Here is a 115,343-nt window from a genome sequence, read left to right on the forward strand (position 1 = left end):
GATTCCATCTTGCTCATTCAGTTCCGCTACCGCCGCAACTCCCTGCAGAAAAAACGGCATGAAAACCACGTCATAATCTTTCGCCAGGGCCGGATAGATGGCGTTGAATTCAGAGGTATACTGCGGCCCGAGATTCCAGACCATGTTCATTCCCGTAAGTACGGTAACAACACCTTGGTCCTCCAGTTTCTTGAGTATTTTTGAAATATTTTCACGTGGTACCGATAATTCAAGGCCGCGAAGCCCGTCGTTTGCACCTGTTTCAAGGATTACGATATCCGGCTGCTGGGTAAGAATCCAATTCAGGCGGGAAAGAGTTCCACTGGTGGTCTCCCCGCTCACTCCGGCATTAATCACCTCATATTTTCTACCATCCTCCAGCAGCTTTTGCTGGAGTTGAGCAGGATACGCGTCACCCTCATCAAGACCGTATCCTGCGGTGAGACTGTCACCCACCGCAACGATCGTGCCGATATACGTTTCTTCTTCGACCTGTTCAACTTCTTCCGCTTCCCGCTCACAACCCACGAGCAGGAATGCAACCAGCAAACTGCTGGCCAGTACCGGCACATATTTTCTTAAAAAAATGATTGTATCACTCAACGGATTGCTCCCGTAAAAAAATTCCAGGCTTCTGACGGATGATGGAGATCGAGCTGAACATTCCCACTCCGACCACCATCATCAGGGTAACACCAACCAAAGCCAGGGACACAGGCCAGTTTGGCTCATACCCGATATCAAAAAGATAATGACATAGAGCCCAACCCCCCGCCTGGGCCAAAGCAACGCCAAGGCAGGCACTCAAAAAACCCAACAGTAAATTTTCATAGAAAAAAACTGAGATAACAAATTTTGATCCCCCACCCAGGATCTTGTAATACACAGCTTCCCGGGTCCGCGCCAGGCGCGTAGCAAGCACTGAACTGATAATAATCAAGGCTCCGGCAAAGATAGAAAAGAAAGCAAAGAAATTCACTATCCCCGACAACTTCCCCATCACCTCCCCCAACTCTTCTGCAGTTCTGGCCATGTTGATAATAGAGACATTAGGGAATCGCGACACCACCTCCCCCTCAAAACTGGTGATCTCACTCTCCTCCACGTGCATTGCGGCAAAGAGTGTCTGGGGCGCCTCCTTGAGGTACTGCTCTGGAAAGACGAAATAGAAAAACGGAAACAGCATTGACTTGGTTCTGGTGCGTATGCTCGTCACCTCTGCTTTTATCGGTACACCCTGGATATTAAAGTCAAGCATATCGCCCAACCTCATACTGCCCATCTCAGCAACCGTATCAAGAATGGAGACCTGCAAGTAAGGATTACCTTTCCCATCCAGCTTGTATAAAGCTTCACCCTTTTCCACTACCTCATCTTCCAGTAACGCATCACGATAGGTGAGATTGAACTCACGGCTTAAGCTGTCGCTGAACCGGCTGCGTCGTTCCCCACGCTTGACCGGCTCTCCATTTATGGCCCGCAATCTTGCCCGGATAATCGGATAGAGTTGCACGTCATCGCCAACCAACTCAACAAAGTCGACCCTTTGCGAAGGCTGAATATCCACCAGAAAAAGATTTGGTGCCTCCTCGGGATAGGACTCCACATAATTTCGGTGAAGGTTGTACTCCAGCAGAAAGATAGCCAATAATACTGAAATGGCAGAGGCCAGGGTCACCACCACTGAACGGGTAGAGTTACCCGGGCGAAGCAGAGAACGCACTGCCTGCCTTCCTTTCAGACCTTTTATCGGCAGTTTTGCCACAATCAGAAGCAGCAGCCTTGCCAGCAGGGCAACCAGCACAATAAGGCCTATCATCCCGGCCATGAAATAGACGCCAATCCTGATATCCTGCAACTGCACGACAACCAGTGCGCCCAGCAGAGCAAGCCCGATCACGACAAAAAAATAAAACACCGCCCCCCGTCTTGACTCTGCCGACTCACTACGAAAAATCACATTTGGTTTCACGTCGCGCAAACGATAGAGCGGCAGGAAGGTAAAAAAACAGACCACAGCCAACCCGAGAAGCATGCCGTTAACCACTTCCCGCACTCCCAGGCCGCCGATATTTTCCGCCGGGATAAGACCGGCAAAAAGCGCGGGGAAAGAGTGTTTTATGGCCACACCGGCAAGAATGCCAAGCACGCTGCCAACAGAACCATAAAGCAACACCAACAGCAGGTAATGACTTAATAAAAATTTCTGGGTAGCCCCCAGGGCGCGAGTGATGGCCAGACTCTTTTCCTTTTCCCGAAGAAGAGCAGCAAGAGAACTCTGCATGCCTACGCCGGCCAGCAACAGAGTAAAAATTGAAATTAAAGAGAGGAAAAACAGGAGATTGTCAAAGAAACGCTTCAAGCCGGAACGTGCATTCTGATAGGTGGCAACCCGTTCCTGTCCAGATACAGCTCCGGCAATAAGAGCAGTCTCGACCGCAGACATCTGAGCCGGGTCAGCTACCTTCAACAGCCACTCATATTCCACCCGACTACCCGGTTTAACCAGATCAAGCTGCTCCAGGTCGGCCGCGGCCACAAACACCCTGGGACCGAAATTAAACACGTCAATCGGCCTGCTCGACTCGCGAACCACCACATCGGTTATCCTGAGCAACTCGTCCCCCACCTGCAGGGAGGCCCCCACAGTCAGACCAAGTATCTCCAGGAGCTCCGGTGCCACCACAGTGGTTCCCGGCTGCAATTGTGCAGAAAGCTCTTTACCTGACTGCAGTGTGACCTCACCGTAAAGCGGATATCCAGGCTCAACAACCAGAATATTGCTGAAACGGGTCGCTTCCGTTACCGGATTGCGCACCACCGAATAAAATTCCCAACTACGGGTCTGGGCCGCAATACTGCTCTCCTGCCGGGCCACGGCCTCTACCAGGCCCGGTGAAAACTCATAGTGAGAATGGAGGATAATATCTCCACCATGTAACGCCCTGGCATCTCCGGTGATGGTTTGGTTCACATCATGCTTGAAACTATTGAGGGCCACCATGGTGGCGATTGAAAGTGCTACGCAAAGGGTAAAAATTCCCGCCTGGTTACGTGACTGCACCAATTCGCGTAGTAAAAAATTGAAATGAATCATGACGCAACCACCAGTCGCCCATCGTGCAGCCTGATATTTCTATCAGCACGCAGGGCCACCTCAGGACTGTGCGTTGCCATCAAGAGGGTAGTGCTATGTTCCCGGTGCAACTCCATCAACAGTTCTATAATTGCCTGGGAATTTTCCGAGTCAAGGTTACCGGTAGGTTCATCGGCAAAGACAATTTTCGGATTATTGATCAGCGCCCGGCAGATGGCAACCCTCTGTTTTTCACCACCCGACAGTTGCTGGGGAAAATTCTGCCTGCGGCCCCAGAGGCCGACTCTCTCAAGCAGCTGCGCCGCCTTTTCTGCGGCACCACTATCACCTTTCAGCTCGGCGGGGAACATCACATTTTCATAGGCATTCAAGGAAGGTATCAGATGAAAAGCCTGAAAGACAAAACCTGTCAATTCGTTGCGCACTGGCGCCAGCTGATCCTCTCCTAAATCTGTTATGTCGCGTCCCGCCAGCACAATCTGCCCGCTGCTGGGCCGGTCAAGGCCTGAAAGGAGGCTGAGCAGGGTTGTCTTACCGCTCCCACTGCTGCCGGTAATGACTACGCATTCACCAGCTCCAACCTGCAGCGAAATATCTTCGACAACCGATTCCTGCCTGTCACCGATGATATATAGCTTGGACAAATGCTTCGCTTCCAGAATCACTTCTCTCATGGACGTTTCCATCAAGGCGCCGGCGGGTTTATAGTTTTGCCTGTAGCGCCGCCGGGAGCCGGCCGGGGCAGCGCCAAAAGCATTTCCGCAAAACCATAATCATCTGCAGGGATTTGTAAAAGATTTCCGGAGTTCACTGTTATTTTCCGCCTTTCATTCCGCTTGGGTTTCGCAGCTTTGTCTGTTATACCTGAAGTTGATAATTCAAGAACGACATTGACACAGCAAAGAGCAAAAAACGTGACCAGAGCGACTCCAAAAGATTCCAACAACAGTCAAAACACGCGTTGGCGACAATTACTTGAACTGGTCACTCCTTCCTTTAAAGTGCATAGGTTACGTCTGGCCTGGGGCTTTTTCGCGCTCGTCGTCGTCGATTTTCTGCAACTTGTAATTCCAAGAATCACCAAGTACGCGGTCGATGGTCTGGCTGCCGGGCAGACTACCAGCACCGATCTACTCCATCTGGCAGGGTTTATCCTCCTGATTGCCGCCATCGTTGCCTGCCTCAGATTCTGTTGGCGCTATCTGATTATCGGTTTTTCCCGTCTGCTTGAACGATCAATTCGCAACAGGCTCTTCAGCCACATTCTGAAGATGGATGCCCCCTTCTTCGAGCAGCACACCACCGGCGATTTGATGGCCAGGTCAAGTAACGACCTGAATGCCATCCAGATGGCCTGCGGCATGGGCTTGGTTGCCGCCATAGATGCTTCGGTGATGTCAGTGGCCGCCATCTGTTTTATGCTGCACATTCATGTCAAGCTCACCCTGCTGGCATTGCTACCCATGCCCTTTCTCGCCTTTTTCACCAAGATGCTCTCTGCCAAGCTGCACTTGCGCTTCAACACAGTGCAGGAACAGTTTTCATTGCTGACAGAGTTTGCACGCTCCACCCTGGTATCGATCAGACTGATCAAGGCCTACACCAGTGAAGAGTTTCAGAGCGGCCGCTTCGACACTCTTGGAAAGAAATATGTAAAGAGCAATCTACGGGTCGCATTTATCCAGGGGTTGATATTCCCCATTGCCACCCTGATGGGCAACCTCGGTATGCTGCTGGTCCTCTGGTTTGGCGGCACCCTCGTCATCCGGAATGAAATCACCATTGGTGATTTTGTTGCTTTTGTCAGCTATCTCTATATGTTGATCTGGCCAATGATGGCCATAGGCTGGGTTACTAATCTGGTGCAGCGAGGTCTTACCTCTCTGGGCAGAATTCGTTCTGTGGTCACCCACCCTCCAACACTGCCCGTGGTCGAGGATACCGGCCTGGCAATGGTGGATCGACCTTCCTACCGTTTGAACCAACTCAACTTTTCATACAGTGGCAGCGCCAACCCTGCGCTGGACAGCATCGATCTTGATCTCGGCCCGGGCATCCATGGTATTACCGGCAGAACCGGCAGTGGCAAATCGACTCTATGCAAACTTCTGGCCCGGCTCTATCCGGTCAATGACGGAGAACTTTTTTTCGATGGGCTGGACGTCAATCATCTGCCCCTGGACTATCTGCGATCCCATATAGCCTACGTCGGCCAGGAGCCGATACTGTTTTCAGACAGTATCAGCGCCAATATTGCCCTGGGATCCCCGGACGCCAGCCAGGAAGATATCGAACGTGCCGCACGCCATGCAGCCATACACAACGACATCATGGAACTTCCTAATGGGTATCAGACAATGATCGGTGAGCGTGGTGTAAAACTTTCCGGCGGGCAACGCCAGCGCCTCGCCCTGGCCAGGGCACTGATCTGCGACCGGCCCCTGTTACTCATTGACGACGGCCTCTCCGCCGTTGATGTAGCCACCGAACACGAAGTGTTCCAGGGATTGCAGCAGAGGCTGGCCGGCAAGACCGTGGTCATTGTCTCCAACCGTATCAAACTGCTCTCCATGACCGACAGGATCCTGATTTTCGAGGAAGGCAGGATCGCCTATGCCGGGGAACACGAGCAACTCCTGCAGCAGAGCGCTTTATACCGCTCGATGTACGATAAGCAGACGAGACAAAACCTGAACGGGGAGCCGGCATCATGAGAAATTACGGCTACGACGAGGGCGGCCCCACCGTCTCAATGAGTGATTTTAAACTCTGGCGACGAATCGCAGGCTACAGTTCCAGTCACTGGCTGCTGTTTAGCTGCGCCGTCATTCTCTCCATCGGTGTCACCGCAGCAACGCTCGCCCAGCCCTGGCTGATGCAACAAGCCATAGATCAGTTCATAACAGATACCAGTCTTGAACCGATAATCCGCGCTTCGGGCCTGTCGCAAATTGCACTTTATTACGGCGGTCTGGTGATCTCGGTCTTTTTTCTCTCGTTTTTACAGGTGGTACTGCTGGAATATATCGGCCAGTCGATCATGCATTATGTAAGGCAGGATCTGTTTAAGCATATGCTGCGACTCGATCTGCCTTTTTTCAACGCCAACCCCACCGGCAGACTTGTCACGCGGTTGACCAATGATATCCAGAACATGCATGAGATGTTCACCTCCGTCATGGTCACCATGTTCAACGACCTGCTGCGGATCATCGGCATTTTAATCATCCTGTTCATGATGAACACCAGGTTAGCCCTATTGCTCTCCCTGCTGGTGCCTGTCTCGTTGGCCATGACCATCCTTTTTGCCCGGCTCGCCCGTGAACGGTTCCGGGCTATCAGGACCCAGCTTGCCCGACTCAACTCCTTTCTCTCTGAAGCCATTGCAGGCATCTCCATCCTCCAGCTCTTTGGCAGGCAACGGGTTACCAGGGAAAACTTTGAAGAGTTGAGTAAAGGATATTTACACCGAACACTTGCCCAGATCAGACTGTTTGGTGCCTTCATGCCACTCACCGAGCTCCTGAGTTCCGCTGCCCTGGCGCTCATTATCTGGTATGGCGGCGGTGAAATCATTCGTCAGCGACTGACCATCGGTGAACTGGTTGCCTTTATCTCGTATATGCGACTCTTCTTCCAGCCGTTGCGAGAACTCAGTCAGAAATATTCCATTGTTCAATCCGCCATGGCATCGGCAGAACGGATATTCCAGCTTCTTGATACCAAACCGACCCTTGCGGACAGTGGTACGATTGACCTCATGGAAAACCTGCAAGGTGACCTTGCCTTTAATAACATCACCTTTGGCTACAGCGCCGACCAGCCTGTACTGCACGATGTCTCCCTGCATGTTCAACCCGGGCAGACGGTGGCCCTGGTCGGCACCACCGGCTCGGGCAAAACCACCCTGGTCAACCTGCTGCTACGTTTTTATGACCCTCAACAAGGTGAAATCACCATTGATCAGCGCCCGATTTCCGACTTCAGCCTTCACCGGCTTCGCAACATTATCGGTGTCGTGCTGCAGGATGTACTTATCCTGCAGGATACTCTTTTTACAAATATCGTAATGGATACAGGGCTTGAAAGACCCAGGGTCGAGGAGATCATGGTCCAGACAGGCATGCAGCGCTTTATTGATCGTCTCCCTGAGGGACTTGACACCATGATAGGCGAAGGCGGTCAGGAACTCTCGACCGGAGAAAAGCAGTTACTATCTTTCGCCAGGGTTCTCTGCAGAAATCCGCATATCCTGATCCTCGATGAAGCCACCGCAGCGATAGACACCCAATCGGAAAACATCCTGGAAGAAGCACTTGATGATGTTTTCGCCAAACGTACCTCGATCATCATCGCCCATCGGCTATCCACCATCCGCCGGGCGGACCAGATTGTAGTCATGGAGAATGGCCGTGCTATTGAACGTGGCAACCATGACCAGCTCATGGCTCTCGATGGCCATTACGCAAAACTGGTTGCCCTGGACCATGAAAACAGTGTTGACGAATTTTCATCCCAATAGGTGATACGAAGAAGCCGCATCTTCTAACCGAATTTTCTTTATCAACCACTGCCGCAACAGCCGAATCCACACTGTACCTATCCCCCCGAGTATCCGGAAATACCTATTTTCCCATGGCTCAAATCGCAACAACAACCGCCTTCAGTTTCGCTCGCTTTAGCCAATTAGTAGCTTGAATTATCACCTGCGGCTGGCATATACTCTAACAAACGAAAGGCTTCATAAAATTCTCTCCAACTCCCTATGAACAAATCGACAAAGGCGATACAGCGCTGGTGGATGCAGGGACTGATACTCCTTGTTTTCACCTCACCTCCTCTCTACCCGGCAACGGAGATAGCCTTCGCCGATAGTGAATATTCGATATGGGACGAACAGGCAGAGCGCTTAGAAGATGTAGAAGGCGACCTGGGGGATATTGATCTGGAAATCGATGAACTGGTGGATGACACCCAGGAGCAAGCCAGTCATGTACTTCTCTCGGCCGCCACCTGGTTTGACGATTTTTTTGACGATACCCGCTTTATTGCAGAAGAAAACAAGACACGCGCTAAAATCCGTCTTGAAACAAGTTATCACGAAGAGGACGGTTTCGATATCAGCCCTTCTGTTCGCTGGCGTATTCACCTGCCTAAACTCGAGGAAAAACTCAATCTCGTCATTTTCGCTGCTGACGATGGCGATGACCCGTCAGATAGCAATATCTCCTCCGACCTGAGTTCTGCCAATACCACTCGTAGTGACCTTACAGCCGCCCTGCAGTATTTTGTTAAAACCACCGATAAATATAATATATCCACCACAGCCGGTGGCTCGTTCGATTATCTCTATGTTGGCGCACGCTTCAGGTATTTCAAAAGTTTCAAGAGATGGCAGGGGCGATTTATCGAACGCCTTCGTTATTACACAGACGACGGTTGGGAGAACTACAACTCCCTCGATTTTGAGCGTGAATTCCTCGAAAAGTTTCTTTTCAGAAACACCACTTCTCTCTACGTCCGCGAAGATGAAGACAGCCTCGATCATTCCATCAGCTTCAGTCTCTTTCAGTTCCTCACCGACACAAGGGCACTCGCCTATGAGTGGACGAACAATTTTGAGACAGACCCATCCCATCGACTGGCAGACCTTATCCTGCGCCTCCGCTACAGGCAACAGGGACACCGGGAATGGCTGATGTATGAAGTCTCACCGTGGGTCAATTTCCCCGAAGAGGACGGTTATGAGGCTCAATTTGGTCTCCGTTTTACCCTTGAGGCAAAATTCGGCTACTCTGACAGCACCAAGCTCAAAAACATCTTTCATTTCTAGGAGACTGTCGGACTAAGCCCTTTTCAACCAATTCATCGTTATCGAAGGAAAAACAATGCTCGCAATATCAGACATATGGCTCCGCTTATTTTTCCTTCGATGCCTCGATTTGAGTAAAAATCACAATAGGCCGACAGGCTCCTAGAAGCGCAACCTGAAATGCTCACAGTCATTTACCACTCTTCCGGTTAAGCCCTTGTAATTCACCATCCCAGTAATAAATTCCTTGCCAATATCGTTGTCAGCAAGCAGATTATGTGCTGGCAAAGCCTACTGGTTGCAAATCTGTCAGAGTTACTATTTTAAACTACGGAACTATTATGAACGAAGTGGATGATGCAGAATTAAAAAAGGTGATGGCTGATTTCCTGGAGTTAGGCCACGTTGAAAACATCATCGCCATGTATCGCCACGACCCCAGGTATTATGACTGGACCGGCGAGATACTCGACGATGAGCGCTTTGCAGTTCGCATCGGGGTGTCTGTGCTTTTTGAAGAATTGACCAGGCTGGAGCCGGAACAAACCCAACGCGCTGTTCCCTCCCTGGCTGTCTTGCTGCAGTCTGAATCTGCTAACATTCGCGGTGAGGCGATCGGTGTTCTTGGCATTATTGGCGGTGAAAAAGCAATTTCTCAGATCCGCGCAATGGAAAACGACCCAAGCCCCCAGGTTCGGGAGATGGTCGATCTGGTATTGGAGGAATCAGCATGACCCGATTTCCCTGGTGGGGCTCTGTTATATTGGCAATTATCGGATATCTCGGTTTGAAGTACGGCACCCCGCAACTGCTTGATCCGGAAAACCACCTCAGCAATCTGTTACCCCAATTTGCACCGGTTTTCGCCATGGGCTTTTTGCTGCTCGCAGCCAAACAGCTTTACGATGACGATCCAAATGAAAATGTGGATCATGATGAACAAGAGTCAGGTAAAAGTCGAGACGACCAGAAGCGGGACTGAGGCTCAACAGGGTCACTGGCGATAACGCTCCAAGCAGTTTTCAGCATACCAGGATTCTTTAGCCTGAAACATTCGGGAATCTGCCAGGTCCAGCATCTCTTCCGCGCCCCGCTCAGTAGAGCAGGAAACACCGAAACTGATCCGCACCTGTTCACGGCTCTTTTCGCCAGTCAGTTCATCAACACAATCAATAACAGCATTCACAAGCATACCATTGATGCGATCCACTAGTTTATCTGCCTCTTCACGAAAGGCGTTAGGACAGAGAATTATAATCTCATCCCCACCAAACCTAAAAACCAGGTCAGAACTCCTGACGTTTTTCACCAGCAAGGCCGCTGCCGTCCTTATCAGCAGGTCACCGGCCTTATGGCCATACGTATCGTTGACCCGTTTCAAGCCGTTGATATCACCAAAGACCAGTGAGAACGCAGTCTCAGGACGCGCCTTGGCACACCATTCAGCAAATATCCGCTCGAAATACTTCCGGTTGAACAGCCCCGTGAGGTGGTCGGTGTTGGACAACCGTTCAAGCTCCCGAGCCTGAATGCGGGAGCGTGAAATACCGCGAATCGTCTCCAGAAAAACCTCCATAGTCCGTCGCTCGGCTTCATCCAGCTTTGTGCCTTTAATAAAGAGTTTAAAGCAATAAACCGCCAAGCCCTGGGTGGAAGCCGAATAAATACCACCGCCAAATACCTGCCAGCCTGCGCTGGCAACTGAAGAAATAGTCTCATCGCCCTTGCGCCTGCTCACAATCTCATAGCCAAGAAATTGCGAATGCTCCTGCAGTAAATGCGACGTATCCTTTTCGGAAATGCCGCGGAACGCCATGTGAGCAATGACTTTCTGCCTTGGCCCTTCCACCATCAAACCAAAACCGCGACGTGGAAAAATCGTTTCAAACCGCTTCAGGAGGAGATGAAAAAGCTCATCCAGATCATCAACACGAGTCACTTCAACGGAAATATCAAACAGAGCAGAAAAAATCTCATTCTGCTGATCGGCTTTTCCCTTGAGGTGAAGCATGGTGTTATGTGAGGAGATCAACACATTTTTAACAACCTGCACCACCGTAAAAGCGAAAAAAGCGACTAACTGTATATAGAGAAGTTCATGATAAGCGATTTCTTGTCCCGGATGAAGCGAATGGACAAGAGCAAAAGCTGCCGAGACTGCCAGCGGATAAAGCAGCACAGCAATCTGCCAGCAGGAAAAAAACGCATAGGCCACAGTACCGGCAAGGAAAGTTACAGCCCAATAGGGTGAGGTGTCGCTAATAAGCAGATAGCTGAAATACAACGGAATATTTACGGCAAGTATCAGCTCAAAGTAGATTATATGGCCTGCACGCCAATCTCTTGGAGGGAAAAACAGTAATGGAATATAAGAGGCCACTACAATGAGAGGAGCAACAAATCGCCCTTCAATTACGCCCTGGCTCTGCAACAGAAAATAGAGCAATAACTGACAGGCAATGGTAGTCGTTACTATAAATCGTACATAGGGAGCGTACAGATTATAGTTCCAATCAAAAAGAGTGTTCTTGAATTGCCTGGCAATCATAACACATACATCCAGAAATCCTAATTGCAAGTTCCTGCACCACTATACTGCCGAGATACCAAACCAGATCAAGGTCGAATCCCTATCAGAACCGACAACCACAACAAAAACAAGAGAATAATCTTATCCAATACAGCTCTTTACAACACATACTTAAATTTTGTGACACAGTCGCTGCTCATTCCCCCCGGTTTGTCTGCTACGCTCTAGAACCAACAAAAGTGGCCAATGCCGATGGAAGCAGGCACCTCCATCATGGCTGTTTCAATTTCCTGCAGATTGGGTATACTCTGATTTTCACTAAAAGTGATACGAGACCCACCTTTTCCATACAGTTGTTTATTTTAAATCAGTTATGCCCGCATGCTGGTAAACGGAATCGCCACAGTAAATCATGTTATCTCCAACTGAAAAAGTCCTTCTCCAGGAACTGCTTGAAATTTCCACTCTTCCAGAAAGTACTCTCACCTACAATGAACTCATGGGCTTCATGTTTGGGTTGGCGATTACCCCTATCTATATAGACCGGGATGAATGGCTAGATGCGGTTTTCGGCGAAGAACCATGCAAAAGATGTGGAGAACAGGGTTACAGGCCGATCTCCGATTCCCTGACCCAGATCTATTCAGTCTTTCTTGCCAGGCAGGAACAGGGCCAACTTCATTTCCCCTATCCAATCGAGATATTGAAAGAGGTTCATATCGATGAAATACGAGATTGGGTAAGCGGGCTTGAAGAGGCTTTCTCGCTGCGTCCTGATATCTGGGACCCTGAAGCCGAAGGTAATTTTGCCAATTTCAGCGATGCCGAGCTTGAGGAACTGTTCTTCTGCATGATGGTAATCCAGGGCTTGGCAGACCCGGTTGAAGTCAAGTTCTTTCTTGAACGGATACCAGATGAAGTATTCAATGAACTATTTTCGGCCTATGACCTCGAAAGTGGGGAAAAAGACCGCAATTTTCAAGCACTGATGCTGGGAGCACTGCCACTTGCTATCCAGGCACTGCAGAATTTCTCCCAGAAAATGCGCGCAGTTATTCCGGAGCATGTTCAGCCAACCAGCATTTCAGTTCTCCAACACCACAGCCTGGCAAACGCAGCCAATCAACCTGGCACCCTTCCAGTGCCACGGAAGGACCATAAAAAGTCGAATATCATCCAGGTTGATTTCAACAATAAAGTAATTTCCGCAAAACAACCTGCTGCCTTAAGGCCAAAATCTGAACCGGCACCCTTCTACCAGTTAAAAATTTCCATTAAGGATGCCAAACCACCGATATGGCGAAGAGTTGTGGTGCCAGGTGCCATCACACTGGCCCAACTCCATCAGGTGATCCAGGTCAGTATGGGCTGGTTCAACGCCCATCTTCACCAGTTCACGATTGACAATATTGATTACGGACCAGTCGATTATCCCATAGGTGATGAAGACCAGTATGATGAGAATGCCTTTACTCTGCACAGGGCAGCCAGAAATGTTCAGAAAAGCTTCCAGTATATTTATGATTTCGGTGATTACTGGCAGCACCAGATCCTTATTGAAAAGAGATTTACCGATTCCGGAACAGCTGACAACGACGCCAGCATCAAGGTGATCAAGGGCAGAAGGGCCTGTCCACCGGAAAATATCGGCGGCATCTGGGGGTATCAGGAGTTTCTTGAGGCCTACACCGACGCAAGCCATGATGACCATGCCACCATGGTCGAGTGGGCCGGTCCCGACTTTCGCCCTGAATCGTTTGACAAAAATGAGATAGATGAGGTGAACAGGATACTCTCCTCGATTCGCATCAGCTAAAAAATCTACCTGAGAAGACGAAACCGATAAGAAGTTCTTATTGCTCAAGGCATCCAATCTCTTATCTTTTCTCCCATTATTCATGCATAATCCAGAACTGCAATACGCTGAAGAGTTTGTTCAGCATACTCGCTGCAATATCTTCCTGACGGGTAAGGCCGGTACCGGCAAGACCACCTTTTTACACAAAATAAAAGAGCAGACAGAAAAGCGACTGATCATCACCGCGCCCACCGGTGTCGCCGCAATCAACGCAGGCGGGGTCACTCTGCACTCCTTTTTCCAGTTGCCTTTTGGTCCCTACAGGCCCGGTACCGATCCGTTTGCCCAGCAGAACAAACACCGAATGAGCAAGGAAAAACGCAATATCATCAACAGCCTTGACCTGCTGGTCATTGATGAGATCTCCATGGTCCGTGCCGACCTGCTCGACCTCGTGGATTGCGTATTGCGAAAATATCGTCGCACAGACGCGCCGTTTGGTGGCGTGCAACTTTTAATGATTGGTGACCTGCACCAGCTGTCACCTGTGGTCAAAGAGAGCGACTGGCAGATTCTTGGCGAACATTACGATTCACCCTACTTCTTCAGCAGCCAGGCCTTAAAACAAACCGAGTTGATTCCCATTGAGCTGAAGCATATCTACCGCCAGTCAGACACCAATTTCATCGAATTGCTGAATCTGGTGCGCGATAACAAGCTCGACTCCACCAGTTTGAAGGAGTTGAACAGTCGGCATATACCTGATTTCAAACCTGATGACAGCGAGGGCTATATCACCCTCTCCACCCATAACGCCAGCGCCGATACCATCAACCGTGCCAAGCTTGATGAACTGTCCGGACTTACTGGTAGCTACGATGCAGAGCTGGACGGTGACTTCCCTGAACACACCTACCCCACCGCCGCCGCACTGCAGCTCAAGGTGGGAGCCCAAGTGATGTTCGTGCGTAACGACAGTTCACACGAGAAACGCTTTTTCAACGGCAAGATTGGTAAAATTACCAGGATGTCCAGCGATGAGATTGAAGTGAGCTGCCCGGATGAACTTGAAACCATTGAGGTTGAGCGCGCGACCTGGGAAAATATTGAATACAGCATCGACCCGGCAACTTCCGAGATCAATCAAAAGACCATCGGCACCTTCGCCCAGTTTCCATTAAAGCTGGCCTGGGCTATTACTATTCACAAGAGCCAGGGTCTTACCTTCGACAAGGCCATCATCGATGCCCAGTCATCTTTTGCCCATGGTCAGGTGTATGTGGCCTTAAGTCGCTGCCGGACCTTTGAAGGCATGGTTCTCAGCGCTCCCCTTACCAACTCTTCCATTCGTACCGACCATACCGTTCAACGTTTTGTCCGTGACGCAGCCGATAATTCGCCTTCCGGCGATAAGCTGGAAGTCTCTAAAATCCGTTATCAGCAGCAGCTCCTGATGGAATGTTTCGATTTCCGGAAACTGCAGAGTAACCTGGCAAGACTCGCTGCCAACCTTCGCCGCAATGAATCCGTTATCCAGGTTTATAACGGTGCTGATATGACGGAAATCGAACGACGCCTCAATGAGGAAATCACCAGCGTCGGTGAAAACTTCCGCCGACAACTCCTTGGGCTTTTTTCTGACATCAGTCAACCGGTTGAGGACAATGTTATTCGCGAACGACTGGCAAAGTCCTCTGGCTATTTTCAAGGCAAATTTTCAGAAATCCTGACCAGCCTTGCCGAAAATCTCTCTATTGAAACAGACAACAAGGAAGTGCGAAAACGGGTGAACAACTCCCTGCAATGGTTTCAGGAAGAGTACGCGGTAAAATTAGCCGCGATTCGGGCCATGACTGCTTTTTCACCGGCGACATATCTACGCGCTCTCTCTGTCGCTGAAATTGAAGCGACCAAGCCGAAGAAAAAAGAGACAGCCCCCACCTACAGCGAAGCTGATGTGGGTCATCCCGATTTTTTTGAGCAGTTGAAAGAATGGCGACGCAAAAAGGCGGGTGAAAAACATCTGCAACTTTTCCAGGTCATGCACCAGAAGACCCTGGTACAGATTGCCGTCCATCTGCCGGACAGCATGCCGGCCCTGAAGAACATCAAAGGAATCGGCAAAAAACTGGCCGACAATTACGGTGCCGAATTAATTGCTTTGGCCGCCTCATATCGCAGAACCAATGGCATTGCATCGGTTGAATTGCCCGATATGCCACTCTTGCAGGCGATAGAGAAGAAAGCACCAGCCCAAAACTCAGCCAAAGATGCTGCTGCAACTGACAAGGCTGCCGAGCCGAAACCAAAGAGCAACACCAAAGAAGAGAGCTACAATCTTTTTAAGCTTGGTAAATCCATTAACAATATTGCAGCTGAACGGGAACTCACCACCGGCACCGTGGAAAACCACCTCGCCTATTATGTGGAAAAAGGCACAATCCCGGTTGTGGAATTTGTTGCCGAAGAACGGGTTGAGGCGGTGTCCGCAGCAGTACGCACACTCGTTGACGCTCCAATGCGTGAGATAAAAACAGCCCTGGAAGAACAAGGTATTGATGCGAGTTACAGTGACATCAAGTTTACCAGGGCACATTTAAGAAGCACAGAAAGTTAGAAGCGACATGTCAGGGGTGAAGGGACATACTTTTTCCCCTCACACCTGACTTCTAACCTACTACCCTACGACCCTGATCTCTCTAGTCATAGTCGACAACGACTCCGCACCTTTTTCAGTTACAACCACATCATCTTCAATGCGAACACCGTTACGTCCTCTGAGGTAGATACCAGGCTCCACTGTAAAGGCATGGCCTACCTCAAGCAACTGCTCGTTTTCACCATGCATATATGGATCTTCGTGACATTCCATACCGATGCCATGGCCGGTACGGTGGGTAAAGAACTCACCATACCCTGCATCGACAATCACCTTTCTGGTAGCCCTGTCAACCTCAAGGCAGGCCACACCGGCTGCCGCAGCATCCCGCCCAGCCTGGTTCGCAGCCTGAACGATTTTGTGGATCTTTTCTGCCTCGTCATCAAGTTTACCAACAGCAAAGGTGCGGGTAATATCGGAAGCATAGCCATTATAGCTCGCTCCCCAGTCTATAATCAGCAGATCCCCTTCGGCGAGTGGCCTGTCTGAAGGCTGACTATGGGGGTTGGCGCCATTGGGCCCTGCGGCGATAATCGGGTTGAACGGCAAGTCAGCCTCTGAACCGTTTCGCATCAGCTGGATAAAAAGCTCACTGGCAATTTCCTGCTCGGTGACGCCAATCTTCACCATGGGCAGAGTCGCCTCAAGCGCCCGCTCTGCAATCTGTACCGCTTTACGCATATCAGCAATTTCGGCTACATCCTTTACTGCCCGAAGAGCAGTAAAAACCAGAGAGCCGTCAACATAGTCAGCAGCCAGTGCCCCACGCAGATATTCATACTCCATAACGCGCATCTGGCGCGGCTCAACGCCTATACGACCACCCTCAAGACCAAGTCCCTGCAAAGCTTCACTAAAAGTATCTGACCACAGGGCAGGATTATCACCATAACTGAATATCCGTGCCGGCCATTGCAGATGATCAAGTTTGGCAAGTTCCAGTTTCGGCAGAATAATGGTTGGCTCCTGCTCCGGTACAAACACAATCACAACCGGGCGTTCCATCAAATGAAAGTGCAGACCGGTAAGGTAGGTCAGGGTTGGCCCTGCATTCACCGCAACTGCAGTGAGGTTTTCCTTTTCTATATATTCATACAATCTGGTTAAACGTGACTGGGACATGATAGACTCCATGGATTGCTACAACCGTAACAGGTTACAGTTAAAAAGAAGTTAAGCGTTGCTCTCGTTTTTCTCAAATCATAGCGAACGTGTCGTAATTCAGCATATCATCAATTTGAAACAACGCGCACCAATACAGAGCCTGAAAGGAATTGTCCAGAATTTTTGGCAAAAAAAAGAGATGCATGGCAATAGGAATCGCCAATGCACCTCTCTTTTCCACCTCCGTTGCCTGACCAGCATATCGGTGTCTGGCAAATAAGTAGAAAATCGCCAGCCGCGTGAAATTGAAGGAGCCGGAAGAGATGGTTTTCCCCTTACCGCATCCAGGACTGAATGCAGCTGGAAAACCTGGCAGGAGGGATACCCGGCCAGCGATTTTTTAGTTTATTCTCAATCCGCATATCGGATTTTAATCAGTAAGGTTCAGTTTAAATCTCAATTTTTGCGCCAAGTTTAGCCACAAACTTGGCAAGCCAGGCTGGATGTGCCGGCCAGGCTGGTGCAGTAATAAGGTTGCCTTCCTGGTGAGCTGCATCCATATCCACAGCTATATAGGTACCTCCTGCTGCCGCAACCTCCGGCGCACAGGCAGGATATGCAGAACACTCACGGCCGGAGAGTACTCCGGCAGCTGTAAGGAGCTGAGCACCGTGACAAATGGCAGCGATCGGCTTTTCTGCCGCTGCAAAAGCTTTGACAATATCAAGCACCTTATCATTTAAACGCAGGTACTCAGGCGCACGACCGCCTGGGATAACCAACCCCACATACGCATCCATCTCGACAGCTTCGAAATCCGCATTCAGGGTGAAATTATGCCCACGCTTCTCGCTGTAGGTCTGATCACCTTCGAAATCATGCACGGAGGTCCGTACAAAGTCACCAGCTTTTTTGTCAGGACATACTGCATCAACCTGATAGCCCAGCATGGAGAGGGCCTGGAATGGCACCATTACCTCGTAATCCTCAACGTAATCTCCCACCAGTACCAATATTTTCTTAGCAGCCATCTCAGATCTCCTTGGTTGGATGTTTTCTTTACTTTCAGCCCCTTTGAACACGCAGGATGCATAAATAAGCACTTTCAGATATCAATCTGCAACTTCCGAAACACCGCTGCAGGCTCACTTTACAACTCGTGCTGACCTCATGGGTGTATTAAGCAAATCTTATTCCAATTACCGAAAAACATTCAATCCCCTGATCTTTTGCCACTTCCAATGTACCATCTTACCAGAAAACTCCGCCAGACACCTCCATACATGTCTGGATAAGAGACACACATGCCTCATTATCGGACATGTTCAACGCATCCTCCGGCAACAGATCCACGATCCAGGCAAATATGCTTTTTCCTTCTGGTGTGCTGGTGTGCTAGGATAAAATGAAGCAACAGATCTTGCCTACCAACCGAGTAATCATCATATACGATCGAAAACCATGGGGAAAAACTATGCAAAAATATGTCTGTGATGTGTGCGGCTATGTCTATGATCCTGCTGAAGGTTCTCCCGATCAGGGAATTTCACCGGGCACCGCTTTTGAGGATCTGCCGGATGATTTTACCTGCCCGTTATGCGGTGTAGATAAATCCCAGTTCAGCCCGGAAGAATAATACTTCTCACTGAGCTTTCGTTTATATTTTTTTTGAACTCCCAACCAGCAGGTGACGGTCAGAGGGGAACTTCGCTCTATCGATGAGCACTGATATCTATCCGGTACTTCCGCAGCTTTTCATAGAGGGTCGACCTGGCAACTCCAAGCATCTGAGCTGTGCGGCGGATATTACCCCGGTTATCATTCAGCGCTCCCACAATTGCCTGGTACTCTGAGTTTTGCAGTGTACGGGCTGCGGGCACCACATCAGACCTACTTTTCGTCTGATTTTCACCGCTCTTTGCCAAGGCAAGTTCCACCGGTACTGTTACGGGAGGGGGGTCTGTAATCTCCCTGCTGAGATCAGCTACTGTAATCACACCGCCCTGGCAGACATGCACAGCCCGCTCGATTATATTCTCCAATTGCCTGATATTGCCCGGCCAGTTATAACGACGCAGCCCCTCCATCACACCATCAGCCATCAGCGGCTTGTCCCTGTCAAGTCCACGACACACTTTTGCCAGGAAATGCTCTATCAACACTCCCAGATCACCAATTCGCAGCCTGAGCGGCGGCAGATTGACAGTGAGCACATTCAATCGGTAATAAAGATCTTCACGAAAGGTGTTTTCACTGATTGCCTGCATCAACCTGCTATTGGTTGCCGCAATGATCCGCACATCAACAGGTCGTGCGTATTTGCCGCCCACCCTCACGACTTCTTTCCGCTCCACTACCCGCAACAGATTCACCTGGGCTGCGAGCGGCATCTCGCCTATCTCATCGAGAAAGATTGTTCCACCATCCGCCAGCTCAAATTTCCCGGGGTTCCCTTGCCTGCCGGCACCGGTAAAGGCTCCCTGGGCGTAGCCAAAGAGCTCACTCTGCAATAACTCACGTGGCAAAGCTCCGCAATTCACAGCAACAAAAGGCCCGCCACATCGCTCGCCACCGTTATGAATTGCCTGGGCGAACATCTCTTTACCTGTGCCGCTCTCACCGAGTATCAGGGTATTGGTACTGGACTCACCGGCAATTTTTGCCAGTCGCACACTCTCCATCAACTGGGGTGAGGTGCCGACAATATCATCGAATGTGAAAACGGCCTTGGAACCGACGTAGCGATTTACCATACGCCTCACTGATTTGACTTCACGCAGAGTAATGACGAGTCCTTCCGAGGTGGTGATTGGCGTGGCGGAAATAAGGCAATGCACAAGAGCGCCACCGCTGAGCCGCAGAGTTGCCTCCCTCTCCTGCACCCGCTTTCCGCTGGCAACAATCTCCTTGAAATCGATGCCCGCGATAATATGTTCATTGATGGCTACCATCCCACCGGAAACTTTCCCACCATTGTCGGTAAGCTCCAGAATTCCCCGTGCCTTTTCATTGATATCGGTAATTCGCAAGTTACGGTCGATGGTAAGCAGGCCGTCCTGAATGAGCTCAAAAATCCCCTGCTTTTCCTGCAACAGCGCCACCTTGTTTTTAAGCACCAACTCTATTTTCAACTGCTGCTCAATAGCGCTTACCGCTGCTTTCACCATCCCCAGGGTATGGGTATGCACCTTATCCCAGAGACATGAGAGATTAAGGCAACCTATGATCTTGCCCTCGGGGTCATGAACAGGCGCAGCTGAACAGCTGAGGCCATGGTTACGCTGGGCAAAATGCTCCTCTGCCCATATCTGCACCGGTTCATTCAGGTAAAGAGCGGTGCCGACGCCGTTGGTACCGACTGTTTTCTCCGAATACTCCACCCCCTGCCCATACGCCAGATTTCCTTCCAGCGACTCGGTGTCCCCCACAGAGAAGAGGATTATTCCCTCCTCATCAGAAAGGATTATGATTGACCGTGAGCCTTCAATAGTGGAATAGAGGTTTTCAATTACCGGCAGGCTGATCCGAATCAACTCACTGCGACTCTTTAAAATCCTGCTCAATCTGCCTGCAGCAATCCTGGCTGGCTCAACTTTGAATGGGTCCACACCATGTTCCAGGCTGCGACGCCAGGAAGCGAACACAAAATCACGCGGTTTTATACCATCATGATCTGCAATAAATTCTTCACCGGCACAGAACTGCTGCCATTGTTGGGCAATGAGCTGTTTTGAAGTATTGTTAAACATAGTTTGATAGATCGCATACTTTTGAAGTAACTGTGGTACAGTATCATTGCATGCTGCTGCAACTCCTGAGATTTGTACCATATCAGGTTCCTGAATGCAGTCTTCATATTCCCCGTCCTTACCGTGTTACCGCTATGATCACAGTTACTGCCGCTATTATCCATAACAACGATACCATCCTCATCGCCAGAAAACGGGCAGGATTGCACCTTGCCGGCTACTGGGAGTTTCCTGGAGGCAAGCTGGAAGAAAACGAGACACCCGGGGAATGCCTGAAACGGGAGCTGATGGAAGAGTTTAGCATCCACTGCAGGGTGGGGGAGTATATCGGAGAATCAATATACGATTATGGCACCAAAAAAATCCGGTTGCTCGGATATACGGTCCATCATCTCAAAGGTGATTTTATTTTAAGAGATCACGACATGATTCGCTGGCTGCCCGTTGACGACATTGATGACATTCATCGACTTGTGGAAAGTATCGCGACACTGAGCTGGGCTCCTGCAGATATCCCACTGGTCCAGGAATTTGCCGCTCGCCGATTCCATGAAGAGACCATCGCTTATTACAATACGAACGCTGTCAATTATATCGAGGGCACCTTAGCAAACGATATGCAGCAACTCCGTCAAGCTTTCACCGACCTGTTGCCTGAAGGTGGCCATATCCTTGATCTCGGTTGTGGGTCCGGCCGAGATTCCAAAGCTTTTCTTTCTGAAGGGTTTGAGGTTACAGCCATGGACGCCTCCCCAGCCATTGCTCATCACGCCTCCCACCATATCAACCAGAAAGTTCTGGTGAAAAAAGCGCAGGATATTGAAGTGGCCGATACCTATAATGGCATTTGGGCCTGTGCCAGTCTGCTGCATCTACCCGATTGGGAACTGGCCCCTGTGCTGAAACGACTCGAAAAAGCACTACTGCCGGATGGGGTGCTCTATTTATCCTTTAAAAAACAGAAATATCCTGATAATTCTCAGAGATTTTTCTGCTATCCTAATCCAGCCGACCTTAGAGATTTGATTAAAAACTGCCAAAGGCTGCAATTGGTCGATAGCTTTACCAGCTGCAGCGGCAAAACGAAGAGTTTGCATGAACAGTGGCATAACATCATCGCCCGCAAAACGGATTAGTCCCTTATGAAAGACAAAACAGTATCACTCGTTCTGGGAAGCGGAGGGGCCCGTGGCCTCGCCCATATCGGCGTTATCAGATGGCTGGAAGAGCATGGGTATCAGATCCAGTCCATCTCTGCCTGTTCAATGGGGGCACTGATTGGCGGCATCTACGCCATGGACAAACTCGATGAATATGAACAATGGGTGCGAGCTATATCGAAGTTCGATATCATTTCCCTGCTCGATGTATCCTGGAATACCTCCGGGCTCTTCAAGGGTGACAAAGTGATCAACACCCTGGTTGAACTGGTAGGTGACCAGCTGATTGAAGAACTGCCCATACGGTACACAGCGGTTGCTGTTGATATTCAGAATGAAAAAGAGATCTGGATTAACTCAGGCAGGCTCTTTGATGCCATTCGGGCCTCGATCTCCCTGCCCATGCTTTTTACACCTCACATACGAAAAGGTGTGAGCCTCATAGATGGTGGAGTGCTGAATCCGGTGCCAATCGCCCCGACCTTCAGTGACACCACAAATATGACAATAGCTGTTAACCTCGGCGGGCCGGTTCAAGCTCAGCAAAAGGCAGCATCTCAATTGCCGAGACATGAAGATAGCTCACAGAAGTTCCACCAGAAAATCACAACGTATATTAAATCGCGCCAGAAGAACAAAAGTTTCAAGATGCCCGATTGGAGCGTCTACGATGTTGCCAACCAGGCATTCGACGCCATGCAATCCACCATCGCCAGACAAAAGCTTGCAGCCTATCCCCCCGATCACACCATTGAGATCCCCAGAAACGCCTGCGGAACCCTTGAATTTGATAGAGCTGCTGAAATAATTGAGCTGGGTTACCAAAAAGCGGACGAAACCATGGCCGGAGTGACAGATGAATAGCCAATAAGGCTTTGCATGTCAAAACGTTAGTCGCGTGTGGTCTATCTCGTAAATTTCACAAATATCAGGCAGGCCTGGGCAAAAGGTTCAGCGGTTCAACTGTCTTCCTGCGAACCCCTCTCTTAGCTGCTCTGACTTTTGACGATAATGCGGTTTTTGATCCTGGATACAGACAAGGCAAGAGAACCGTTATCACGCTACCTCTTCCGGTAAACCATCCCATTGAACCTGGCAACCACCTCACCCTCATCATCCGTCACAAGCACATCATAAGCGCCAAGCCGGGTGGGCTGACAGACTTCTGTGGCCTCGGCATAAAGAGTTCCGGATGAACGTCCCTTTAAAAAGGAGATATTGACGTTTATGGCCAGGGCCAGCTGGCCACGGCTGTTAGAGGCAGCGGCAAATGCCAGATCAGCCAGGGTAAAGATGGCGCCGCCCTGCACAACACCGGCACCATTGAGATGATTTTCGGTTATCACCAGCTGAGCCCGGCAATACCCTGAGCGAACTTCAATAATCTCTATACCGGTCATGGCCGCAAAACGGTCATTACCAAAATAGTCTTTCGCTGTCCGGGTATCCATCTTGCTCTCTGTTTTTGAAAAATGGAGAAAATGCTATTGGTGAAACGTGAAGTTTCAGGTGTAAGAATAACACCTGCCTGCAGGAGTGGCCACAAAGTTCTGTGCGCCTGAACTGCCAACAATCTTAACCCATTGTCAGAAATGAGCTGATAGATGGAGAGTCACCATACATAAGCCTCCTGACTCACTTCTTACTCAAATGGAATTGGTGTAAAACCTGCCTTATCATCCTTGAGATTTAGGGCATTGATGAGGCTTCCAAGGCTGGTCTCAAGCTTGGTAAGTTGTTCCTCACCCAGTTGATCCAGGGCTTCACTCAACTTGCCTTGCGGCGGAGATGGAGCCATGGTCAGAAGCCCTTTGCCGGCTTCAGTAACCGAAAGATGAACCGAGCGCTGATCGGTTTTGCTGCGATCACGCGCAATCAGGTTTTTACGTTCCAGCTTGTCCAGCATATTTGAACAAGTGGAGGCATGGATAGAGAGCAGAGTGGCAAGTTGTGAAACCTTTAATCCTGGTGTCTGAGCGACTTCATAAAGCATCCATAACTGCGCACTACTGAGGCCGCATGCCTTCTCTACAGTTTTTGAATGCGCCTGCATCGCCTTGAATACAATGCGAAGCTGCTGTGTAACAGCATGAGATCGCGAATTTTTTTCAAACATACTTCCTCCAGATTAGGTGCTTCACAAAACCAGCCTTACTCTCCCGTTACACCAGATTTGATGAACTCGCAAACCTGAATTTACAAAATTTCAGATGCAAGCCGTGTAATGTCGGCAATTAATTCCCGGCGAATCAGGCGACTCGCCGGGAAATAACCTTATTGGGCTGCCTTGCGTGCTTCAGTCAACCATCCGTTCCAGGTATCGGTGTTACCGGCAATCCACTCTTCAACATGACGCTCGATATCTTTCTTGCTCTTTTCGCCTTCACTCATACGAGTGTTCTGCTCATTAATATCTGAAAGCGGTAGTTTAAATACTTCAAAAAATCGCTTTGCGACAGGATTTTTTTCAATAAACTTCTTATTAGCAACAATACGGATATCGGATACAACAAATCCAAGATCTACAGGATCAGAAACTGCGCCGACAGCACCACTTACGGTCATCCGGTCCACTGCCTGACTCTGAGCTTCTGTCGGCTTGATTTCCGGAACATTTATCCACATTACATCTTCACCCGGCTTCAGCTTGAAGATTGTCCAGTTTGGTGCCCAAGTATAGAAGAAAATCGGCTCTCCATCGTTATATGCCGCGATGGCTGAGGCCATAGACGCCTCATAGGAGGCCTTGATCGGATTGATATGATCTTCAAGACCATAGACATCCATATGATGAGCGATAGTTGTCTCACATCCCCAGCCTGGAGGACAAGCGGTAAGATCAGCTTTGCCATCATTATTTTTATCAAAGGCTTTCTTCACCTCTTCACGTTTGAAATCATCGAGAGATTTAATACCAAACTTTTCTACGTGTTCCTTGGAAACAAGATACCCCTGAAGACCACCAGCTTTTACCACGTAGCCAACTCTTTCAGCTTTCTCTTCAAAGTCTTTCGGCAGCTGCGCGTCATGGATCGGAAACCAGCCGTTTGTCCAATAATCCACATCACCCAGGGCTACAGTTTTATAAAAAATCGGATTTTGCAGATCTTTCGGCTTTTTCACTTTAAAACCAAGTTCTTCCAACCCACGACGAACAAGAGCTTCCTGAAAAAAACCTGTGTTCCAGGTCGCACGTGCAGGGTTGACGGTAACACCTTTACCAGGCTTCATATCATCTGCAAAAACAGTTGTCATTGAGCCAAGACTCAGAGCTGTCACCGTTGCTGCAATACACATCTTTTTAAACATAATTATTCCTCCCTTCATTATTTTTTCTGAGTTCCCATGGACTGGGTAATTCGATCAAGCACAATCGCCACCAGGACGATGGACAGGCCGCCAATGGTTGCGAGCCCAATATCCAAGGTGTTAAGTCCAAGAATTACTGGGGCCCCCAATCCTCCGGCACCGATAAGTGCAGCAATCACTACCATGGACAATGCCATCATAATGGTCTGATTCACCCCTGCCATGATAGTCGGTAAAGCCAGAGGAATTTGCACTCTGGTCAAAACTTGCCAACTGGTTGCGCCAAAAGCGAGTGATGCCTCAACTAATTCAGGATGGACCTGTCGGATACCGAGACTGGTCAACCGAATAATAGGTGGGAGGGCAAAGACGATGGTTGCCAGAACACCAGCCACATTACCGATGGAAAACAGCATGACTATCGGCACCAGATAAACAAAGGCCGGCGTAGTCTGCATCGCATCAAGTAACGGCCTGAGTAGCATTTCGAAACGATCATTGCGGCCAGACATTATTCCCACAGGAATGCCGACTAACATGCAAAAAACCACTGAGGAAAATACCATTGCCAGGGTTACCATTGTTTCTTCCCACAAGCCGAGCAAACCGATAAAAACAAAAGTTGCTACGGTATAAATTGCCAACTTTATGGAAGTGGTTCGCCAGGCGATAATTGCCATAATTGCAATAAAGACCAGCGGCGGAATAGCCTGTAGCCCGCTCTCCATTCCTGAAAGTGTTACGTCTACCGGCCATTTTATTATCTGGAAAAACCAGCGATATCCTTCAACCAGCCAGTCAATAAAAGCCGTTATCCAATCATCCAGGGGGATCATTTTTTCTTCAAAACTCAACATCTCGGTCTCCTGCGGAAAATAAAACTATGATTGCGTCCCAGTCTGCTGTTCGAAATGAGTGCCATTTTCAGCCCGGTAGAGGGTTCTCAGAAAACGGTTTTTCGAAACTACGCCACGATATGAATTTTCTTCGTCAACAACCGGGATTGGCCATAAATGTGAGGCAACTTTAGGTAGGATGTCCTGCAGATAGTCATTCTCATTTACCGCCTCGGCGCCAGGAATAAATGCGTCCTCAATCTTTTTCGATGTACCTTTATCAAGCAACTCCCGTAAGGAATCTGTTGACACCACACCGTAAAAACGGCGCTCAGAGTTGAGTACATAGGCAAATTCGCGGTCCTGATTATTGAGCCGCTCAAGGACCGCCCTTGGACTGCCTTGCGGGGTGTGCCAGATAACTGTAGGCATATTATCCCGGACGATGTCACCTGCTGAAATCACACCGGTTGGATCAACACCACGAAAGAATGCTCGAACATAATCATCTGCGGGATTCTGGAGAATATCTTCCGGCGTTCCAACCTGAACCACCCGGCCACCTTCCATGATAGCGATACGGTCACCAATGCGTAACGCCTCATCAAGATCATGGGAGATAAAGATGATGGTTCTTTCGTGCCGGTCCTGAAGTTTCAACAGCTCATCCTGCATCTCATTACGAATCAGGGGGTCAAGGGCAGAAAAAGCTTCATCCATCAGCAGGATATCAGGATCGACCGCCAAACCACGGGCTAATCCAACCCGTTGCTGCATACCGCCACTCAACTCATCCGGGTAGGCATTGGCATATTCTTCCAGCCCAACCTGCTTCAGGGCATCGAGAGAACGTTCCTCCCGCTTTTCTTTGTCAACACCATCGAGTTCAAGACCAAAGGCAACGTTGTCCATTACCGTAAGGTGGGGCATGAGAGCAAAAGACTGGAAGACCATGCCGGTTTTGGCACGTCGAAACTTGACCAGCTCATGCTTGTCCATCTTCAAAACATCTTCACCATCCACCAACACCTCACCGGCAGTGGGTTCGATGAGCCTGTTCAGCATGCGAACCAATGTGGATTTTCCGGAACCGGAGAGTCCCATGACCACAAAAATTTCACCTTGCTCTACAGCGAAACTGGCATCCTGAACTCCAACGGTAAGCCCAGTCTGCTCATAAATTTCTTCCTTGGTTCTGTCTTTGTTTAACAGCGCCATTCCTTTCTTTGGGTCAGAACCGAATATTTTATATAGACCCCGTACCTCTACCTTGCTCATACTTCACACTCCTAGTCCCTGTAAGAATCTCAGCGGTAACCACAAAACTAACTGCGAACCGCTCAACCTGCTCCATCCAGGTACACTCAGCCTTTCCCCAGACCTCTACAAACTCATAGGCACAACTACCAGCACGTTGGGGGAAAGAAGCTTTCTGTACAACTTTTAGTTAATCGCAATATATTTTTATACAAAACTATTTGCCAGAAACTATATTGCGCAATATAATTTGTCAACAACTATTTTGCTGGCAAAACATATCATCGGGTGCAAATACCTATTTAAATCCAAACACATACAAGCGCTTTCCTGACGCCATTACCTGGATTTCCCACTGTATCCTCTGCGCCAATACGAAGCGATTACCAACATTCCGGCAGATGCATATCTGTTACCCTCCCGTCGCATGTCTACCCAAATGCCGATGCAAGCTCTCTGATATTTCGTCCCTCATATTGAGTTTCAGTCATAAGATGATAAGATGAAATTGAATTCCCGATGAGTTGACTCAATTCACACCACAAATAACAATTCAAAATCCGGTTACCCATACGAATCCCTGGTGCTGAAAACGATACTTATACCAATTGCTTCAACACTCCTTCTATCGGTTATGGCGACATCACTTACCGCACAGGAACAGGTAACTTTGCAACCCCATTACCGAACCATCACCCTGACAGGTTTCACCTACCCCAGAAAGGAGTTGACTATCAGCAGTGAGGTTAACGGAAAATGTGAGGCTGTATATGCCGATGTCGGTGAGAAAATCCCGGATAATGGGGTATTTGCCAGGATAGATACGACCTTCATCAGACTGGATATCGAAGCCAACAAAGTGAATCAGGAACGTGCCGGACGACAACTGGCCCAGGAAGAAAAGACCCTGGCCCGCTTCACAAGCTTACGCAGAAAAGAGTCTGCCCCGCAGGCGCAACTCGACGAAGCAGAACTTGCTGCAGACCTGAACAAACTTGAAATCAGGAAGTTACAAAATGAAGCACGGCGGCTGGAGGAAAAGCTCGTCCGTCATACCATCACCGCCCCACCAGGCTGGTTGCTGATAGAACGGTTCATAGAGCCGGGTGAATTAATACAGGAAAGCAAACCGGTAGCCAGGCTCGGTGACTTCCGCCAGCTTCTGGTTCCGCTGGCTGTAAGTTATGGTGAATTACAGGCTATTGAGGCAGCAAGCCGCCTTCAGGTTGAGCTGCCCGACATTGCCCTGACTCTGCCGGCCACAATCTACCGTACCTCACCTGTTTTCGATGCCGCCACCAGGAAAATCCACGTCGACTTACTGATCGATGCCACTCGCCATACACCTGACCAAAACATTCAGGAATCTTTACGGGGCGGCATGCGCGCCCATTTCAGCTTTAAAAGTTTCGAAGCAAACAACCGTTTCAGCATCCCTGCCACCGCACTCATCAACCGCTACGAGGCGCAATGGCTTATGAAGCCCGATGGCAGCACCAGACAGGTCATCCTGCTCGGCACGGAAAACAACGGCCTGACTGCGATCATTTCCGGAGAAAACCTGGAAGCCGGCCAGAACTATCTGGCAATCCCTGAAAATGCGGCTGGCTCTCAGTAGAGACCAGGTGATTTTCGTTTTTCGCCGTGAATTAGGCATTTTCCTGCGGTAAAGCCTGTTCGTAAATTATGCAAAACCTTGTCCGATTCACCCTCAGGCAGAAAGTTGTTCTCAATCTGCTCTTTGTGCTGCTTATTGTTATCGGGGCATTCGTGTTGCTGCGCATGCCTGCCGAGCGTTACCCGAATATCGAATTTGGCAAGATGTACATCAACACGTTCCTCCCTGGCGCCTCTCCTGAAGATGTAGAAAAACTCATCACCAATGAAATCGAAGAGGCCCTGGAGAATGTCGAGGATCTCGATTACATCCAGTCCGTTTCCTACCGGGAACGTTCAAACGTGGTGATTAAGTTCGTCGATGACAGCGATTACCAAAGGCGCTTTGACAGCGTGCGACTGGAGGTACTGTCAATACTGGAAGATCTGCCTGCTTTACCGGAACCTCCTGTTTTCAATTTTCTCGATGTGAACGACTGGTTTCCCACTATAAGCGTCAATATCTCAGGCAAGCACTCAAACACCACCCTCTCCCTGGTGGCCGAGGAACTGAAAATCCCGCTGGCACAGATCAAAGGAGTAAAGGAAGTCAAGTTGACCGGCGATTTTACCCGTGAATTCCATATACTGCTGTCGCCAACCAAGATGCGGCGTTTTGGCCTTACTTTCAACGAAGTTGCCAGATCGCTGGAACTGGCCAATATCAATCTTCCTGCCGGTCACGCAAAAACCGAATATGGTGAATTTATCGTGCGGGTCGATGAACAATTCAGGACACGTGACGATATCTTCACCGCCATTATCCGAACCGACAGTGACGGCTCCTTTATTCGCATTGGTGATGTCGCCGACCAAGGCTACTTCAGCTACCGCGATCCCTTCATCGTCGCCTCGGTTAACGGTGTCGAGTGTGTTACCCTGCAGATCATCAAGGAAGACCGCGGCAATGCCCTGTTTATAGCGCGCGATGTTCGTGATATTGTCAAAAAGCTTAATACGACCTATGGGGCAGAAAAGATAATCCTCACGGTCACGCAGGATTCCAGTAGTAAAATCAAGGATTCAATCAGGGTACTTGGAGTAAACCTGCTGCTTGGTGTGGCACTGGTGTTTCTTATCATCTGGCAGTTTATGGGGATGCGCAACGGAATACTCACCACCATTGGCATCCCCTTTGCTTTCGTCGTTACCATGGTGTTCATGTACCTCACAGGCAACTCAATCAACGAGGTATCGCTCTTCGCCTTTGTGCTGGTCTCCGGCATCATTGTCGACGACGCCATTGTCGTGGTGGAAAATATCTACCGGCATGTGCAGCTCGGTAAAGACGTGGTTGAGGCCATCACCATCGGCACTTCCGAGGTTTTTCTCCCGGTAGTGTCCGCCACCCTCACCACTGGTGTCGCCTTTTTGCCAATGTTGATCATGACCGGCATGGTTGGCGATTTTTTCGCCATCATCCCGAAAACTATCGTCTTTGCCTTGATTGCCTCACTGCTGGAATGCCTGTTCATTCTCCCCTGTCATTACCTCGATTTTGGACCGCGAAAGGCGCAAAGCTCAAAAAAACCTACGAAATCAGTGACAGAACTGGCCGGTTATCTCGAGAGTGTGCGTGAGGGCCGGACCATGACCGTCATCCGCAGATTCTTCAACTGGCTGATTGAACTGGTTTTACGTCTTCCCTATATCTCGATTACCCTGCTGGCACTTATTTTTGCTGCCGCGCTTGCCATTTTCCACAGTTCCATGACAGGTGCCACCAACATGATACGAATTCAGTTCTTCCCTGATAATTACGCCCTCTACTATGTCGAGGTAACCGCGCCCTCCGGGACACCAATTGGCGAAACGGATGAGTTATTGAAAGAGCTGGCCAAAGCGGTAATGGCTGAAGGAGAGGAAATGCACGAGTCGGCTCTGGGTTTTGCAGGCTTTATCATCAATGAAGACTATTCACCGAGGTATGGAAACAACCTTGGACACCTCGCAGTAACCCTGCCCGACTCCAATAAGCGGCGCTTTGCTGATTATCCCGAAAATGACGTGGTGCTCCATCTTGATTATATGCGGGAAAAGTTGGCCGGAATAGTGCCTCTTAATACAACTCTTTCCATCAGGCCTGAAAAAGATGGGCCGCCAGCCGGCAAAGACGTCAATATCAGGGTGCTGGGGACAGACGGAGAAAATGTAGCAACACTCGCAGCCCACCTGCTCGATTTTCTTAAAAACCATAATGATTTTGAGCCATGGCTCCTGGATCTGCAAAACGACCAGGGCGCCAGTGGCCGCGTATTTACCATACGCGTGAACAGAGAACGGGTAGCCGAGTGGGGGCTGCAGATTGCCGAAGTTGCAAGACTGGCAGCCTCGGTACTGAATGGCCGCATCGTTGGCGAGATGAAACTGGCCGAGGAAATCATCGACATCAAGTTAAAAATGGCATTAGGCACCGAGACCAGCCAGATGACGCAGGCTCTGGAGGCATCAATCATAGACCTGCCGGGAGGCACAATTCGATTAAGCGATCTGGCCACACCCGTCTATTCCCTGGAACCTGGTTATCTGAACAGGTTCCAGGCACAACGAGCAATAACCCTGACTGCCAACATCAAACCCGGCGCACCGATCTCCGCCGCCATGATCGTAAACAAGGTGCAGGACTATTATCTGCAGATCAGGGAGAACTATCCCGGAGCCAGCCTCAACTTCTCCGGTGAACATGAATCAACCCGGGAATCATTTATCTCACTGACCTACGCTTTCGGTATAGCCATCCTGCTAATTTACCTAATACTTTCGGCCCAGTTCCATTCCTACCTGCAGCCGCTGATCATTGTCTCGGCTGTGGTATTTGCTCTGATCGGAGTTATCTACGGCACCCTTTTTTCCCGTACCCTCTTTACAGTAAACAGCTTTGTGGCAGTGGTCGGGGTCACCGGGGTGGTGGTCAACGATTCACTGGTGCTGGTCGAATTTTTAAACAGTTGCTACCGGAGAGGACAGAACAGACACGAGGCATTGATGCTGGCCACCAATATCCGGCTGCGCCCAATCCTGCTGACAACCCTCACAACCACGCTGGGCTTGTTGCCAATGGCCCTTGGCATCCCGGAATATTCAATCATCTGGGGCAGCATGGCCATGACCTTTGTCACCGGCCTTTGTACCGCCACTTTCCTGACCATCATTATCGTGCCGGTACTCTGGGACATCCTGGTACAGCTCGAAAAAACTCCAGGTCATATGCCACCCTTGAGTTCAACAAGCAGCCCGGATACCAGCAGGTAAACCTGCTGGTAAATGACAGGATCACTACTGGCTCGCGGCCCGGCCACATTGAGTGTTTTTATCGAATTTTCAATAAGCCAGGCGACAAGAAGCAACAGCGCTTCCGACCCGTTTACCTGTTCAAGGTCAAGATGCAGGCAGGGACTGCCCATTTTTTTTGCTTCCACCAGAGTCAGCAGTGAACCTCCGGTCAGCCCGCCATGGGAGACAATCAGCGTGCCATCGGAATCGATCACGTTCTGCCTGGTGCGTTTTCGATAATCCGAGCTGGTCATCTCCTGAAGTGCGTACTTTTCAGGCAAGGGTCCGTCTTCAGTTTTTCTGCCTTTCGGTAGCCAACCTCCATGGGCAAAGCCATGCTCAATAGCAGCATCCAGGGCGGCGCGGTCTGCTCCAGTCTGTCCACCTGACACAATTTTCTTCAGGATAGGTTTCATTGATGGCTATTGCTCCCGGAAGACGAATTTGAATTTTACTCTGCCATGCGGTATAAAAAATAGTGATTTCCCAGCGCCATACACTACAATTTCACAGGGCGGGACATTGGTGCTCACAACAGGAAAGCCCCCGAATTATCTGTTTCTTCAGCTTTTTTTATACTACAGCGGTGAACCGATGAAAACGATTATTACCGGCCAAAACGAGGAGCATATAGCCGAGGCTGTACAGCTCTTCACCTCTTCACGTAACGCCATAGCACTCACCGGCGCCGGCATCTCTGTCGGCAGCGGCATTCCCGACTTTCGCAGTGAAGGCGGCCTTTGGTCCATCTACTCACCGGATGAATATGCAACGCTCGATGTCTTCCTGAACAATGCCGAAAAGGCGTGGGAACTGTATCGGGATCTGGGCCGTGTCATCATCGGCAAGAAGCCCAATGCTGCCCACGAAGCCCTGGCTGAATTTGAGCAAAAAAGGATCCTCAACGGAATAATAACTCAGAATATCGACAACCTGCACCAAGTTGCCGGCAACCAATACGTCTTTGAAATTCACGGTGACCACCAGCATCTCCACTGCATCAACTGCGGCTATATCGAGCCGGTTGAAGATCATCATTTCACGATGAAGGAAGTGCCACACTGCCAGGAATGCCAATCACCCCTCAAGCCAAATATCGTTTTGTTTGGAGAACCTGTCAGAAAGTTGGACGAAATCCACATGGTTGTTCAGCACTGTGATCTGCTGTTGGTCATCGGTACCTCCGCCCAGGTCTATCCGGCTGCAGGACTGCCCTCTATGGTTAAGGCAAATGGTGGAGCGATTTTCGAGTTCAATATGGAGCCTGCCCTGGGCCGAGGCATTACTGACTATTTTTTTGAAGGTGACCTCGGCAGCTCATTGCCCGAGTTCAGCAATGCGGTACGGAAAACTCTATAGCCAGGCGTTGATGATGATGCATAGGCAGCTAACCTCAGCAGCTCACCTGCACTAAAACCACCGTCCTCAAAATCGCCGTCCGTCAGGTATTATCCATCTATCACACAGGCTGTTGCTGTTTGTATTCCGGACAGGAGCTGTCTGACCAGCCGGTCATCATTTGCCTCATCACCCCGGAATCGGGTACGCTTCGGCCTGCCCATGTTTTTCCGTCTCTTTCTCAGTCTTTCTTTGCGTTATGCCTGCTGTCCAGATAGACACCAGCAACCATTGCGCACCCCAGCCCAACACTTACAGCTGCAACCATTGCAGTGGTAGGAAGCAGGGTTAATGGCCATATTGTGCACGCTGCATAGGTGACACTACCTAGAAAAACTGCTGAAAGAAGTATATAAAAAAGTCGTAAGATCATGTCTCGTAATAAAGGGCAAAAATCCGAATAGTGCGGCTGCTTGACCAGCCCATAAAAACAGCGGACAACATACAGCACTTCGACCTGTTAACGCAATCCATATCAGGTCCCGCCCCCCACAATCCCCTGCAAGTATTTGAGACCGAAGAGTATGTGCTCAACAGACACCCAGGGATAAAAATAGAGTCAGTAGTTGCCGCGCTGTCTGGGACAAAAAGGCATCACCAAAATAACAATAATTTTTAACGGAGACTACCATCTCCTTCTCATATCAATTTAAAATCATATTATTTTTGGTCATAAGCCGGGGCTGCCGCTGCCAATTTCTGTCATCTTCCTTTTAGCACTTTCTACAGAGGCTAAAATTCCTTATTATGAAAGAACAGCCCCGATCGCAGCTTCGAGGTCACGGGCATAATTGATTTTTCAAGCAGAGAATTTTAATCAGGTGCAACAACGGCGCCGGAAGCAACGCTCTAACGCAGGAGGTGTCCATGTCTAATGAAATTGAAAACAGGGTTCGTATTCTTGAAGAAAAACATGAATATCAGGATCGCACCGTTGAAGAGTTAAACCAGGTTGTAATCGACCAACAGGCACAACTGACTGAATTTAAGCTGGAGTTGGCCAAACTACGTGAGGATGTGATGTCGGCCAATATCGATACCGAAGACATCAGTGATGTGCCACCACACTATTAATTGAGGAGGTGGGTTTATTTTTCGGCAAGTGGTTGATAACAGGAAGCGACACAGGGCGACTGGAGTAATCCTGCCGCCCTGTGCTTTTTTCAGGCATCTTTCAAGCCGAATTTCTCAAAATGAACCCGGTCATAGAGCAGAGAATCTTTCGGATGCCCCGGCTTCTCCTCCCGGCCATAGCCAATAGCAACTATCGCCTCGACTTTCATGCCGTCCGGCAGACTCAGCAGCTCTGCAACCTGATCGGTGGCCATCCTGCCATCTTCAAAACCGCGCAGCCTGATCTGCACCCAACAGCTGCCCAGGCCCATATCTGTAGCGGCCAGATGGAGCAAAAGAGATGCGATGGAGGAATCTTCTACCCAGACATCACATTTTTCGGGATCTGCACAAACCACGATAGCGAGTGGTGCATTCTTCATAAAGCTGGCGCCGTGTGGTTTAACCTTCGACAGTGCTTCTATCATCTCTTTATCCTGAACCACTACAAACTCCCATGGGTTCAGACTGCGGGAAGAAGGTGAACGCAACATCGATTCGATCAGATAATCGATTTTCTCCTGTTCCACCGGCCTATTCTCAAATTGGCGGATTGATCTTCTTTTCTGCAATAACTCTAAAAGCATAACTTTCTCCTGTTACTGAATCTGAATTCTTCGGTCACCAATCCGGATTACGCGCATAATCTGTCGGATACATCTTTTTTAACAAAAAAATCCGTTTCCGACAGAAATCAATTGACCTCTGGTCCGAAAAGATTTAAAGAAGCGGTCTTTTGTTTTGCAACTGCCTTAAAAGCACGAAAAAACCAGTATGTAAATACAACCATCACGTTTAGGTAATACCATGGGCTTTAATTTAAAAGATTACAGATATTCTGTAATTTGGAACCTTTTTCTGCTGACTGCAGGTTCACTTCTCTTTACTCTCGGCATGAACGGCATAGTCATGCACCAGGATTTTATTCCCGGTGGACTTTTCGGATTTTGTCTTTTTATCTTTTATAATACAGACCTGCTTACCCCGGCCATATGGTTCATTCTGCTGAATATCCCGACCCTTATCCTCGGCTGGCTGTATGTGAGTCGTAGATTTGTACTGTATACGATATACGGTGTATCTGTAATTTTTCTCAGTTCACAGTTTATCGAGGTTGACTTCGGTATACACGATCAATTCTTCGCAGCCATCGCCGGCGGATTCGTCGTAGGTGCCGGAACCGGTATTATCTTGAGATCCATCGGTTCATCTGGCGGCCTTGATGTCATAGCTATTCTGCTGTACCGGAAATTCAACTTCGGTGTCGGTAAAACCTATATGGTATTCAACGTGCTGCTCTTTTCTCTGGTTTTGACCCAATATGGTGCCGATATCTTCATTGCTTCGATCATCATGACCTTTGTTGCCTCCAATTCACTCGACTACTTCCTCACGCTCTCCAACCAGAGAAAAATCGTCTATGTGATCAGTGAAAAGTCAGAGCAAATCGGCAAGGATGTAACAGAACGACTCAATCTGCGAGCTACCTTCATCCACGGCAAAGGCGCCTATACAGGAAACGACAAGGACATCCTGATGACCATAACCAATAATCTGATGCTCAAGCGCCTTGAAGAAGCCGTATTCACCGTTGATGAAGATGCACTCTTTATCGTGGAAAACAGCTATGACGTGATAGGTAATAACTTCAATAAGCGAAAGGTCTATTAGCCTGAATATTTCATGAAAATTGCAGCCCGCCTCAACTTGTGAGATCTCCGGGGTCGCCCGCACCACATTCACCTGCATATCCTTACCTTTACACCCGGGTGAGGATATGCTCTACTGTTTCTGAACACACTAGACTTCCAGTTATTTCGATCAACTCAACTCACATCTGTTGCCAAACACCGCCATGGATCTGCACACCTTTGCTACTTGTCTCGTTGCCGTTACCCTGCTCACTTTAACGCCGGGTCTCGATACCATGTTGATCATTCGCAACAGCGCCAGAGGCGGTTGGCGAGATGGAGCGGTCAGCAGTCTGGGCATCTGCTCGGGTCTTTTCGTTCATGCCACAATTTCCGCACTGGGTATATCGGTCCTTCTGCTGAAAACCGTCTGGGCATTCAATATCCTGAAACTTGCCGGAGCGATTTATCTCCTCTGGCTCGGGTTGACCAGCCTGAAAAGGGCCTCTCGAAGGCACAGGGGATCGATATTTACCAACCAGAGTGTTCAGCAGACTGAGTTCAGCATGTACCGCTCACTGCGGGAAGGTTTTCTCTCCAATGTGCTCAACCCGAAAACCATCATTTTCTACATGGCATTTCTGCCCCAGTTTATCGACCCGGTCCATAAGCCGCTCGGACAGGCGCTGATAGTTGCTGCCACCCATTTCACCGTGGCCATGATCTACCAGTGCATACTTGCTTCCATGGTTGACCGCGCCCGTGCCTGGCTGCAACACCCCGCCGTGGGCCGGGTGTTCGACAGCCTCACCGGGTTGGTGATGATTTTTCTGGGCGCACGGCTGGCTCTGGAAAAGGTTTGATCTCTCTCTTTAATTCGGCAAGCTGAGAGGGGCGCGGCTCACTATCAGGGTTACACCCCTGTGTTCAGTGAAATCGACCACTATTCTTCCCTGACTCCGGTCGAGGATTTTCTGAATTTTACCGGCTCCGAACATCTTGTGAACCACTGTCAGCCCCACCTTTAGATCTGAAATCCGTAGCGTATGCCCCGGCTTCATGTGCGCGTGGGGACTCGGCAATTCCGTTTCTCGGTCCCTGATTCTCTTCGGCACGAACTTCTGTTTCAGCGCTATGCTATCCACTCCGACAGTTTGCAGATAGTTTTCAGCGACAGTAATATCTGCTGCCTCAAGTGGTTTATCCGGTTCTATGCTGTCTGGATTGTAGAGCCTATCACCCAGTTTTTCACTAAGCCCCATATTCGACTCAAAAAGAAAACGGCTGGCGACAAAACGATCTTTGGGAGCTGAACTGCCACCGGATTCTATGTTTGCTGAAAGCGAAAGATCCGGCGGGTGAAAAAGCGCCACCTGCTCAATACCCCTGGTTATGGCCACATAGAACAAGCGTCGTTCATCCTCCAGGCTATCCCCGCTGCCTTCGCCCGCCCTGGAGATAAATGGAAACACCCCATCTTCTAGGCCCGGCACCACAACCAGGGGCCACTCCAGACCTTTGGCCCGGTGGATAGAAGTGATCAGCAGCACATCTTCGCCACTGATATTCTGTCGTTGCAGTTCTTGCAAGTGAGCCAGAAAGTCTTCAGCGGAGAGCTTCAGCCCCTGGGCAAAGTCGATAAAAGCCCGGCAGGTTTCGATGCGACTTTCAGCAACCACCTGGCGGGATGAAAACTTGTGGTAAAATTCGTATAGATCAAGGTATTCAACGATCTCCCTGAGCAACAGATCTGCGCGTTTCTCTACCTTTCTCCGCAATAGCCATTGCCAGTCATCCGCAGCCTGCAGGATCTTCTTTTTGACGAAACCTGGCATATCCGCGCTGAGCATCAACAGGATCTGCTCGCCACCTTCCTCGGGGTCGACAGCTATTTTCGCCGCAAGTCGCTCAAGCTCTTCCTGGCGGATTCCAAGATGGGGCTGTGAGAGCATGGCCACCAGCAATTCTATCCGGGTTGCCTGTTCTTCAGCTATCAAGGTCCTGGTACAGAGCATCAGATATCCGGTGAGTGCCTGCACTTCCCTGCACTCAAAGACCGGTTCGTGCCCTTCCAACCGATATGGAATGCCAGCCTCCAGCAGTGAGAGCTCAACCGGCACACTCATGCCATACAGCCTTACCAGCACAACCGCTTCACGCAGGCTTCTCCCCTTCCCCTGCCACAGCCCCAAAAGATCCGCCAGCCCCTGACGCTCCTGCTGATTATACAAACCCAGGCGAGTATCATGGTTGCTGGTATGAGACACACAGAATTTACGGTCACGCTTGAGGTTATGGCCGATCAGATGATTGGCAGCCAATGAGAGGTTGTGGCCAAATCTGAACGTATAGGAGAGTGTATAACGGCGTGGAGCCGGGAAATCGTACTGAAACCTGCTGGTAATATATTCCGGTCTGGCGCCACGCCATTCATAGATACATTGATCCACGTCACCAACCGCCATCACCCTTGCCCGGCTACCGCCAATAAACTTCAATAACTGCTGCTGTACCTCGTTGATATCCTGATACTCATCGACAATGATGTGGTCGACACGGTTGGCAACCCACTCTGCTAGTTGTGGATTTTCTTTCAGCGCCATTACCGGTTCGTGGAGCAAATCGTCAAAAAAGCGAATGTTCTGCTTTAAGCGGCCCTCTTCAAAAAAGTCGTATGCCTGCAGGAAATATTGGTATTTTTTGCTTAAGCCCTGTTGTTCATAGCACTCACCAGGCGAAACTATATCCGCCTTGACCAGCTCGATAAACCTCAAAAATTCTTCAAGATCATCCTTAGAGGCCCAGGCATGATTGCCTTTTTCCTCTTTGTAGGCGTGATTGAGAGCCTGTTTGGCCAGTTTTTCTTTTAAGCCGTCATCACTCACCAGCCTTCGCCTGGGCAATGTTCCTTTTCTGGTAAAACTCTCCACCAACCGCAAGCCAAGTGAATGAAAGGTGCGGATCTCAGGCATACCATAGCCTGTGCTCGCCAGAACCCCGGCAAGTTTTCTCACAAAACCGTCCCGGGCCGAACGGTTGAACATGAGTACCATCAGCTCTTTTGGCATGCAACCGCGCTCAAGCAGAACCCGGATATGCTCCACCATGGTGGTGGTTTTTCCCGACCCGGCAACGGCACTGACCAGCGCATGCCCTTGGCTATGCTGGATGATCTGTTGCTGCTCTTCAGTGAGTTGCATGTAATTTCTCAGGAAGTTACGGGATGTCAGGGCAAAAAAAAGGGCCACCCGATAGAGTGACCCTTTCAATGCCATGGTTGGCAGGGTTGTTTGTTACTTTTTGGAAGGTAACGCGTCGGTAATGGAGCCGTCAACAATTTCCGCCGCGAAGGCGAAAGTTTCTGAGAGCGTCGGGTGGGCATGGACGGTCTTGCTGATATCCTCGGCATCAGCCCCCATCTCAAGGGCAAGCACCGCTTCGTGAATCAATTCACCCGCATTCTGCCCGCAGATTGCCGCGCCGATGATACGACCTGTTTCCTTGGAAAAGAGTGCCTTGGTAACACCGGTAGCCGCCCCGGATGCCAGAGCCCTGCCGGATGCACCCCAGGGAAATTTGCCTTTCTGATAGTCGATTTTTTGGGCCTTGGCCTCTTTCTCGGTGAGTCCCATCCAGGCAACCTCCGGGTGGGTGTAGGCCACGCTGGGGATGGTCATCGGATCAAATTCCGCCTTATGCCCGGCAATAACCTCCGCCGCCACCTTGCCTTCGTGGGTCGCCTTGTGGGCAAGCATTGGCTCACCAACCACGTCGCCAATGGCAAAGATGTTTTCAACTGCAGTGCGCTGCTGGTTATCAACACCGACAAAACCACGCTCATTCAGTGCAAGAGCGATATTTTCACGTTCAAAGTTTTCTGTATTCGGTCTTCTGCCAACCGCGACCAGCACGGCGTCATACTCGCCGCTTTCCGGGGCCTTGGCACCCTCGAACCTGGCCTGGATGCCGCTCTCGGCTGCGGTAACCTCAACCACCTTGGTCTTGGTGAAAATCTGGTATTTCTTTTTCAGTTTCTGAAACAGCGGCTGCACCATATCCTTGTCTGCGGGGGGGATGATATGATCAAGCATTTCAACAATGGTAATCTCGGAGCCCAGTGCGCTGTAAATCTGCGCCATCTCCATACCGATGATACCGCCACCGATGATCAGAAAACGTTTGGGGACAAACTTAAGAGCTAAAGCATCGCTTGAATCCCAGATGCGCTCATCTTCCGGCAAGCCCGGTATCATGAACGGATGAGATCCGGTGGCGATGATGCAATTGCTAAATGAGATCTCCTTGGCACCTTCCTCACCTGTGACCTGCAAGGTCGTCGTATCTTTAAAACCGCCTTTACCCACAATACGCGTAATCTTTCTGGCCTGACAGAGCTTGTCCAGCCCGCCAGTCAGCTGGTTGATCACCTGCTGCTTATGGTCGCGGAAAGCAACCAGATCAATCTTCGGCGCACCAAAAGAGATTCCATATTCTGCAGCCTGTTCCGCCTCTTCCAGAACCGCCGCTCCATGGAGCAGCGTTTTGGAGGGGATACAGCCGACATTCAAGCATACCCCACCTAATCTGTTCGCCTGCTCTACAAGGCAGACAGCCAACCCCAGGTCAGCAGCACGAAAGGCTGCGGTATACCCTCCGGGCCCGCCCCCCAGAACAACAAGGTCAAACTGCATATCAGCAGACATAATTTCTCCCTAAAAGATATTATCGATTCAACAATGTTAATGAAATAGACATTTAACGGGCAGCATTATAACGTAATTCGTATTTTTCGAACATATTTTTGTCGGCTTGCACTGTCAAACCCTTCCCGACTGACCATTTAATCTTTCACAACAGAGCTCTTCGCAAATCTTGCATTATGCCGGAAAGATGACGACAGAACCGAGCCGCCTCAGCCCCGTCAATTACCCGGTGATCATATGAGAGAGAAAATGGCAATAGAGTCCGCGGAATGAACTCCTCCAGATCTCTGTTCCAGACCGGCTGCACCGAACTGCGGGACAGACCCAGAATCGCCACCTGTGGACTATTGACTATTGGGGTGAAACCGGTCCCGCCGATACCGCCCAGGCTGGAGATGGTAAATGAGGCGCCCTGCAAATCATCGATCGCCAGCTTACCCTCCCGGGCAGCACCGCTGAGCCTACCCAGCTCCGTTGCAATTTCGGCCAGCCCCTTCTCATCCGCATTTTTCACCACAGGTACCACCAGCCCATTCGGAGTGTCTACGGCGATACCAATATTATAAAATTTCTTGATTATCAGTGTATCGCCTGCCGGCACCAGAGAACTGTTGAAGGAGGGATAGCATTTCAGCGCCGCAGTTACCGCCCGGATGATAAAAATCAGCGGACTATAGCGTATGCCATCCTCACCCGCTTCATCGTTGAGCTGCTTGCGGAACTTTTCAAGCTCTGTCACATCCGCTTCATCGAAGTGAGTCACATGGGGGATAGCCTGCCAGCTCCGCTGCAGATGCGGCCCCGATATCTTCTTGATACGACTCAGCTTGAGTTCCTCGGTTACCCCATAGACCGAAAAATCTTCCAGCGGTTGCTGAGCCGGTGAAATCGCTGCCGGGCCAGACTGCATGACTCTTTTCACCAGTTGCTGGACATCCTCTCGGGTAATCCTCCCTTTGGGGCCAGTGCCGACCGCCAGCGTCAGATCGACACCCAGCTCACGGGCATAGGTTCTCACCGAGGGGGTGGCGTGATACGAAGTGGTCCCGGCGGATGCAATCGGGGCCCCGGCGGACTCTTCGGCAGCGGGCTCTGCTGGCTGCTCTTTCGCCGGCGGTTCTGGTTCTGCCTCTGGTTCTGCTCCGGGTTCTTCGAGTTTACCTTCAGGCTCTTCAACTGCAGGTTGTTCCTCTTGTTCTGAATCTGCGGTTTTCACATCTTCTGCCGCCAGTTCGATTTCAGCGATCAGATCACCGCTTTGTACCGTATCATCCTCGCTGACATGTACCGCAGTGATAACGCCACCCATGGGAGATGGAATATCCATCACCGCTTTTTCACTTTCCAGGGCAATGAGCGGACTCTCCTTCTCAACCTCGTCTCCGGCTTTTATATACACCTCGACCACAGTAATTTCCTGCACATCACCGAAATCAGGAACCACAATTTTCTCAACAGCCATCATCGTCTCCTGTGACGTCTCTACAACTGTTTGAAATTCTATAATTCTAACTCTATTTATCTTTTCATGGGGTGTTCTGCATCCGGGTTGACGGGATACTTGTCGATAGCCTCTTTAACGGTTGCCAGGCTGATGCTGTCCTGGTCGGCAAGCCCCTTTAATGCGGCAACTACGATATGGTATCTGTCTACTTTAAAAAAATCCCGAAGCACGGCCCTCTTGTCACTGCGGCCAAAGCCATCAGCCCCCAGTACAGTGAGCGGGTTGGGGATGAGCCTGCGAAGCTGTTCTCCATACGCCTGCACATAATCGGTACTGATAACCACAGGGCCCCCATAGCCCTGGAGCTGCTCTTCCACGTAGGACATTTTTTTCGGTTGCTCCGGGTGATTCCTGTTCCAGTCCTCCACCTCCATCCCCTCCCGGTGGAGTTGATTTACCCCAAGAATAGACCAGACATCAGCCTCAACCTGAAAATCATCTTTCAACAAACGTGCGGCGGCAATGACCTCCCGTAATATTGAGCCACTGCCCATCAACTGCACCCGCAACTCACTGTCATCCCCTTGCTGGAAGAGGTACATTCCCCTGTTAATCCCCTCCACCATCCCTTCTCTCATTTCCGGGTGTTCATAATTCTCGTTCAGCAGAGTGATATAGTAGAAAACTTCCTCGCCATCGCGGTACATCCGTTCAATACCCTTCTGCACCAGTACAGCAACTTCATAGCTGAAGGTCGGATCATAGGCCAGGCAGGTGGGAAATGTTGAGGCGAAAAGTAACGCCTGACCATCCTGATGCTGCAGGCCTTCACCGTTCAGGGTAGTACGGCCGGAAGTCGCGCCCATCAGAAAACCTTTGGCGCGACTGTCCCCCGCACCCCAAAGCTGGTCACCAATCCGCTGAAAACCAAACATGGAGTAAAAGGAATAAAAGGGTATCATCGGCACCCCATAGTTGGAATGGGCTGTTCCTGCCGCAAGCCATGAGGAGATAGCGCCCGCCTCGGTTATTCCCTCTTCCAGGATCTGTCCTTCAGGGTCTTCACGGTACCAGGAAATGGTCTCAGAATCCTGTGGTTCATAAAGCTGGCCGGTCGGGGCATAAATACCGAGTTGCCTGAATAACCCTTCCATACCAAAGGTCCTGGCCTCATCCGGAATGATAGGAACTATATACTTGCCAATTTCTTTATCCTTCACCAGTGAGCCAAGCATACGCACAAAGGCCATGGTCGTTGATATCTCTCTGCCTTTCGAAGAACCCAGCACAGCCGTGAAAGCTTCCAGTTCCGGTGTCTGCAAAGGGATGTGAGATGTCTCCCGATATGGTACCGGCCCGCCCATTATCTTACGCCGCTCTTTTAAAAACAGGTCTTCAGCACTGCCTTCAGGTGGTCGGATGAAGGGCAAGGCTTCCAGATCCTCGTCTTCCAGCGGCACATGAAAGCGGTCACGAAAGGCTTTAAGTGACTCTACGTCCATTTTCTTGACGTTATGCGCCACCATAACCGACTCACCGGCCTGGCCCATACCAAAGCCCTTGATCGTTTTGACCAAAATTACCGTCGGCTGCCCCTTATAATTAGTGGCGGCATCGAAAGCCGCATACACTTTTCTTGGATCATGGCCGCCGCGAGTCATCTGCCAGAGCTGACGATCACTGATATCCTCCACCAGAGCCGCCAGTTCAGGATCCTTCGAGAAAACTAATTCTCGCAGGTACTCCGGCCCTCTGGCACGGATGGTCTGGAAATCACCATCAACCATGTTGCCGAACTTTTTCAACAACAACCCCTTGGTATCCCTGGCCAGAATTTTATCCCACTCACTGCCCCAGATGAGTTTTATCACGTGCCAGCCAGCGCCCCGGAACCGCCCTTCCAGTTCCTGGATGATTTTACCATTTCCCCGTACCGGACCATCGAGCCGCTGCAGGTTACAGTTGACCACGAATATCAGATTATCGAGAATCTCCCGGGCAGCGAGCGACAGTGCACCCAGCGACTCCGGCTCGTCGGATTCCCCATCTCCCATAAAAACCCAAACTTTACGATCACCTGCTTCACGTAAACCGCGACTGTCCATATATTTCATAAAACGTGCCTGATAAATGGCAGCCATCGGTCCGAGCCCCATTGAAACGGTGGGAAACTGCCAGAAATCCGGCATCAGCCAGGGGTGCGGGTAGGATGAAAGACCGTTTCCATTCACTTCCTGCCTGAAGTTCTCGAGATGTTCTTCATCCAATCGCCCCTCGACAAATGCACGGGCATAGACACCGGGGGAACTGTGCCCCTGGAAGTAGATCATATCCGCGCCGAACTCGGCCTGAGGCCCTCTGAAGAACCAGTTAAAACCAACTTCGTACATGGAAGAGACAGATGTATAGGTGGCGATATGGCCACCAAGCCCTTTACCATCCTTGTTAGCCCTGGCAACCATCGCCATAGCATTCCACCGTACATAGGCGGCAACGTTCCTGCCGATAAATGATTCATCCGGAATAGAAGCGCCACCATCCGGCAACAGGGTATTGCCATATGGTGTGAGGATACCAGGCGAAGTCTGAACCCCCAGCTGTCGCGCCCGATCGGTCAGTCTGGTCAGCAAATAGTCTGTCTTCTCCTTTCCTTCGTGCTTTATGACGCCATCCAGAGATTCCAACCAGTCAGCGGTCTCCTGGGGGTCCGGATCATGATAGTATGAGCTCATGCCACACCTATGGTTGTATTTGGAAAAAGGAATTGCAACGCGCCCTGAATTTCCCATGAAAATTCAATTCAATTCATGGGAAATTCAGAAACAACTGCAATTTAACGTTAGCATTAATGTTTTCGCCTTCGCAAGAAAATCATCAATAGCAAAAGTCGCAGATAAGGGCAGCAGCATACGAATTGCCGGCTTGCTGAGTCCAGGGCTGCCACCCCTGGGGAAGGCTTGGGGTGGTGCCTGTTCAGGCCATGGCTTTGGCAGTGGTTCGCCACAGCCAGACAAGACAGATAACGCCCAAGCCCAGAGTGGCGAAAAAGAAGATCATTGGAGAATATTGCGGCACCAGTTCGAGCTGATCCAGGGTGAAATGCTGCCGCAAATAGTCTGTACGCAACCAGGCCCGCATAAAGACCATGACATAGACCAGCAGCACCACGTGCATAATGGTCAGCCACAGCTTCCTGCGGATGCCGGTAACGACCGCTCCCAAAGTGAGGAGCAGCCCTATACCAAAAGCAACAGTTGCCCCCATATCACGGCCCATGAAGAGCATCATCTGCTCTTTGGGGAGGCTCATCAGAAAAAGGGCCCCGACGGGGATATTCACCAGGGTGAGAATCCAGAATGTTCGCAGACCCAGTGCAGTTGCATGATCCGCCAGGTTCAGGTCCCGTTCAGCCTGAAAGCGACCAAGCAGCGCCACAGCCAGCCCTCCGATAGCAAGAGCACTGACGACCATGTGCAGATAGCGCGGCCAGAACGGGATAGAATCTGTAAGCAACATCGTGCCGTTCATGGATGCGAAATATTCACTGAATTTCCCCGGCGACACCATCAGCAGCATATTGTTGGAGAACATGGCCGCAATTGCCAGAAAAGCAAGGCAGCATAAGCCTCCCACGACGATGCCGAACCTGCCGAGCCCTGCAAATTTGAAATCGTAGAGATAGCCACCCGAATAGGCCAGAATCAGCACAGGGATAACCAGAATCCAGAAAAGGCCCATCAGGATCGAGCTGGTATAAATGAACTGCCCGTAGAGCACCTGCAAAAACAAAAAGGGGGCCACCCCCAGGTTGACCACCAGGGCAATGAGTAGCGGGGTGGCAATGGCAACCCGGTGAGCCAGACGCTTCTGCAGCTCCCCACCGTTGATATGTTGCATCACTCCAATCACCAGCCCTCCAAGCATAGCGTTCATGGCCAGCAGGTGCAGGGGGAAGGTGAGAAGCAACAGAAACTGGAACCAGCCCCAGCTTGCGGGGATCGTATCGGCTTGCGGAATCAGAAAAGTTTCCATTACTCACCTCCTTTCAGGCTATCGAGAAATGCTGCTAACTGCCGGCGTTCTTCATCACTTCCCGCAAAAGGCTCCATCTCATCCGAGAGCTGATCGAGTTGTCCAAGATTATTAAAAATTTCCTCGAAGGTCCAATCTGCGACCATCTCCGCCGCCTCCTCCGCTTCATGACACATGGAACAGTTCATCTCAAATACCGGCTCACCACTTTTCGCCTGAAGAGGTGCAGTCTCAGCAGGTTCCAATTCACCATTTATAGACATCAGGTAGTCAGCAAGAGCAGAACGTTCCTGCCGAGAACCGGAAAAGGGTTCCATCTCATCCGATATTTCATTCAGGTTCAGCAGAGATTCGGCGATAACTTCCCTGGCTTCACCGGAAAAATATGGTGCAACGTCGTCGGGGCTGTGGCAGGCAGAGCAGTGCTGGTCAAACATGGCCTCCCCCAGAGCCAACGGATCAGCCGAAGGCTGGCGTACTTCGATGATCTCCTTGCCGTGGATCTCACCTGCGATATAGCCTGCCAGCGCTTTGGCCTCATCTTCGGTACCGGCGAAGGGTGGCATAAAATAGCGTACTTCATGGATGCGGTTGATATAGCTGACCAGTGCGTTATAACTCATCTTTTCGGTAAGAACAGCCAGATCGTTATTGCCGCCGCCCATGGTGTGACAGGCATAACACTGGTGAATAAACAGCTCCCGACCGGCTGCCATGGAGTTGTCTGCTGTTACCTCCTTGTTCTCCAGCCATAGAGCCGAGCGCAGATACCCCTGCTCGTTCAGCATTTCGAGGTGATCTTTTCTGATCGAATTCGAATAGATCACCTCGTTCAACACATAGGGTCGTCTGGCCGCCTCACGCACCCACTCAAAGGAACCCATGGAGATAAAGGCACAAACCATGGCCACGGCAGCAACAGCCTTGTTATTGAATGACGGCTTAAGAATGCCGGCCAGCAACGTTATCACCAGGAGCAGCACCACGGCAGCCATGCCATTTTGCAACATGACGCCAATGGTGGGTGATTTACCCAGAACCAGTGCCCTCGCCTCCTCAGGCAATACTCCGAGATACCAGAGCCCCGCGGGCACACAGCCAACCAGGGCGACCAGTGACCAGAGCCCCGAGAAGCGGGTCATTGGTTCGCGCACTTCCGTCTCTTTTGAAAAAGAGGCGGTAAGATAGCCGTAGCAGCCTGCCAGAAGAATCGAAATAAACGTTCTGAAGAAAAGAGACGGCCAGAAGGAAGGGTTGAAGAACCCCTGCCAGAAATTACCATTTTCTGCCCAGGCTCCGGGTGTCAGCATAGCGCCAACGATGCCGTTGATCAAAAAAAGCGACATCCAGGCTGCAAAGAAATAGAGATAGCCCACCCGCAGATGATCGCGGGAGTCCATCTTGCCGAACATGTAAAAATAGACAAAAGCGGCGGCGATCTCGACCATGAAGAACACCCACTCCGCCGCCCAGCCGAAAACAAAGCTGTGAATCAGGTAGGAGGTGGCGGTGGGGCTGACAAGGGCAATGATAAACCAGATCCCCACTCCGCTGATGGAGCCGAGCACCATGGTGACCAGCAGAAAAAAACGGGCATGACGACGGGTAAACTCCATGATGGCGTCACTACCTTCCCGCAGCGCCTTCTTTTCGGCCATTACCAGATAAAGCCCACCCCCCACGGCAAAATGGGATATGAATACATGAAAAACTGCGATCAGGGCGATCAGCGTTCCGCCGCCGATCTCGGGTAAATACCAGATTGGGTAATTCATGACTCCCTCCGGGGTTTTGAATCAGACTACAGTGTCAGGCAACGATTCAAGGATACCCAATAAGGGAATAAGAGGCAATTGAGAAAGGGTACTAATATCAGGAAATGTAAAGATAAAGCATTCAGTTACGACATTGTGGCAAACACCAGTTCGCCTCCAAAAGGAGAAGCGGGTTGAAAAAGTACTCCATCAGGGATTGAGAAAGGCGAGTTCCTCCACCGCCCAATCCCCGATTAACCGCACTTCCGGCTCCAGGCGAATATGCCTATTCTTCCAGGCGGTTTCAACGGCAAGGCGGATAAGGCTCAACACATCATCTGCAGTGGCATTCTCCTGGTTGATAAAGATATTACCATGAAATGGCGCAATGGCAGCACCACCGGCAACCCGCCCCCGCAAACCAAGTTCATCGATGATTTGGCCGGTCGGTGCTCCGAAATCACGATTGTTTTTAAAAAGAGAGCCTGCGGAGGGAGCGGTGAAATGCCCTTTTTCCATCCTGTCCGCCAGATTCTCCTCCATGGCTTTACGCAACGAGGATCGATCAGCCTCCTGCAACTGCAGGCTCACTTCCCAGATGCAACTTTTCATCTTTTGAAAAGGAGATTGTTTATAGCCGAACAGTTCCGGATCATTATCGATTGTCTCGCACTGAAAACTGCTTGTAATTACAGCAGCCTGCCTGAGCACATCTGAGATTGAGCTGCCGTAGCAACGGGCATTCATCCATGCCGCACCACCAATGGTGCCGGGCATGCCGTAAATAAACTCAATACCACCCAGGCTGTGCTTTTCAGCAGCCTCACAGACGCTCTCGACTGTGGCTCCAGCCTGGACAGTGAGGACATCACCAGTAAAAGAAATCTTATCTAAACATCTCGTAGAGATAACCACACCGCGAATGCCCCGGTCGGAAACCAGAATATTGGTTCCCCCGCCCAGCAGAAAGTACGGCAGGTCGTTTTTATGAACCATCTGCAAACAGGCCAGCAGCTCCTCGTATGTGCGAGGCTCCAGAAACAGGTCCGCAGGCCCGCCAATCTTGAAAGAGGTGTGTTTGGCCATCGGCTCGTCATAACACACTACCTCACTCGGTAGTTCGCTACAATCGGCCAGCCCGATACATTTATGCTGCTGCATTCTGGTCATAACTGCTCTATTCTGCCGGTGCCTGCGTCTGTTGCAGGCATATTTTCTACGCGCAATACCGACCCGGTATCATTTACGGTGTCAGGTTTGTGCGCCAAGTCCTTTGATATATTCCTGAACCGTCTTTTGCAGCACGGTTTCAGCCAGCTGGGCACAATGGAGATGGGTCTCAGGTAACTGACCTGTTATCTCCATTATATCCATCATGTTGATTTTCTTAAGCTCAGCAACGTGTTTTCCACTTGAGAGCATGGCCGCCGCCTCGACACACTGGTTGGAAACCGAACAACCGTCGGTCCAATGCCGGGTCTGAATGACTTTATCGCCACCAAACCGTAAGGCCAGTTCCATGGTATCACCACAGTTTCCAGTAATTCTGGATACTGCGTCGGCATCCTTCATAGGCGGATTGGCCCAATAATGAAAACCAAACCAGCAAAGCCCAAGTAATAACAACACCCCAAAAGCCAGCGCTATTCCTGTAAGTTCCATACCTTAATTACCCTTATCTCCATGCAATAGCTTAGACACGCATCCCAGGCACAACATTACAAGCGGGGTCATCCTACCCAGAGTCAGGCAAAAACCAAAGGGGATTTTTTAACGAAGACCGCTTTTTTTAATGACTTAGTTGTCGTTTATAAGCAAACTGTTTTCCTCTATACCGCAGTACACCACACTCTACCAGAAAGATATTACGGCTATTTTCCAGACACTTTCCATCATAGGCAAAAATTACGATTTGCATCGTTTTTCAAAGACAGCTTCACCTTTTTTCAAGCACGGCATTGCCATACTTACGGATCAGATTCCTCAGCTGGTCATAACTCAGGGACAACTTTGCGGCCGCCTTCCGCTGATTGAAACGGCAAACATCAAGCGCTTCACGAATCATGGCAATTTCGAGTTCCCGCACAGCCTCTTTAAGTGGTTTATCCAAACTCGCTTTTGCCCCTTCTGAGACTGCCTCCCGGCGATGCTCCCGGCGTTTCTCAACCTGGTAATCGGGTGTCTGCTGCACATCTTCCGGCGATGACTCAACCGGGGAGGTAAATGGTGAAGAAAAAGGATTAAACACCACATCTTCGATTTTTTCGTCATCAGCAGAATAGACCGCACGCTCCACTACATTTTTCAATTCCCTGATATTCCCAGGCCAGCTATAGCTCTCCATGGCTTCGATCGTCTCAAGGCTGAACTCCGGTACCTCTTCCCTGGACAGTTCATAAGCCATTCGCGCGGCAAAATGGTTTGCCAGCAACATGATATCCTCATCCCTTACCCGTAGCGGAGGCACAAAAAGCACTTCAAAGGAAAGACGATCCAACAGGTCCGATTTGAACTTGCCCTGCCTGGCCAGAGCCGGGAGATCTGCGTTGGTCGCCCCCACTATACGCACATCCACTTCAATCGGTCTGGTTGAACCTACCCGCTCAAAGGAACCGTACTCCACTACCCGCAGAATTTTTTCCTGTACTTCAACCGGCAGCAGACCTATCTCATCAAGGAAGAGCGTACCACCGTCAGCCGCCTCAAAACGCCCTGTCCGCCTACTCTCTGCACCTGTGAATGCGCCCTTTTCGTAACCAAAAAGTTCAGATTCGATCAGGGTCGGGGTAAGCGCTGCACAATTTAAAGTAACAAACGGTCCGGACCAGCGGCTGGAAAGAAAGTGTAATCTGCGGGAGGCGAGTTCCTTGCCCGTTCCCCTCTCGCCAATAAGCAGTACAGGTCTATCGACAGCCGCAACGCGGGAGACGCGTTCCTGGAAATGGAGAAACTGTTCAGACTGACCCAGTGCATCGGCTGGAGCCTGAGCTGCGGAATCAACACTTCTCAGATATTGCTCTTCTCTCTTCTTTTCGGAATATTCAGACATGGCGCATCATACCAACTATCAGTTGATTAATCCACTTATTGGCATACCGTACCGCATGCCATTTCCCGATCAAGCGGGCAATTCCCTGCAATTACGGTCCATTTCTATAATACACCATTTTGGCACGTTTTCTGCTTTAACAGATATACATCAAGTGTGGATGAGTAACAGACGTAACGGACACCGCCAACAGAGTTCAACACACATAGAACAAACAACAGGAGGCCATAATGGGCATTTTCACTCGATTTAGCGATATAGTAAGCTCCAACATCAACTCAATGCTGGATAAGGCTGAAGACCCTGAAAAAATGATTAAAATGATGATCAGGGAAATGGAAGACACGCTGGTTGAATTAAAATCATCCTGCGCCGGAGTGATTGCCGAGCGCAAAAAACTGAATCGAAAACTCGAAGAAATGCAGTCCAGAGAGAGACTCTGGGGCGAAAGGGCAGAACTTGCCGTTGACAAAGGCAGAGACGATCTTGCCCGTGAAGCACTCATCGAAAAGCGTCGTTTTGCCGAACTGGTCGAAGCTCTAGGGGCTGAGATTTCAGACCATGGTGGACTGATCGACCAATACCGTGAAGACATCGGTGAGCTTGAAGAGCGACTCAACTCAGCCAAAGAGAAGAAGCGGATGCTCATCCAGCGACACAAGCGGGCAAATGGCAAGAAGCGCGCCCAGGAGGATATTCGCAGAATGGACAGCGTCGAGACCATGGCACGTTTTGAAGGCCTTGAGCGCCGCATTGACCAGATGGAAGCAGAGGCAGATATGGTGAACTTTGGCAAAAAACCCACTCTTGACGAGCAGTTCGACGACCTCAAATCCGACGATGACATCGAGAACGAACTTGCCAAGATGAAGGCTGCCAAATACACTGCTGAGAAAAAGTCTGACGAGTAATCAGATCCTATGCCGGATGGACAATTCGTGATCAGCGAAGGCCCATTCATAAAGCTAGCTCAGGGAATTACCCACCATGACCTCAGTAATAATTGTAGCCATTATCTTCGGTTCGCTCCTTACCTTTGCAGCCCTTGTCTGCGGAACTATTCTGACTATTGTCAAAACCCGTAGATCAGGACTCTCCGGCAGCTCAAGGGCAGCACAAAATGAAGAGGCAAAAATGATTCAGGAAATCTACCACGGCCTCTCCAAGATGGAACAAAGAATCGACACCCTGGAAACTATCCTGATGGAACGTCAGAAAAAATAGAGGAACAACGAATGAAGAGAAATAAAAGAGGAATTTACCGCTCGCGAAACGGCGTATTGGTCGGTGTATGCCGGGGCCTGGCAGAGTCTTTCGACCTGTCAGTCTTCTGGGTACGAATCGCCATGGTGATCGTCTTTTTGCTGAGCGGTTTCTGGCCTGTAATCGGCATCTATATCGTGGCGGCCCTCTTAATGAAACCGGAGCCTGTCCGCCCCATAGAAAACGAGGAAGAACAGGAGTTTTACGATAGCTACACCTATTCTCCCCAAAATGCCGCCCAGCGCATCAGGCGCAAGTACGAAAATCTTGAGCGACGGATTCGGCGCATGGAAGATAAAGTTACCGGTCGTGATTACGAGTGGGAACAAAAGTTCAACTCCTAAACCATATTTACATCTACGAATTAAACGGTTGCAGCATAGCACATGCGGCGACCGTTTTTTTATTGCACCGAGCGGGCTGGTGTTGTTTTTCGAAAGATCTTCGCTATGGTAAAGACAGCATATAGAATTTTCTCATTACCCTGAAGCTCAGCTTCACAAAGCAAGCCATGAGGCTATAAGGGCTTAAAGGAAATCAGATAAAAATGTAACCGTCACCATCAATCTGACAGAATATCCATGACAATGACCACTGGCAGCGCCATATTTACTGACCTTGACGGCACCCTCCTCAACTCGAGCCAGCAGGTGAGCGGTGCCAGTCTCGACTGCCTGCACATGCTGGGCAAAGCTGGAATTGTAAGGGTAATCGCCACTGGCCGTTCCTACTTGTCGTTCAGGCGTGTTATTCCCAGCGACTTTCCCGCCGATTACCTCATATTCTCCACCGGAGCCGGAATCCTTGACCTTGCCAATGGCGAACTGCTACACAGCCATTATCTTAATCGCTCTGATATAGAACAAATTACTTCCACCCTGGAACACTACGACACCGACTATATGGTACATGAACCGGTGCCTGATAATCACTGTTTCACCTTCAGGAAGACAAATTCTGCAAACATCGATTTTACCAACCGTATCTCGCTCTATCGTAATTATGCCTCCGATTTTTCAAGCTCAGGGCACTACCCCGAACAGAGCGCCCAGATAATCGCCGTACTGGACGATGACCCCTCAAGTTTCCAACGTATCAGCAAAAAACTGAATGGTTATCAGGTCACCCGTACCACCTCCCCCCTGGACCACCGTTCAATCTGGATGGAAATCTATCCTGAAAATGTCCATAAAGGCAGCGGGGCCGCCTGGCTTTGCCAACACCTCGATATCGACTACCGTAAAACAACAGGTATCGGCAATGATTATAATGACATAGATCTGCTCGACTTCACTCAGGTGAGTTACCTGCTCGCAAATGCACCCCCAGAACTCCACGGCAGATACAATCTTGTCCCGGCAAACGATGAAGGTGGCTTCTGTCATGCTGTCCGGGATATCCTCAAGCGCACCTCCAGCTCATAAGAACCAGCTGTCCCAGTCTATTCCTCCGGCACGATTGCACCACCATGACATGGTTGAATTTCATTAATTCCGGCCTCATACCTTGATTTTATTGCCCGTTTTCGACATGCTAACATAAAAGGTGTACACTTCAACCCAAGGGGAACCATGAACAGGCGAATACAATCGGTTGCTGTACTTGGTCTTGGCAAGATCGGTTTTCTGGTCGCAGAACTTCTCAATATCTCGGGCTTCTCTGTCACCGGGGCAGACATTACTCCCCAGAAAGGCAAGCCTTTCAAGACGGTTGAAATCGACGTCACCAACCCCGGGGAGCTAGCCGGCTTAGTCTGCTCCCACGATGCTGTTGTCTCCTGCCTTCCATACACCTTCAACCTCACCATAGCCTCCATCGCACACGAGAACGGTATTCATTATTTCGATCTCACAGAAGATGTGCCCACCACCAGGGCCATTATCGAGATGAGTAAGAATAGCACATCAATAATGGCGCCGCAGTGCGGGTTGGCTCCTGGTTTTATCGGCATCGTTGGGGCTTCCCTTGCGGCAGACTTTGACAAAATCCGCTCGATCAAGCTCCGGGTAGGTGCTCTGCCACAACATCCCACCGGCCTGCTTGGTTATGCCTTCAACTGGTCTCCGGAAGGTGTTGTCAATGAGTACCTCAATGACTGTGAGGTCATTGAAGATGGCACACACAAGTGGGTCTCCCCAATGGAATGGTTGGAACAGCTGGTGATCAACGGGGTTCCCCTCGAAGCCTTCACCACATCAGGTGGACTTGGCACAATGTGTCAAAGCTTTCTCGGCAGAGTTGAAAATCTCGATTACAAATCGGTTCGCTACCCCGGCCACTGCCAGCTGATGAACTTCTTTTTCCATGAGCTCCTGATGCGGGAACAACGCGAGCTGGCCGGCAGAATTCTCACCAATGCCAAGCCCAGTGTCAATGACGATGTGGTCTATATTCACGCCACCGCTGAGGGCTGGAAAAAGGAACGCCTCTTTCGTGATGAATTCGTCAGAAGCTTCTATCCTATAGCGGTAAACGGCACGACCTGCAGAGCCATCGCCTGGACCACTGCAGCGTCTGTCTGCTCGGTAGTGGAACTGGTCGCCAACGGCAGCCTGCCGGCTACCGGTTTTCTCAAACAGGAAGAAATACCACTTCAAAAATTCCTGCAGACACAGAATGGCAAGCTCTACGGGAACCTTGAATGAAGCAAAACAGGTAACAGCTGCCAAGGCAACCCTGACGAAAGCAGCGTTGGTGGATGAAGCATACTGATTTGTTCAATATTTTATACCCGACAAAGAATTTGGCATTTTCCTAACACCATAAACACACCGTGGCTGTGGATTGCTTTTTCTCATCTGTTTCAGTAGCATAAGCTCAATCCCTTATCATGCAAGGGTTGATGACTACAGCCCATGGCAACATGTGACTCGTTCACGTTGCCTCATTTTGCGTATACAATTTTTTTTACCGGAAGAAATCAAAGAAATTCAGTTTAATAGCCTTAATTGGATGGGCCAATAGAAAAAACACGAAAAATTAGGCTTGTATTTTTGTTCTGAGTTTCGTATCACAGTGTGTTATATCGCACCACCTGACAGGGCAATTTTCTGTACGTTGCAGTTCCTACAAGTTGAAAAGGTTTAACCAGCTGCAGTACCCCAGCTGCACTTCCCGGCAGTCCCTGGACATCTGTTCTCCCCGGGTTTACTTCTTTTAGGATTCTTCGTGAAATGTAATTTCCTTGTTATAACGAATGGAGTTTATCCCTCGTTATTACTACTATTTCTTGCAAAAAAAGGAGTTCAGTATGAGTCAGGCAAAAGATGGAGATAATGTAAGTGTTCACTACACCGGTAAACGCCATGACGGAAGCGTCTTTGATTCTTCCGTCGACACTGAACCAGTCGTTTTCACCCTGGGTGAAGGCCAGCTGATCGATGGTTTCGAAGAAGCCATCATGGGCATGGCAATCGGTGAGAGAAAAACCGTTACCATTCCACCTGTTAAAGCTTATGGTGAACGCCAGGAGGAATGGGTTGTCAGCGTCCCAAAAGCTGAGTTCCCTGAAAGTATAGAGCCATCTGTTGGTATGGAACTTCATCTCACCGATGAAGATGATCAGGATATCGAAGTTCTTGTCAAAGAGGTAACAGAGGATGCCATAATCCTTGATGGTAATCCGCCACTTGCTGGCGAGACCCTTACCTTTGATCTTGAGTTGGTGGCCATAGCATAAGCCACTCGCTCAACTGGAAGGTATTGCAATTCGCTGCTGGCATCCACTCGGTCTGCCGGCAGCGGAGGGCTGCTTTTATATAGGTAATACCTCAGACCAACCACCCACGCCTTACCCTCTCCCAGACTCCTTTCCACCCACCTCTCATCTCCGGATAAAATGCTCACGCAAAATTCGGGCTATGCAGTTTTCGTAAAAATAGACTACACTGTGCCCTGAACTCAGCTGATTTACGTGAGTTTCAGCATCCCCCATGATGCATTTATTCAGATAATCATCTGATATAGATAAAAATTACACACGAAAGCTCGTTCCAATAACAAGGAATTTTTATTGAGTACCACTAGAGATCAAGCAATGCACCACCACGCATATAGCCTTAATTCTGAATTTGTTGATGAGTTGTTGCAGAGAATGCACCAGCTGACTGGCTCCTCTGCGCCCTCCCGGTTCCCTGGAAATGTCTCCCAGCAACCCGGAACTATCCCTACTACAGAACAATTGGCCAGCCTGCTTGATGGTGCATTCTGGACCAGTTTTTCCCTGGATGAAGGGAATGTTGTTACGATCTCCATATTATTCATGCCCGCTGAAAAATCGCACGATACCTTTCTTTTCGATAGACCGATTCTATTTGATGTGAAAAACCTGGTCAAACTCGGTGCAGCGCTCGAAAACCCTCGTGCCGATATCGGGGTGTGGCCGGACGAGAACGGATTACTCAAGATCTGGGGCTTCAAAACCAGAAACAATGATTTACTCATCGCGCAGCTATGGATACAAGTTCTTGGTCCCGGGCGGGTATTGACAACCTTTAACGGCAAAAGTATTGGTTCTCTCATATCCAATACTTCGGTCTTTATCGATCATTCCAACATGATGAAGACCGTCTTGCCCAAACTTGACAGCAGCGACACGGGTGACCAGGGTCAAACCTTGAAAATGCTGCGATACACCTCTTTGCTCAACACTGCTCGCGCCATGCGTAATCATAGCCGGGGAGGTACCCTGCTGGTCGTGCCAAACTCAGACGATTGGCGCCTGTCGATCAGTGCACCGATACCATACACCGGTGGCGCCAGCTTTCTGGAAAGCGATTACGATGTAGCAGTTAAGCCAACCCTCCTTGCTCCTATCACCGATTTTTTCTCCGGATTAATCAAAACCAAGGAAGACAACAAGCGCGACAAGCTGGTCAAAATGAGAACCCAGGTTGACCAGCAATGTAGACATATTGCCCGACTGACCGCTGTCGATGGTGCCCTGGTAATGACCTTTGATCGCTTCGTGTTCTGCTTTGGAGCTAAAATTATTCCCAGGGAAGGGCAGGAGGTGTCCTCGACTATTCGTGTTATCAAACCGGTGGAGGGAGATTCAGCGACAACAGTCGGTCTCGCCGATATCGGTGGAACACGGCACCAGTCTGCCGCACTCTTTGCCCAGGCCCAGCCTGGGGCGGTAGCAGTTGTTGTCTCGCAGGACGGCGACATCACCATCTTCACTACAGATGATGAGAGTGGCGAGGTAATAGCCATCCAGCAGGCGGAACTTCTCGTTCTCCATGAAGGGCTGGGTGCAACATTCTGGAATTTCACTGAAAACCGTCGTGACCCAGAAGAATAGCTCTTTAAGGTTTCCCAGACATTCCAAGCGGTACTGCCTTCCCTGTCTCCCCGGAGCGCAGTTACCACTGCCCACATCCCTGCCAGCTCTGCAGCAACACCAGCGCCGCCATCACGCCAAAGGCACTGCCACCAACCGACTCCTGATTTGACAGTTCCCCAGCCTATACCTAAATTCACCTTGAGTTAACTGAACACTCCTAACCGTCAATAGTTCTTATCACCCACCGTACTTTTATTATCACAGGGGGTTAATAATGCGTTGGAGAAGCAGCCGCAGGAGCAGTAATATTGAAGACAAAAGAGGTTTCCGGGCCTCTAAAAGAGTTAAAGGCGGTGGCATCGGTATTCTCTTGCTTGCCCTGGTGGCTCTCTATTTCGGTGTCGACCCGGCACTCATTCTGCAACAGGGGGCTCAACTCACCGGCGAGACTACAATGGAAAAGACTGATTATCAGCCAACACCGCAAGAACAGGAGTTAGCCGATTTCGTTTCTGTGGTACTGGCGGATACTGAGGACACCTGGCAGAAGATCTTTTCTGCAGGTGATGCAAGCTATGCGGAACCAAAGCTGGTGCTGTTTTCAGGCCAGGTTCAATCTGCCTGCGGTTTCGCCCAGGCTGCCATGGGTCCCTTTTACTGTCCCGGAGATCAAAAAGTCTATATCGACCTCAGCTTTTATCAGGATTTGAAAAATAGTCTGGGAGCCCCCGGGGATTTTGCCCAGGCTTATGTAATTGCCCATGAAGTCGGTCACCATGTTCAAAACCTGCTGGGCATCAGTGATCAAGTTCACCAGATGCGGCAACAACTCTCCGAGACTGAATACAATCAGCTTTCGGTACGAATCGAATTACAGGCAGACTGCTTCTCTGGCATCTGGACTAATCACGCCAACGAGGCTCGGCAGATTCTTGAGCAGGGAGATATTGAGGAAGCCCTGAACGCGGCCTCGGCCATTGGAGACGACCGCCTCCAGAAACAGGCCCGCGGCTACGTAACTCCTGATTCATTTACCCACGGTTCCTCTGAACAACGGGTGCGCTGGTTCAAGACCGGCCTTAAAAGTGGAGACCTGCAGAGTTGCGACACGTTTTCAGCCCAGAGCCTGTAGGCCCCTTAAGCCGGTGTCAACAACAGCCCGGCGTTGATGCCACCGAATCCTGAATTACAGGTTAACACCGACGGGTAGAGTAACGGCAGAGGTTTGAGCCCAGACAGTCGCAGACAGGTCTCCTCCGGTTCCTTAAGGCCTACCGTGGGTGGTAGAAGCTGGTGCTTGAGGCTCTTTACACTGAGCATGGCCTCGATAATACCGGCGGCAGCAAGGCTGTGGCCCAGGCTACCCTTCACAGAGCAGAGAGGTATTGTATTCTCCGTCAGCCGCCCAAACGCCACTAACTCCATGGCATCATTATACACAGTCGCTGTGCCGTGACCGTTGATACCACCAATCTTTACCACACACTGGTTGGTAATCTGCTCCAGAAGTCTGCCGAGTCCGCTTCCATTTCGGCATGGAGCCGTGATATGGGTGGCATCGCAACTCATACCCCAATTTTCCATACATGCCAGGCGTTCTTCATCATCCCCCAAAACCTCTTCAGCCGCCAGCAGAGCCCACCCGGCGCCATCGGCAAGAGCAAGCCCTGAACGCTCTTTGTCATAGGGTTTCGGCAACTCCTGTGAGAGTCCCTTCAAACTTGCAAAGCCTGATACCACAAACTCCGACAGCAGATCAAAACCAATAACGAGTGCCCGGTCGCATTTCCCGGACTGAATTGCCATTGCCCCCTGAATCATTGCCACCAGGCTGGACACACATGCTGCACTCACTGTTTTGACTTCACCACAAATCCCCAACCGTTGTGCAAGGGATTCGGCAATCTGCCAGGGTTGCCCTTCAGCAGCCTCAGTCTCTAGCGATAATTCATCTACTGCGGCTTTGGTCGTGGCACAAAACAGGGCGGTTGACGAAGGTATCTTCGGCATTTGCTCTACCAGATGAGAAAATAAACTCTCCTGCCTTCCAAGACTGCCAACGTCCCCTTCCAACCCTTCAATAAAGCCGAGGGGAAAGTTCATTCCTCCTGCGCCTAAGCCCTGAACACGAAGTCCGCTCCTGCCAGCGAGCAATCCCTGCCATGTACTGTCAAGATCCCCCAGGGGAGTCAGAATATTTCCTGCCGTGATAACTGTCTTGCGCATTATCTATGCCACTCCCCTGCCTGCCAGCGATCGCGAAATTCTTTGATCCACTCCGGAACTATTAGTAACATTTCACCACGAGTATCGGTGAGCAGTTGCACGGTATAGCCCTTGGCCGTTGTTTGCCCCTCATCATTGATCAACCTGTACGAAAAGTTCAGACGAGCTGAATCTGTCCAGTGTAAAGCCGCTTCGATGGTGAACAGTTCGTCAAACCGCAGGGGCAGTAAATAATCCAGATGCATCTGTACTACCGGGGCGGCTGTCTGATGTTGAATAAACGCCTGGTATGACAAACCGTACTTGTCACCAAAAGCAATTCGTCCATCTTCGAGATAACTTGGATACCTCCCATGCCAGACCATCCTCAGGGTATCCACCTCTTCAAAACGCACCCGGCGCTCAATACTCGCTACCAGAGTCGATGGAGCTGTCGTATCCACCGGAAAATAACTTTTTTTTGATCGCATATTCTTTTTTAAAACGTTGCCTCGTTTAGCGCAGGATAAACACAGATATCCTGCAAAACAGCTCCTAAATCGCGCTGGAGGTTACTGAAACCTCTTTCTCCGCCAGCTCACCCTGACCGGTAGCCAGAACCTCACCCAGCTCATTTTTAAGTGAAAATTCGAACGACCACACGTTGGGATCCTGCTCATTCCTGAGCATCCGCAAATGAATGGAGATACGCTCTTCAGGCCTGACCACGCCACGAAATTTGGTCTTCCTGTAACGTATCGGATGAACCTCACACAGCAACAGCAATTCCGCCAGGCATCGCACCGCCGCTATCTGCACCATCGCTGGCAAAATGGGCATTCCCGGAAAATGTCCCTTAAATCCGGAAAAATCCCTCTCAAAGCAAAAGAGGCCCTCCGCCTGCACTTCGTGCTCATCCTGCTTTATTATGGAGCAGTTCTGACAGGAATTACGGATCGACTCATACAGGTTTTCAAAACTACCACTCATCACTCTGCCTATTCTATTCTGCTGAAACTGATTAGTACGCCAAGCCAGGGCTGTGCATACTCAGCACTCTGCCACCGACCTTCGGAATCAAAATTATCCAGCGCATGCCATCTCGTGACAAGGCCGGTTGTCAATTTTCGTTGCCACTGCAATTGCCCTGTCTGTTCTTTGCACAACCTGCTGAACCCTGTTGCTGAACATGGAAGCGTTTCCGGTTCCTGTAAAAAGGTTCTACCAACAGATACCGCCAAAAATTTCGGCAGGTGAGAGTCTGAAAAATTGCCACGGGCATACTGAATTGTATAGCTCAATTGCTCATCGACGTCTCCCTCAAGCAACTTCACCCCCGTTGCATCCAAAAGTACAAAATGCATACCATGGCCATTCTGCTTTATTGCGAGCAATCCTGAATACTTTGAATCGCCCCACCGCTCTATGCGCATATTTGTCAGCAAGGCGCCACTGCCGCCAGTAAGCGCGAGATCCTGACGCGGCACAACCTTCCCCATAGAGCAGCCACCGAGTACAACAGCTAATAAGATAATAAGGAGTAATCGCATGTGTTGTTAATCAGTTGCGGCGACTCCCGGTCCGCCATTTTTTTCAGGGGCAGCCAGCTGGTAACTGACCAGGAGCGCAACCGGACACGCTACACCTATTCCGACCAACACGGTGATTCCCAGCGAAGAAAGCGCCGGATGACTCGCAAATGCCAGGACGCCAAACCCGATCAATGAACTCGCCGCACAAATCGTAACCGCGAGGTATGCTGATTCAGCAGTTTGGCTGAGGCGGGCACAGACAACAAAAATACCATAATCAACGGCTAAGCCGATGACCAGTATCCCCATGATGAGATGCATCATGTTCAGTTCCTGCCCCGTAAGCCGGCAAAATAGCGACATAGCAGCCAACGCCGAGACCACAGGTGCCAGCACAGCAACAATTGCCCGTAGATTTCTGAACTGCACTGCCACCAGCAACACCACCAGACATCCGGCAATGGCTGAAAGTACCACGATATCAGTCTTCAACATCCGCTCAGCTTCGGACCGCCAGATGGGATTGGCCAATACCGCCACATCGGGGTTTTCCGTCGCCAGAAGTCGCAGCCACTGCTGACTTTCCTCAGTGAAGGACACTATGGTGAGAACACGTGTATCATCGCCCTTATCCCCACCACGAATCATGCTGCCTGCCATTGAACCAAGCACAGTGCCTTCGAGCTTTTCAGCTGTAAAGATACCGGGATTGCCACCAAGACTTTGCAAAAATGGTTGAAAAGCCCTGTCTGAAAACCCATAACCGGATGAGGCATGGCTGAAATCCTTGGGAAATGATTCGCCTCTTTCCTGCCAGAATGCCTGCCAGGCAGTAAGGTTTTGCCTCTGCTGCTGTGGGCCGGGCAGGATAGCTGCCAAGGTCTGATGAATTTCTATTCCATGCTCATCAAGAAAGTGAAAAACACGATCATTAGTATCGACAGCCTGGTCCAGGTTCGCACCGGAACTTACAAGAAATGCCTGCTCACCTCCTCCACCCCAGACATTGGAAAAGTGGCGCTCTGAAACAATGATTTCATCATTTGGCACATCAAGGGAACGGAGATCCGCGTTGTAGTTCAGCATTGGCCAACTGAATACTCCGCAAACGATCAACCCCGCCCAGAGAACAAGAATTATTCTACCGCCATTGGTCCCCGGGAGCCGTTGAAGGTATTCGGGTAACAGAGTGCCTTGCATCGAGGATGCAGTCTTTTCTTCACCTTGGCCAAAATTGACAACGGTTGGAATAAGCAACCAGGCAAAACCCACCGCAAAGACAACGCCTGAAATTGCCAAAGTCGCCATCTGCCGATGGGATGGCACATCTGAGAACAGCAACACACAGAGCACTGCCAACGTTGTCATGGTCGCGAAAATCATGGGCCTGCGTATGGCACGCATCGCCTCAGCCCTGTTTTTGCCTTCACGGAGCGCGAGAAAGAGATGGACTGAGAAATCCACGGCTATCCCCAATATCACAATGCCAAATCCAAGAGCCATTCCGCTTATGCTGCCATATATGCCCGAAGTAATGGCAATAGCCGGGGGCGCACCGAGAAATGGTACCGCAAAGACCACCAGTATCCTGATGTCGCGCAGCACCCCGCCAAGCAACACAACAAGCAGGAAAGACGCGGCAGGCAGGAGTACCCGCAAATCATGTTTTATTGATCTGCTGTTTGCCAGAGTGTGCGGCAAAGTACCAATTATTTCAGCCTTGATACCAGGAAGCAATACCTCCGCTAAAATGGTATTGAGTTTTTTCTGAATCGCTTCGGCGTTACCGGAGTCGGTGAGTTTCTTCTGACTCTCGGCCAGCACCAGAAAGTTCTTCTGGTCGGGACTTACCAGGAAACCATCATCGAGCTGCATCGAGTAACCTGAACGAAAGTTCTGCAGTTTACGGAGCAAAACCGGCATTAATCCCAAAGGATCGGCTGCAATCAGGTCTTTCATTCCCATTCCTGCGGGCGTGTTCAGCAGCAGGAAATTGTTCTTTAAAGCCTCTTGAATGGCCTCAGGTGTAATTTTATCAGCTACTGTCTGATAATCATCGTCGGTCAGCAGAACCGGCAAATAGGGCTGCAGTGTCTGGTAGAGTTGCTGCTGATACCCATCCGGAAAGCGATAGAGCACATTGCCGAAGTCATCATCTGCGGTCAACCGTTCCCCTAAAGACGAGACGCTGCTCTTCAATGCAGCGCCGGCAAGCTGCGGTGAGGCAAAGCGGCCAGGCTCTGCCGAAAAGGTGATAAAGATCCTGTCGACAAGACCTATCGTCTGGAGAAGTTCCACGTCATGACGAACCTGGCCGTCAGGCAGCAGATCCAGTGCATCATCCCGCACGGAAAGCTGCAGTGCATACCAGCAGGCAGCAAACACCACCGACAGAACCAGCAGCCACCGGGTACAGCGCGAACCTTTAGTCATTGCTGCCGCCACTGCCTGCCCTGCTGAGGTCGTTTAAACCTGCACTGCATTCGTTGAAGTACTCATCCGGCAGATCGCTGTTTAACAGGGGTTCAAGAAAAACCATTCTGGTTGTATCATTGCCCCCCTCATAAATCTCAACCTGCTGAGGCTGCAGAGTGTCCGGCTCGAAACTGATCTTCACCCCTTTCAGGTACTCCGCTTCTTTTTTATCTTTCGGGGCCACCCCAAGAGTGGCTGGCGGCTCATAGGTAAGATTATAGCGGTCGGACATCTGCTGGTAATTCCCGCCCATCCAGTACCACAGCTGTTCTGCAACCAGGCGCATGACGGGATCGGTCTTCAGGGAAAAATATTCAGGTGCGGCCTGGTCGCTGCACCGAAGCCCCTTGTCACCATTAAATATCAGCACAGATGGTACAGGCTGAACAAACTCCCAGCGGAGCTTATCAGGCCGGATAATCGCCAGCCGACCGGAAAATTGTACCGGTGTGTCGAACATGGCCAGATGTTTTTCCTGGGTAAATTCGCTGTAAAATGAGGTGACCCCATCAGATGCGGCCTGCACGCGATTCAGAAAATCCTGCATCTCAGCAGACTGTGCCGCCTTGCCGTAACCAGCCGACGCTAGTACAAAAATAGCCGCAAGAAATAGTTGCAACGTGCCGGTCCTTATCCCTGTTACCATATCTCCCCCGCTGTCATGGTTCAGGATTTTCCCAAACCTTGATCTTACCCTCCGCCACAAGCTCTTCTCCATGGAAAATACGGCCTTGAATAATAGTTAAGGCGTCAAATTCGAAAACTTTCTCCACCCGGGCAACCAGACGATCAAAGATATTGCCGACAGCTGTCACCGTAAAACTGTCAATCCCCACCAGCATGCCGTCTTTCATTTTCTTTCCCTCACATCTGGCATCATAGCCGTTGGCGAGGGCAGCTGTCTGGGCAATGATTTCAACATACACTTCAGGGAGAATCTCAACACCTGCAGGAGTGCGATGAAAACAGATCGCCTCCTCGTCAAGCTTCACTGAAGCAACGGCTATATCATCGTAACGCTCGGTCAACTCGTCCACAAAGACCATGGGAGGCCTGTGTGGTAGAATCTCCAGAGCCGGAACCGGCAAGCTTAAGGTACTCATTACATGTACATCCCGCCGTTAACGCTCAACACCTGGCCTGTCATGTAACTGGCCTCGTCACTCAGCAGGAAGCGTACAACCCCTGACACCTCTTCAACCGTTCCGACCCGGCCCATGGGAATCATCGGCAGGATCTTATCAAGCGGCAGGTCGTCAATCATTTCAGTCTCAATCAGGCCCGGTGAAACCACATTCACCAGAATATTTCTTCGGGCGAGTTCCCTGGCCAGGGCTTTTGAGGCACCTATCAATCCTGCCTTTGCCGCAGAGTAGTTCACCTGGCCAGCCTGCCCTGTTTCTCCGGAGATGGAAGCGAGCGAGATAATGCGTCCCTGACGTTTGGGAAGCATGGCTTTGGAAAAAAGCCGGCCGAGAATAAAAAATGAGTTCAGATGCACATCAATCACATCCCTCCACTCGTCGGTGCGCATGAGCGGCAACAGGGTATCCCGGGTAATGCCTGCATTGTGCACCATACCGAATGGCACATGCTCATCAAGCAGCGGTTCCAGTACTTTCCGGGCTGCGGCATCATCAGCGACATCAAAGGGCAGGAGACGGCAGACCCGCCCAAGTTCTTCAATCTCCGCCTGGACTTCCCTGGCTTTTTCTTCTGAACTCCTGTAATTCAACCAGATGTCAAAACCTTCAGCGGCCAGTCTGCGCGCAATCCCGGCGCCGATACCACGGCTTGCACCGCTGATAAATACAGTTTTCGTTTCCTTGGCCATACTCACTGCTCCCTTTCTTCAAGTCTAATACTGGTTGTTACTACGTCCGGATTATGAACAAAATTCGAGTTCAACCGTGGTGTGCTCCGATTCAAGTGATATCACTTTCCCGGCAACAGCACTTCCGTCGTCTCGCATCAATGAACTCAAGGTGATCGCTGCTCCGAGCGGGTCTCTGATCTCGAGGACGTCTTCGGCCAGGCTCAGCCTTTCGACAATGCGCAGTCGATTCGCCGCATCAATCTCGTCGTCACCTTTTAGTTGCTGCTGACTGCTTACCCTCTTCAGCACGATCCCGTCATCCGCTCCGGCAGCTGCTTTCAACAACCAGCAGACCACCCCCGGTTGCCACTCAGCATCTTCCGGACAATGTGTTTTTCGGGCATCATGCAGTAAACGGCTGTAGGTTTCGATCTGCAATACCAGACAACAGTCAAGACTACCGCCTTCAACTGCCTGGATGCCCTGCTCAAGTGACCTTATAAAGGGCAAATTGAAATCAGTCATTGTCAGAGCACAGCCTTTAATGCCAAAGACACTGGCAAGATATCCGGCTGCTCCATTAAAGACCGAGTGAGAAAAGAGGATCGGCGAAACCGGCTGGTCGCTCACGACCTGGTCGAGCACATCAAAATTTGTCTGCATGGGCCCGAAAGCCGAGCCGAGAAAAAGGCCAATCCGCTCTTTTGCCACTTCTGTTGCCGCCGCCTGCTGCAACACGTTGTGCCCGGCGACCACTGCCAGACGAATGAAATCATCCGCCCTGCGCAATTGCCTTGAAAGCTCGACCGGAACAGTCAGCTCATCCAGGTTCGACACAAACACTTCTGCTACCCGCACCGTCATAGCCCTGCCCCTTCTATCACCAAAACACTGTTTGAACCACCAAACGCCAGAGACTGGCTGATACCAATCCGGCCATGCAGATCTGCCGTTTCAGCTTGGGCCAGAACCCGGACAGCCAGGTCAGCTTCCTGCTCACTGCAACCTACCGTGCCGTTGGTCTTCCCGACGTTCAGGGCCATCAGGGTAAAGACAGCCTCAATGCCACCAGCAGCACCAAGGGTATGACCGGTGGCACCTTTGGTCGAAACGACAGGAGTTCGTTCTGCATCAAAACCCATTTCGCTTATGGCATTTGTCTCTGCTCTGTCATTGGCCAGTGTACCGGTGCCATGGGCATTTATAAGGGCAATGCCGGCCGGGTCGCACCCGGCATCTTTGAGAGCCAGTGCCAATGCCCGCTGCAGTCCTTCGCCTTGCGGATGAGGCGCGGTTGGGTGATGTGCATCACCCGCAGTACCATACCCCCTGACCCAGCCAAGCGGATCATTCCCCGCGGCCTCGGCTTCACGTTGCAGCACAAATACACCTGCCCCCTCTCCCAGATTCAGCCCCTGACGGTCCTTATCAAATGGGGTACAGCTGGTATCGGCCACCAGCATCAGGCTGCGGAAACCATTACAGGCAATGCGGGAAAGTTCATCCACACCGCCGGCAATGGCGATATCGCAAAGATCATTCTCGAGCCAGCTTTTGGCAACACCGATCGCATCGGTCCCTGAGGCACAGGCATTGGTGATAACCATTCGCGGCCCGCGTACCCCCAGAACACGCTGAATCCTCTCTGCTAAATTAGCATTGAGATAGGTTACAAGCGCCGTGGAGTCCGGTTCCCGTTGTTCTTTCCAGTCAATGTAATAGCGCTCGTTATGAAAGGTACAGCCCACCGTGGTTCCCAGGGCAATGCCAACTCTTTTACCTGCCAACCTGTCGAGACTCACGCCAGCTTCAAGCAATGCCTCTTCGATGGCCGTCAAGGCAAGTCGAATGGTGCGGTTGCTGCTGTTATCCGCCTTCAAGGCCAGTCCCTGCCACATAGAGCCGGAACCATCCCGGCCCGTGGAAACCAGAAAACAGGGCGCAGTAAAAGGAGCAGTGAAATATTCCTCAGCCACCTGGACATTCCGTACTTTGGATTGTTGCAGGTGGGCAAATGCCTCCCTGCAACCATTTCCGACTGCGGCGATACAGCCTGTGCCACTTATTACAACTGACGAAGTACTCATGATGTATTTATTACCGTTTTACATTTACTACTTTGCCCTTCAAGGCAACATTGACCATCATCGAACCAACCAGACAGCTATACTCCGTCGCACTTGATTCAGCCTGGTTCTTAATATTGGACTGAAGATCAATTACGGCATTTCCGCCCTCTTGTATCGCCCTTTTTTCAAACACCTTCAAGGCCGAGGCAAGAGCATGGGCACAAGCACCATCCTTTGCCTTACCTAATCCGTTGGTTCGTTTACTCGTTTTAAACTCACCATACGAATGCTGCACTTTGGGATGTTTCTGACCAGCCCAGTAAAACAGCACATCACCGTTTAAAACTTCCTGAACGGAGGAACTGCTCCTGGCACTCTCAATGGAGAATTTTTTCTTCACATCACCCGCCAGAGCGCATGTGGCACTCAGGGTGAGCAGAGCGGCAACTCCGGCTACAGCAATCTTCTGTCTCAACATTGTTTTCTCCCTTCATTTTTGATTGAATACAAGGTATTAACACGCAAATTACAGCACAGCCTTTTCCAGAAACATCCTGGTACTATTCATTTAGTTCTTGTGTTCGGTTATATACGCAGCCAGGGTTTCAACGGACTCGAACGCCTTTCGCCCTTCATCCATATCCGCTATCTGCACACCGAAATGCTTCTGAATCACCACCACCAGCTCTACGGCATCAAGGGAATCCAAACCAAGACCATCACCAAACAGGGGATCTTTGTCACCGATATCGGCAGGAGTCACACCCTGGATTTTGAGTTCGTCGATGATGATTGTTTTGAGCTGCTGTTTCATGTCTTCCATTCTTTTCACCTGATAATTAACTATTATTGCTTCCAAAAATTATAAAAATTGTACCACTGGAAAGGGTATCGCTTAAGATACTTCTCCAAAGACTTCGCGTACCTGGATGCACACTCCTTGAGCATTGGCTGTCTCTCATCCCTGGTTGCATACTCGGGATAAAAATGATCCCACACTTTGATCTGGTAAGATCTGACGCCCGTTTTCGCTGAAAGTACCACCACCACCGGGGCGGCTGACGCTGCCGCCAGCACATAGGCAGCATCGGGCAAACGTACTTTTGCTCCAAGAAAATCGACCTCTGTGCTGGAACCTTTTACATACCTGTCGGCCATAATGGTGACAATCTCTCCCCGCGAAAGAGCGGCCGCCGCATCTATCATGCCACCAAAGTCATCATCCACTGAGATTATTTCAAAAGGAGGAGTAGTCCCCTGCAAATCAAAATAATGTTTGGCCACCAGCTGCTGGTCGTATTGCATCATTGCATGGACCTTGGCGCCCAGATCACCAAGGTTGGCAAACGCTGTCTGCCAGTTACCCACATGGGCGGTGATCATCACCACCCCCTTACCTTCAGTAATCAGCTTCGAAAGGGTCTCAAGCCCTTCAAATGTTCCATCAAAATTCACCCTGGGGTTCACACCAAGCCAACCACGATCCACCAGTATGGAGCCGAACGCGTAGACATTTCTGAAAACATGGCTGAAATATTTCCACCCTGGCTCACCCGGAAAACGATGCTTGAGGTACACCGTAATTGTCTTATTGATTTTACGGCTGAACACCACATAACATAAAATCACCGGTACCAGCAGTATCCGTGCTGCTATGAGTCCATACGGGCCAAAAATCCGCATGATCATATAGAAAAACCAATGCCCCAGTGCTTCAAGTTTTTGCAGAAGATGCTTCAGTGCCAAAACCCTACCCCACTGTCTCGATTGGTCTGTCGACCATCTTGCGCGAAAACCAGTAGACAATCGTCCCGCCTGCCACTCCAAGGATCGGCCCGACGAGCATTGAGCCAATCAACCACTCAAAAAGTCGCTGGTGAATCTCCAGAGTCCAGCGTTCCCAGGAAAGATCGAGCAGGAAAGTACCCGTTCGCATAAAATATCCAACCTCGATGCACAGAGCAGGAACCACCGGCGGCATACAGAACTGGCTGGCTGCCACCGCGGCTATCTTGTTGAGACGAAACCGATAGGTCACATAAATGATCGCGATGGTGTGACAGGCGATCAATGGCAGCGCTCCCAAAAACAGACCGAACCAGACCGCAACCGCCAGCCAGAAAGGCGAAGCGCTCTCCTGGCAGAGATTTTTCAATGTCTGCCACGGATTTTTCACATCGATCACTTTGGGGCCTGGCTCTTCTTCTTTCACCAGTCGTTTATGCTGAAAGGGCAATAGCCTTCGTACGACAAGTCTGGTGTGTAACATTGACAGTCGCCAGTTATCCCGCAATTTGTCAAAATGACTTACTCTCTCATCCCGCGTGGGATAATGGACTGAAACCGGAACCGATCTGACGGCCACTCCGCCCCAGACAAGTTTCACCAACGCCTCAATCTCAAAATCGTACCGGCTACAGGAGAGTTCGAGGTCCAGCAACTCCTGAACCGGGTAGACCCGCATACCGCTCTGGGTGTCATTGAGTTCTTCCCCACACTCCAGTCGCACCCAGAAGTTGGAAAATTTCTTACCGAAATGACTGGAACCCGGTACCGTGTCCTGGATCATGGCGCGATCACCGATTACCACCGCAGGCCAGCGCCCTTCATGAGCAGAATCTATGAGCTGTATCGCATCGGCAGGGTCGTGCTGCCCATCTGCATCCATGGTGCAGATCGCGTCGTAGCCGTGCTCTGCCGCATAGGCTATCGCCGCCATGATTGCCGCACCTTTCCCTCTGTTTTCATCAAACCTGAGGCTGTGACATTGCAGGTGAGCGACATTTTTCAGGCCGCCATCTTCACTGCCATCATCGACGACAAGAACCGGGTAGCCTGTGATCAGGGCCTTTTCAACCACGGCACCAATAGTCGCTCCATGATTGTACAGCGGGATAACCAGAAGCATTTGCAGATCATTTTCATATTTCATAGATCAATCGCCTCCAGCTGCACTATATCAGCAGCTCCCATAACGGCCCGACTTTACCTATTTTATGTAACATCGCGATGCGATCATAGAACTGATGGCATGGATAAATCCGATCCATTCTAGTTGCGAATGAAGCCATGATTTTCGTCTCTATTTCCTGCCGTGTCACTTCCGGTGAGTAATAGAATACGGGCTTCAGCAGGGACTGATCCGCCGCTACCACCCCTTCGGCAATGGCCCGGTCACAAATCGCGGTACCCGGCAATATGCGAATACCGATGAAGGCAAAAACCACTGACTTATCCAGCTGTTCTATGTGCTTCAACCCCTCGTCTACAGTGGCACGTGTCTCGCCCGGGCCTCCGAACATGATGAAGTGCGCGCAGGGGATCTCTTCGGCAATCACATTCTCATGGACTTTCAGAACATCACCGTAGCTGAACCCCTTGCCGAAGCCGGCCAGGGTTGTATCGGTTGCGCCATCGGTTCCCAGCTCAACTGCCGCAAGCCCCGCTCTTTTCAAAAGTCGTAAATCTTCACGGGAGATATTCTCAGGCCGGAAAAAAGCACACCAGGGAATTGAAATCTCACGGCGTATCAGAGTTTCGGCTATCTCAAGATACTTCCCTGCAGGGTCATTAAAGACACTGTCCGCAAAAAAGAGATACTTGGCACCATGATCTCTATTGAGCCTGACCATCTCCTCGACGACTTCTTCCGGGTCACGATACCGGATCTTCCGCCCCTCGATGGTAGGGTATGAACAATAGCTGCAGCTATAGGGACAACCACGCTTCGACTGCAAATTGAGCATGCCGCCATGATTGGTGTAATACTGAGCGGTGGCGATTCCAGGCTCGGCCCTGGTGGCAAAGCTCTCCAGGCGTGGGGCCTTCAGGATCTTCTCCTGGGGAGAGCGCCCGGCAGCAATCTCCGTAGCCAGCCAGACCATCACCTCTTCACCCTCGCCAACCACCCCGTAATCTGCTTCTAAAAGATCCATCAGTCGCTCCGGCATGATGGAAAAGGCTGGTCCACCAAGAACGATCCTGGTGTTCAGGGTCTGCCGTATCAGGCCAACCAACTCAACCACGCCATCCAGATACTCATCGGGAGAAGCACTATCCACTGTATCCAGATTGCGAATCGAGACTCCGACCAGATCGAACTGCTGCTCCTGCAACAGTTCAACAAAGCCGGCCATCCCACCGTCGCCAAGCAGGTCAAAATGGCGGGCCGAATGGCCATGTCTGTTTAAAGCCGCCACCACATAGGCCGCGCCAAGTGGAAAAACAGGGTACGGTGTCACCACCTGATTGGAAGAGACAATGAGACACCGGGCCTGGGCTTTCGAACTTAGTTCTTCAGCCATTTCCTATCTCCGGACAGCTTGGGTGACTGATAGGTTCCATCAGCCATTTCCTTTCTCACAAGATCAGTGAAAAGTCGTGCCATCCTGAGGGATTGAGGAACATCGCGATAGAATTCCCGCCAAGCGTATGCATACATCTCCTGCAAGGTTTCCGGGCTCATATTCTTCGGCTGATAGACAACCTCGGCGGTGGTATAACGGCTCCAGTCCCGATGGAGAATACGCCCCTCTTTCTCATAGGTGGCGGTCACCGGTGTATGGGGAAACGGTGTGAGAATAGAAAATTCCGACATGTCCACATCGATCTCAATCAGAAAATCAACAAGACGCTTGATGTAATCGGCATCCTGGTTATCGGTGCCAAGCAGAACAGCAGCTTCCACTCCGATACCGTGATCCTTGAGTCGTTTAACCCGTTCACGAATAACATCCGAAGTATCGAAAACTGCCTGGTACACATACCAGCATCCTGCCTCAGCCGCTTTCGCTATGACATCTTCCTCATCCAGAATTGGGTGGGAAATCCACTTCTTTTTCAGTGGCTTCAGAGCCTCAAAAAGCTCCATGACCCACTTTTTATCCTGGGCCAGGGAGTTATCCACCAGAAACAGTCGATTGTTATCAATACCCTCAATCTCCGCTACCACCTGCTCGATCGGCCGTGGCCTGAACTGCCTGCCGCCAAGATAGGCAGTAGCGCAGGGAAAACAGTTGAATCGACAGCCACGTGAGGCGTGGACCAGATCGACCATACGCACGCCCCGATAGACATAGCGCTCTTGATTGAGAATGGAGCGGCGGGCGGGCCCGACACTTTCTATTGGTGGAAAATCATGGAAATAATCATACTTTGGCGCCAGTCGCTCATTTTCCAGATCTTCTAGTACGCCGGCAAGTCTGCCGTCTTCGGCCTCGCCAAGAAAGATAGAATCGACGAAGGTCGCAACCTCCTCGGCATGCAGCATGGTGGAAATTCCACCGGCAATCACCGGAACCCCCAACGACCTGAATTTATCTGCTATCTCACGACCTCGCGGCAATTGGCAGGTAAGCATCATCGAAAGCAGGACCACATCGGCAGAAGCGGAAAAGTCCAGCTCATCAACATTTTCATCAATAAAAGTAACACTATACTTTTCAGGAATTGCTGCAGCGACACAAACCGGACCGTGTGGAGGCAGATGGAATTCAGTCTGCTCAGGTATTTTGTTCCACTTCGGATAAACAAGGATTATGGAGGGCATTCTATTGTACCAGAGTTAGGGTTGCAAAAATCTCCTCTCGCTGATCGCCGTCATCGCATACGATCCGGTGATCAAATTCACAGGCAAGCATGAAATCGAGATCATTCTGCATGGCAAGGAGCATCCGTGCCTCATCTGTGGCGCATACAAGGGGAGTTTCAATATCAAAAAGGGCATATACAGGGCCAGTTAGCCCAAACATAACAGCAACTTCAGCTAAAGGAGTGTTCGGGAGGGTATAACCGAACAGGGCCGGACTGGCCAAACCCGGCCCGGCGCTCATGGTTTCGATAAATGCCTGGTCCGTATGCAGTGAACCCCATCGGGTTCCACCTATCAGACCGACATTTCTGCCAAGATCACAAAGACGCTGACCCGGCTCAAGCACATTGCTTCCAAACAGTTGACGGGCGCATTCAACAATCAACAGCCGGCTAAGCGGTGTCATGCGGCCCCAACGGCTGGGCAACCCTCCCAAAAAGGTGTTTGCGGCAGCAAAGGCCTCATCGGCAATAAGCTCTATAGGTGATATTTCGTCAGACATAATTTCGGGTCACTTCAAGCCGGAACAAAGACGTCTATTATCATTTTTTCAGCCAGCAAAGCGGGTCCTCGGCGAAATAATCCCCAGTCACCTGATACGCGTGGCCACGACAGCCATAGCAGTCATCACTCATCTCGCAACTGGCACAGGCACCCTTGATATGGCTGCGGATATTTCTCATATCCTGCATTACCCTGCTCTGCCTGATTATTTCAGCCAGACTCTGCTGACGTGTCGATCCTGCCGAGACACTTACTCCCGGACAAGGTTGTATTTCACCGGTGGTGGTAACCGTGCAGGAATATTCGTGGCGGGCACAATGTGATGCGACCAGAGGCGGATGCGGCGTCCAGCCACACTCGAACTCTTCCCTGTCTATGCGGGCCAGTTCCTCAAACATTGCCTTGACCTTTTCCGGCTCGACTTCCAGCTGTTCGCCTTCAGTCGCCCGGCCCTGATTGGTCAGAGTCTCCACGTAGGGTGTGATTCCACGGCGTCTGGCCCAGCGCCACAGTTCTGGAAGTTCATCATAGTTCTGTTTGCAGATAATGGTCTCGACTCCCAGGGAACTGTGCTCATCAGGGTAGCCGGCATATCTCAGCGCACTCATTGCCTTGACGATGGTGGTATAGGCCCCTTTCCTGCCGGCGAGGCTATCCTGAACAGCCTCTTCCCGGCTGTTCATTTTGAGCACAACCCCAACCTGGCGCTGATAGAGCCAGGTTGCAAACTCCTCGGTGAGGTTGATCCCGTTCGTGAAGAGTTCCACCACCATATCCCCTGCCAGGATATAATCGATAACCTCCCGCAGGTGTGGATAGAGCATCGGCTCACCACCGCCAAGAACGATAATTTTCTTTGCCCCCAGCCCCTTCGCCTGATCGATAATATCGTAGATCTCAGCCAGGGAAAGTTCGTTGGTCAGGGGCTCACCAGACGAGGCATAGCAGTACACACAACGGAGATTGCACACCCTGGACAACTCCAGTTCCACCGATAGCAGCCCGTTATTTTCCCGGCATTCAGCAATTTCTTCCGGGGTAAATTCCATCCCCAGTTGCTCACCTAAACATGTCATTGATACCTCACCTCTGGATCTGTATATCTATTTTCGAAACAGATTTTGCCCTTGAGCGGACCTGCAATCATTCTTCGTTTCGAAAATCAAAATATTTCCTTGCCTTACGACTGCCATCTGCAAACATTGCCGCCTTCACCCCGGCAACACTGTCCACCCGGATAACAGGCTTCACCCGCAGTCTGGCCTGCAGTTGCTCGACCATGAACTGCACATCCAGGGAGCTGTCGTCACTGCCAACCACCACCGTGATATCATCGGAACCATCCGCAGACTGCCGGACTTCAACATATGCGCCGGAAATACGGAGATCATCCTGCAGCACATTGAAAATGGTCTCAGGATAAAGAGTGGTACCTTTATACTTCAGTCGCTGGGCCAGGCGACCTTCCACCGGCCCGAGTCGTTTGGTGTTCCAACCGCACGTGCAAGGGGTTGAATCAAGCCTCGCCACATCGCCTGTCCTCAGTCGCAGCAAAGGAAAGCCCTCAACTCCCAGAGGTGTCACAACTACTTCCCCCTGCTCGCCATCCGGCAATACCCGCCCTTGGTCATCAACAATTTCCACCAGCATCAGTTCCGGGTGGACATGGCCTCCTGCCTGGGCTGAACATTCACCAAAAGCGGTCTCAAACTCAGTCGCTCCATAGGATGAATATAGGTTTGCCCCCCAGAGTTTATGGAGGTTTTGTCCCAACGGCGTCAATATATTACCCGGGCGTCGGGCCGGCTCACCAATGGTGACAATGGTCTCAATTGAACTTTGCGACACATCAATGCCGTGTTCATTGCCCCAGCAGGCAAGCTCATATAGAAAGGTCGGAACGCCAACCACTACCCGTGGCCTGAGGGTTTCAATGATCTGCCATTGCCGGGCAGGCTGGCCGGGACCGTTACGTATAGCTGCAGCTCCCAGCATGGTCACACCACTGTAATAGGCAAGACCGGCGATGAAACAACGGTCCAGAGTAACTGTGAGCAGCACACGGTCCCGGGCTCGAACCCCCACGCTGTGAAAAGCAACAGCCTCATTGAAAGCCAGCCGCTGCAGATCATTTGCTGTATAAGGGACCATCACCGCGTTACCAGTTGTGCCTGAAGTGAGCGCCACGTCGACGATACTCTTCTGATCACGAACACCGAACTTTTCCGGAAAACGGTCCAGGTCTTCCCGGGTGGTAAATGGCAGGTGAGTGAGATCGCTGATTGAGGACAACTCAGCTTCATCAAGACCAATAGCGTCAAATGCTTCCCGATAAAAGGCAGTCGTTCCCGCCCGACGGATATGCTTTTTCAGGGATATGAGCTGTACCGCTTCAATCTCTTTCAAAGGCTTTTCCCTCAGGGCAAACGCTTCCTGCAGGCTGTACCTATTCTGCTCAACCATCTGATTCATTTGACGTTACATAGTATTGGAAGTTTCAACAGGACCAGAAAGGGGACAACCAGGGAGATCTACATCTGCAAATTGACCGTTTTCTCTCAAAGTCTGCTCTATTATCTTGTGTACTTCACTGCGCAACTGTCTGACCGCCAGGGCATCATCGCCAATATCGACTGCCGGATAAACCGGGTCCAGCACAATCAGCGTAACCTCTCCACAGGCCATGAGCCGCTCGCCTGGTGAAAGAATTTTGCCAGCTCCCAGAATACACACCGGCACCAGCGGTCGTCCTGTCTCAATCGCCAGGGAAAATGCCCCGTTTTTAAAACGTCCCAGCTGATTGTTTCTTGAGCGGTGTCCTTCCGGCCAGATCGTCACGTAACTTCCTTCATCGAGCAAGGCCTTACACCTGCTGCGTACAGCATCCCACCCCTCTTCGGCATTTGCATAACCAGCAAGCCGCATAAAAAAGCCATACACCGGGATACGAAAAGGCCAGGAGGTGACAAAGCTGTTCTCAACAGGAATTGCACCAAACAGGTACGGGTCTATGGCAGAATTGTGGTTTGCTACAAAAATAGCGGATTCCGGCAACTCACGTGTGCTGTAACGCACCCGGACCGGAGACATAAAAGGAACCAGGCACACCAGCACCCAACCATACCAGCGAATCGCCCGCCTGAGCGCTGAAGGTAACGATCTGGAAAAAAGGAGTATCTGCGTTACCAGAATAGATGGCAACAGCAGGATTCCAACTGAGGTGAGCACCAGAAACACCAACCAGAAATAGACATTCCATATCAGTTTCTTCATGATCACGCCCAATTCATTCCCGCTACAAATGGCGTAACCACTATGCAGCTTCAGCCTGTTCCACCTTTAACTGCAGGAGGAACTGGTAGAGGTCGTCAATGGTGCGTATCGACCTGAGCGCTTCTTCATCTGTAAGCTTCATGCCAAACTCTTTCTCCAGCACCACCACCATATCAACGGCGTCCAGGCTATCAAGACCAAGATCTTCGTAAAGGGTCGCCTCCGGTATCATCTCGGCAGCATCCAACTCAAACTCTTCCGCCAAGACCTCGATCATACGCCGGCGAATATTTTCATCCTTCATTACACGTCCATTTTTCTGATCGCCAGGGAGGTATTAACCCCTCCCAGAGCGAAATTATTCTTCAATATTGCAGTAATCTTTGCCTTCCGTTTCTCCATTTGCAGGTTGGCACCCAGACAACGGGGATCAACCTCCTGGAGATTTCTGGTGGGGATCACATCCTGCCGTTCAAGCATTGCCAAAACCCCAATCAATTCGAGCGCGCCAGCGGCGCCCAGGGTATGTCCAAGATGTCCCTTGAAGGAGCTGACCGGTGTTTCTCCATCAACCACCGCAGCAATGGCAGTAGCCTCCGCGATATCACCAAGCTCTGTGCCCGTGGCATGCGCATTGACATAATCAATGTCTTTTGCAGTGAGCCCACCCTCCTCCATAGCCCTGGACATGGCCCGCATCATCGAGTTCTTGTCCGGGTTCGCGATATGCCGGCTGTCATTGACATTACCGAAGCCCACGATCTCGCCATAGATTTTTGCCCCGCGCGCCTTCGCCGAGGTGTAACTCTCCAACACGAGAATGCCTGCGCCACCACCACACACGACGCCGTCACGGGCCTGGTCAAAAGGCCGGCAGGCGCCCTCCGGATTGTCGTTGTTCAGGGATGCAGCACGCAATAAATCAAAGACACCCGTGACCGATGAGTGTGCCTCCTCTGCACCACCACAAAGCATCACCTCCTGACGACCAGCCTGAATGAGCATATAGCCAAGGCCGATAGCCTGGGATGAAGAGGTGCAGGCGCTGACGGGAGCCCACTGCTCACCCGTGATCCCCAATGCCAGGCAGACATTGGCTGCACAACTGTGCCCCATCATGGTGAAAAACTCTCCGGACTTAATCTCGCTGAACACTCGATCCGGCAAATATTTACTGTAAAAGGCCTCATACATGGACGGGCTGCCGGTGGTGGAGCCAATGGCAACACCGGTTTCCCCGCCCTGAACGACATCTTCTGTCAGCCCCGCATCTCCAATCGCCTCTTTGGTGGCAAGCGCGGCATAAATTGCCATCTGCCCCATGGATCTGCGCACTGCCCGGGGCAGCAGCTTTTTACAGTCAAATTCCGGGACAGGAGCAGCAATCCGACTGTTCATGCCGGTAATCGAATCCCATTCCGGCATAGCCCGCACTGCGGAGTTACCAGCCCAGATATTTTCAATCAGTTTATCTACCCCAAGCCCAAAGGGCGAAACAGCCCCTCTGCCTGTGATAACTACTCTGTTCAGACTCACCTTGTCACCTTCCCCCATAGATCTTCCAGCCCCAGTATCTCCCCGGCACCCACAAGCCCGGAAATCGATGCTCCCACCACTCCGGTCATCAATGTTGATTGACCACTCAGATAAAGACCAGGCACACGGGTACGCACATCCGGTGTAAACTGATCCAGGCAATGCATCGCGCCATAGGCGCAACCCTCAGGGGCTGCCAATTCATCCCTGAATGTCAGCGGCGACCCGGTGGCAAGCTGTTCCACCTTCCCGCAGACATGCCCCCAGCGTTTCTCGGCGGCACCAACCATTTCATCCGCAACCCTTGTCTTCATTTCCTGGTAAGCCCGTGGTCTCTCTCCTTGCGAACTAGCAGCAAATTGCTCGACATCCTGCCAATAACCCAGACGGAGCAGAATGGCGCCATGGGGATCTGCCTCTGACATATCTGCGCTGCCGGACCGGGAGCCCGCGCCGGCCATCATCATCGCTCTTTCACCGGTAGGTGTTGCGGAAAACTGTGGCAGCGGATCACCATTTTCGGGCAACAGGTAATAGTTGAGGGCACCGGTTGTGTAATCGATCGCTTTTTCCGTTTTGCAAAATACCGCAAACATCGACAGGCTGTTGGTTAAGGCTTTTAAGCGCTTCCTGTATGCCGGTCTGAAAACATTTTCCGGCACCATATCGATAACCGCTGAAGGATGCCCTGTAAATATCAACTGGTTACACTGTATTCTTTCTCCATCGGCAAGGTTGACACCGGCAACTTTTCCCTGTGCCAGGTGAATAGAGACGACCTCCCTGCCGGAGAACATTTCCACCCCCTGCCTCTTCAAAGCCACCGCAAAGCCATCGACAATTGTCTGGCCTCCGCCGCCGATGGTATACGCACCGGAATAATAGCCATGCGCCACTAAGGAGTGAACTTCCAGCGAAGCCTGGCCAACCGGCACGCCATACAGAAAGGCAGGAGCAGTCAAAACGGTTTTCAACCGCTGGTCGTTGGTAATTGAATTGAGAAATTCGGCGAGAGATTCCGGGCGTGATTTGTATCCCCGCAAAAAAGGCGTGAGGGGAAGCTCCGGATTATAAAAAGGAATCCCCGAACACTTTTCTTGTACAGAGCTGAGATAGGTTGTTATTGCATCTTTTTCTGCAGGGAAGTGAGACTGTAGTTCTTCAGCCAGTCGCTGGTAGGAGAAGTAGCCACGTACAGGTTGTTTACTGTCGAAAAACTCATAACTGTCATGACCATCTTTTGGAGCAGGCACGACTTGCAGGGCGGGAAGCACCTCACAATAGCGCCAGAGCAAATCAAGGATTTCTCCCTCACCCAGGCAACCTGTGTAGTGAAAACCGACATCAAAACCTATTTTTTTTCGCCGGAACTGGCGAATTGCACCACCGAACTGCCTCTGTCGCTCAAGAACCAGGACATCTTTGCCATTCTTGGCCAACAAGGTGGCGGCTGTCAATCCCGCTATGCCGCTTCCGACAACAACAACATCACATTTCACCTTCTCACCCTACAACAAAACACAAAACCGCCCCCTCAACCCACAGAAAACATTAATATCTTCCAGTGCTTGCTATCACATGCTACAATATCTTCCTGTTATTGTTAACAACAATCACAGGTAAATGACCAATTCAATCTCAACGCGTTATATAGACCATTTCAACGGGATATGCATTATCGAAGAACAAGTATTTGATATGGCGCTCTTACGAGTTCCCGACCAAGGCAGGTAATTCGCTACATCCACAAAAGATTTCAGGCCCTTAATTATGCGCAAAATTATAATATTTTTTTTGGCAACTCTCGCGTCAATACTATCCGGCTCTGGTGTTAAACAGGTAAAAGCATTTAACCTTGCCTCCCCTGAACGAGTAGGAATAGCAATGACAGCCGGTGCAAGTTACCACCCTGCCCCGACATTTGAGTTCGTGCAGCTCAGCGGCCTTGCTCTCTATGATTACGAACAGATTTTTCCCCATCAGGCACCGGACCAACTCAAATTCAAGCTCGAAACGAACATCGGGGCAGCAGATTTTTCCGGTCTTCGCCTCATGGCTTCTCTGAACTTTTATGCAGTCTATTATTTAGAAAGATTTCAGACCAATAAGCTGCGACCATATATTGAAGGCGGTGCCGGAATCATCTATAGTGATTTTCAGGTTGAAGACCAGGGGCTCAGGATAAATTTTAATCCCCAGGCCGGTATTGGCGTCGAGATCTCAGGCGATGACGGGCGAACATTCTTTGAAGCGCTGCACGCCACTCACATTTCAAATGGCGGACTGCACAGTGACAATGCAGGGATAAATGGCTTACTTTTCCAATTCGGTTATTTATTTTAACTATCCACATAATCTGGGTGGCAGTTTTCTACTTCAAAATTCCAACGAACGACGTACTTCATTCATCGGTAATCTTAAATGTATCAGGACAAAATGAAAACGATCACATCCATATTTTCTGCTCTTTTCATAACCTTTCTCTTTCTCGCTCCTCTTCATGCCCAAAACGACAGGAGTTCTGAAATAGCTCAGCAGATGGCATCACTTGATTCCCCTGCTACCAATCAACGCATCAAGGCTGCAAAAATCATAGCCCGCTCGGGATTTGACAATGAAGCACTTTATCAGAAGATCGCCCGGATTCTTGAAGCCGGTTATACCCAGAAAGGTGGCAGTAAACACATCGATGAAATGGCATGGATGTGCAAAGCACTCGCGGCTTCAGGCGATATCCGCTACACAGATCTGCTCACCGAAGTCGCCCGGAACAGCCCGAACAGAAAACTTCAGGGCTATGCCAAAAAGAGCGTTGCTCAGATTGGGAATTATGCCAAGCGCAAAGAAGTAATGGGATCGGATTATTCCTGGAACAAAAAGCTTACCGACGAAGAAAACCGCCTGGTCTCAATGCTTCGTTCAGGCGATCACAAGATCATGCGCGATGCTGCAAAAATCATCTATCGCGGGCAGCTGCTCAGCTCCCCGGTCTACCAGGAAGTGGCACAGGCCATCAGCTCCATGCAATCCACTATCGGTAGTAGCCGGATACACTCCGACACTTTGGCCTGGCTCTGTAAAGCGCTGTCCACTTCCGGTGATGCCAAATACGCCAAGGTGCTTCAGGGTGTTATCGACAACTCTCACAGTACCTCACTGACCAATCACGCGCAGAAGTCTCTTGCCAACCTGAGGCCCTAAACATCAGCCAGCCATGCCGGAAAAAGAAAAATCGTAATTGCGTGCATGGCTGGTGATCTGTCTATTTACGAGGGTTCCTGTAAGCAGCCGTCACGGCAGAGTTGCCTGAAATGCTATTTAGTTTCCGCAATACGTTTGTTCGTTCTGGCAAAACGCAGAAAAGACATCAGATTGCCAAGAAATCGCAGCCAGCTGTCCGGTGACTTCCATAACATGGTTACATACCCCCAAATGACCCGGGCACGCTGAAAATGTGACCGGTAGAAATCAATAAACAGCTCATCCAGCCTCTCGGCAGTCATCCCTTTCGGCACGAACCGGAACTGCATACAGTCCATCTCCCGCCAATCTTCATCGAAGGTACCCAACATTTCCCCGCCTTCCCCTTTTATCCCATCGTAGATGGGCGAGCCTGGAAATGGTGTGAATTTTGCCAGGTTGAAATCATCGAGATTGAGGGAATGCACATATTCTTTACTTTTTTCGATGCTCTTTTCTGTCTCACCGGGCAACCCCATCATTAACAACCCCTTCACCCTGATACCGGCCGACTGGATCATGTGCACTTTCTCTTTCAACATCTCCAAGTCAGGATTCTGCCGATGCTTGGCAAGTAAATCCGGGTCACCGGTTTCAATACCGAGGCTGATCATCCAGCATCCAGCCCTTTTCATGAGTTGCAGCAACTCCGGATCAAGGTGCTCTGCTCTCGCCGCACAGTTGAAAGTGATACCGAGCGGCTGGGCGATAATCAACTCACAGAACTCGGCAACCCTTTTCCGGTTAAAGGTAAATTGGTCATCGTAGAAATTCAGATGTTTCAAACTGTAGGTCTCTTTCAGGTACTTCATATGTCGATAGAGGTAATCGGCAGAATTATACCTGAATGTCCGTTTAAAAACCGAACGGTCACAATAACTGCAGGCATATGGGCAACCTCGACTGGACAGGCAGCTGCCATTCGGCACTTTGGGGTAATTGAATATAGGCAGGCTGTAGGCGTCGGGATAACCGGCAAGTTTATGGTATGCCGGAAACGGCAGCTTATCCAGATCCAGCAACTGCTTACGGCGCCCTGACCAGCACACCTCCCCTTGTACATCTTTATAAACGAGACCTTCTATGAGCTTTGGAGTTGCCGGTGACTGTAACAATTCACTCAGAGTTTCTTCACCCTCACCAACAACCAGATAATCTATCACTGGATAGTCAAGCAGCACCCGCTCTTTGAGTGCTGAAACGTGAACGCCTCCAAAAACGACTTTTACTTCCGGCAACACCTCTTTCGCCATTCTTGCCAGACGTTCTCCATCCAGAAAATTTGCAGTGGTGCATGAAAAACCGATAAAAGCTGGTTTATGGACTCGAAGATAATCCTGTATCAACTGCTCGGATTGGGGATGGGCATAACAGTCGATAATATCATTATCAAAGCCTTGTTCTGTCAGGTAGGCTGAAATCGAGGCCAAACCCAGAGGCGGCATTATATTGGCAAGCCGTGACACATCTCCTGCGGCCTTGCTGCTGCTGTAACCAAGGGGATGAACAAGAAGAATGACTTTATTTGTTGTTGTCTGCATGCTTACACCTGTGAAAGCTACTCTATATTGAAAACGACCTAACTGGTACCTGACCGGCAATGCGGTGTACATTTCAAAAGATTGAGAGTGTACCCCCGTAAATCCGATTTGTCGATGAGGAGCATAGGATAAACATCAGAATCCTCCGAAGAATATCGCTTGAAAATATCTACTTACCTCTAATCATTAGCTTGAAAATGTGAGTAAATAGACGAGATGTGTGAGGTGTGACCGACTCTCAAGTGATCACTCACTGAAATCATTATGTAATCTGCTTAGAGATAAGGGCTTTTCAGCTTTAAGTTGTTACTCTTATCACCTTGCCCCTCACGCCTCACTGCTTGAAGCTGAGCTTTAGTGGTAAGCAGATAAAAAAATAAGGGCCGCAGTTTACACTGCAGCCCCTATTCAACTGTTCAACTTCGTTATCGATACCAGAATATTACTGACTACACTCCGGATGTGCGAAAGGATTGGTATCCACAAAATCGGTGGCGTTCGAATCACAGGGGCTGATACCGCCACGTTCTTCCTGTCTGCTGAAACTGTGGCAGAACAGACAATCCATCCCTACTCCTTTGTCGACATGGTTGTGCATTCCTGGATGATCCGACTTGAGATTTTTCTCGCGGTGACACTGTGAACAGATCTGAGCCTTTGGTCCTTTCAGCGCATAACCGAGATTATCAAGTTCACTGAAAGTGGCCAGATCGAGATCACCATGGCACTTGGCACAATCTACATTGGCCGCAGGAGCGATACCGTGATTGAGCAGCTGGTAGGTATCGGTGGTTACCCACTCGACCGGCTCAGTCGACGGGTATCCCATGTTCACCAGACCGGACTGCACCGCCTGATCAACATCACCACTGCCTGCCAGATATTCATAAGTATCCAAAGCGACCAGTTTGCTGTCGCTGCTGACCATTGGCTGAACTCCGGTTTTATACTTAAAAGGGTAGAGTTTGCCGTCATTGATATCGCCAATTGGGCGAGAGGTCGGGTATGCCCCGGTCTCCGGGTCAATTACCGCTACATCCCCAAGCAGATAGTTGTCACTCAACCTATTCCAGAATTTATATACCGGCGACAAGTCTTCCCCGATAGTCAACTCCGGATGTCCGGGACCATTGGTGCCATCCGCCGGGGTACCGTCATGGCTGTAACGCCAGTCTCTGTTGAGTTCAGTGGCCACTTTCGCATAATGATCAATATGACAGGACTGGCAGGCAACTTTGCTCACGTGCCGATCTGCATCGGTACGGTTGGCACCTGCCGCGGCATGTCCGCCATCTACATCAAAGCCGGCATGGCAGGTAACGCACTTCACCTCGCTGCCACGGGCCAGGTCATCTGTCGGACGCAGGTCCGAACCGCGACCAATAGTTTTATGGTTCTGGAATACATGACACGACTGACATTTCAGGTCTGAAGCCATGACATTCATATGAACATCAAAGTTTGGATCGCTGTTATTGTCGGTACCTTCCAACAGGGTAGCTCCATGCAGATCGGTGCCGGACATGGAAAGATCGCCGCGCTTGACCGCATTGCCACCGCCTGCAAAGGCATGACACTTCAGGCAGTTTTTCCTGGTGGGCGCATTAATATTTTGGGTGTAACCATCAAGAACCTGAAGCTCTTCAGCAGTCGGATTCTCCACTCCAGCCAGACTCGGGGCCATGGAGCCGTCGGCAAGACGAGTTCTTGCCATGGCATAATCCTCATTGTGGCACGCCAGACAGTCGATGTTGGTCTTATCCGCCTGGGGGTCATCCGGTCTCTTTCCGCGCCCTACGTGGCATTTACCGCAGACCGGCCAGTCTCCGAGAATATTGATACAGTAGCTATTCACAGAATTGGTCAGCTTGCCCTGCAAGGTGCCATTCTGATTAGCCATCTCCGTGGTATCTCCAACCCACCAGTAATGGGTTGAATCTGCCATTTCGTTGAACTGCTGATCATGACAACTCAGACAGTCCAGCGGGTAATTCTGCCAGGTGTTAGAAGCATGCGGGTTTGTGCCACACGCAGGATCAGCCGTGTCGGTCAGGCCATCACAGTTGTCATCCACCCCATTATCACAAACTTCGCTCGCGCCCGGATTGATGCTTGCAAGGGTATCGTTACAATCTTCCTGGGTATAGCTACAGCTCGGATCAGCAGGAAAACCATAGCCGTCTCCATCAGCATCAGAACAGACCCCGGCTGTACAAGTGGGATCAGCTCTGTCGATGAGACCATCGCAATTATTGTCTAACCCATCGGTGCAAATTTCCGCAGCACCAGGATAAATCAGAGCATTATTGTCATTGCAATCACTCCTTTCAGTAACCCCGTCACCATCGTTATCCACCGGTTTTGCCGCCATTACTGCTGCTCCTGACAAGGCTGTCATCACGAGCACTAGCGCAGAACACAAAATGAACTTTCGCATGCTTCCACTCCTCCTTCGTATCGGTTGTAATGTAGAAAGGCACTCAGAAATCCCTCCAATTTCCGAATTACCTAATTTTACTAAATTACATAATTCTTATCCGCACACTAGCCGTCTTCCTTCCCAGATGCAATATAAAATAACAGGTACAATTGTAGGGACTTCGGCTGATATCTTAGCTATTGCGCGCAAATCCTTTACAGACGGGTGTGGTACTGAAATTGCCGCTATGTGAAAGAAGAAAAAAAGTTCAAGTAATGATTATCAACAAAAGAAAGAAGCCAGGCAGAAACAGAAGGGATAAGCAGCAAACCAGAGTCTGGTAAAAAGAGAATGCCCCCGGCACTGCTACCGGGGGCATTGGGGGAACATGAATTGAAAATGGTATTAAACCGCTGAGGCTACCTCCTCGGCCCACTCTTCTATCTCTGAGTGAACATCTTCCGGATCTCCGTCAATGCGAAGAGGCTCATTCACCACCTTTGCCTCAAGTTTTTCCATGAGTGACTCGAGTTCATCCACCGCACCGCAGAAATACTCATAGCTGGAGTCGCCACAGCCAAAGAGTGCCACCTTCTTAGTCGACAGCTCTGCCGACTTCATCTCTTCAAAAAACGGCTCAAAATCCTCCTGAAATTCGATCTCTTCCATTCCCCAGGTCGAAGCCCCGAGTACAGTAAGATCGTAGCCATTGCCAAGTTCAGCCACCTTGGTGTCGAAAACATTTTTAACAGTTACCTCGACACCTTTCTCGCCGAGAACTTCACTTATTTTACCTGCCACCATCTCTGTATTTCCGGTCGTTGAACCATAAACCACTAAAGCGCGTGCCATTTTTCTACTCCTAAAGGGTAATATTATGGAATGTAATTGCTGATGCGGGCAAGTCTGCTCTCAGAGGCGCACAACCAGTGCCGGCTTCAGCACAAAGTCATTGCAACCTTTTTTTGCAGCTGCAATTGGCACAATTCCCACCGCAGCGATGCCTGTTTTTTCTCGCTTTAGGTACTATTACTCGTCCTTCATCATGGCAGATATCCTTTCCCGTCTCTCCCATCAGGTAAATACTTTTTCTCGGTAATCCCAATGTGCCAACCATTTCATTGAACATCTCCCTGGAGTCAGGCGAAACCTGTGTTATCAACTTGGTGTGAATGAAAATATTGCCTTTTCCACGATATGAGTTGCTCATCATAGCGGCCATTATCTCAGCAGTTTTTGCACAAAATTGACCGTGCGGCCTGACATGGAGATTTCCATTACGTTCTTCTAACCTGACATTTCTATTAGTGATCATGCTATTAGTCCTGTTCGTATTTATAAATCTTAAAAGTCATACTTGAATCATCCCCAACCCTCTTGCGAGTGAAGAGAGCCCCGAACTCCTCATAATGACGAATTTTTTCTGGTATTTTTTACACTCTTTCTTTACCCGGCTACAGGCATCGTGACTTATACAATCGACCGGGCATAAAACAGCGTCCGCGCCATTGAGCATCTTCGGCAGAAGCTGACGTGAATTTTCCCGACCACCGTCATGATGGAGGAAATTACCACCCCTGTTTTCCACCATTTCCCGGTAGTGGCAGATCATATTGTGGCGACCACCAACATAGAGTATCGTTTTCCCGCACAGATCCGGCCCTATACATTGGCCTGCAGAAAAGTCACCACAATCGTCACATGGAGATACTGCCGTACCATCACTTCTCAGCATTGCTTCAATGGCAGCGAGTTCCGCTTTCAGGCTGTGATTCTCAAGCGTGAGTTCCTTGAGATTCTTCAGCTGGTCACCTGCCTCTTTCTCGCTTTTGTCAGCCTGCTGTTCAAGGCCCTTACATTCACCTAAGATCTGAGCGTTTTCAGCTTTCAGATCATCATTTTGTGATTTCAGGAGCTCCAACTCATTGCGCAGTTTTGTTAATGCTTGCGGAACATTTTGACTGATCTCTTTCTGCAGGAGACTGTTCACAGCAGCCAGATCGCTCATTTCCCGCTTCAACGCTTCCATTTCACTCCGCTCAAGCTGCAATTGAACGGCGATCTCTTCTCTGAGCTTGCTCTCATCTGCAAAAACTCGCTGCTTCAAAGCTGCCTGTTCTTTCATTTTGAGCAATTTTGAACGCAGGTCCTGCACCTTTCTGTTACGTTGGAGCTGGGAGGAAAATGTCTCGAAACTGATCATATGAGAGTCACCATAGACCCGATCAAGTAAGCGGGAACTACAGACGCCACTGGTCATAATCGCCCAATATGCTCCGGCAACCCTGCCTGCCCGCTGATCTTCTTCCCATTGGGCCCTTATTGCCTCATCATCACTGCAACTGCTGTAGCGCCGGACCGCCTGGCTGTATTTATGGTCCAGCATTTTATGAAGTACCCTGGATTGAGTTGAACGCAGAGACGCTATCCCGGTAAGATGTTGGTGAATCTCAAAATCATTTGCTTTGCTGCTTATCCCATACGATTTTCTCTGGGAAAAGGATCGCAGATCGTTGCGGCTTAAACAGATTCCAATCAGCGAACAGTGATACCGCTGCTCCAGCTGCCACAACTTTTTCCGGACACTCCGCCCGTTGCAACTTTTAGACTCTTCCACCAACTCAATGTCACCCTTCATCACCGCACCTTGTTAGCTACTCCTAACTCTTGCTCCAAAAAAAATGACAGCTCAACCTGCTGCCACCATAAACAATTTCCAATCATGCAGATGATGAACGAAAGATGTTTCGATCAGATCCGACTGATCAGGCAATCTACTCAATTCAGAATCCAAGGTCAAAGATTTTATTAGGCACCCTTAACTTTCCCTGGCCTACAAAAGAAATATTCCTGGTCTAATATTTTTTTAAAAACGGTAATTCGACAATATAGAGAGAATTCCAGAAAGTTTATCCGAAAAACTAAAATTCCATTAACCCGCTGTTAACCCCCCATGCTGTATGGTCCCCAGACTTAATCAACAAAATGAGAAATTCTCTCATTATTTCAAGCTAGAAAAGGACAGGAGCAGAACGAGCTGGGATTCTCAATCTTAAGCATCTCCGGAATCACGTTAAGGATTCACCCAGGATACAATTTACTATCATGGAGCTTTTAATGAAACGTCAGTACCTCAAGCCTACTTCCATCGGAGTGGCCATGCTGCTCTTACTTCCCCTGCTGCTCAGTGGATGCAAAGAAAGCGAGCAAACCAAAGCCAGTGCACCAGCAATGCCGCCACCTGCAATCGACATCGCCACGATAACAACTCAGCCCTACACCTCGACCGTTGAACTTCCCGGTAGAATCTCTCCAGTGCGTGTCGCAGATGTTCGTGCCCGCGTTGCCGGCATCGTCTTGAGCCGTAACTTCGAAGAAGGTGCAGACGTTGACAGAGGACAGATCCTGTTCCAGATAGACCCGGCACCTTTCGAAGCCGCCCTGGCCCAGGCAAAAGCTAGCCTGGCACAGGCGGACGCAAGTTTTTTCCAGGCACAGGCCGAGTATAATCGCTCTGAGCCGTTAAATAAAATCGGCGCCATCAGTCCACAGGAATTTGATGCAGCAACCGCAAATCTGAAAGCGGCCGAAGCTGCCAAAAAATCTGCCCTGGCCCAGATTAAGACCGCCGAGCTCAACCTTGGCTACGCCACCGTAGTGGCCCCCATCTCCGGCCGCATCGGACGTGCACTTGTCACTGAGGGTGCCCTTGTCGGGCAGGGTGAAGCTACAGCTATGGCAAAGATTCAGCAACTTGATCCCATCTATGCCGACTTCTCCCAACCGCTCTCCGACTATCTGCGTATGAAGTCTACCCGCACCGATAATGACGCACCTGTTTCCATTAATCTGGATGAAATTGACTATACCCAGGAAGGCCGTTTCCTATTCTCCGATGTAAATGTAGACCGCACCACCAGTCAGGTGAGCCTGAGAGGCGAATTTGCCAACCCTCAGGGCCTGCTGCTGCCGAACATGTTCGTTCAGGTCACTGTGGAGCTTGAGTCATTTCCCGAGGCGGTTTTCATCCCTCAAAGAGCTGTAACCCTAACCAGTACAGGAAATGCCACAGTATTTGTTGTTGATGCCCAGGCCGTTACGACTGTGAGAGAGGTGGTTACCGGCAAAATGCAAGGCAGTGAGTGGCAGATTATCGAAGGCCTCAGCGCCGGCGACCAGGTAATTGTTAACGGTGCAGACAAAATCCGCCCCGGTATGCAGCTGGACATCTCCGCTATAACCGATCAGAACACCAGTCAAATCGCCAAAAAGTAAGCAGGAGAAACGATGTCTAGGTTTTTTATCGAAAGACCCAAATTTGCATGGGTCGTCGCTATCTTTATCGCAATGGCAGGCCTCTTGGCTATTCCCAACCTGCCCGTTGAGCGATATCCACAGGTAGCCCCCCCGCAGATCAGCGTTGGTGTTTTTTATCCCGGAGCTTCGGCTGAAACCCTGAATGATTCAGTTATCGGCCTTATCGAGGAAGAAATAAACGGTGCCGACGGACTGCTCTATTTTGAATCTACCAGTAACTCCAATGGCTCAGGTGAAATCACCATTACCTTCGGGCCTGGTACTGACGCAGACATGGCTCAGGTTGATATCCAGAACCGTATCCGCCGGGCTGAGCCCCGGTTGCCCGAAGTGGTCCGAAATCAGGGAATCAATGTAGACAAGGCCAGTGCCGGCTTTCTCATGGTTTATGCCCTGAATTACCATGAAGGTGCTCAAGATACCAATGTTCAGCGACTCGCCGATTACGCTGCCCGAAATATCAACAACGATATCAGGCGAATTCCCGGTGTCGGTCGCGTGCAGTTTTTTACCAGCGAAAGTGCCATGCGTGTCTGGCTTGACCCGCAGAAACTGATAAGCTACAACCTTTCAGTGACTGATATCAGCCAGGCCATTGCTTCACAGAACATTCAGGTTCCCGCAGGTAGTTTCGGTGACAGACCAAGCCCCACCAGCCAGGAGCTGACTGCCACCCTCATGGTCGACGGTACCATGATCACCCCGGAAGAATTTGGCAATATTGTACTGATCTCCAAAGATGACGGTTCCGCTGTTCATCTTCGAGATGTCTCCCGAATTGAAATCGGACCGGAATCCTATAATATATCTTCCCGGGTGAATAGTATCGGCGGCGCGGTTGCCGCCGTCCAGCTTGCTCCGGGGGCCAACGCCATCGCCACCGCCGACGCCATCAAGGAAAGGCTGGAAGAGCTTTCCAAAAACTTCCCGGATGATATCCAGTATTCGATTCCTTACGATACTTCCAAGTTCGTCAAGGTCGCCATTGAAAAAGTAATATACACCCTGCTGGAAGCCGTGCTGCTGGTATTCCTGGTGATGTTTCTTTTTCTGCAAAACTTTCGCTACACGATTATTCCCACCATCGTTGTACCGATCTGCCTGCTTGGTACCTTCGCCCTGATGGAAGTGCTCGGCTTCTCAATCAACATGATGACCATGTTCGGCATGGTTCTGGCCATCGGTATTCTGGTAGATGATGCCATTGTTGTGGTCGAGAACGTTGAACGCATTATGGCTGAAGAGGGACTCTCGCCCCGAGAGGCCACCATTCAGGCCATGAAACAGATTTCCGGCGCCATTGTAGGTATCACCCTGGTACTTGCCGCCGTGTTCTTCCCGCTGGCATTTATGGACGGTTCGGTTGGTGTTATTTACCAGCAGTTCTCCATATCGCTGGCGATCTCCATTATTTTCTCCGGTTTTCTTGCTCTGTCCCTCACTCCCGCGCTCTGTGCCACCATGCTTAAACCGATTTCCGGCAATCATGGTGAGGAGAAGGGAGGCTTTTTCGGGATGTTCAACCGCTCCTTCAACAGGTTGACCAATGGTTATGTCGGGCTGACCAACGGCCTGGTCCGTAGAACCGGCCGGGTCATGATTATCTATGCAGTAATCCTCGGTGCCCTCGGCTATACCTATCTCCGAATGCCGGAATCATTCGTTCCGGATGAGGATCAGGGGCTGGCATTGGTCAATGTCCAGCTCCCCGCCGGTGCGACCTACAACCGGACCCTCGAGGTGATGGAAAATGTCGAGAAATTTTTCCTCTCCCAACCGGAAGTATTGAATGTTGTTTCGATTAACGGCTTCAGTTTCTCCGGACAGGGCCAGAATGCAGGTCTGGCCTTTGTTGAATTGAAGGATTGGTCTGAAAGAAGCAAGGAACAATCGGTCGCAAACCTTATTGCTAAAGCCAATGGTTATTTCTTTACCACCAATAAGGACGGTATGGTCTTCTCTGTGAATCCACCGGCCGTAGATGGTCTTGGTGCCATGGGCGGTTTTTCACTTCGCGTACTGGATTACAACGGCACCGACCGGGCCGAGTTCAGATCTACGCTGAATACCCTGCTGCAGGAAGCAAACAGTTCATCCATTGTGCGTCAGAGCCGAATCGAAGGATTGCCGGACGCACCTCAGCTTCGCCTCGATATCGACCGTCAAAAAGCAGAAGTGCTTGGAGTTGATTTCAGTGCAATTCGTACCGTTTTATCTACCTCCTACGGCTCTGCGACGATCAACGAATTTGTTCGTGACGGCCGTGTTCAGCGTGTTGTGGTTCAGGCTGGCGGAGAGCACAGACTTACCCCGGAAAGCCTCGACCAGCTCTATGTGCAGAACAGGATGGGAGAGGACGTGCCTCTGAAATCATTTGTCAGTACCTCCTGGGAAACCGGCCCGGTCCAGTTTAACCGTTACAACGGCTTTGACGCGTTCAAGGTAGCTGGTGACGCCCAGGTCGGCAGCAGCTCCGGTCAGGCAATGATCGAGATGGAACGTATCGTCGATCTGCTGCCAACCTGGGTTGGTTCGGAGTGGACAGGTCTCTCCTATCAGGAAAAACTCGCCGGTGACCAGGCATTGTACCTCTTTGCCCTGGCACTGCTGATCGTTTTCCTGCTGCTTGTCGCCCTGTATGAGAGCTGGGCCATCCCGTTTTCGGTAATGCTCATCGTTCCAATCGGCGCGATTGGTGCTGTTCTGGCAACAATGGTTCTGCAAATGGAGAACGATGTCTACTTCAAGGTAGGTCTTATCACCATTATCGGTCTCTCTGCCAAGAACGCAATTTTGATCGTTGAATTTGCAAAAGACCTCTACGCCCAGGGGCAAGGCTTACTTGAGGCGACAGTTACAGCCTCAAAGCTCCGCTTTCGCCCCATCATCATGACCTCCATGGCATTCACCCTGGGTGTTGTGCCCCTGGCGACCTCTACCGGAGCCGGTTCAGCTAGCCAGAGAGCGATCGGAACAGGTGTAATCGGCGGGATGACCAGTGCAACAATATTTGGCGTGCTCTTTATTCCGGTACTGTTTGTATTTGTCTTGAAGGTATTCGGCATAGATCGCAAAAAGCAGGAGGCAATCGCCAACACAGAATCATCTCAGGCAACTCTGCCTGAGGCGGAAACTGCAAAAGGAGCGGAATAACATGAAACGAACTCTCTTTAACACCTCTGCTCTCGCAATCTCCGGACTCATGATGGCGGTGCTGGTTGCAGGCTGTTCCATGAAACCAGCCTATGAGCGCCCCGATTCCACTGCTCCTGCCGCCTGGCCTGAGCAGACAGCGGCCTCGCAGAACCCCGGCGTAGGGGTTTCCATCTCTGTACTGGACTGGCAGGATTTCGTGCTTGACATGGAGTTACGCCAGCTGGTTGATAATGCCCTGGAACATAACCATGATCTGCGTGAAGCTGTGCTGAACATCGAAGCAGCCAGGGCGCAATATCGAATCCAGCGCTCAGACCGGCTCCCCGGAATAGATGGCCAGGCAGGCTCCACCAGCCAGAGAATACCGGCAAGCCTCAACGGCACAGGCGACTCCAGCAACGTTACCACCTACCAGGTCGGCCTTGGTGTGACTGCCTATGAGCTTGATCTTTTCGGCCGGGTACGTGACCTCTCGGAGGCTGCTCTCGAAAGCTACTTTGCAACGGAAGAAGCGGCCCGCGCCACCAAGATAAGTCTTATTGCCGGGGTGATCCAGGCCTACATCAGCCGTGCCGGTGCCCAGGAGCGTCACGACCTGACCAAGCAGACTTTCGAGACCCGCCAGGTCTCCCTGGATATTATTTCCAAACAGCGCAAAGTCGGCTCAACTTCAGACCTCGATTACTTAGAGGCCAAGGGCCTGGCTGAACAGGCCCAGGCCGACCTTGAAGTTGCAGCCCGCGAACTTGCCCAGACTGACAATGGTCTGGCCCTCCTGACAGGGGTGCCGGTTGAACAACTCCCGAAACCCAAGGGAACCGATAACCGGATAATCCAGGAGCAACTTGCACCGGGTCTGCCCTCCGAGTTGTTGACCAGACGGCCCGATATCCTGGCGGCTGAACACCGGCTTATTGCCAGTAACGCCAACATCGGTGCGGCACGGGCTGCATTTTACCCGCGAATCACCCTCACCGGCTCATTCGGCACCGCCAGCGGCGACCTGGCTGATCTCTTTTCTTCAGGTTCCACAGCCTGGCAGTTCATGCCGCAGTTGAACCTGCCGATTTTCAACTACGGCAGCAACAAGGCCAACCTGAACCTGAACAAGGTGCGTAACGAGATTTCCATCGTTCAGTACGAAAAGGCTATTGAGTCCGCATTCCGTGAAGTAGCAGACGCCCTTGTCGACCGTGAGACCTTTGCCCGTGAGGAAAATGCCCGCAAGGCTCTGGCTGAATCCTCGAGCCACTCGCTGCAATTGTCCGAGGCCAGGTATCGTCATGGTGTCGACAGCCATCTCAGGTATCTGGACGCCCAGCGCCGGGATTTCACCAACCAGCTTGGCCTGATCCAGACCAGGACTCAAAGACAGATCGCCTTGGTCAACCTGTTCAGGGCGCTGGGTGGAGGGTGGGATCCCAGCCACACCGAACCAGTAGCGTCCGTCGACTGAGCACGGGTCAGCTGCTCTGATTGCACAGCAATTCAGGGTCAGCCATAGCACTCCAGGGCAGCACCAGGGTTGAAGCACTTATCACCTGGTGCTGCCTTTTTACGTAACCTGAAACCACCGCTGCAGAAGATAACGCCATGACTTCAATCAAACATTCCCACCTGCAGCGTTTTTACGATACACTATAACAAATGTCAGGCGGCAGATGAGGCGATTCTCTGTTCCGACCTGTTCAGTATCAGGTGACCAATGCTCCAGCAACCAGTGCCACAGGAGCCCCGGTTCCTTCAGGAGAAAACGATGTCAATTTCCATCCTGCTCGTGGAAGACGATATAGACCTTGCCGAGACAGTAGTCCAGTATCTTGAATATGAAGAGATCTCCGCCGATCACGCTTTCAACGGCGAGGCCGGCCTGAACCTTGCCCGTCAAAGCGACTATGATGTAATAGTACTCGATGTCATGCTCCCGAGGCTGGACGGTCTTTCTGTCTGCTCACGCTTGCGGGAAGACGGAGTTGATGTACCGGTACTGATGCTCACGGCCAGGGGCACGCTGGACGACAAACTCGCCGGATTTGAAGCGGGCACCGACGACTATCTTGCCAAACCGTTCGAGCTGGCCGAACTTTCGGCGAGGATAAAAGTGCTCGCTAAACGCAGAAGCGGAGAAACCAAAAAACTCGTAGTGGGCAAGCTCACCATGGATCTCAATCGCCGGGAAGCATATCGGGGTGAAAAACTCCTGAAACTGACCCCTACCTGCTGGGAACTCCTTGAAGTGCTCATGCGCCGCTCTCCTGCCGTGGTCAGCCGCTCCAGCCTGGAAGAGGCACTCTGGGGAAATGACAGACCTGAAAGCAACAGCCTCAAGGTCCACATGCACAAGCTCAGGCAACAGGTGGATGGAGCTTCCGATTTCCCTATGATTCAGACCGTTCCAGGTCACGGTTTTGTCTTGAGGAACAATGAAAGTTCATAGTATGCGCCGCCATATGATCCTGTATCTCTTCGGTGTTAGTGCACTTATGGCGATCATTTACGGCATCCTCATGAATGCCTATCTCATTAACGGTCTTGAGGCTGCCGCCACTTTTGAAATGAAGCTTGAAGCAGCACGTTACGCAAAAAACTACCAACAAAATGACAAGCCTCCTTCACCCTTGAGCCCGCATATCGCGTTTTACAGAGGTCGTGACGAACTTCCTGCAAAACTTCGCCAACTCTTTCCAGAGGGAGCCAATAAACATCAGAGTTTATACATAGCTAGAGATACCCCTGTATCGACCACCAACGAGAAAGGCGATTTTTACATTTTCATGCCCTACGACCTCCATGACGGGCAACAACTTCTCCTCGTTAAGCATTTTAAAAAAGAATATTGGCAAATAGTTGATCCACCGAACATCGATTTCCTCCGCTTTATGGCTATTCCACTTGGGATTGCTTTTGTACTCATTGTCCTTTTGGCAGTGCGGGCAATGCTAAACAAGCTCTACAAACCGATCAACAAACTCACCACCTGGGCCGGCGATTTAGATCCCGAAGGGCTGTCTCGCCCTCTGCCCAATTTCGGTTATCAGGAGGTCAATGGACTTGGCGCACTCCTCCACAGCTCCATGAAAGGGTTGGCAGACTCCCTGGCCAGGGAGCGGCATTTTGTGCGACACGCCAGCCATGAATTGCGCACACCACTTGCTGTCATTCAGTCCAATATCGAGCTGCTGAGCCGGATGCACCCTGAACTACCAAAACCTGAGCGTATTCCTTTTGATCGCATCCGTCGGGCTACTTCCAACATGAATAAAACCACCGAGACTCTGCTCTGGCTCTGTCTTGATGACAACAGGATACCTGAACCTGAGGCAGTGGCACTCGATGTGATGGCCCGGGATCTGGTCTCTGAAAACAGATACCTGCTCGATGGCAAACAGGTTGGTGTCGAACTCGTCCTTGAACCTACCCAAGTGAGCACCATAGCCTACGGAGCACGTATCGCCATGGGTAACCTGATCCGGAACAGCTTTCAATATACAGCTGAAGGTACTGTCACAATATCTGTGAAGAATAGATCAATTACTGTTACCAACATCAACCGTAGCTCACATCATATCGACAATATCGGCAGTGACTACGGATACGGACTCGGGCTTATTCTCGTCGAACAGATCACTCAGAAAACAGGATGGCAATATAGCAACGAGGAAATCCCCGGAGGTCGTAACGCAACAATAGTATTCCGCTGCGCCAGCAATAGTGGTGATCATGATCACGATGATCTGATAATCCCTGGTTTCCGCAATACCATCGGGTAGCAACTGCATGACTCGAATCCATCCGGATTATGGCTCATGCACGGGCCTGAAAATTTCGTACTCACCTGTTCTAACGCTTCAGGCCACTGCAATTGTGGCAGACCAATCAAAAACTTCTTTTTGTGGGTATCCACCCATTTCCTGCCAAAGGGTTGCAGGATCGGATAGCGGGTTCAATGTACAGGATTAACCAGCATTTCTCACAACCATTTTTCAGCGGTAAGCAGCAGCTATCACATGGTTACATGAAGCTTTCAAACTGTTACCGCTCCTCAACTGAACAGAACGTAAAGTTAACTCCGGTTACCCGGCAAATGTAAAAATTAAAAACATACTGGTAGAATCATAGGAGATACTTATCTTGGTGAATGTGAGAGTTTTTCCACTTGTTCCTACACATTCAGCCCCAGGATCTCAAGTATCTCGCTAAAGCTCAATCGTTGTTCATTCGTTTTACTTCATCATCACGAGCCTAACCTATTGATATCTTAACAGAGGGAATTTTATGGAGAAGATTACCATCAAGGCTCCACTATCAGGTGTCATCTACCCTATCGAACAGGTTCCTGACCCTGTTTTCTCGCAGAAAATGGTTGGTGACGGAATCGCCATCGATCCGATCAACTCTGTTCTCACCGCCCCTTTCGACGGCAAGGTGACCCAGTTGCACAGTGCCCTGCATGCCATCACAGTCACCCATGCCTCCGGCCTGGAGGTGATGATGCACATTGGTCTGGACACTGTGTCGCTCAAGGCTGAAGGTTTCAGTCCGTTCGTTACAGAAGGTCAGTCGGTCAGACAGAATGATAAACTGATTGAATTCGATACCGACTTTATCGCCACCAATGCCAAGAGCCTCATGACTCAGGTTATCCTGACCAACGGCGAGGTTGTTGAAAGCATTGAAAAATCGTCAGGTAGCGCGAAAGCGGGCGAGACAGACCTGCTGCTCGTCACCATGAGAGTAGCTGCAGCAGAAGCGGAGGAAATAGGCAAAGAAGTCATCTCGGAAGCAGTTATTATACCAAATATCACCGGCCTTCACGCCAGACCCGCAGCCGTTCTGGCCGGGCTTGCCAAGAAATTCTCTGCAAAGATAGAACTCATCAAAGATGACGTTTCCGGCAATGCCAAGAGTGTCGTTGGTCTCATGAAGCTCAATATCTCATTTCAGGATAAGGTTCAGCTCCGTGCCGTGGGAACAGACGCAGCCGAAGCCGTGGCTGAGATATTGCCACAGCTTGAAAGCGGGCTTGGCGATGAAGGTACTGTGCCGCTTGCCGCGCCAGCATCTATCGAAGTTCCACCAGACCGCGCTGCACCGGCACCACCCCGGAGTGGAGACCCCAATTTACTGCTCGGCGTTTGTGCATCCCCTGGTATTGCCGTCGGTACAGCGGTGCAGGTAAAGAAAGAGAAATTCGATTTTGCAGAAGAGGCGGGTGACCCGTACACCGAAAACGTTCGCCTCGCCAAAGCCACGGAAAATGCCAAAAATTACCTTGAAGCTTTGCAGATGAATCTGCATATGCAATCCAACCCGGCCAAAGCAGCGATATTTGCAGCCCATCGTGAGATTCTTGATGATCCGGATCTTTTAGATATCGCTAAAAGTCTCATAGCCAAAGGAAAAAGCGCTGAATATGGCTGGCAACGCGCATTCTCCTCTTATGCTAAACAACTCGAGAACCTCAAAAACGAGGTACTCAGAGAACGCGCCAACGACTTGCGCGATGTCGGTCACAGGGTACTCAGAATTCTAACCGGTAAGGAATCTGAAGAACTCACTTTACCGGAACAGGCTATTATCGTAGCCGAAGAACTTACGCCTTCTTTTACCGTGACCATGGATACTTCCAAAGTCATGGGATTCTGTACCACCACAGGGGGCGCCACCTCCCACGTGGCAATTCTAGCCAGAGCCCTGGATATCCCCGCACTTGTCGGCATCGAGGCCAGTGCTTTGGATATCAAAAACGGGACCACTCTGATTCTTGACGGCACCAGGGGCTCCCTCAGGATCGACCCGTCAGATGAACTTATTAAGGAAACCATTGAGCAGAAAAACCTGCTCAAGAAACAACGAGAGAAAGACCTGGCTGCCGCCATGGAACCAGCCACAACGCTGGATGGTAAAAACATTGAGGTTGTCGCTAATATCGGCGGGGTTGACGAAGCCAAACAATCTGTTAAATCCGGTGGCGAGGGTGTCGGTCTGCTACGTTCAGAGTTCCTCTTTATAGACAGGATGACCGCCCCGACCGAGGATGAGCAGTATGAAGTGTACAGGGCCGTGCTTGATGCTCTTGAGGGGAGACCGCTCATAGTTCGTACCCTGGATGTTGGTGGCGACAAACCACTCCCATACCTGCCCATGCCCACCGAAGAGAATCCGTTCCTCGGTCAGCGCGGCATTCGAATCGGCCTTGAGCGCCCTGAACTGTTCAGGGTGCAGGCCAGGGCAATCCTGAGGGCCGGTTCTCACGGTAAGATCCGCATCATGTTTCCCATGGTTTCAACCATTCAGGAAATTCGCGACGCCAAGACAATGCTCGAAGAAGAGCGCACCAAACTTGGGGTGGACCCCGTTGAAGTGGGAATCATGGTTGAGGTGCCTTCAACAGCAATCATTGCCCGGCAATTCGCCAGGGAAGTCGATTTCTTCTCGGTCGGCACCAACGATCTCACCCAGTATAGCCTGGCCATGGATCGGGGGCATCCAAAACTCGCTGCCAAGATCAGCGCCTTAAACCCAGCGGTACTCAAACTGATTAAGCTCGCCACGGAAGGTGCGCACCTTGAAGGAAAGTGGATCGGTGTCTGTGGCGGCCTCGCCTCAGACCCGGATGCTGTGCCCATACTGGTAGGCCTGGGCGTTGATGAGTTGTCTGTTTCAGTTCCGGTATTGCCGTCGATAAAGGCCGAAGTTCGCAAGTGGTCGGAAATGGACTGCAAAAACCTGGCTGAGAGTGCTCTGGAATGTATTTCCGGCGCCGATGTCCGTGAACTGATTGCTCAAGCGAGGAAGTAACATGATACAAGACCTCTGGAAAAACTCATTTTCCTTTCTGCAGAAAATCGGAAAGGCTCTTATGCTGCCGGTAGCAATCCTGCCGGCAGCCGGTATCCTGCTCGGTGTCGGTAGCGCCGGGTTCTCCTGGATTCCCGATATCATCAACAACGTTATGGCCTCAGCAGGCGGGGCTGTCTTCGGCAATCTGGCACTGCTGTTTGCGGTGGGTGTAGCGCTTGGGCTCACCCAGAACGACGGTGTTTCCGCCCTCTCCGCTACAGTCGGTTATGCGGTTATGGTGGCAACGCTGGGGGTTATGGCCGCTATTCTTGACTTGGAGACCTCCACCGTCATGGGGATGGAATCCGTCGAAACCGGTGTCTTTGGAGGTATCGTTGCAGGTGGTCTTGCCGCCTATTTCTTCAACAAATATTACCGGATAAAACTACCAACATACCTCGGTTTCTTTGCCGGAAAGCGATTCGTACCGATTGTCACCGCGTTTGGCGCAATCATCCTGGGTATCGCCTTGAGTTTTATCTGGCCTCCCATCCAGGGTGGCATTGACGCATTTTCCCATTGGGCCTCAACCGGTAATACCGCCCTGGCCGTGACAATTTACGGATTTGTTGAAAGAATGCTGGTCCCATTTGGCCTCCATCACATCTGGAACGTGCCGTTCTTCTTTGAACTCGGCACCTACACCACAGACAGCGGTGAAGTGGTTCGAGGCGTACTGAACCGCTTTTTTGCCGGCGACCGTGAAGCTGCTATTCTGGGTGGTGGTTTTGTCTTCAAGATGTTTGGTCTTCCCGCAGCGGCCCTGGCCATTTATCATACGGCCAAACCTGAAAATAAGGTGAAGACCGGCGGTATAATGCTATCAGCCGCGCTCACCACCTTCCTGACCGGTATCACCGAACCACTCGAATTTTCATTTCTCTTTCTTGCCCCACTGCTCTATCTCTTTCATGCACTTCTTTGTGCTGCCGCATTTTTCATTACCTACATGCTCGATGTTCGAATGGGTTACTCTTTCTCCCATGGGTTAATCGATTATCTGCTTTTTTATGCCATTGACATTAAACCATGGATGCTGCTCATAATCGGTCCCGCCTTTGCTTCTGTCTATTACGTAGTTTTCCGGTTCGCCATTTCCATGTTCGACCTGAAAACTCCAGGTCGCGAAGATGAAACCGATGAAGGTGCGGCAAAAGATACCGCAGCCGATGCCATGTCTAAACAACTTGTACTCGCCTTTGGTGGCAGGAGTAACATCGAAAGTCTGGACGCCTGTATCACCCGCCTGCGTGTTGAAGTAAAAAACATGGATCTGGCCAGCCCTGATAAACTCAAAGCGCTCGGCGCTGCCGGGGTAGTTACCGTGGGCAATAACCTGCAAGCGATTTTCGGCCCGCAGTCTGAAAATCTGATGACCGATATGAGAATCTTTATGGATAGTGCTGGAGATGAAGCTGAGCTGACAGAGCAGGATAAGCCCTCTGCCGTCGCCTACAAAGAAGAGGAGATCAAACCAAAACTCCGCGACCACGAAGCACCGCAAAAGGTGGCTAACTGGCTGGTCGCACTTGGTGGTGCGTCTAACATCGCCTCAGTGGAGCACTGCGCCCAGACCCGGCTGAGGGTCACCATGAAGAACCGTGGCCTGGTTGATGAAACCGCCTTACGTCAGAGCGGCATTGACCATTTTATCAATATCGACGACTCAACCATGCACCTGCTGGTAGGATTGAATGCCGATCAATATTCGGCAGAGATGCGTGGACAGGTTGCCGGCGGGTAGCTGGAAAAAAACAACTCTAGAAAACTCCAACCCCTTTACTGCCTCGCAGAAAGGGGTTACCTCGCTCCTGTTCCAAGGCGCTGCTGGGTATTGCTCTCCCTATCAGTCGAAGCAGGCCGGCCAGCATTACCGACTCAACAATGAACTATTGTTAGTGATCCGGAACTACTTACGTCCCACACCTCACACCTACCCGCCCCCACAACCTCAATCAGCCGCGACGTTTTCCCTCCAACCAGTAAATACCGTCGCCCCGACTAGGTATTTACACCTGTTTGCAAGCAGTTAATTGTCTGAAAATATTGAAATCGGCTCAAGGCACTGATATATCAACCACAAGCCCCAAGACCCTAACACGCCGAACAATCCATATTCGCAAATTTCGTACGAAATAGCAATTACTTACACTTCATTAACCGTGTTTTTTTATGTATCCCTGCTACTATCAGTCGATGCAGTCTACAACTGCTTCATTTCAGAATCTTTTGGGGAAAAGAATTACACAGGAAAACAGGAGAAATTGAGATCATGAAGGCAAGGCTAGAACAGGAAAAAAGACGCAAGATACTATCTTCAATCATCTTCAACGTGGTTTTTACCGTCGGTGCAATACATTCAATCGGCACAGTAGGTTTCGCTGCTCCAATTACCTATGAAGGGGATTTGGGGACTAGTGAAGATTTTTTTGGCCAGGTCGTTGCAGGCAACAATTACTCGAATCCAACAGGATGGAGTTATTATGCTTTTGGAGCAAAAGCAGGCACCGTCATTACAATTAATGGACACAGGCAGGAAAATGCCCTGGATCCAGTTGCCGGTGTTTTCAGCGGAATTTTTACAGATACCGCAGAATTGCCAGGCAGCTCGATAGGTTCCGGCATAACTTCGGCGGACGACAACATGGCAGAATTGCCTGGTTTTTCAGGCCCCTGGGCGGATCCGAGCATTTCTTTCGTCGTCCCGGACGACGGATTATATACCTATGCAATTTCCAGCTTTGTGAGCGGCGATCCTGGTATTGATGGTGTATACGATTACATGATTGTGGCTTACCATGTTGATAACTCAGTAGAATCCATGATAATGGCAAGGGCAGCCGCAGTCTCTACCGATGCTTTGTTGCACAATCAGGGCAAAGAAGAAAATGTTCTGATATCACAATATATCCACAATCAATACGATTTTAGTCAGGGTTTTCTTCAGGATTCCGGCCACAGGGGGATTACTCTCTGGGCAGTGCCGGTATACCGGAATCTGGATTTGGGGGAAGGGAAAACATTTCTGGGCGATGCCGACGGCACACGAAACGGCTTGTACGTGGGTATGGATATACTCCGTAGGAAAGATGTGCTTTGTGGAATCGCCTTCAAAGCACATCTTGAGGAGATTCAATTCGACCTGTTCGAGACGGAAGTCCAGACATCAAGTGTAGGAGCTGCTCTCTATGGGGCCTATACCTTACCCTACGGTGTTATATTTCATGGTTCCGCAAGTTACGGATATATCCAGAATGATTTACAATACCAATTATGGGATCAAAAACCCGAGGATGAATACAATTCCCAACGATGGCTTGCCGCTGCCGGACTAAGCAAAATGTTTCAGGTAGAGAGTTATCGATTCCTTATCGGCGGTAACTATATCTTTGGTTATGAATCTTCTGAAAAATTCAGTACAACAGACGGGATACAGGTCAAAACGGATTCCGCTCAAGTGGATATCCTGGATCTGAACCTCGATGTGACCAAACAGGTCTTAGCTAATCTTGATGTCTATGGTTCACTCCACTTCCAAACAGACCTGAACAGGTCTTTAGCTGACAAGGATTCCGGTGTCGATTTTTATCTGGGATTTATCACGGAACTCGATCCAGGTATCAGCTTTGACTTACGGACCGTGATTGGAACCGGCGATATTGATGAGTATGGAATTCAGGGAACCCTGTCAATCCAACTCTAAAGGTATGTATTGCGCATGACTTGCCGCCAGCCATACAATCTGGTGGCAAGTCATGTAAAGATTAGCTTTTCAAATTATGTGCTCATTCTCCCGAACACCAGCGACATCCCCGATCGCCTCCCGCAATCTGGTTGAGAGCTGTGACACTGAGAATGGCTTCTGGATAAAACCTTTACACCCTTTATCCAGGATTTCCTGTGCCTGGCCTTCGATACTGTAACCGCTACAGAGTAGAATTCTTGCCTCGGGGTCTATTCGCTTCAGTCGATCAAACAGTTCTCCGCCACTCATATTGGGCATGATCATGTCCATTATCACTGCCTGTATGTCGTTTTTATTCTGACTGTAGAGAGCAATGGCATCGAGACCGGACTGAGCGGTAAGCACTGTGTAACCAATAGACTCCAGAATCTTTTTTCCCACCTCTATAATTACCGGCTCATCATCCACCAGCAGCACAGTGCCCGAACCGTAGATCACTTCCTCAACAGGTTCCGTTTTATAAATCACCTTCCTGGTAGTTACCGGAAGTAGCACGGTAAAGGTTGTTCCACAATCTTTTTCGCTGACAACCGATATTGTGCCCGAGTGATTGCGGATAATACCATAGACCATGGCCAACCCCAGGCCCGTCCCGCACCCAACCGGCTTGGTTGTGAAAAACGGATCAAAAATCTTCGCCATGGTCGCCTGATCCATTCCATGCCCGGTATCTGAGACTTTCATGCATACATATGGTCCAGGCGACAATTCGTATAATTGTGCCATGCCCGAATCCAACTCCACGTTACTGGTACTTACCTCAATGAAGCCACCATCCGGCATCGCCTGGGCTGCGTTGACAAGAAGGTTAATCAACACCTGCTCCATCTGATTGGCAGCCGCCTCAATAGAATTCAGGTCAGCACTCAACAGACTGTTTACAGACACTTCTTTTCGAGTTCGACCAAACATGGAGATACACTTTTCTACGAGTGCGTTCAGATCGATTGGTAAGACCTCATATTTTCCACCCTGGGCAAAACCAAGCAACCTGCCGGTTAAATCGGCGGCACTGCTCAAGCATTCCTCAATAGAAGTCAGCTGAGCATGATCAGGATGGTCTTCAGGCAGTTGCGCCAGCATGAGCGAAGTTCTGCCCTGAATCCCCATCAACAGGTTGTTGAAATCATGAGCCACTCCACCGGCAAGGGTTCCCAGGGACTCAAGCCGCTGCGACTGTTGAAGTTGTTCCTCCAACTCGCGGCGAGCAGTCTCTTCCTGCTTGCGATGGGTTACATCTCTGGCGATCCCTCTGAACCCAAGAAGCTGCCCCTTATCGTCTCTAATCGCTGTAAGAACTGTCTCTGCAAATTTGGTTTCACCGTTCTCTTTATTTATCTCAAGCTCTCTGGCTTCGCCGGGCTGCTTCGATTCAAGTACCTCCTGAAATATCTCCCGTATCTCCCGCCTTGCTTCCTCATCCTGGTAGTCAGCACTTCTCATAGCCAGCAATTCAGTCTCGCTGTAACCAAGCATCTCGCTCATCGCCCGATTCACCAGAGTCAAATGGCCTTCACAATCAATCTCAAAGTAGCCTTCTTCTATACTTTCTATGATGTTTCGATATCGTCTTTCACTTGCGATAAGGGCTTGCTCATTCCTCTTGCGTTCGATGGCCAGAGCAACCTGGTCTGATACAGAAGTCAAAATCTCTAAATCGATCGGCCCAAACTGATGCGGATTCTCATAACACTGCGTTGCCATCACACCGATCACTTCTCCCTCTATCTTCAATGGCACACCAAGCCATACTTTCGGTGCGGTACCAATAATCCTATTCGCAGTCGCCCGTTTCCTCAGCGTTTCTTCGCCATGAAAAACAGGTTTGCCGGATGTTATTACCTCGCCAGTGAGAGATTTGTCTGTACGGAAAGGATCATAGGACTTCAGTACAGGATCATTTGTATCTACAAAATAGGGGAAAAGGATTTTACTGACATCTTTGTGGTATATGGCGATAAAGAAATTGCTCAGGTTCATTACTTCGCCAAGTATGCGATGGATGGAAATGTAAAGGTCGGAGAGATTTTTCGTGGTGTTGACTGCGCTTGAAATACGAAACAAGGTGTTATTAATAAGCTCTGCACGCTCACGTTCTGCCACCTGCTGCTTCAATCGCTTGTTGGCCTCGACCAATTCAGCACTGTCATCACGCATCTGCTCTCGCAATTTTTTTAGAGCATTTTTCGATATTTCCTTGAGCATCAGCCCCCGATCACTAGCTTCAACCATTTCCTGTAATTATTAATTTGTGAGGAAGGATACACTCCCTCTGCTTGCTCCTTCAGAGCGTCGTTACTTGCCAACCCTCCCCCGAACAGTCAACCCGCATTAGGTTCTCGATATGTTATCTTACATTTACAAATATAACTCTCATTTTCAAGAAGATAGACAATAAATTATATCCCTGCCACATACTAGGTGCACCTCCTTGGCCAGGCTTTACCCCTGGGGTTTCCCGGCCAGATTCGCCAATTCAGCCGGGACTATTTCAGAATCTGTTTTGGTCTGCGTATGTAATAGCGATAGTAGCCAACGATATTTGAACTGATAAATATTATTTCCATCACTACAGCCCCCGGAGAGCCCGCCAGGATATTATGGGCAAGCCAGAAGCAGGTTCCCACAAACATAATCTCTCTCAATCGTTTATCGTTTTTACTAAATGAGGCTACAGTTCCAAACAATGCGCCAATAGTGCCCAAAACCGAAAGATGGCCCTCATATGTAAAGAAAAATACCAGCATGGTTATTGACAGGTATATCCACATTAAAACTCTGGCTGTCGAAAATATTGTTGTGAAAAAGCGGGTTGAGTTCAGCAGGGACAGGCAGGCTGCTGTCCAGTGCCCCAGGCACATGAAGTGAATTGAGATAAGCAGGCAGGATACCGCCAGGCAGGCGACGATATGAGTTCTATTCTTGAATTGAAACGAAAGCAGGTCTGTACAGATGGCAATACTGATAAGAATCTGGGAAGCTATAAAAAGGGACATGAAGGGGGACTCTCTGAATATGCTGAAAACAAAAATGAAATCTAGAAAGAATCATCAGATATGATAGGAAAAATACTATACAGGTGCAATCCGCTTTCGTCTAGAATCATTTCAACGTGCATCAGTTGACATCCCGCATCCATTTTTCATTTCACCGGAGGAGACAATTATGCGGTTTCCTGGATTTTTTATCACCATTCTCTCAGCCCTGCTTCTCATCGCACCATTTGCCATAGCCGAAGACAGCAGAACTGCCGAAGTGCTCTTTGACGAGGGTGCCAACAGCACCACCATTACCGACCAGATTGCAGGTTATCAGAACGTACATTACACAGTTCGGGCCCGCTCAGGTCAGCAGATAACTGTTGATTTGCAGGCAGAAAATGAGCATATCGCCTATTTCAACATTTATCCCCCCGGCAAGGCCCCCGGTAGTGCAGATGCAATGTATATTGGCTCTATCTACGGTTCACAGTTTAAAGGGGAATTGCCAGAAGACGGGGTTTATCTCATCCAGGTCTATCAGATGAGAAGTGCTGCACGAAGAAACGCTATGGCCAAATATAAGCTCACGATAACAATCAAAAATCACCATACAAAAGAGATATCTTCTGATAATTGAACCATGGATTTATCAGCCGCTATAATGAGCAAACATCACAGGTAATCATCATATGCTCTCATCGTAGATGGCCATAATTAAATCCAATGCGGCATAGCCTTAGCCGGGCCTGCAGTTTTGTCCTGAATCGGCCGAATCATGATACCCACTGATATTCCCGGCTCAGGAGCCTGTTAGTTAAACATACTCGACAAGTAGCCACCCTTTTCAGCAATTGTTTCAATTGCTCCGGCTGGCTCATTCACCGTCGCAGCCAGGATCGCTCCAACCTCCGCACTCTTCAACAGGGTGCATTACTCCGAATATCAATTCCCTCATTAGGTCGCCTTTAAAACTCGACTTGGACTGATTTTTTTTGCCCCCTAAATAAAACAATCACAATTCCATTTAGACTGATCTCATGTTACAACGCAATTATGAGTTCAGCTCAAAACTGAAGACACGACGAACGACCATCTCTATAATTCATTCTTCATTTTTATCAGAGGGATAACAGATGCTTACTAATTATTTTAATCGATTACTGCTCCTTAGTTTAACATTGTGCATGCTCGTGCTTACAGGATGCCTCGATCGCTCTCTTACCTTCCAGATCCGCTTCACAGAGTTGAACGGCCTACAACAGGGAAACCGTGTCCTGTTTCAGAACAACCACATCGGCGAGGTGGTCAAGGTCAACTACACTGATACAGGAGATTACCTGGTCACCGTTACAATTTCACCCGACTTTACCAATGCCACCACCAAGGACTCCACATTTCATATCGGTATCGACTCAGACGCACCGCCCGCCAGAGCAGTATTTGTTGAACAGGCCAAACCAGGAGGAGATCTCCTTAAAAAAGGTGCCATAGTCTCAGGTACCCAAAAAGCCGGTTACTTTGATGACCTGATTAAAGATCTGACTGAAAAGGCAGAAACTGCTGAAACAGAATTCAGAAAATCACTCAAGGATTGGGAAGAATCATTGAGCACTCAATCCCAGGAGCTCAACCAAAGCTTAAATAAAACACTTGAAGAACTCTCCAGACAGTTTGGTTCAATCAAGGACGAAGTACAAAATGTGCCCAACCGCGAAGAAGTGAAAGAGCTTGAAAAGAACATCCAGGAGTTCGTAGAGGATTTCAATAACGCTCAAAAAGATGTTCAGGATAAACTGAAAAACGAGGTCATCCCCCAGCTGAAAATGGAACTCGAAAAATTGCGGGAGCAATTGAAAAGAGAAGGAAGGGAGGAAGAGCTTGAAAAAATAGACGAGGAGATGAATGAGGGCATTGCAATTTAGCCTGAACACTACCGTGAGACTTTGATCTGACAAGAGCCCGCTCTTGTCAGATCAAGCCGAACCTACTCCAGCTCAGAGCTTATTCGATATATTCTTTCCAGTCTCCAAGCCCACTTTCATAACCGCTTACCGGCAGATTATCCTGCTGGATTTCTTTAATCTCTCCGGTACTGGTCTGGACGAAAGCACGCGGTCCGTCACCGTCGCCTTTACCTATACCGACATGCAGGTTGGGAGTAGTTACCACACCACGGCCAAGGCTGATCTTGTTGACCACATTGCCATTGCTATCTACACCTTCATCCCCGAAGACATTCTGATACCAGGAAGTTCCTGTTCGGTAGTAGATCTCGAACAAATCTGAACTCCCCTCAGCCTGACAGATGCCACTGCTTGGTTTGTGGGTTGAAAAGCTTACCAAACCTCCCATCAATGTTGCCTGGCCGATATTCCTTTCTCCGTTGTTATATGGCCAGATGTTTCTATACCATCCGTCTGTACAGTTATTTTTATAATTTCTATCTGTATAGTCAGTTCCCGAACACGTTGGCAGTGGGGTACAGATATTCGATACGCAATAACCGGTTCCACCTATATACCTGTCCAACTTATCCAGATACGCATTATCATCAATCAAACTGTAAAATGGTGTTCCAGTATCGTTTTCCAGACAATCAAGATTATTTATCGGCCCACCGGCCGGGACATCGCTGTTATCACGACAAGTCAACACAGACGTATCCATCTGGTCGCTTAGGTGTACCAGAATTTCATCCACCTGGAAAAGTCCTTTATTGCCATTACCATAGGTTGGATCCCCATCCAACCGAACTTCATCCCAGGTAAGTTTTCGCCTGTTTACACCACTGTTCGGGTCAGCCTCTATTACCATCGGCTCTTTAATGCCATAATAACTCTGCTGTTCTTTATCTGTTTTATCCAATGCATCAATGTAGCGCCCGGTACCAAAATAAACCCAGTAGTTATAACCATCAGTACCAACACTTGCTTCAGCTGTAATCGGTTGCAAGAGATGACCGGGTACTTGTGACCGAATATTTCCGCCACCAATATTATAATTTGAATCACTTCCCATATTCAGGAGGATATTCACATCCCAATCGTCAGGGGTCGAATAAGTTTCTCCACCGGTTTTACCAACCATATGACCACTACCGTTCATGACAAGGCGATACATATGCCCACCACCACTCCAGTACGTTGAGCCATCAGAGTAGGCGCTGAATCCCCAGCGCCCTGCTGAATCTCTCTCCCCTTCCACGCTGCTGAAATAAACGACATCCGACATTATGTCTCCACTCACGTTGCCGAAATCGTAATCAACTACAGTTATGCCGGTGACAAACGATCGCACCTGTGCCCCGCTTGGCTGATAGGTTCCCGCCGGTTCAATGGACGTAGGCTGGCCACTTGGTATACGTAAAGGCCGTTTACCAGGCGCAGCGCTGGTATCCACCAGCCAGTCAAGAGGGAGAATACTGATTTTTGTGCCGGTCATACTTTCGCCCTGCTGGGCGTAATCCTCATCAAGGGGATCAGAGGGGCCATTGGGGCCACTACCAAGTATGAGATACCATTCATTCACATTAGCGCTCTGATCTTTCATTACAGCCATTCCGGGAACGACTGTTGAGTAGCCGAGATCAACTACACTTGGGTCAGTAGTCGTAGTCAATTCACCAAGCAAGACAGGCGGTGCCTCAGGATTGGTAATGTCTAAAATAAAGTAGGATGAGGCAAATCGCTTGCCGTCTATATAAACAGGGGATCCGCCAAATCGCATGCCGCCAACAAGGATTGTGCCCCAACCTTCTGGATGAATACACCCTTCATCAGCATAGCCATTGGTACCGCAAGCAGGCTCCTCTTCAAAAATCTGCACATCAAAAGCCCGTGGCCTCTGATCGACGAAATATTTATGCTTGTACTCAGGGTTTGTGAGGCACGAAAGATGCGGCAACAAATTGTACGGCACATACGACCACAATTCTGTTCCCAGCCGTGGCCCGTTGTCGTGATATCTTGAGCCGTTTACATTCGTACTGGTATCGTAACCAAGATAGAATTTTCGCTCGTCCGATTTATAGAATCCCGCATTTACCGCATGCAGCATGCCATCGTTAGCGCCGAAATATACCACATGACGGCGATTCGCCCATCGGGTCACGAACTTGGCGTATGAAACATCGTCGTAAATGAGGTGGAATCCTTCAAGGGGAGAAGTCACCGTAACCGGAGTTGAGTGAATGATATCCCCCAATCGCCAGGTAATACCATAGCTATTCTCAGGATTATCAGGGTCAATCAGCAGAGAATCCCTGTTACGTGTGATGTAATCAATAATGCCGTCATTATCAAAATCCTTACCTGCAAAATCTTCACCTCGCAACCAACGGATCATCCAATCCAGCTCATTACTACTTGCAACTCCGAATTCATCGGTCCAATTAGTCCAGTCAGGCGCATCCGTCACACCGCTATCTTCAAAATCGACAACCTCACCTGACTCAACCAGACCATCACCATCATCCTGCCAGGTAAAAATATAACGATGTCTGTCTGCGGCTGAGATAAAGGTACTCGTATCCCTGTTTTCCCGGGTGTTCAATACATCGATTGAGCCTATTGCCGGGTAATCAGATAACCACTGATTGGCAGACCATAAAAAATGCACCTCTTCCAGGTCACCTGCATCGTTACAGTAGCCGATATTAGGATCATTGATCGAGCTGTTCCAACAAACCCTCGATTTCTGTTCCCCTACCGATTCGTCATAGAAAATAATGACCCGCTTGTCCCCTAAATCGAGAACACCATTTTTGTTGAGATCCTCACCATCATCGAGTACTCGGTTATTGTTCAGATCCTCTGACGGCCTGAGTGTACGGTCATCATTTGTATCCTCATACATATAGCCGTTATCATCGAGAAACAAACCATGCACATCACCCGCCCATTCTACGGAAGTCTCTCCGCGAACCAACTCGGGCCAGAACATCGCCTGATAGATAGCACCCTCACCACCTCGAGCCGTCGAGATTACCGACGCCGCAGAACCTGCAGATGCCCTCTGACGAAGCTCGTTGAAAACTGCCAACAGACTTTCCTCAAGCATGGCTGGATTCTCACCTTGCAGCACATCATCTGTGCCACCATTTTCAGCTGCATCTGAAATAAGAACTGTCGGATTACATTCATCTGTACTGCCTGTATCCCTTGGAGTTCCGGCCGTAACGATATAGGTGGTAATGGAGTTTTTCTCCATATCGGTAAACGGGTAATCTGCTTCCGGCAAGGTTTCATTACCAGCCGGGTAGAGTGAAAATTCCGCCCCCTGGTTCAGACCATAGTAGGTCAGGTCATCAAGATAGGTTGAAGATTTCAGGCCATTGTTACTACATTGGCCTGAGACGGCAGCGTCTTCTGCACCTTCACTTCCATCAACTATATCAATGGAATTCTGGCCATGCTCTCCGCGAACAAATCTGGCAACATCATCATTGACATCTGCGGTGGATGCGCCTTCGGTGATGATAAGTACAAAATTCTCCTGGCACGGGCTGATTACGGGATCGATGAGAAACTCCCAGTCTACTCCCGAATCGTAGAGAGGGCCGCTCTTTCCTAAACTTGAAGCTTCTCCTTTCAAATGGCTCGTTCCGCCACCCATTGTGATATAGAATTTACCGTTATCCTGCACAATATCATTTGAGTCATACGCAGTACCATTGGTCCAGTACCCCTCATAACCAGTGACCTGCGTCCAGACTATTCCACTGTCAGTACCGGGATTACTGTCTTCGGCAATACCACCGCTTGAGGTGGTATACAGACTTGAGCTGTATAAAATATATGCCCCGGCCGGATAATAGTCTCCAACCCTCAAGCCGGCATTGACATCACTATCGGTGAAGAAATCGCCATTATTCAATCGAATCTGGGTATTCTGGGTGTAATAGCCGATGCCGTTATACATTGCCTCTGCCAGAGGTGTCCATGAGGTGGCCTGAACACTGTTGATAGCGGACGCCAGGTCATCCACATGGCGCGCATCAACGGAACTCTGATACAGGCCATCGTTATTATCATCATAGGTCAGTCTGCTTCCCAGTTTTATCGGCGAAATTACTCCGGAACCATCTTTATTCCCCTGGGGGCAATACTCTTCAATGGAGTTATCAGGATCAGGGTTCAAACACTCTGTGGCGGCTCCATTGTGATGAAATGCCATTGCACCAACACGAAGATCCTGAGCTGTACGCTGAATAATACCTTCAGGCTGTGCGGAAACCTTTATGAGCCCCTTCATGGTGAGTAGTGGATTTTCCACTCCCATCTGGCCATAAATGCCCGCGTCAACCAATGCACCGACAATTCCCCAGGTTTCTGAACTGCCACTGGAATATGACAGCAAATCGGTTGGGTCGATAACCTGCGGCATCTGCATATCGCCACAGTAGTCTCTTTCAGCCTGCTCGATACAGTCCTTGGCCTCCTGAGATCCCCAGCCAGCACTAACCTCTCCCCAACAGGTTCCATTGATATCATCATAACACTCGTTTTGCGTCCAGCCGCTGGCATTCGAATCGCACAAAGTTGTGTTATCAGAGAGTACACTTACAGCTTCAAATTTTCCCCCGCCTCCACAACCTGGATTGTTTTTTGAGGTATCTACCGATGTATCGTTATCACACTCATATTGCAGACCATTACTACACAGGTTGCCAACACTATTGAAGTTCTGATAACATTCACCTTCATCCCAATTACTTTTCGATGCCCATGATCCATCGTCGCAATCACATGTTTTTTGTTCACATACACCGCCACCGGAACTGATCGGCCAGTCCTCCCAGCAACGACCGACATAGCCCGTGCCTGTCCAATTAGGTGCAGCAGGATCAGGTGGGTTTACACTATCCCACTGGCCATAACAGATATATTCAGGGTCCCAGGGGGTAATTTTCCATGGATCTTTATCCGGGTAACCAGTATTGCCCTGTTGATAGACCGCCTCGCAATGTGTTGCCAAGTTACCCGCGTGGGGAGGTTCTTCACCTTTATTGATCTTCCAACAGTCATGTATGGACGAGTGGTAGATGTTGGCAGACTCAGACACATCCTGAGTACCATACATACAGCCTTCCATTGAGTTTTTAAGAACCGGCAGCTGAGGGCTTGAATTCTGCAACTCTTCGAGATACCTTGCACAATCGGCATAGTTAATACCACCGGCACTCATGCCTACGATCTCGATGCGGGTGGTAAAATCATTCTCTCCTAATTTATCAACATCATCGGCGCCACCACGAATCTTAAAGACCAATTGCTGGGAAACTCCTCCAGTAGTCGGTGTCACCGTTATCTCCTTGGTAAAACCCCGCCCTGAACAACCACGATGCTCGGAGACCAGTCGGTCATCATCGGTTGTTGCCTCGGCACCTGTTGAGAGTTTTCCGCCTGTGAGAATTTTCTTCTGGATATCAATCTTAGAAGCAGATGCCCAGTTAAGAAGTTTTCCGCTCGCTCCAAAACAGGTTACTGCTGTCGGTGCTTTAGTATCATCATAGGTAATCTGCAGGTCTTTCCGTGTCTTACTCGTTCCGTCATCATTCCAGGCGCTCTCGGCTTTATAGGATGCACTGGGACATGCATCGACACCGCTATCTGAGGCATCACCAACTTCCTCAAAATAGCCTTCGATTTTATCCCAAAGGAGATTGCCTGAAGCATCGGTATCTTCATAGAGCGAATTTGAACCATTGGTTGAGGAAGCAGCAGCACCATTACTCAAAAATAGCATCCCATCGTAGCTGACCAGGGAATTTTGCGCCCAGTTTTGGCTGTTCGACCACTCTTCAACAGAAGTCAGGTCTACTTCCGTCCAGATAAGCCCCGTATCATTTTCAAGAGACGTGCCGGCTGAAGTACAGGCAGTAGCCGGAGCAACCGGGCTACAGGTTGCCTGGTAGAGAACACCCTTGCTGGTCACATATGTATCTGAGGCATAGATTGTACCGGTCTGCCAGGGAATTACCTCACTCCATTTATACAAAGTATCTTCTTCAAAATACCCGGCATACGATTTTGCAGTATCGAGACTGCCATCATCTTCAAGCAGATATGACTTATCAAGACAACTCGTTTCATAGGAGATGGTATCTCCTTTATAATCAGTCCCCGTGTAGGTCTGATTATCAACATAGGCCATATCCAGCATGGAACCGGAATTATCTATAAGGATCAG

91 protein-coding genes (2 of these 91 only partly in view) are annotated in these 115,343 nt (G+C 50.1%); 36 read left to right on the forward strand and 55 right to left on the reverse strand.

The features are described 5' to 3' along the window. The 3 genes in view from FCL45_RS22740 to FCL45_RS22750 are tightly spaced (each overlapping or abutting the next) and all read right to left on the reverse strand, a layout consistent with a single transcriptional unit that may run on beyond the window. Positions 1–603 carry the 5' portion of an arylesterase gene (locus FCL45_RS22740; protein ID WP_217907619.1) on the reverse strand. The gene continues 141 nt to the left of window position 1, outside the view, so only the first 603 of its 744 coding nucleotides appear in the window; its start codon is at positions 601–603; the stop codon falls past the left edge of the window. Further along, on the reverse strand, positions 596–3,097 hold the full coding sequence (locus FCL45_RS22745; RefSeq protein WP_136795638.1) for an ABC transporter permease: 2,502 nt from the start codon (positions 3,095–3,097) through the stop codon (positions 596–598). Before FCL45_RS22745 ends, FCL45_RS22740 begins: the two co-directional genes overlap by 8 nt. Then, positions 3,094–3,771, reverse strand: a complete 678-nt coding sequence (locus tag FCL45_RS22750) for an ABC transporter ATP-binding protein (RefSeq protein WP_136795639.1) — start codon at positions 3,769–3,771, stop codon at positions 3,094–3,096. The genes FCL45_RS22745 and FCL45_RS22750 overlap by 4 nt, the downstream gene beginning before the upstream one ends. Before the next feature lie 240 nt (positions 3,772–4,011). On the opposite strand from FCL45_RS22750, the gene FCL45_RS22755 reads away from it, so the two are divergent. The 5 genes from FCL45_RS22755 to FCL45_RS22775 all read left to right on the forward strand — a co-directional run bounded on the left by FCL45_RS22755 (position 4,012) and on the right by FCL45_RS22775 (position 9,891). Next, positions 4,012–5,811 carry an ABC transporter ATP-binding protein gene (locus FCL45_RS22755; RefSeq protein WP_136795640.1) on the forward strand — a complete coding sequence of 600 codons (1,800 nt, stop codon included), beginning with the start codon at positions 4,012–4,014 and terminating at the stop codon, positions 5,809–5,811. Then, positions 5,808–7,619, forward strand: a complete 1,812-nt coding sequence (locus FCL45_RS22760) for an ABC transporter ATP-binding protein (RefSeq protein WP_136795641.1) — start codon at positions 5,808–5,810, stop codon at positions 7,617–7,619. The genes FCL45_RS22755 and FCL45_RS22760 overlap by 4 nt, the downstream gene beginning before the upstream one ends. A gap of 243 nt (positions 7,620–7,862) precedes the next feature. Next, a complete protein-coding gene (locus FCL45_RS22765; protein ID WP_136795642.1) occupies positions 7,863–8,930 on the forward strand; it encodes a hypothetical protein in 1,068 nt (355 codons plus the stop codon). A gap of 320 nt (positions 8,931–9,250) precedes the next feature. Further along, positions 9,251–9,643: a HEAT repeat domain-containing protein gene (locus FCL45_RS22770; protein ID WP_136795643.1), complete on the forward strand. Its 393-nt coding sequence runs from the start codon at positions 9,251–9,253 to the stop codon at positions 9,641–9,643. After that, positions 9,640–9,891, forward strand: a complete 252-nt coding sequence (locus FCL45_RS22775; protein ID WP_136795644.1) for a hypothetical protein — start codon at positions 9,640–9,642, stop codon at positions 9,889–9,891. The genes FCL45_RS22770 and FCL45_RS22775 overlap by 4 nt, the downstream gene beginning before the upstream one ends. Positions 9,892–9,903: 12 nt before the next feature. Here the strand turns inward: FCL45_RS22775 and FCL45_RS22780 are convergent, their stop codons facing one another. Then, a complete protein-coding gene (locus FCL45_RS22780; protein WP_136795645.1) occupies positions 9,904–11,457 on the reverse strand; it encodes a sensor domain-containing diguanylate cyclase in 1,554 nt (517 codons plus the stop codon). A 394-nt stretch (positions 11,458–11,851) separates the two neighbouring features. Here FCL45_RS22780 and FCL45_RS22785 point away from each other — a divergent pair, with 394 nt between their 5' ends. Together FCL45_RS22785 and FCL45_RS22790 are read left to right on the forward strand one after the other, a co-directional pair. Beyond that, positions 11,852–13,255 carry a UPF0149 family protein gene (locus FCL45_RS22785; RefSeq protein WP_136795646.1) on the forward strand — a complete coding sequence of 468 codons (1,404 nt, stop codon included), beginning with the start codon at positions 11,852–11,854 and terminating at the stop codon, positions 13,253–13,255. A gap of 82 nt (positions 13,256–13,337) precedes the next feature. Then, a complete protein-coding gene (locus FCL45_RS22790) occupies positions 13,338–15,854 on the forward strand; it encodes a helix-turn-helix domain-containing protein (protein ID WP_136795647.1) in 2,517 nt (838 codons plus the stop codon). Between the two features lie 60 nt (positions 15,855–15,914). On the opposite strand, the gene FCL45_RS22795 is transcribed toward FCL45_RS22790, so the two are convergent. Both FCL45_RS22795 and FCL45_RS22800 read right to left on the reverse strand, forming a co-directional pair. After that, the gene (locus FCL45_RS22795) at positions 15,915–17,018 is read right to left on the reverse strand and encodes a M24 family metallopeptidase (protein WP_136795648.1); all 1,104 of its coding nucleotides are present in this window, start codon (positions 17,016–17,018) and stop codon (positions 15,915–15,917) included. 431 nt (positions 17,019–17,449) lie between these two features. Next, a complete protein-coding gene (locus FCL45_RS22800) occupies positions 17,450–18,031 on the reverse strand; it encodes a DJ-1/PfpI family protein (RefSeq protein ID WP_136795649.1) in 582 nt (193 codons plus the stop codon). Positions 18,032–18,474: 443 nt separating this feature from the next. On the opposite strand from FCL45_RS22800, the gene rd reads away from it, so the two are divergent. After that, the gene (rd, locus tag FCL45_RS22805) at positions 18,475–18,636 is read left to right on the forward strand and encodes a rubredoxin (protein WP_136795650.1); all 162 of its coding nucleotides are present in this window, start codon (positions 18,475–18,477) and stop codon (positions 18,634–18,636) included. Positions 18,637–18,712: 76 nt separating this feature from the next. Here rd and FCL45_RS22810 read toward each other — a convergent pair whose 3' ends face one another. Continuing rightward, on the reverse strand, positions 18,713–20,830 hold the full coding sequence (locus FCL45_RS22810) for a sigma-54-dependent Fis family transcriptional regulator (RefSeq protein WP_136795651.1): 2,118 nt from the start codon (positions 20,828–20,830) through the stop codon (positions 18,713–18,715). Positions 20,831–20,883: 53 nt separating this feature from the next. On the opposite strand from FCL45_RS22810, the gene FCL45_RS22815 reads away from it, so the two are divergent. Both FCL45_RS22815 and FCL45_RS22820 read left to right on the forward strand, forming a co-directional pair. Continuing rightward, on the forward strand, positions 20,884–21,885 hold the full coding sequence (locus FCL45_RS22815; RefSeq protein WP_167495637.1) for an NUDIX domain-containing protein: 1,002 nt from the start codon (positions 20,884–20,886) through the stop codon (positions 21,883–21,885). 6 nt (positions 21,886–21,891) lie between these two features. Further along, positions 21,892–22,773: a patatin-like phospholipase family protein gene (locus FCL45_RS22820; protein ID WP_136795653.1), complete on the forward strand. Its 882-nt coding sequence runs from the start codon at positions 21,892–21,894 to the stop codon at positions 22,771–22,773. A gap of 197 nt (positions 22,774–22,970) precedes the next feature. Here FCL45_RS22820 and FCL45_RS22825 read toward each other — a convergent pair whose 3' ends face one another. From FCL45_RS22825 to proV, 5 genes are all read right to left on the reverse strand, one after another. Next, positions 22,971–23,360, reverse strand: a complete 390-nt coding sequence (locus tag FCL45_RS22825; protein WP_136795654.1) for a PaaI family thioesterase — start codon at positions 23,358–23,360, stop codon at positions 22,971–22,973. 191 nt (positions 23,361–23,551) lie between these two features. Further along, positions 23,552–24,025: a MarR family winged helix-turn-helix transcriptional regulator gene (locus FCL45_RS22830; protein WP_136795655.1), complete on the reverse strand. Its 474-nt coding sequence runs from the start codon at positions 24,023–24,025 to the stop codon at positions 23,552–23,554. A gap of 158 nt (positions 24,026–24,183) precedes the next feature. Continuing rightward, positions 24,184–25,206 (reverse strand): glycine betaine/L-proline ABC transporter substrate-binding protein ProX, encoded by a 1,023-nt coding sequence (gene proX / locus FCL45_RS22835; protein WP_420811246.1) that lies wholly within the window; start codon positions 25,204–25,206, stop codon positions 24,184–24,186. Positions 25,207–25,235: 29 nt separating this feature from the next. Next, positions 25,236–26,075 (reverse strand): ABC transporter permease, encoded by an 840-nt coding sequence (locus FCL45_RS22840; protein WP_136795656.1) that lies wholly within the window; start codon positions 26,073–26,075, stop codon positions 25,236–25,238. Positions 26,076–26,099: 24 nt separating this feature from the next. Further along, positions 26,100–27,332, reverse strand: a complete 1,233-nt coding sequence (gene proV, locus FCL45_RS22845; protein WP_136795657.1) for a glycine betaine/L-proline ABC transporter ATP-binding protein ProV — start codon at positions 27,330–27,332, stop codon at positions 26,100–26,102. A 562-nt stretch (positions 27,333–27,894) separates the two neighbouring features. Between proV and FCL45_RS22850 the strand changes: the two genes are divergently transcribed. After that, positions 27,895–28,929 carry an efflux RND transporter periplasmic adaptor subunit gene (locus FCL45_RS22850; protein ID WP_136795658.1) on the forward strand — a complete coding sequence of 345 codons (1,035 nt, stop codon included), beginning with the start codon at positions 27,895–27,897 and terminating at the stop codon, positions 28,927–28,929. Between the two features lie 68 nt (positions 28,930–28,997). Further along, positions 28,998–32,219 carry an efflux RND transporter permease subunit gene (locus FCL45_RS22855; RefSeq protein WP_136795659.1) on the forward strand — a complete coding sequence of 1,074 codons (3,222 nt, stop codon included), beginning with the start codon at positions 28,998–29,000 and terminating at the stop codon, positions 32,217–32,219. Here the strand turns inward: FCL45_RS22855 and FCL45_RS22860 are convergent. Then, positions 32,171–32,656 carry a putative molybdenum carrier protein gene (locus tag FCL45_RS22860; RefSeq protein ID WP_136795660.1) on the reverse strand — a complete coding sequence of 162 codons (486 nt, stop codon included), beginning with the start codon at positions 32,654–32,656 and terminating at the stop codon, positions 32,171–32,173. The two genes, FCL45_RS22855 and FCL45_RS22860, sit on opposite strands and share 49 nt — an antisense overlap. Positions 32,657–32,834: 178 nt before the next feature. On the opposite strand from FCL45_RS22860, the gene FCL45_RS22865 reads away from it, so the two are divergent. Beyond that, positions 32,835–33,599: an SIR2 family NAD-dependent protein deacylase gene (locus FCL45_RS22865; RefSeq protein WP_136795661.1), complete on the forward strand. Its 765-nt coding sequence runs from the start codon at positions 32,835–32,837 to the stop codon at positions 33,597–33,599. Between the two features lie 906 nt (positions 33,600–34,505). Continuing rightward, a complete protein-coding gene (locus FCL45_RS22870; RefSeq protein WP_136795662.1) occupies positions 34,506–34,712 on the forward strand; it encodes a SlyX family protein in 207 nt (68 codons plus the stop codon). Positions 34,713–34,801: 89 nt separating this feature from the next. On the opposite strand, the gene FCL45_RS22875 is transcribed toward FCL45_RS22870, so the two are convergent. Next, positions 34,802–35,338: a nitroreductase family protein gene (locus FCL45_RS22875; RefSeq protein WP_136795663.1), complete on the reverse strand. Its 537-nt coding sequence runs from the start codon at positions 35,336–35,338 to the stop codon at positions 34,802–34,804. Positions 35,339–35,558: 220 nt separating this feature from the next. Between FCL45_RS22875 and FCL45_RS22880 the strand changes: the two genes are divergently transcribed. Together FCL45_RS22880 and FCL45_RS22885 are read left to right on the forward strand one after the other, a co-directional pair. Continuing rightward, positions 35,559–36,422, forward strand: a complete 864-nt coding sequence (locus FCL45_RS22880) for a YitT family protein (protein ID WP_136795664.1) — start codon at positions 35,559–35,561, stop codon at positions 36,420–36,422. A gap of 184 nt (positions 36,423–36,606) precedes the next feature. Then, complete coding sequence (locus FCL45_RS22885) at positions 36,607–37,245, forward strand: LysE family translocator (protein WP_136795665.1); 639 nt, start codon at positions 36,607–36,609, stop codon at positions 37,243–37,245. A 9-nt stretch (positions 37,246–37,254) separates the two neighbouring features. Here the strand turns inward: FCL45_RS22885 and FCL45_RS22890 are convergent, their stop codons facing one another. The 9 genes from FCL45_RS22890 to pspF all read right to left on the reverse strand — a co-directional run bounded on the left by FCL45_RS22890 (position 37,255) and on the right by pspF (position 51,364). After that, complete coding sequence (locus FCL45_RS22890) at positions 37,255–39,582, reverse strand: ATP-dependent helicase (protein WP_167495638.1); 2,328 nt, start codon at positions 39,580–39,582, stop codon at positions 37,255–37,257. 93 nt (positions 39,583–39,675) lie between these two features. Then, positions 39,676–41,085 (reverse strand): dihydrolipoyl dehydrogenase, encoded by a 1,410-nt coding sequence (gene lpdA, locus FCL45_RS22895; protein WP_136795667.1) that lies wholly within the window; start codon positions 41,083–41,085, stop codon positions 39,676–39,678. A 145-nt stretch (positions 41,086–41,230) separates the two neighbouring features. Beyond that, complete coding sequence (locus FCL45_RS22900) at positions 41,231–42,550, reverse strand: 2-oxo acid dehydrogenase subunit E2 (protein ID WP_217907622.1); 1,320 nt, start codon at positions 42,548–42,550, stop codon at positions 41,231–41,233. A gap of 53 nt (positions 42,551–42,603) precedes the next feature. Then, positions 42,604–45,261, reverse strand: coding sequence for a pyruvate dehydrogenase (acetyl-transferring), homodimeric type (aceE, locus tag FCL45_RS22905; RefSeq protein ID WP_136795668.1), 2,658 nt, complete (start codon positions 45,259–45,261; stop codon positions 42,604–42,606). A 241-nt stretch (positions 45,262–45,502) separates the two neighbouring features. Then, positions 45,503–46,561, reverse strand: a complete 1,059-nt coding sequence (locus FCL45_RS22910; protein ID WP_136795669.1) for a hypothetical protein — start codon at positions 46,559–46,561, stop codon at positions 45,503–45,505. Next, complete coding sequence (locus FCL45_RS22915; RefSeq protein WP_136795670.1) at positions 46,561–48,336, reverse strand: c-type cytochrome; 1,776 nt, start codon at positions 48,334–48,336, stop codon at positions 46,561–46,563. Before FCL45_RS22915 ends, FCL45_RS22910 begins: the two co-directional genes overlap by 1 nt. Before the next feature lie 189 nt (positions 48,337–48,525). Next, on the reverse strand, positions 48,526–49,485 hold the full coding sequence (gene murB / locus FCL45_RS22920) for a UDP-N-acetylmuramate dehydrogenase (protein WP_136795671.1): 960 nt from the start codon (positions 49,483–49,485) through the stop codon (positions 48,526–48,528). A gap of 81 nt (positions 49,486–49,566) precedes the next feature. Then, on the reverse strand, positions 49,567–49,977 hold the full coding sequence (locus tag FCL45_RS22925; RefSeq protein WP_136795672.1) for an iron-sulfur cluster assembly scaffold protein: 411 nt from the start codon (positions 49,975–49,977) through the stop codon (positions 49,567–49,569). Positions 49,978–50,251: 274 nt separating this feature from the next. Then, positions 50,252–51,364 carry a phage shock protein operon transcriptional activator gene (pspF, locus tag FCL45_RS22930; RefSeq protein WP_136795673.1) on the reverse strand — a complete coding sequence of 371 codons (1,113 nt, stop codon included), beginning with the start codon at positions 51,362–51,364 and terminating at the stop codon, positions 50,252–50,254. Positions 51,365–51,594: 230 nt separating this feature from the next. Here pspF and pspA point away from each other — a divergent pair, with 230 nt between their 5' ends. From pspA to ypfJ, 8 genes are all read left to right on the forward strand, one after another. Next, positions 51,595–52,275: a phage shock protein PspA gene (gene pspA / locus FCL45_RS22935; RefSeq protein WP_136795674.1), complete on the forward strand. Its 681-nt coding sequence runs from the start codon at positions 51,595–51,597 to the stop codon at positions 52,273–52,275. A 76-nt stretch (positions 52,276–52,351) separates the two neighbouring features. Continuing rightward, positions 52,352–52,588, forward strand: coding sequence for a phage-shock protein (locus tag FCL45_RS22940; protein ID WP_176360086.1), 237 nt, complete (start codon positions 52,352–52,354; stop codon positions 52,586–52,588). Positions 52,589–52,599: 11 nt separating this feature from the next. After that, a complete protein-coding gene (gene pspC, locus FCL45_RS22945; RefSeq protein WP_136795675.1) occupies positions 52,600–52,971 on the forward strand; it encodes an envelope stress response membrane protein PspC in 372 nt (123 codons plus the stop codon). Between the two features lie 237 nt (positions 52,972–53,208). Beyond that, positions 53,209–54,051, forward strand: coding sequence for an HAD family hydrolase (locus FCL45_RS22950; RefSeq protein WP_136795676.1), 843 nt, complete (start codon positions 53,209–53,211; stop codon positions 54,049–54,051). A gap of 147 nt (positions 54,052–54,198) precedes the next feature. Further along, complete coding sequence (locus tag FCL45_RS22955) at positions 54,199–55,272, forward strand: saccharopine dehydrogenase family protein (protein ID WP_136795677.1); 1,074 nt, start codon at positions 54,199–54,201, stop codon at positions 55,270–55,272. A 605-nt stretch (positions 55,273–55,877) separates the two neighbouring features. Next, a complete protein-coding gene (locus tag FCL45_RS22960) occupies positions 55,878–56,306 on the forward strand; it encodes an FKBP-type peptidyl-prolyl cis-trans isomerase (RefSeq protein ID WP_136795678.1) in 429 nt (142 codons plus the stop codon). 333 nt (positions 56,307–56,639) lie between these two features. Beyond that, a complete protein-coding gene (locus tag FCL45_RS22965) occupies positions 56,640–57,929 on the forward strand; it encodes a putative sensor domain DACNV-containing protein (protein ID WP_136795679.1) in 1,290 nt (429 codons plus the stop codon). Positions 57,930–58,185: 256 nt separating this feature from the next. Next, complete coding sequence (gene ypfJ, locus FCL45_RS22970) at positions 58,186–59,043, forward strand: KPN_02809 family neutral zinc metallopeptidase (protein ID WP_136795680.1); 858 nt, start codon at positions 58,186–58,188, stop codon at positions 59,041–59,043. Positions 59,044–59,048: 5 nt separating this feature from the next. Here the strand turns inward: ypfJ and FCL45_RS22975 are convergent, their stop codons facing one another. The 23 genes from FCL45_RS22975 to FCL45_RS23085 all read right to left on the reverse strand — a co-directional run bounded on the left by FCL45_RS22975 (position 59,049) and on the right by FCL45_RS23085 (position 80,410). Further along, complete coding sequence (locus tag FCL45_RS22975; RefSeq protein WP_136795681.1) at positions 59,049–60,137, reverse strand: beta-ketoacyl synthase N-terminal-like domain-containing protein; 1,089 nt, start codon at positions 60,135–60,137, stop codon at positions 59,049–59,051. Beyond that, a complete protein-coding gene (locus tag FCL45_RS22980; RefSeq protein WP_136795682.1) occupies positions 60,137–60,607 on the reverse strand; it encodes an acyl-CoA thioesterase in 471 nt (156 codons plus the stop codon). The genes FCL45_RS22975 and FCL45_RS22980 overlap by 1 nt, the downstream gene beginning before the upstream one ends. Before the next feature lie 64 nt (positions 60,608–60,671). Continuing rightward, positions 60,672–61,106 carry an ApeI family dehydratase gene (locus FCL45_RS22985; RefSeq protein WP_136795683.1) on the reverse strand — a complete coding sequence of 145 codons (435 nt, stop codon included), beginning with the start codon at positions 61,104–61,106 and terminating at the stop codon, positions 60,672–60,674. Between the two features lie 8 nt (positions 61,107–61,114). Continuing rightward, positions 61,115–61,615 carry a hypothetical protein gene (locus FCL45_RS22990; RefSeq protein ID WP_136795684.1) on the reverse strand — a complete coding sequence of 167 codons (501 nt, stop codon included), beginning with the start codon at positions 61,613–61,615 and terminating at the stop codon, positions 61,115–61,117. Between the two features lie 57 nt (positions 61,616–61,672). Then, a complete protein-coding gene (locus tag FCL45_RS22995; protein WP_136795685.1) occupies positions 61,673–64,081 on the reverse strand; it encodes an MMPL family transporter in 2,409 nt (802 codons plus the stop codon). Then, complete coding sequence (locus FCL45_RS23000; protein WP_167495639.1) at positions 64,074–64,769, reverse strand: LolA family protein; 696 nt, start codon at positions 64,767–64,769, stop codon at positions 64,074–64,076. Before FCL45_RS23000 ends, FCL45_RS22995 begins: the two co-directional genes overlap by 8 nt. Before the next feature lie 13 nt (positions 64,770–64,782). Next, on the reverse strand, positions 64,783–65,226 hold the full coding sequence (locus tag FCL45_RS23005; protein WP_136795687.1) for a hotdog family protein: 444 nt from the start codon (positions 65,224–65,226) through the stop codon (positions 64,783–64,785). Next, positions 65,226–65,957 carry a 3-oxoacyl-ACP reductase FabG gene (gene fabG / locus FCL45_RS23010; RefSeq protein WP_136795688.1) on the reverse strand — a complete coding sequence of 244 codons (732 nt, stop codon included), beginning with the start codon at positions 65,955–65,957 and terminating at the stop codon, positions 65,226–65,228. Before fabG ends, FCL45_RS23005 begins: the two co-directional genes overlap by 1 nt. Before the next feature lie 51 nt (positions 65,958–66,008). Beyond that, positions 66,009–66,803, reverse strand: coding sequence for a beta-ketoacyl synthase N-terminal-like domain-containing protein (locus FCL45_RS23015; protein WP_136795689.1), 795 nt, complete (start codon positions 66,801–66,803; stop codon positions 66,009–66,011). Then, positions 66,800–68,026 (reverse strand): beta-ketoacyl-[acyl-carrier-protein] synthase family protein, encoded by a 1,227-nt coding sequence (locus tag FCL45_RS23020; RefSeq protein ID WP_136795690.1) that lies wholly within the window; start codon positions 68,024–68,026, stop codon positions 66,800–66,802. The genes FCL45_RS23015 and FCL45_RS23020 overlap by 4 nt, the downstream gene beginning before the upstream one ends. A gap of 10 nt (positions 68,027–68,036) precedes the next feature. After that, positions 68,037–68,486, reverse strand: coding sequence for a hypothetical protein (locus FCL45_RS23025; RefSeq protein ID WP_136795691.1), 450 nt, complete (start codon positions 68,484–68,486; stop codon positions 68,037–68,039). A gap of 90 nt (positions 68,487–68,576) precedes the next feature. Next, positions 68,577–68,831 carry a phosphopantetheine-binding protein gene (locus FCL45_RS23030; protein WP_136795692.1) on the reverse strand — a complete coding sequence of 85 codons (255 nt, stop codon included), beginning with the start codon at positions 68,829–68,831 and terminating at the stop codon, positions 68,577–68,579. 23 nt (positions 68,832–68,854) lie between these two features. Next, on the reverse strand, positions 68,855–69,754 hold the full coding sequence (locus FCL45_RS23035; protein WP_228721402.1) for a lysophospholipid acyltransferase family protein: 900 nt from the start codon (positions 69,752–69,754) through the stop codon (positions 68,855–68,857). Positions 69,755–69,758: 4 nt separating this feature from the next. After that, entirely contained in the window at positions 69,759–70,940 is a 1,182-nt protein-coding gene (locus FCL45_RS23040) for a DUF2062 domain-containing protein (protein WP_136795693.1), read from the reverse strand. A 22-nt stretch (positions 70,941–70,962) separates the two neighbouring features. Next, positions 70,963–72,312, reverse strand: coding sequence for a lipid biosynthesis B12-binding/radical SAM protein (locus FCL45_RS23045; protein ID WP_136795694.1), 1,350 nt, complete (start codon positions 72,310–72,312; stop codon positions 70,963–70,965). After that, a complete protein-coding gene (locus FCL45_RS23050) occupies positions 72,297–73,556 on the reverse strand; it encodes a B12-binding domain-containing radical SAM protein (RefSeq protein ID WP_136795695.1) in 1,260 nt (419 codons plus the stop codon). Before FCL45_RS23050 ends, FCL45_RS23045 begins: the two co-directional genes overlap by 16 nt. A gap of 1 nt (position 73,557) precedes the next feature. Continuing rightward, entirely contained in the window at positions 73,558–74,100 is a 543-nt protein-coding gene (locus FCL45_RS23055; protein ID WP_136795696.1) for a beta-ketoacyl synthase N-terminal-like domain-containing protein, read from the reverse strand. Positions 74,101–74,140: 40 nt separating this feature from the next. Further along, the gene (locus FCL45_RS23060) at positions 74,141–75,178 is read right to left on the reverse strand and encodes a radical SAM/SPASM domain-containing protein (protein WP_136795697.1); all 1,038 of its coding nucleotides are present in this window, start codon (positions 75,176–75,178) and stop codon (positions 74,141–74,143) included. A 67-nt stretch (positions 75,179–75,245) separates the two neighbouring features. Beyond that, positions 75,246–76,574 carry a phenylacetate--CoA ligase family protein gene (locus tag FCL45_RS23065; RefSeq protein WP_228721403.1) on the reverse strand — a complete coding sequence of 443 codons (1,329 nt, stop codon included), beginning with the start codon at positions 76,572–76,574 and terminating at the stop codon, positions 75,246–75,248. Positions 76,575–76,580: 6 nt separating this feature from the next. Continuing rightward, a complete protein-coding gene (locus FCL45_RS23070) occupies positions 76,581–77,375 on the reverse strand; it encodes a lysophospholipid acyltransferase family protein (protein WP_136795698.1) in 795 nt (264 codons plus the stop codon). A 40-nt stretch (positions 77,376–77,415) separates the two neighbouring features. Beyond that, a complete protein-coding gene (locus FCL45_RS23075) occupies positions 77,416–77,679 on the reverse strand; it encodes an acyl carrier protein (RefSeq protein WP_136795699.1) in 264 nt (87 codons plus the stop codon). Continuing rightward, a complete protein-coding gene (locus FCL45_RS23080) occupies positions 77,679–78,929 on the reverse strand; it encodes a beta-ketoacyl-[acyl-carrier-protein] synthase family protein (RefSeq protein WP_136795700.1) in 1,251 nt (416 codons plus the stop codon). The genes FCL45_RS23075 and FCL45_RS23080 overlap by 1 nt, the downstream gene beginning before the upstream one ends. Further along, complete coding sequence (locus FCL45_RS23085) at positions 78,908–80,410, reverse strand: phytoene desaturase family protein (protein WP_136795701.1); 1,503 nt, start codon at positions 80,408–80,410, stop codon at positions 78,908–78,910. Before FCL45_RS23085 ends, FCL45_RS23080 begins: the two co-directional genes overlap by 22 nt. A gap of 271 nt (positions 80,411–80,681) precedes the next feature. On the opposite strand from FCL45_RS23085, the gene FCL45_RS23090 reads away from it, so the two are divergent. Beyond that, positions 80,682–81,254 carry an acyloxyacyl hydrolase gene (locus tag FCL45_RS23090; protein WP_136795702.1) on the forward strand — a complete coding sequence of 191 codons (573 nt, stop codon included), beginning with the start codon at positions 80,682–80,684 and terminating at the stop codon, positions 81,252–81,254. 93 nt (positions 81,255–81,347) lie between these two features. Continuing rightward, positions 81,348–82,112 carry a hypothetical protein gene (locus FCL45_RS23095; RefSeq protein ID WP_136795703.1) on the forward strand — a complete coding sequence of 255 codons (765 nt, stop codon included), beginning with the start codon at positions 81,348–81,350 and terminating at the stop codon, positions 82,110–82,112. Between the two features lie 113 nt (positions 82,113–82,225). Here FCL45_RS23095 and FCL45_RS23100 read toward each other — a convergent pair whose 3' ends face one another. The 5 genes from FCL45_RS23100 to FCL45_RS23120 all read right to left on the reverse strand — a co-directional run bounded on the left by FCL45_RS23100 (position 82,226) and on the right by FCL45_RS23120 (position 88,749). Beyond that, positions 82,226–83,692, reverse strand: coding sequence for a B12-binding domain-containing radical SAM protein (locus FCL45_RS23100; RefSeq protein WP_136795704.1), 1,467 nt, complete (start codon positions 83,690–83,692; stop codon positions 82,226–82,228). A 442-nt stretch (positions 83,693–84,134) separates the two neighbouring features. After that, positions 84,135–86,129: a MopE-related protein gene (locus FCL45_RS23105; RefSeq protein ID WP_136795705.1), complete on the reverse strand. Its 1,995-nt coding sequence runs from the start codon at positions 86,127–86,129 to the stop codon at positions 84,135–84,137. Between the two features lie 387 nt (positions 86,130–86,516). Next, a complete protein-coding gene (locus FCL45_RS23110; RefSeq protein WP_136795706.1) occupies positions 86,517–86,963 on the reverse strand; it encodes a flavodoxin in 447 nt (148 codons plus the stop codon). A 97-nt stretch (positions 86,964–87,060) separates the two neighbouring features. Continuing rightward, on the reverse strand, positions 87,061–87,426 hold the full coding sequence (locus FCL45_RS23115) for a hypothetical protein (RefSeq protein ID WP_176360087.1): 366 nt from the start codon (positions 87,424–87,426) through the stop codon (positions 87,061–87,063). A 36-nt stretch (positions 87,427–87,462) separates the two neighbouring features. Further along, on the reverse strand, positions 87,463–88,749 hold the full coding sequence (locus tag FCL45_RS23120) for a DUF2325 domain-containing protein (RefSeq protein WP_136795707.1): 1,287 nt from the start codon (positions 88,747–88,749) through the stop codon (positions 87,463–87,465). Between the two features lie 479 nt (positions 88,750–89,228). Here FCL45_RS23120 and FCL45_RS23125 point away from each other — a divergent pair, with 479 nt between their 5' ends. The 3 genes from FCL45_RS23125 to FCL45_RS23135 are packed head-to-tail and all read left to right on the forward strand — an operon-like array spanning position 89,229 to position 95,040. Then, the gene (locus FCL45_RS23125; protein ID WP_228721405.1) at positions 89,229–90,386 is read left to right on the forward strand and encodes an efflux RND transporter periplasmic adaptor subunit; all 1,158 of its coding nucleotides are present in this window, start codon (positions 89,229–89,231) and stop codon (positions 90,384–90,386) included. Positions 90,387–90,398: 12 nt separating this feature from the next. Further along, the gene (locus FCL45_RS23130; RefSeq protein WP_136795709.1) at positions 90,399–93,581 is read left to right on the forward strand and encodes an efflux RND transporter permease subunit; all 3,183 of its coding nucleotides are present in this window, start codon (positions 90,399–90,401) and stop codon (positions 93,579–93,581) included. Between the two features lies 1 nt (position 93,582). Next, positions 93,583–95,040: an efflux transporter outer membrane subunit gene (locus FCL45_RS23135; RefSeq protein WP_136795710.1), complete on the forward strand. Its 1,458-nt coding sequence runs from the start codon at positions 93,583–93,585 to the stop codon at positions 95,038–95,040. A gap of 7 nt (positions 95,041–95,047) precedes the next feature. Here FCL45_RS23135 and FCL45_RS23140 read toward each other — a convergent pair whose 3' ends face one another. Further along, the gene (locus tag FCL45_RS23140) at positions 95,048–95,191 is read right to left on the reverse strand and encodes a hypothetical protein (RefSeq protein WP_153305533.1); all 144 of its coding nucleotides are present in this window, start codon (positions 95,189–95,191) and stop codon (positions 95,048–95,050) included. A 149-nt stretch (positions 95,192–95,340) separates the two neighbouring features. Here FCL45_RS23140 and FCL45_RS23145 point away from each other — a divergent pair, with 149 nt between their 5' ends. The 5 genes from FCL45_RS23145 (at position 95,341) to FCL45_RS23165 (ending at position 104,130) form a co-directional block, all read left to right on the forward strand. Then, positions 95,341–96,021: a response regulator transcription factor gene (locus tag FCL45_RS23145; RefSeq protein ID WP_136795711.1), complete on the forward strand. Its 681-nt coding sequence runs from the start codon at positions 95,341–95,343 to the stop codon at positions 96,019–96,021. Then, entirely contained in the window at positions 96,008–97,354 is a 1,347-nt protein-coding gene (locus tag FCL45_RS23150; RefSeq protein ID WP_136795712.1) for a sensor histidine kinase, read from the forward strand. Before FCL45_RS23145 ends, FCL45_RS23150 begins: the two co-directional genes overlap by 14 nt. A gap of 505 nt (positions 97,355–97,859) precedes the next feature. Beyond that, the gene (ptsP, locus tag FCL45_RS23155; RefSeq protein ID WP_136795713.1) at positions 97,860–100,385 is read left to right on the forward strand and encodes a phosphoenolpyruvate--protein phosphotransferase; all 2,526 of its coding nucleotides are present in this window, start codon (positions 97,860–97,862) and stop codon (positions 100,383–100,385) included. A 1-nt stretch (position 100,386) separates the two neighbouring features. Next, positions 100,387–102,171 carry a PTS glucose transporter subunit IIBC gene (ptsG, locus tag FCL45_RS23160; RefSeq protein ID WP_136795714.1) on the forward strand — a complete coding sequence of 595 codons (1,785 nt, stop codon included), beginning with the start codon at positions 100,387–100,389 and terminating at the stop codon, positions 102,169–102,171. A 528-nt stretch (positions 102,172–102,699) separates the two neighbouring features. Next, positions 102,700–104,130 carry an autotransporter domain-containing protein gene (locus FCL45_RS23165; protein ID WP_136795715.1) on the forward strand — a complete coding sequence of 477 codons (1,431 nt, stop codon included), beginning with the start codon at positions 102,700–102,702 and terminating at the stop codon, positions 104,128–104,130. 69 nt (positions 104,131–104,199) lie between these two features. Here FCL45_RS23165 and FCL45_RS23170 read toward each other — a convergent pair whose 3' ends face one another. Together FCL45_RS23170 and FCL45_RS23175 are read right to left on the reverse strand one after the other, a co-directional pair. Then, complete coding sequence (locus FCL45_RS23170; protein ID WP_136795716.1) at positions 104,200–106,404, reverse strand: hybrid sensor histidine kinase/response regulator; 2,205 nt, start codon at positions 106,402–106,404, stop codon at positions 104,200–104,202. Positions 106,405–106,658: 254 nt separating this feature from the next. Then, positions 106,659–107,168: a YgjV family protein gene (locus tag FCL45_RS23175; RefSeq protein WP_136795717.1), complete on the reverse strand. Its 510-nt coding sequence runs from the start codon at positions 107,166–107,168 to the stop codon at positions 106,659–106,661. Positions 107,169–107,337: 169 nt separating this feature from the next. On the opposite strand from FCL45_RS23175, the gene FCL45_RS23180 reads away from it, so the two are divergent. After that, a complete protein-coding gene (locus FCL45_RS23180) occupies positions 107,338–107,790 on the forward strand; it encodes a DNA breaking-rejoining protein (RefSeq protein WP_136795718.1) in 453 nt (150 codons plus the stop codon). A 547-nt stretch (positions 107,791–108,337) separates the two neighbouring features. Further along, on the forward strand, positions 108,338–109,075 hold the full coding sequence (locus FCL45_RS23185; RefSeq protein WP_167495640.1) for an MlaD family protein: 738 nt from the start codon (positions 108,338–108,340) through the stop codon (positions 109,073–109,075). Between the two features lie 79 nt (positions 109,076–109,154). On the opposite strand, the gene FCL45_RS23190 is transcribed toward FCL45_RS23185, so the two are convergent. Continuing rightward, positions 109,155–115,343, reverse strand: the 3' portion of a protein-coding gene (locus tag FCL45_RS23190) for a pilus assembly protein (protein WP_136795720.1). Its footprint extends 144 nt past the window's final position; only the last 6,189 of its 6,333 coding nucleotides appear in the window; the start codon falls outside the window, past its right edge; it ends in the stop codon at positions 109,155–109,157.

This window comes from Desulfosediminicola ganghwensis (genome assembly GCF_005116675.2).
Lineage (GTDB): Bacteria > Desulfobacterota > Desulfobulbia > Desulfobulbales > Desulfocapsaceae > Desulfopila > Desulfopila ganghwensis.

Excerpts from the sequence above, each read along its gene's own strand:
- FCL45_RS22745 (WP_136795638.1), bottom strand. The coding sequence starts at position 3,097 with ATGATTCATTTCAATTTTTTACTACGCGAATTGGTGCAGTCACGTAAC.
- FCL45_RS22750 (WP_136795639.1), bottom strand. The coding sequence starts at position 3,771 with ATGAGAGAAGTGATTCTGGAAGCGAAGCATTTGTCCAAGCTATATATC.
- FCL45_RS22760 (WP_136795641.1), top strand. The coding sequence starts at position 5,808 with ATGAGAAATTACGGCTACGACGAGGGCGGCCCCACCGTCTCAATGAGT.
- FCL45_RS22765 (WP_136795642.1), top strand. The coding sequence starts at position 7,863 with ATGAACAAATCGACAAAGGCGATACAGCGCTGGTGGATGCAGGGACTG.
- FCL45_RS22770 (WP_136795643.1), top strand. The coding sequence starts at position 9,251 with ATGAACGAAGTGGATGATGCAGAATTAAAAAAGGTGATGGCTGATTTC.
- FCL45_RS22775 (WP_136795644.1), top strand. The coding sequence starts at position 9,640 with ATGACCCGATTTCCCTGGTGGGGCTCTGTTATATTGGCAATTATCGGA.
- FCL45_RS22780 (WP_136795645.1), bottom strand. The coding sequence starts at position 11,457 with ATGATTGCCAGGCAATTCAAGAACACTCTTTTTGATTGGAACTATAAT.
- FCL45_RS22785 (WP_136795646.1), top strand. The coding sequence starts at position 11,852 with ATGTTATCTCCAACTGAAAAAGTCCTTCTCCAGGAACTGCTTGAAATT.
- FCL45_RS22790 (WP_136795647.1), top strand. The coding sequence starts at position 13,338 with ATGCATAATCCAGAACTGCAATACGCTGAAGAGTTTGTTCAGCATACT.
- FCL45_RS22795 (WP_136795648.1), bottom strand. The coding sequence starts at position 17,018 with ATGTCCCAGTCACGTTTAACCAGATTGTATGAATATATAGAAAAGGAA.
- FCL45_RS22800 (WP_136795649.1), bottom strand. The coding sequence starts at position 18,031 with ATGGCTGCTAAGAAAATATTGGTACTGGTGGGAGATTACGTTGAGGAT.
- rd (WP_136795650.1), top strand. The coding sequence starts at position 18,475 with ATGCAAAAATATGTCTGTGATGTGTGCGGCTATGTCTATGATCCTGCT.
- FCL45_RS22810 (WP_136795651.1), bottom strand. The coding sequence starts at position 20,830 with ATGGTACAAATCTCAGGAGTTGCAGCAGCATGCAATGATACTGTACCA.
- FCL45_RS22815 (WP_167495637.1), top strand. The coding sequence starts at position 20,884 with ATGATCACAGTTACTGCCGCTATTATCCATAACAACGATACCATCCTC.
- FCL45_RS22820 (WP_136795653.1), top strand. The coding sequence starts at position 21,892 with ATGAAAGACAAAACAGTATCACTCGTTCTGGGAAGCGGAGGGGCCCGT.
- FCL45_RS22825 (WP_136795654.1), bottom strand. The coding sequence starts at position 23,360 with ATGGATACCCGGACAGCGAAAGACTATTTTGGTAATGACCGTTTTGCG.
- FCL45_RS22830 (WP_136795655.1), bottom strand. The coding sequence starts at position 24,025 with ATGTTTGAAAAAAATTCGCGATCTCATGCTGTTACACAGCAGCTTCGC.
- proX (WP_420811246.1), bottom strand. The coding sequence starts at position 25,206 with ATGTGTATTGCAGCAACGGTGACAGCTCTGAGTCTTGGCTCAATGACA.
- FCL45_RS22840 (WP_136795656.1), bottom strand. The coding sequence starts at position 26,075 with ATGTTGAGTTTTGAAGAAAAAATGATCCCCCTGGATGATTGGATAACG.
- proV (WP_136795657.1), bottom strand. The coding sequence starts at position 27,332 with ATGAGCAAGGTAGAGGTACGGGGTCTATATAAAATATTCGGTTCTGAC.
- FCL45_RS22855 (WP_136795659.1), top strand. The coding sequence starts at position 28,998 with ATGCAAAACCTTGTCCGATTCACCCTCAGGCAGAAAGTTGTTCTCAAT.
- FCL45_RS22860 (WP_136795660.1), bottom strand. The coding sequence starts at position 32,656 with ATGAAACCTATCCTGAAGAAAATTGTGTCAGGTGGACAGACTGGAGCA.
- FCL45_RS22865 (WP_136795661.1), top strand. The coding sequence starts at position 32,835 with ATGAAAACGATTATTACCGGCCAAAACGAGGAGCATATAGCCGAGGCT.
- FCL45_RS22870 (WP_136795662.1), top strand. The coding sequence starts at position 34,506 with ATGTCTAATGAAATTGAAAACAGGGTTCGTATTCTTGAAGAAAAACAT.
- FCL45_RS22875 (WP_136795663.1), bottom strand. The coding sequence starts at position 35,338 with ATGCTTTTAGAGTTATTGCAGAAAAGAAGATCAATCCGCCAATTTGAG.
- FCL45_RS22880 (WP_136795664.1), top strand. The coding sequence starts at position 35,559 with ATGGGCTTTAATTTAAAAGATTACAGATATTCTGTAATTTGGAACCTT.
- FCL45_RS22885 (WP_136795665.1), top strand. The coding sequence starts at position 36,607 with ATGGATCTGCACACCTTTGCTACTTGTCTCGTTGCCGTTACCCTGCTC.
- FCL45_RS22890 (WP_167495638.1), bottom strand. The coding sequence starts at position 39,582 with ATGCAACTCACTGAAGAGCAGCAACAGATCATCCAGCATAGCCAAGGG.
- lpdA (WP_136795667.1), bottom strand. The coding sequence starts at position 41,085 with ATGTCTGCTGATATGCAGTTTGACCTTGTTGTTCTGGGGGGCGGGCCC.
- FCL45_RS22900 (WP_217907622.1), bottom strand. The coding sequence starts at position 42,550 with ATGATGGCTGTTGAGAAAATTGTGGTTCCTGATTTCGGTGATGTGCAG.
- aceE (WP_136795668.1), bottom strand. The coding sequence starts at position 45,261 with ATGAGCTCATACTATCATGATCCGGACCCCCAGGAGACCGCTGACTGG.
- FCL45_RS22910 (WP_136795669.1), bottom strand. The coding sequence starts at position 46,561 with ATGGAAACTTTTCTGATTCCGCAAGCCGATACGATCCCCGCAAGCTGG.
- FCL45_RS22915 (WP_136795670.1), bottom strand. The coding sequence starts at position 48,336 with ATGAATTACCCAATCTGGTATTTACCCGAGATCGGCGGCGGAACGCTG.
- murB (WP_136795671.1), bottom strand. The coding sequence starts at position 49,485 with ATGACCAGAATGCAGCAGCATAAATGTATCGGGCTGGCCGATTGTAGC.
- FCL45_RS22925 (WP_136795672.1), bottom strand. The coding sequence starts at position 49,977 with ATGGAACTTACAGGAATAGCGCTGGCTTTTGGGGTGTTGTTATTACTT.
- pspF (WP_136795673.1), bottom strand. The coding sequence starts at position 51,364 with ATGTCTGAATATTCCGAAAAGAAGAGAGAAGAGCAATATCTGAGAAGT.
- pspA (WP_136795674.1), top strand. The coding sequence starts at position 51,595 with ATGGGCATTTTCACTCGATTTAGCGATATAGTAAGCTCCAACATCAAC.
- FCL45_RS22940 (WP_176360086.1), top strand. The coding sequence starts at position 52,352 with ATGACCTCAGTAATAATTGTAGCCATTATCTTCGGTTCGCTCCTTACC.
- pspC (WP_136795675.1), top strand. The coding sequence starts at position 52,600 with ATGAAGAGAAATAAAAGAGGAATTTACCGCTCGCGAAACGGCGTATTG.
- FCL45_RS22950 (WP_136795676.1), top strand. The coding sequence starts at position 53,209 with ATGACAATGACCACTGGCAGCGCCATATTTACTGACCTTGACGGCACC.
- FCL45_RS22955 (WP_136795677.1), top strand. The coding sequence starts at position 54,199 with ATGAACAGGCGAATACAATCGGTTGCTGTACTTGGTCTTGGCAAGATC.
- FCL45_RS22960 (WP_136795678.1), top strand. The coding sequence starts at position 55,878 with ATGAGTCAGGCAAAAGATGGAGATAATGTAAGTGTTCACTACACCGGT.
- ypfJ (WP_136795680.1), top strand. The coding sequence starts at position 58,186 with ATGCGTTGGAGAAGCAGCCGCAGGAGCAGTAATATTGAAGACAAAAGA.
- FCL45_RS22975 (WP_136795681.1), bottom strand. The coding sequence starts at position 60,137 with ATGCGCAAGACAGTTATCACGGCAGGAAATATTCTGACTCCCCTGGGG.
- FCL45_RS22980 (WP_136795682.1), bottom strand. The coding sequence starts at position 60,607 with ATGCGATCAAAAAAAAGTTATTTTCCGGTGGATACGACAGCTCCATCG.
- FCL45_RS22985 (WP_136795683.1), bottom strand. The coding sequence starts at position 61,106 with ATGAGTGGTAGTTTTGAAAACCTGTATGAGTCGATCCGTAATTCCTGT.
- FCL45_RS22990 (WP_136795684.1), bottom strand. The coding sequence starts at position 61,615 with ATGGGGAAGGTTGTGCCGCGTCAGGATCTCGCGCTTACTGGCGGCAGT.
- FCL45_RS22995 (WP_136795685.1), bottom strand. The coding sequence starts at position 64,081 with ATGACTAAAGGTTCGCGCTGTACCCGGTGGCTGCTGGTTCTGTCGGTG.
- FCL45_RS23000 (WP_167495639.1), bottom strand. The coding sequence starts at position 64,769 with ATGGTAACAGGGATAAGGACCGGCACGTTGCAACTATTTCTTGCGGCT.
- FCL45_RS23005 (WP_136795687.1), bottom strand. The coding sequence starts at position 65,226 with ATGAGTACCTTAAGCTTGCCGGTTCCGGCTCTGGAGATTCTACCACAC.
- fabG (WP_136795688.1), bottom strand. The coding sequence starts at position 65,957 with ATGGCCAAGGAAACGAAAACTGTATTTATCAGCGGTGCAAGCCGTGGT.
- FCL45_RS23015 (WP_136795689.1), bottom strand. The coding sequence starts at position 66,803 with ATGACGGTGCGGGTAGCAGAAGTGTTTGTGTCGAACCTGGATGAGCTG.
- FCL45_RS23020 (WP_136795690.1), bottom strand. The coding sequence starts at position 68,026 with ATGAGTACTTCGTCAGTTGTAATAAGTGGCACAGGCTGTATCGCCGCA.
- FCL45_RS23025 (WP_136795691.1), bottom strand. The coding sequence starts at position 68,486 with ATGTTGAGACAGAAGATTGCTGTAGCCGGAGTTGCCGCTCTGCTCACC.
- FCL45_RS23030 (WP_136795692.1), bottom strand. The coding sequence starts at position 68,831 with ATGGAAGACATGAAACAGCAGCTCAAAACAATCATCATCGACGAACTC.
- FCL45_RS23040 (WP_136795693.1), bottom strand. The coding sequence starts at position 70,940 with ATGAAATATGAAAATGATCTGCAAATGCTTCTGGTTATCCCGCTGTAC.
- FCL45_RS23045 (WP_136795694.1), bottom strand. The coding sequence starts at position 72,312 with ATGGCTGAAGAACTAAGTTCGAAAGCCCAGGCCCGGTGTCTCATTGTC.
- FCL45_RS23050 (WP_136795695.1), bottom strand. The coding sequence starts at position 73,556 with ATGCCCTCCATAATCCTTGTTTATCCGAAGTGGAACAAAATACCTGAG.
- FCL45_RS23055 (WP_136795696.1), bottom strand. The coding sequence starts at position 74,100 with ATGTCTGACGAAATATCACCTATAGAGCTTATTGCCGATGAGGCCTTT.
- FCL45_RS23060 (WP_136795697.1), bottom strand. The coding sequence starts at position 75,178 with ATGACATGTTTAGGTGAGCAACTGGGGATGGAATTTACCCCGGAAGAA.
- FCL45_RS23065 (WP_228721403.1), bottom strand. The coding sequence starts at position 76,574 with ATGAATCAGATGGTTGAGCAGAATAGGTACAGCCTGCAGGAAGCGTTT.
- FCL45_RS23070 (WP_136795698.1), bottom strand. The coding sequence starts at position 77,375 with ATGAAGAAACTGATATGGAATGTCTATTTCTGGTTGGTGTTTCTGGTG.
- FCL45_RS23075 (WP_136795699.1), bottom strand. The coding sequence starts at position 77,679 with ATGAAGGATGAAAATATTCGCCGGCGTATGATCGAGGTCTTGGCGGAA.
- FCL45_RS23080 (WP_136795700.1), bottom strand. The coding sequence starts at position 78,929 with ATGGGGGAAGGTGACAAGGTGAGTCTGAACAGAGTAGTTATCACAGGC.
- FCL45_RS23090 (WP_136795702.1), top strand. The coding sequence starts at position 80,682 with ATGCGCAAAATTATAATATTTTTTTTGGCAACTCTCGCGTCAATACTA.
- FCL45_RS23095 (WP_136795703.1), top strand. The coding sequence starts at position 81,348 with ATGAAAACGATCACATCCATATTTTCTGCTCTTTTCATAACCTTTCTC.
- FCL45_RS23100 (WP_136795704.1), bottom strand. The coding sequence starts at position 83,692 with ATGCAGACAACAACAAATAAAGTCATTCTTCTTGTTCATCCCCTTGGT.
- FCL45_RS23105 (WP_136795705.1), bottom strand. The coding sequence starts at position 86,129 with ATGCGAAAGTTCATTTTGTGTTCTGCGCTAGTGCTCGTGATGACAGCC.
- FCL45_RS23110 (WP_136795706.1), bottom strand. The coding sequence starts at position 86,963 with ATGGCACGCGCTTTAGTGGTTTATGGTTCAACGACCGGAAATACAGAG.
- FCL45_RS23115 (WP_176360087.1), bottom strand. The coding sequence starts at position 87,426 with ATGATCACTAATAGAAATGTCAGGTTAGAAGAACGTAATGGAAATCTC.
- FCL45_RS23120 (WP_136795707.1), bottom strand. The coding sequence starts at position 88,749 with ATGAAGGGTGACATTGAGTTGGTGGAAGAGTCTAAAAGTTGCAACGGG.
- FCL45_RS23125 (WP_228721405.1), top strand. The coding sequence starts at position 89,229 with ATGAAACGTCAGTACCTCAAGCCTACTTCCATCGGAGTGGCCATGCTG.
- FCL45_RS23130 (WP_136795709.1), top strand. The coding sequence starts at position 90,399 with ATGTCTAGGTTTTTTATCGAAAGACCCAAATTTGCATGGGTCGTCGCT.
- FCL45_RS23135 (WP_136795710.1), top strand. The coding sequence starts at position 93,583 with ATGAAACGAACTCTCTTTAACACCTCTGCTCTCGCAATCTCCGGACTC.
- FCL45_RS23145 (WP_136795711.1), top strand. The coding sequence starts at position 95,341 with ATGTCAATTTCCATCCTGCTCGTGGAAGACGATATAGACCTTGCCGAG.
- FCL45_RS23150 (WP_136795712.1), top strand. The coding sequence starts at position 96,008 with ATGAAAGTTCATAGTATGCGCCGCCATATGATCCTGTATCTCTTCGGT.
- ptsP (WP_136795713.1), top strand. The coding sequence starts at position 97,860 with ATGGAGAAGATTACCATCAAGGCTCCACTATCAGGTGTCATCTACCCT.
- ptsG (WP_136795714.1), top strand. The coding sequence starts at position 100,387 with ATGATACAAGACCTCTGGAAAAACTCATTTTCCTTTCTGCAGAAAATC.
- FCL45_RS23165 (WP_136795715.1), top strand. The coding sequence starts at position 102,700 with ATGAAGGCAAGGCTAGAACAGGAAAAAAGACGCAAGATACTATCTTCA.
- FCL45_RS23170 (WP_136795716.1), bottom strand. The coding sequence starts at position 106,404 with ATGGTTGAAGCTAGTGATCGGGGGCTGATGCTCAAGGAAATATCGAAA.
- FCL45_RS23175 (WP_136795717.1), bottom strand. The coding sequence starts at position 107,168 with ATGTCCCTTTTTATAGCTTCCCAGATTCTTATCAGTATTGCCATCTGT.
- FCL45_RS23180 (WP_136795718.1), top strand. The coding sequence starts at position 107,338 with ATGCGGTTTCCTGGATTTTTTATCACCATTCTCTCAGCCCTGCTTCTC.
- FCL45_RS23185 (WP_167495640.1), top strand. The coding sequence starts at position 108,338 with ATGCTCGTGCTTACAGGATGCCTCGATCGCTCTCTTACCTTCCAGATC.